Origin of the sequence: Shewanella sp. KX20019 (assembly GCF_016757755.1) — a bacterium.
Classification (GTDB): Bacteria; Pseudomonadota; Gammaproteobacteria; order Enterobacterales; family Shewanellaceae; genus Shewanella.
The window spans coordinates 2,595,214-2,710,556 of the sequence record NZ_CP068437.1; the positions used below are offsets into that span (position 1 = coordinate 2,595,214).

Genomic DNA, 115,343 nt, shown 5'->3' on the forward strand with positions numbered 1-115,343 from the left:
GCTGTTGCTGAGATCCAATTTGCCGATTATATCTTTCCAGCCATCGATCAGATCGTTAATGAAAGCGCCAAGTTCCGTTACCGCAGTGGTAATGAGTTTGACGTCGGTGGTTTAACGTTTAGAACGCCTTATGGTGGTGGTATTGCGGGTGGTCATTATCATTCACAATCACCAGAAGCCTATTTTACCCAAACGCCAGGCCTTAAAGTGGTTATACCGCGTAATCCTGAACAAGCGAAAGGCTTGTTGATTGCGTCAATCAGAGATAAAAACCCGGTTATTTTCTTTGAGCCTAAACGTCTTTACCGTGCATCTGTTGGCGAAGTTAGAGACGGTGACTTTGTCATCGAATTAGGTAAAGCAGAAGTCGTTCGTCAAGGCACAGACATTACGTTGTTAGGCTGGGGCGCTCAGATGGAGATACTAGAGAGTGCAGCGGATATGGCAGCAAAAAAAGGTATTTCATGTGAGGTTATTGATCTGCGTACCTTGTCTCCTTGGGATGTTGACACTGTTGCTGCTTCGGTTAAGAAAACCGGCAGATTACTGATCAACCACGAAGCACCGTTAACCGGTGGTTTTGCGGGGGAAATAGCGGCAACAATCCAGGAAGAGTGCTTCTTATACCTAGAATCACCTATTGCTCGCGTTTGTGGTTTGGATACTCCTTATCCACTTATCCATGAAAAAGAATATATGCCTGATGCTTTAAAAACATTTGAAGCCATTAAAGCATCGGTAAAATTTTAGGAGCTCGCCATGATTAAAGAGTTTATCCTGCCGGATATCGGTGAAGGCGTTGTTGAATGCGAGCTGGTTGAATGGTTAGTGAAGGAAGGTGATGTTGTCACTGAAGATCAGCCAATTGCCGATGTGATGACAGACAAAGCATTAGTGCAAATCCCAGCGCCTTATCCAGGAACTATCGCTAAGTTGTATTATGCCAAAGGTGAAATTGCTAAAGTGCATGCTCCTCTATACGCCGTTGATGTTATTGATGAAGGGGGAGCTCAAGCGGCAGTCATCACTGAACTTGCTGTTGCAGAAACTGTCAGCAGTAATCAGAGTCAAAACGACACCACGACAGCCAACGTCACTATTGAAGAGTTTTTGCTGCCTGATATTGGCGAAGGTATTGTGGAGTGTGAACTGGTAGAGTGGCTGGTTAGCGAAGGCGATACTGTGGTAGAAGATCAACCCATTGCTGATGTCATGACAGACAAAGCACTGGTGCAAATTCCCGCAATCAAAAATGGTAAAATTGCCAAACTACATTATCGTAAAGGGCAACTAGCCCAGGTACATGCACCGCTATTTGCTATTGAAGTTGCCGCGGAAACTCCAGTAGCAACAACGACGACTGTAAATACACAAGTAGAGCCTGTAGCAAACACTGTAATGAGTGAAAGTGCAGCACCTGCTTCGCAAGGTAAAGCGTTAGCAAGCCCTGCGGTGCGCCGCATGGCACGTGTATTAGACATAGATATATCGACAGTTAAAGGCACTGGCAAAAATGGCCGTGTATTTAAAGAAGATATTGAGCGCCATCAATCTCCAGCAGTCTCTACAAGTATTAACGTACCATCGGTAACGGCACCTGCGAGTGGCAATGTTTCAGACACACAGGCTATTGCTACTGGCGATCGCATCGAACCGATTAAAGGCGTTCGCGCGGTAATGGCTAGAATGATGACTGAATCAGTATCTACTATCCCACATTTTACCTATTGTGAAGAGTTTGACTTAACTGAACTCGTTGCACTGCGTGAGAGCATGAAGAAAAAGTATTCAACTGATGAGCTAAAACTCACTATGATGCCTTTCTTTATGAAATCGATGTCCTTAGCACTAGCTCAATTTCCTGACATGAATAGTCGTGTCAATGCCGACTGTACTGAGCAAACATTGTTATCGAGCCATAACATCGGGATGGCGGTTGATTCTAAAGTTGGTTTGCTGGTGCCGAACGTGAAAGATGTGCAAAATAAAACGATTTTACAAGTGGCTGCAGAGATCACTCGTTTAACCACTGCCGCGCGTAGCGGTAGAGTTTCTCCCGCTGATCTTAAAGGCGGCAGTATCTCAATTTCAAATATCGGTGCATTGGGTGGGACGGTTGCAACGCCTATCATCAATAAGCCAGAAGTCGCCATTGTGGCACTGGGTAAACTCCAAGTGTTACCTAGATTTAATGCTGCCGGCGAAGTTGAGGCTCGTAAGATTATGCAAGTGAGCTGGTCTGGCGATCACCGTGTGATCGATGGCGGTACTATTGCGCGCTTCTGTAACTTATGGAAGCTATACTTAGAGCAACCACAAGAGATGTTGCTTGCAATGCAGTAAACATTGCATTACAAGATAAAAAAAGGTGCTTAATAAAGCACCTTTTTTGTAACTGCATTTCCCTTAAGAGTTTTAAAACGGTTAATTATTCCGTATAATTCCGCGAATCAGTTATTGTCTTTGGTTGTAGTATGAGCGCATTTGTCCCTAGTATCGAAAGTATTGATTATCCATTTCCAGCTAAGCCGCTTCCTTTGTCTGACATAGAAAAGGAGCAATCTAAAGACCGCATTAAACAGTTATTGAAACAGCGTAACGCCGTTCTAGTTGCCCACTATTATACCGATCCAGAAATTCAAGCATTGGCCGAAGAAACTGGCGGATGTGTTTCAGACTCACTGGAAATGGCCCGTTTTGGTCGTGATCATCCAGCAAAAACGCTTATCGTTGCAGGCGTGAAGTTTATGGGGGAAACCTCCAAGATCCTAAGTCCTGATAAAACAGTACTAATGCCGACACTCGACGCGACTTGTTCGCTTGATATTGGTTGTCCGATTGAAACATTCAGTGAATTTTGCGATGCCCATCCGGAACACACTGTTGTTGTTTATGCCAACACATCTGCAGCGGTCAAGGCTAGAGCAGATTGGGTCGTTACCTCTAGCATTGCGTTAGAAATCGTTGAGCACCTAGACAGTGAAGGTAAAAAGATCATTTGGGGCCCCGATCGACATCTTGGTGGTTATATCGCCAAAGAGACCGGCGCCGAGATGTTAATGTGGCAAGGTGACTGTATTGTCCATGATGAATTTAAGGCCAAAGCGTTAACGGAGTTAAAAAAATTACATCCGACTGCCGCGATATTGGTTCACCCTGAGTCGCCGGCCAGTGTCGTAGAACTTGCTGATGCGGTCGGCTCAACAAGTCAACTGATTAAATCTGCTCAAACAATGGATAACGATAAGTTTATTGTTGCCACTGACAGAGGTATTTTTTATAAGATGCAGCAAGCTGCACCGAATAAAACATTAATTGAAGCCCCTACGGGTGGCAATGGTGCTACATGTAAAAGTTGCGCACACTGCCCATGGATGGCCATGAATGGGTTAAAGGCTATCGAGAGTTCTCTGGAAATGGATGCACAACAACAGCATGAGATCTTCGTCGATGAATCATTAAGATTGGATGCATTAAAGCCTCTCGACAGAATGCTAGACTTTGCAAAAAACCTCAATATGAAAGTGAAAGGTAACGCATAGTTAACGTTACTCTTTGTCACATATTTAGTGAATAGATGATCTAGATCACTCATTAGGTGTTCTTGTATAATAAGCCTGCAATTGCAGGCTTTTTTTGTGGTAATTTTATCAAACAACTGTTTACCTGAAATTGGTTTCGTTTATGCTATGCAACAAATTGATTTAAATATAAATAAGGCTTACGAATGAAATGGAATTGGATCGGCAACCTTACGTTAAAGCAGAAATTTGTGATTGTAATAGCGCCCCCTTTATTGGCCTCCATTATTTTTGGCGGGTTGTATGCGTATGACCAATACAAGTTAACGAAAGAGCTCGATCAGGTACTTATTTTGAGTCAGCTAGCCGTCAAGAATAGTAGTTTGGTTCATGAAATTCAAAAAGAGCGGGGCATGAGCGCCGGTTTTATTGGCTCAAATGGTTCAGCGTTCAAAAGCAAGTTACCCGCCCAACATAAAAAAACAGACAAGCTTTTAAACTCCTTTGAGTTATTCCTTAACAGCCAGCCGCTGCCTTCTACTTTTACAACTGAGATCAACAACAGCAGAAATTTAATCAATGAAATTGCTGATATACGCAGACAAGTAATGGCGGTGACGATTAGTGTTGCCGAAGAGGTCGAATTTTATACTGAGTTAAACAAAGAGCTACTTAGTATTGTCGACCTAACAGCAAGAAATGGCGCTAATCAACAGATAGCGATTAAGGCCGCCGCATTTGCATCGTTTCTGCAGCTAAAAGAGCGTGCGGGAATTGAGCGAGCGGTACTAAGCTCAACCTTTGGTAACGACCAATTTAAAGTAGGTGTTTATCGCCGTTTCATTACACTAGTGTCAGAGCAGGGGGCTTATCAAGAACGTTTCTTGGCGTTAACCGATCCGCAAAGCTACGTGAGTTTCCAGCAGTTGATGACAAACTCCGCATTTAGGGAGGTTGATGCTTATCGTACTATCGGTTTTGCGCAAAACAAACAGCAACTAGCGCAACAAAAGCCTGAGTCATGGTTTAAAACTGCGTCTGAACGGATAGAACTGTTAAGCCAATTTGAACAGCAGTTATCGAGTGATTTAATCAGTGAGACACAACTAAGGTTAGCCATTGCCAATAGATACCTCTATCTAACTTTAGCGGTGTTGGTACTGGCTGGCGGTATGGTGTTGCTGCTGTCCATTTCTGTGATGCGATTTATCCATGAAAGTGTTTCCAATCTCCAGCGAACAGTGACTTTAGCGCGAGAGAATTTTGATCTTAGTGTCAGAATAGTTCAAAACAGTGATGATGAATTTGGTCACCTAGCCAGAGCATTTAACGGCATGATGACTGACTTTGAACAGGTTATTGCGCACGTTACTAACAATTCAACAGTTTTATTTCAAGCTGTTGAGAAGTTAGAGCAACATTCCACACAGCTAAAAAGTGATGTCGAAATTGGTCACAGTGAAGTGGAGCAAGTTGCTTCCGCAATGACGGAGATGAGTGCTACCGTTGCGGAAATAGCCATTAATGCCGAAAATGCGTCAGAGGCATCTGCAGAGGCTAACATTGAAGCACAAGAAGGTAACGCTGAAGTTGGTCGTTCAAGTGCTGCTATTAACTTACTTGCGAGTGATATGAACAAGTCTGCACAGGCACTGCAAGCACTTGAACTAGATATTCAAGGCATTGTGACTGTGTCTGATGTTATTAGCGGCATTGCAGAGCAAACTAACTTATTGGCACTAAATGCTGCCATCGAAGCTGCCAGAGCCGGTGAAATGGGGCGAGGCTTCGCTGTCGTAGCCGATGAAGTACGTAGCCTTGCACAGCGTGCACAAAGTGCAACCGGTGATATTAAGGCTATGACGGAGCGATTAAGCTCAGGGGCTAGTATTGCTGTACGTTCGATGGAACAAGGTACGAAACAAGCAAGTCTAAGTGTTGAAGAAGCTGACAAAGTCAGTGCAGAGCTTAGAAAGATAGTTGAACATGTGGGGGTTATCGATAGCATGAACGAACAGATAGCTGCATCGACACATGAGCAAAGTGCAGTAGCGGAAGAGGTTAACCAAAACGCACTGAAGATAAGCGAGATCTATGTACAAACTCACTCAATCGCTAATGAGCTTCAATCTCTTACCAATGAGTTAGTTAAAGGCTCAAGTAACGTTACTAAAGAGGTCAGTAAGTTTAAGTTGAGTTGAGTAAAAACGCGACGGATCCCGCTATTTTGGTTAGCAAGTATGCAAACACCATTGTTGGCCACAAATACGCTTGACGCAATTGCAGCTTTTGCGTAAAGTAGCGCTCCGTTGGCAACGTAAGCTACGTTGTTAGCTATTGTGATGATTAAACACAAAAAAATGATCAATTGGTGAGCTGGCTGAGTGGCTGAAGGCGCACGCCTGGAAAGTGTGTTTAGGTTTATCCCTAACGAGAGTTCGAATCTCTCGCTCACCGCCATATATAGAAAAGCCCGTTATCGAAAGATAACGGGCTTTTTGCTGTCATATTTTCAAGTATTACTATTGATGTTGGGCATTCGAGTATGCGCTCTTTAATGCTTTGGAAAATGGGTATCAGTAGTCAAAGAATTTACGATGCTCTATTCCCGCCGCATTCGAATTAACTTTATTTGGGTGCTTATGCTCTTTCCAGCACGCGACTTTCCGGCCAACATTCAGATGCGGGAAGTTCAGCTCTGAGTCTAAAGCTGGAGCTGTACTTACTCCGATAAAGCTCAGTAACTCACCCAAGCTGTTTGGCTTACTTACGTCGATACAAACCAGATCGTCTCTGTTTGCAAAATATGTCAATACCTGCTGCTTATGTTGCTGATAACATTTTTCTAAGTGTGCTTTATCATCTGGGAAAGCTGTTGTTGAAAGCTTAAAAATATCGTTAAAAGTGCGTTTTAATACTGGATTGAAAATTCCGTTTTTAAGATCCAAATTCACCAGCATCTTGTTTATTAACATTTGCATCGAAGGTACCCAAAGGGCAAGTTCTCTCTCTAAATACACAAATTTAGAACCGGGGAAAAGCTTATCTAATTGTGCATAATCACAAAAGCATGGCGAGTCAGAAATAACATCAGCTAGTTCAAATGCTCTTTTTGTATAGGCGGTGTGGGCAACGTTAAACCCATAGTCAAGTAGGGCAACGCTGATACTCGTGGTGCCGGTTCTTGGTAATCCGATGATGAAAATTTTGTTCATGTTTATATTAAGCCACAATAGAGGGAGAGGTCGTTATTGCATATCAATTATCTACAGTAACGGGCTGAATAGGTAGAAAATGCGTTCCATTATACGGTTCCGTAATGAGCGTTTCGTCCAACTTTCAGGGCAAACGATATCAGAGTCAGCTAAATAACCTTGTTGAACACGCGCTAGCTCTTGGGTAAAGGTGAGATTGTCGACAGCTAAGGTCACTTCAAAGTTTAGCCATAAGCTGCGCATATCAAGGTTTACTGTCCCTATAAGGCAGTGGTTTCCATCGATGACAACAGACTTGGTGTGCAATAGCCCACCTTTAAAACGATGGATATTCACGCCAGCATCGAGAAGTTCTGAGAAAAAGGCTCGACTCGCCCATTCAACCATTAGCGAGTCATTTTTATCTGGCACAATGATATCGACTTGCACATCCCGTTGAGCTGCGATGATTAACGCCAGTTGCAAGTTCTCGCTTGGGACGAAATAGGGTGTAGTAATAACTATACTTTTTTGCGCTTGGTAGATACTTTGCAGTAACACCTGATGGATTATCTCATCTCGCATGCCTGGTCCTGATGGAATAACCTGAACCAAATCTGTGATTTCATTGTGTTTATGTGCTAAACATTTTGGTAATTCGGGCAGAAATCGCTCATTAGTTTCTACTTCCCAATCCCATGCATGGATACTGTTTAGCACAGGAACAGTCGTCCCGGTGATCCTAACCATAACGTCGATCCATTCGCCAACCCCAGCATCTTGATTGAAATACTTTGGGTCAACGAGATTCATGGAACCGGTATAGGCCACACTATTATCTAAGACTACGATCTTTCTATGTAGCCTTAAATCGAGTCGTCTAAAGAACATTCTTAAAGGTGATACCTCGAGTGCATGGACAACGGTAATCCCGACTTTTTTAAATGTCGTTGGCCAGTGACTTTTAAAAAAGGCACGGCTACCCGCGGCGTCCAGAAGCAATTTGATGGTAACACCGCGAGCAGCCGATTTAATCAAGGCTTGAGCGACGTCATCGGCTTTGCCACCGGGTTGCCAAATATAGAACTCAAGGTGGATTGATTCTTGTGCGAGGTCAATATCCTTGATCAACATATCAAGGATCTCATGAGTCTGGTTTAACAATGTAAGTTGGTTATCTGCAAGCGCCGGGATCCCAATTTGCTTTTCACATATAGCACTAATTGATTGTCCATAAAGACTGGACACATGGGGCGTATATTGGCGCACATTATAGAGATGTGAAAACCATTGCTCATAAGGCGAATACATCTGTTTCGCCCGTTCAGCGCGTTTTTTACCAAGATTTAGTTCGCCAAACAGTAGGTAGGCGAATGCGCCGCCTAGGGGCACGATATAGATTATCATTAACCACGCTAAAGAGACGCCAATGGCTCGTCTTTTTACAACGACTCGTACACTGATACCTGCAATCACTAACCAGTAAACAAACACGGCTGCGATAGTGAGTAATTGATAAAATTGGTACATGTTTTCTTTGATGATAGAAGCCTTAGGGAATTAAGAATAATGGCGTCATGACGATTTAATCTACGTAGGAGACGTCAACGACTAATGTTTATGCCACATACCAGTAAAAGCTATTATAATGAAAAGATTACCGTAAATCTAAGTAACAAGCAGAATAACTCATTATGTATAGAACTCTACGTAAGCTCATTTTGTTTTCACTACTGCTAGTGACATTGTTTGCCCTTTTTATTTATCAAAGTACAGTAATTCCGCTACAAGATACATTGTTATCAAGTGATACTGACGGAGCAGATGTTATTCAATGTGTCACATATAGTTCAACGGTACCGCTAGACAGACACGGCAATCTCGATATTGCAATCTGGAACATCTATAAGCAGCAGAATGATGGCTGGCAAAACGTGCTAAAACAGCTAGCCGATAGAACTGACTTGCTATTGTTGCAAGAAGCAACACTTTCTGATGATTTAAAATCTTCAGTTTTAGAGTTGAATGAAGATTGGGTATTAGCAAGGGCGTTCATTTTTGCCGGCGAAGCGGTGGGAGTGATGAACTTGTCGAAAGGTTATCCCCTTAGTACATGTGCTTTTAGGTATGCTGAACCTTTGATTTACTATCCTAAATCGTTACTGGTATCGTATTACAAGTTGTCAGACAGCAGCCAGCTGTTGGTCGTTAACATTCACAGCATCAATTTTACCTTAGGCCTTCAGGATTACCAAGCTCAGCTTAACGTGGTCGCTGCAGCGATGATGGAACACCATGGCCCTATTATTTTTGCTGGAGATCTTAATACATGGAGCGATGAGAGAGCAGAATATGTAGTAACTATGGTTCAAAAAGCAGGGCTGATAGAAGCTGTTCCAAGGGATGACTATCGAACCACCGTATTTAGCCAATCACTAGATCATATATTTTATAGAGGCTTGGAGTTGGTAAACACTGAATCTATTGTTACCGATAGCTCTGATCATAATCCGTTAAAAGCCTATTTTAGATTACTCAAAAAAATTCCTTAGTAAGTAAACACTCGTAGATAAATCGACAGGACAAAGCATGGATAACGCCCGCGCGTTACTTAAACAGTATTTTGGTTTCAGTGACTTTAGAACTGGACAGCAAGAAGTCGTTAACAAGGTATTAAATGGTCAAAGCGCCGCAGCTATTTTTCCGACGGGATCGGGTAAGTCATTATGTTATCAATTACCAGCTGTAGCGCTGCCGAACCTTACATTGGTCGTGTCGCCTCTATTGGCTTTGATGCAAGACCAATTAGCCTATTTGGAAACTCGAGGTATTTCAGCTGCATCAATTGATTCCACCCAAACACCAGAACAGGCAGCTGCAGTACTCGATGGCGTGAGCAATGGTAGTATCAAAATATTGATGATCTCAGTGGAGCGTTTAAATAATGAACGATTTAGGCGTTTTATTGCAGGCATAGCCATCTCTTTACTGGTGATCGATGAAGCCCACTGTATCTCTGAGTGGGGGCATAATTTCCGACCCGATTACCTAAAACTACCGAGCTACCAACAAGCATTAAATATCCCACAAGTACTGTTGTTAACGGCGACAGCAACGTCAAAAGTGATTGCAGATATGAGCCGCAAGTTTGCAATTGCGCCGGAGAATATTACCTTAACCGGCTTTTATCGATCCAATTTACATCTAAATGCTGTTGGTATCAAAGAGTCAGATAAGCCCCGTTTTTTGGCGAACTGGTTAAGTGAAAGGCAGCAAACAAGCGGCATTATCTATGTCACTTTGCAAAAAAGTGCTGAAATGGTGGCAAAGTATCTGCAAGCTAATGGCTACAACACATTGGCTTATCATGCAGGAATGGACAGTGATGTACGAAAATCAATCCAGACTCGCTTTATGTCGGGAGAAGTCCCCATCATTGTCGCAACTATCGCCTTTGGAATGGGGATCGATAAAAGTGATATACGTTTTGTGGTTCACTATGATCTGCCTAAATCAATTGAAAACTACGCTCAGGAGATTGGACGTGCGGGACGAGATGGTCAGGATTCTGACTGTTTGGTCTTGGCGAACAAAGATAATCTCAATGTATTAGAGAATTTCGTGTTCGGTGACACCCCAGAGCTTAATGCTATCGTTAGTGTTATAGATGAAATAAAATCAGTGACCAAACAGCATAATGACTGGGAGCTAATGCTTAATCAGTTGTCTACATCATCGAATATTCGACCTCTTAGTTTGAAAACTTTGTTAGTTTATCTAGAGATGCAAGGGGCCATTAAGCCCAAGTATAGTTACTTCGCTGAATACAAATATAAGTTACTAGCGCCGATTGAGGAGGTGTTAAGTCGCTTTGATGCGGAGCGGCAACATTTCGTAAAAGCAATTGTGGATACTTCTGTCAAAGCCAAAATCTGGTATAGCGCCGATCTCAGCCAGCTTGAGTCTATCTCTCCCAATAGTCGTGGCCGTGCGATAAAAGCATTAGATTATTTAGATCAAAAACAACTTATTGAATTGCAGAGCAAACAATTAACCTTGGTTTACCAAGTATCTCCGGCTGAGTTATACGTCGATGGGTTGGCCGAACGTCTTTATCAACAATTTAGCCTTAAAGAGAGCAGTGAGATCGAGCGAATTAATTTCTTAGTGTCATTCTTTGGTAGTAGCAGTTGCCTAAGTTTGCAACTGGCGCAGTATTTCTCTGATCCCAACGCACGCACAGCTTGTGGACATTGTTCAGTTTGTCTTAATCAAATAGCAATATTACCCGAACCTGCGTACTTAACACCATTGAGCGAATATGATTTTCAATTGACCTGTGGTGACGCCATCTCAAAGTTAAAGTCCCATACATCGGCAGTCTTGCTTGCTCGCTTCCTATGTGGACTGACAACGCCCTTGTTTACCAAGCTCAAAATGAGACCCGTTAAAGGATTTGCGCAGTTTGAGCGCTACCGCTTTACAGATGTGCTGAATTGGATTGAGCAACAGCAATAAAACAGCGTGGCCTGTATTAGTGATATGCATAATACGTATCGTTTTATGCATGTTATGTAACAAAGATTTTCCAACACTACTTAAATAATGTAATAAAACAAAGAACATGCTTTACTGATGGCAAATTTATCGCGACATAGATTGCGAACAATGATAACTAAGGGATTTAACATGAAAAAAGCTGCGTTAACGCTTGCTATAGCATTGTCACTCACCGGGCTTACCGCTTGTCAAAATCAAACATTTACAGAGCAAGATACGATAGAAATGGCAGACCAAAATTTGGCATTTCAACAGTTTAGTCAGAGTTTTATTGATGCTTTATGGCTTGAGTCGCCAACGTGGGCTTTATACAGTGGTTTCCATAAATATGATGGAGTGCTTAAGGTACCCAATGAGCAAGCACGTCAAGCAAGTTTAAACTTTGTGTCGAAGCAAGCGGCATTATTAGCCAGTTTTGACAAGGAGAGTTTATCTGCAGCGCTTTTAACTGATTATCGCTTGATAGAAAACTTAATTGGCGAAATACGTTGGGACATCGAAACATTCAAGTCATGGCAGTGGAACCCAACAAACTACAATGTTTCTGGTGGTTTTGCGCAAATTATAAATGAGAATTTCGCGCCTTTAGATCAGCGTTTAGTATCGGTGTTATCTAGAATGGAAAATGTTCCCGCTTATTACGCAGCGGCTCGCGAAAATATTAATAACCCTACGCTAGAGCATACCCAGCTTGCGATAATGCAAAATGAAGGTGCTTTTTCTGTGTTTAACAATGATCTTTTAGATAAAGTGATTGCGTCAGAACTGACCAATGAACAAAAGGCACTGTTTGTCACTCGCTTTAATAAGGCTAGCATAGCCATCAATGAGCACATTGATTGGCTAAAAGCACTCGAAGTTAAGTTGGCTGATGAGGGAGCTCGTAGTTTCAGAATCGGCGAAACTCTTTATGAACAGAAGTTTGCACTCGATATTCAAGCTGGAATGACAGGCAAAGACTTGTACGAAAAAGCGATAATGGACAAGAATCGCGTACAAGCAGAGATGAGCAAAATCACTAAAAAGCTATGGCCAACAAATTTTGATACGGCAATGCCAAAAGACAGTAAAGTGGCTATAAAGCAACTTATCGATAAATTATCAGCTAAGCATGTTAAGCGTGATGATTTTGTTGATGAAGTTAGAGCACAGATCCCAGAGCTTATTGCTTTTGTTAATGAGAAAAACCTAGTCACTCTTGATCCAAATAAGCCGCTCGTCGTACGTGAAACCCCTGCTTATATGCGCGGTTATGCCGGTGCATCGATAAGTGCACCTGGACCCTATGAGAAGTCAGGAAACACCTATTACAACGTGACTCCACTTGATGGGATGAGTGATGAATCAGCAGAGAGTTACCTAAGAGAGTATAACCATTGGATTTTACAGGTGTTAAATATCCATGAAGCGATACCTGGCCACTACACACAACTTGTTTACTCGAATGAATCACCAAGCCTAATTAAGAGCTTGTTTGGTAATGGCGCTATGGTTGAAGGTTGGGCTGTTTATACAGAACGTATGATGCTGGAAGAGGGCTATGGTAACTTTGAGCCTGAAATGTGGTTGATGTATTACAAGTGGAACCTTCGCGTCATCTGTAACACAATACTCGACTACGGTATTCAGGTTAACGGTATGACAGAAACTGAAGCGCTTGATCTTATGATGAATGAAGCATTCCAACAACAAGCCGAAGCTCAAGGCAAATGGCGTAGAGCAACGCTGAGTCAAGTGCAACTGACTAGTTACTATTCTGGATATCGTGAGATTTATGACTTTAGAGAAGAGTATAAAGCACTGAAAGGCGAAGACTTCGATCTTAAGACATTCCATGAAGAGTTTTTAAGTTACGGAAGTGCTCCAGTGAAGTACATTAGAGGGCTGATGCTCCATAAATAGTGTTTTTGAATCGACCTTATATTAAGCCAGCAATTAACATAATTGCTGGCTTTTTATTGTCCAATGTCTTTGATTTAACAAAGATGTGATCTATTGCATGATTCTGGACTAGCAAATTTAACGAGCTTGATGTAATCTCAATGATAATTGTTCGCATTAAGATTTCGTAACATGAAAAATATACTGTTGGTTGATGATGATCTTGTTTTACAAAGTCTTTTAAAGAGTTATTTAGAGGCTGAAAACTTTGCCGTAACGCTGGCATCTAATGGCGAAGAGGCACTTGAAAAGTTACAGCGTATTACCCCTGATATTATCCTCCTCGATATTAGTATGCCAAAGCTCAATGGTGTTGAAATGTTAAAACTACGCAATGATAAAACTCCCGTCATTGTGATCTCATCACTGGATACTGAACATGAACGAGTTAATGTATTTGAACTTGGTGCAGATGACTTTCTTGGTAAACCCTTTAGCCAGCGGGAACTAATTGTGCGGATAAAGGCTATTCAACGTCGAATCGAATTAGTGAGAAATGAATCTGAAGTAAATGACGATTTAGCCACTGACGTGTTATTTGACGATAGTAGTTATAGCGTGTCTATCACTTCAAAAGTGGTCTATTTTACCCAAACAGAATTTAAGTTGTTCAAATATCTATTCGAACGCAAGGGTAGGGTTATCGCGAAGCAGGAACTACAGCTAAGAGTATTGCAAAAAGAGTTAGGCCAGTTTGATAGAAATTTGGATATGCATATCAGTAATACGCGAAGAAAATTGGCGGCTATACAATTACCCAAATCTTTAATCAATACGGTTAGAGGCAAAGGCTATAGTTTTGCAGAGATGTAGCGAGCAGATCTAGACTTGATTTATCGCTAATAAAAAAGGGAGCTATTTGCTCCCTTTTTTTGTTGATAAACTAAGTCATTATTTTAATAAGATAACCGGATCAACAAATTCAAGATTCAATGCTTCAGCTACTTCTGCACATGTGATCTTGCCGTGCATAACATTAAGGCCATTTAATAGGTGCTTGTCTTGCAGCAAAGCTTCTCGATAACCAAGCTGAGCAAGCTTGATAATGTAAGGCAGTGTTGCATTGTTTAGTGCAAATGTAGAGGTACGAGCAACAGCACCAGGCATGTTTGCAACACAATAGTGAACAACATCATCAACAATGTATGTAGGATCTTGGTGAGTCGTGGCATGAGAAGTTTCAATACACCCACCCTGATCAATTGCAACATCTACAATTGCAGAGCCTGGTTTCATTGCTGCAATGTGTGCTTTAGTCACGAGTTTTGGCGCCGCGGCACCTGGGACTAATACTCCGCCAATGACAAGGTCAGCTTCTAACACATGTTTCTCAATTGCATCAGCAGTTGAATAGATAGCTTTAACCTTATTATCAAACTGTGCGTTTAAACGGCGTAATGCATCGATGCTGCGATCTAGAATAACGACATCAGCCCCAAGGCCTACTGCCATTTGTGCAGCATTGGTGCCGACCATACCGCCACCAATAATAACGACTTTAGCAGGCTCTACTCCTGGCACACCACCAAGTAACATACCACGTCCGCCCATAGACTTTTCAAGTGCCATTGCGCCAGCTTGAATAGACATACGGCCAGCAACTTCAGACATTGGCGCGAGCAGGGGAAGCGTACCACGATCGTCTGTTACAGTTTCATAGGCGATACAAACTGAACCGCTTTTAACAAGATCTTCTGTTTGTGGTAAATCTGGAGCTAAATGTAGGTAGGTAAATAGAAGTTGATCTTCTCTTAACATCGCACGTTCAACTGCTTGTGGCTCTTTTACCTTAACAATCATTTCCGATTGAGCAAATACCTCAGCTGCAGTTGCTAGGATTTTTGCGCCTACATTGACGTAATCTTCATCGGAAAAACCAATGCCAGAGCCAGCACTTGTTTCAATAAAAACCTCATGACCACGCAGGGTCAATTCACGAACACTAGAAGGTACCATGCCTACACGATATTCGTGGTTTTTGATTTCTTTTGGAACACCTATAATCATCTTGAAGCCTCAATTTCGCATAAAAACCCATTTTCTATGGGTGTAATTGTTATTTTGTTATGCCTGAACGTGAATGTTTCAGGGAAATCTAGTATAGTATTCCTTCAGTAGTTTATGCTGCTGAAGTTTATCTAAACACGGTGTTTTATTTTGTTATAGATGCAATTCAAGGTTATAAATATGGTTAATAATAAAAAGAGTCCTATAAAAGACTTAGATCGAATAGATCGAAACATACTCAACGAGTTACAAATTGATGGACGAATTTCCAATGTTGAGCTATCGAAGCGTGTAGGGCTGAGTCCCACTCCTTGTCTAGAGCGCGTAAAAAGGCTTGAAAAACAAGGGTATATCAAAGGATACACTGCATTAGTCAATCCCCACTTTTTGGGTGCCTCTTTACTTGTGTTTGTTGAAATTACGCTAAATCGTGATACAGCTGAAGTTTTCGATAAATTTAACGATGCCGTGCAACTACTTGATGATATTCAAGAATGTCATTTAGTGTCGGGTGATTTTGATTATTTATTGAAGACTAGAGTCTCTGATATGTCCGCTTATCGTCGTTTATTAGGGGAAACCCTGCTTAAACTGCCTTCAGTTTCTGACACACGCACGTATGTGGTGATGGAAGAGGTTAAGCAGACTAATCGCGTCGCTATCAATACGATTTCTGAAATGTAACTTTGTTGTTTTATTGTACAAGAAGGGAGTCCGTCGACTCCCTTCTTTTATACAAAATACAATTGATACAAAATGATGCAAAGAATTCAGGTGAATACTTATTCATTTAGTTTAGCGCAAGTCAAACGCTGCAAAATAAACTCATTTCTGCTATCTTACTGACATTATCGTCTTTTTTAGTGTAGGTTTGCGATTGTCTAAGGCAACTAGTGTAAAAACCCTTTCCGGCGTACAAAGACTATTAGAAGGTAGTCTGATAATTTGTTGCATGATTGCAACTTATATCCTCATAGCACTCAGTAGTTTTAACGCTTCCGATCCTGGGTGGAGTCAATCACATTTTGACGGTGATATCCAAAATCTCACCGGTGCTGTTGGTGCATGGTTAGCTGATGTATTGTTTTATATTTTCGGTTATACCGCTTATATCATTCCGGTTATTATTGCGCTAACTGGCTGGCTGCTTTTTAAACGCACTCATAAATTACTAGAAATAGACTACTTTTCTGTTGGTTTAAGGTTGATAGGATTTCTTCTTATCGTGTTTAGTCTAGCAGCTTTGGGAAGTATGAATGCAAACGGGTTATATGAGTTTTCTGCCGGTGGCGTTGCAGGTGATGTCATTGGTCAAGCAATGCTGCCCTATTTCAACCAATTAGGGACCACTCTGCTGCTACTGTGTTTCGTTGGCGCTGGTTTTACGTTACTTACTGGTATTAGCTGGCTCACTATTATTGATCTAACGGGTTACGCGACACTGTGGTTTTTCAACTCCTTACGACAGTTACCCGAAAAACTTTCATCTAAAAAAGAAGAAACTGAAGATACACGCGGGTTTTTATCTGTTGTTGAACGATTCCGAGAAAAGCGCAACAGAGAATTGGATGAACAAGAAACTGATGCTGCTCTTTTCGATGGCGGCTCAGCTATGCCTATAGATTCACCTTTACAGCAAACTGTTACTACTCGTCTCGAACCTAAAATTGAACCGATGATAGACACTGAAACTCAGACTGAAGCAAGGGATCCCAGCATTCAAGCCCCTTGGGTGTCGTCTACGCAAGCTGAAATTGAGACGATTAACTTTGATTCAAAAGAGTCTGTTGGCGAGGTTAACACGACTAAACGTGTTAAAGATGATAAAGCCAAGATTGTAGATGGTATTGTTATTTTACCAGGCCAGGACGAGAGTGCTAATACAGCTCCAATGGAACCATTACCGAGTATTTCATTACTTGATGTACCCAATAGGCAAAGCAATCCCATAAGCCAAGAAGAGCTGGAGCAGGTGGGTAGATTAGTCGAAGTGAAACTTGCAGACTTCAATATAACGGCAAAAGTGGTAGGTGTCTATCCAGGTCCGGTGATTACTCGATTTGAGCTCGAATTAGCGCCGGGCATTAAAGCTTCAAAAATTACCAATTTATCTAAGGATTTAGCGCGCTCGTTACTGGCAGAGAGTGTGCGTGTCGTTGAAGTTATTCCTGGCAAAGCATTTGTCGGTCTGGAATTACCAAATAAATTTCGAGAAACCGTCTTTATGCGCGATGTATTAGATTGCGATGAATTTAGGGAAAACCCGTCTCATTTGAGTATGGTCCTAGGAGCGGATATCGGTGGTAAACCTGTCATTGTGGATCTAGGTAAAATGCCGCATCTTTTAGTTGCTGGTACCACAGGCTCAGGTAAGTCAGTAGGGGTGAACGTGATGATCACCAGCTTACTGTATAAATCTGGTCCTGATGATGTTCGTTTCATTATGATAGATCCCAAAATGTTGGAACTTTCGGTCTATGAAGGGATCCCACATCTTTTGTGTGAAGTCGTCACCGATATGAAGGAAGCCGCTAATTCACTACGCTGGTGCGTTGGTGAGATGGAGCGCCGTTATAAGCTAATGTCTGCGCTTGGTGTGCGTAACCTTAAAGGCTATAACGCTAAGATTAAAAATGCCAAAGAGGCGGGAGAGCCAATTCTCGATCCTCTGTGGAAGGCGTCTGACAGCATGGAGCCTGAAGCCCCTGAACTTGATAAGTTACCGTCAATAGTAGTCGTCGTGGATGAGTTTGCTGACATGATGATGATTGTTGGTAAAAAGGTGGAAGAGCTAATTGCGCGTATTGCACAAAAAGCACGAGCGGCAGGAATACACTTAATATTGGCTACCCAAAGACCGTCAGTTGACGTTATTACTGGTTTGATTAAAGCAAACATTCCTACCCGTATGGCTTTCCAAGTCTCTTCGAGAATCGATTCAAGAACGATTTTAGATCAACAGGGGGCTGAAACCTTGCTAGGGATGGGTGATATGCTCTATCTTCCGCCAGGTACCAGCGTTCCAAGTCGTGTACATGGCGCATTTATTGATGATCATGAAGTACACAAGGTGGTGGCTGACTGGCATGCACGTGGTAAACCACAATACATCGAGGATATCTTGCAAGGCTCTGCAGAAGGAGAGCAGGTACTGCTTCCAGGTGAAGCGAGTGACTCAGAAGAAGAGATGGATGCGTTATATGACGAAGCGGTAGCGTTTGTTACTCAAACTCGTCGTGGTTCAATTTCGAGCGTGCAACGTAAATTTAAAATTGGCTATAACCGTGCAGCACGGATCATTGAAATGATGGAACTTCAGGGCGTTGTTAGTGCCCAAGGGCATAACGGCAACCGAGAAGTATTGGCACCGCCACCACCTAAAGACTTTGATTAGACTAAACGACTTTTTAGTATATATGCCTAATAAATAAGACACTCTATATCAGCGTTGTGCTTCAGGCATGACCCGGAGAAATAAACATGAAAAGACTTATGGCAATAGCGATTGCAGGTTTACCCCTTTTAGCTCATTTTTCAGTTCAAGCGGATGCGTCAGAGCAATTAAAGGTTAAGCTCACCGAAATAGATAATCTAAAAGCTAATTTTAGCCAGACCGTCACAGACATAAACGATAAGGTCATTCAGACTGGTGCAGGGATTTTTGCACTAGCACAGCCTAATCAGTTTTATTGGCACTTAACTGCGCCGGATGAATCATTGATTGTTGCCGATGGCACTGATGTATGGATCTACAACCCTTTTGCTGAAGAGGTGTCTGTTATGGACGTTAACCAAGCAATAAGCGCTTCTCCCATCGCTTTACTTGTCCATTCAGATCCTGAGACCTGGTCGCAATACAAAGTACAAAGCAATGGACAGTGCTTTGAAATAAGCCCGCTAGATACTGATGCTGGCGTAGCCGAAGTTGAAGTTTGTTTTAACGATATAACCTTGACTAAAATGGTGCTTAAAGATCAGCAAGGAAATACCAGCAACTTTACTTTATCAGATCAAACTAAGGTCAAAGAGAGTGAAAGTGATTTGTTTAAATTTATCGTGCCTGAAGATGTTGATATCGACGACCAACGTTTAAAGTCTAGTAATTAAGAGTATTATGTGAGTAGTTTAAGTTTTGATTTTGCACCTGACTTTCGGCCTTTAGCGGCTAGAATGCGCCCTGAGACATTAGCGCAATATGTTGGACAACAACATTTATTGGGTGAAGGGCAACCGTTGAGGCAAGCGCTTGAAGCAGGAAGGGCTCACTCCATGATGTTTTGGGGCCCCCCAGGTACGGGTAAAACAACCCTAGCTGAACTTGTAGCCAGTCACGTTAATGCCCATGTAGAGCGCATTTCTGCGGTCACATCCGGTGTTAAAGAGATTAGAAGTGCGATAGAGCATGCAAAAAATGTTGCTCAATCTCGTGGCCAACGGACTTTACTTTTTGTCGATGAGGTTCATCGTTTTAATAAAAGCCAGCAAGATGCATTTTTGCCATTTATTGAAGATGGTACGGTTATTTTTGTTGGCGCAACTACTGAAAATCCCTCTTTCGAGATCAACAATGCACTATTATCTCGAGCGCGTGTGTATCTTATTAAGCAACTTACTACAGAAGAGATCTGTCAGATAACGCAGCAAGCTATAGCAGATGAAGAGAGAGGGCTTGGTAAACGTAAGTTAATTCTACCTCCAGATGTGGCGCTAAAGTTGGCACAGGTGAGTGATGGTGATGCGCGTAAGGCGTTAAACCTCATCGAATTAATTAGCGACATGCTTAAAGACGGTGAAGTATTTACCGAAGAGATGATCATTCAAGTAGCAGGCCAGCAACTTGCTGGATTTGATAAGAATGGCGATCAATACTACGACTTAATCTCGGCGGTACATAAGTCGATACGCGGTTCAGACCCCGATGCTGCGCTTTATTGGTATTGCCGGATGTTGGAAGGTGGCTGCGACCCTCTCTATATTGGTAGAAGGTTACTAGCCATTGCCTCAGAGGATATTGGTAATGCCGACCCTAATGCTATGTCGGTTGCCGTTAACGCTTGGGAATGTTTTCACAGAGTAGGGCCCTCTGAAGGGGAAAGAGCGATAGCCCAAGCTGTTTTATATTTAGCCAGTGCGCCCAAAAGTAACGCTGTCTACACAGCATTTAAGGCTGCAAGGCAGCTTGCCAAAGAAACAGGCAATGAAGGCGTACCTGAGCACTTAAGAAATGCGCCGACTCAATTGATGCAAGACATAGGTTACGGTGAAGGGTATCGCTACGCTCATGATGAGCCAAATGCTTACGCAGAAGGAGAGGTTTATCTACCTAAATCTATCGCTGATAGCCGTTTTTACTATCCGACAGAACGTGGATTTGAAAAGCGCATTAAGGAAAAGCTTGAGCACCTAGCCACTCTCAACCAGCGCAGTGAGGTAAAAAGATATGACTAATATACTTTTTGTTGCGCTAGGCGGGTCTATTGGTGCAGTTTTACGCTATCTTATTTCATTATTGATGCTTCAGGTGTTTGGTAGTGGATTTCCTTTTGGTACACTTATGGTCAATATACTGGGATCATTTTTAATGGGTGTCGTTTATGCCCTTGGTCAAGTCAGTGAAGTGAGTCCGGAAGTAAAAGCATTTATTGGTGTGGGTATGCTAGGTGCCCTCACGACGTTTTCTACTTTTTCCAATGAGTCTCTGTTGCTAATGCAAGAGGGATATTTGGTTAAAGCGATTTTGAATGTTGTTGTCAATGTTGGCGTGTGTATTTTCGTCGTTTATCTAGGACAGCAATTGGTATTTTCTCGTTATTAACTATTAAGATAATAAGACATGTTAGATCCAAAATTTTTGCGTAATGAATTAGAAGTAACAGCTGAACGCCTTGCGACTCGTGGTTTCATTTTAGATGTCGAACGTCTCGGTAAATTAGAAGAAAAGCGCAAGTCGCTACAGGTTAATACTGAAGAGTTGCAAGCTTCTCGTAACGCAATCTCTAAATCCATTGGCCAAGCTAAGGCTAAAGGTGAAGACGTAGCACCGATTATGGCAAAAGTGGGCACTCTTGGTGCAGAGCTTGATGCTAAGAAGTTAGAGTTAGCAGCGTTGTTAGAAGAGCTGAATGCGATTGCAATGAGCGTACCTAACTTGCCTGATGAATCAGCACCTATTGGTGCAGACGAATCAGAGAACGTTGAAGTTCGTCGCTGGGGAACCCCAAAAGAGTTTAACTTTACTGTTAAAGATCACGTCGAACTGGGTGAGAACCTTGGCGGATTGGATTTTAAGAGTGCGGTTAAACTGACCGGTTCGCGTTTTATTATTATGAAAGGCCAGATAGCCCGCATGCATCGCGCATTAGCACAATTTATGCTGGACCTTCATACGACTGAACACGGTTATACCGAAGCCTATGTTCCGTTACTGGTTAATGAAGATAGCTTGCTGGGTACTGGTCAGTTACCTAAATTTGGTGAAGACCTATTTCATACCAAACCAGCAACGGAAGAGGGGCAAGGACTAAGCCTAATCCCGACTGCAGAGGTACCACTCACTAATATCGCTCGCGATACTATTATTGATGAAGATGAGTTGCCAGTAATGCTAACGGCTCATACACCATGTTTTAGAAGTGAAGCCGGCTCATATGGTCGCGATACTCGCGGTTTAATTCGTCAACACCAATTTGACAAGGTTGAGTTAGTACAATTAGTGAAACCAGAAACTTCAATGCAAGCGCTTGAAGAGCTTACGGGTCATGCTGAAACAGTTCTACAAAAACTACAACTACCGTACCGCACAGTGGTTTTATGTACTGGTGATATGGGCTTTGGTGCGAGTAAGACATTTGATATCGAAGTCTGGCTACCGGCTCAAAATACATTTAGAGAGATCTCATCGTGCAGCAACATGCAAGATTTCCAGTCTCGTCGTATGCAAGCTCGTTTCAAAGCTAAATCAGCGAAAAAGCCAAGCTTGTTGCATACACTAAATGGTTCTGGCCTTGCTGTTGGACGTACGTTAGTCGCGGTACTTGAAAACTACCAAAATGAAGATGGTTCAATTACGGTACCTGAAGTGTTACGCGGCTACATGGGTGGTTTAGAAAAAATCGGTTAACGATAACGATTAAAAACGCCTCTACTATAGTAGGGGCTTTTTTAGCCCTACGTTTAGCTAAGTTTATGCACATTTTAATAATCTTAAGTTTTGGCTCTATAAAATGCTGATTATTAATTAAATAGCTACTCTAACTGCTAAAACACCTCTGTATTAGTATTTTTCCCTTTTAGTCGTTAAAACTGGCTTTATACCGCATTGCTTCAATGGTATAACTACAGCCGAACCCTCCTACACACCCTATTTAGGAAAGCAGTTATGATATTTTCCCAGGTTGAACTTGCCCCAGCCGATCCAATCCTAGGCCTAACCGATGCGTTCAAAGCCGATCCTCGTGAGGATAAAGTTAATTTAGGCGTTGGCATTTATAAAGATGAATCTGGAAAAACACCCATTCTTAAAGCCGTCAAATTAGCAGAAGAAAAGTTACTTCAAACTGAAGAAAGCAAGAGCTATTTAGGCATGGAAGGTGTTCAGGCATACAACCGTGCGGTACAGACATTATTGTTTGGCGCAGATCATACCGTAGTCAATAACGCCCGCGCGTTAACAGCACAAGCTCCAGGTGGAACCGGCTCACTCAGAGTCGCTGCAGAGTTTTTAGTACGCCATACAAATACTGATACCATTTGGCTCAGTAATCCTACCTGGGCGAATCATCAAAATATATTCCAAAGTGCTGGATTAAAAACACAATCTTATGGCTACTACAAAGCAGAGACCCATGGTCTAGATTTTGATGCGATGTTAAGTGATCTGGCTGAGGCGAAAGAGGGCGATCTTGTTTTGCTACATGGCTGTTGCCATAACCCTACTGGTATCGATTTAAATGAAGCACAATGGCAACAAGTTGCTGAACTCTGTGTCGCCAAATCATTGGTACCACTTTTCGACTTTGCATATCAAGGTTTCGGCGCTGGTGTCGAAGAGGATGCTGCAGGACTTCGAATTGTCGCAAACATTGTGCCAGAGCTTATTATTGCCAATTCATTCTCGAAAAATTTCGGGCTTTATAATGAGCGCATCGGGGCGGTAACTGTCGTAGCCGCAAATGATGCTGAAGCGATTAATGCATTTAGCCAAATCAAAAGTACCATTCGCGCTTCGTACTCTAACCCTCCAGCCCACGGTGCGCTGATTGTGAGTACTATTTTGGAAGATGAATCGTTAAAGCAACTTTGGCATGAAGAACTTCAAGCGATGAGAGAGCGCATCGCTGAAATGCGTTCACTGTTTGTAGCATCATTAAAAGAATATGGTGTTAGTCAAGACTTTGAATTTATCTCTAGTCAAAATGGCATGTTCAGTTTTTCTGGCCTGAATAAAGTACAAGTAAAGCAGCTAAAAGATGAGTTTGGTGTATATATTGTCGGCTCAGGACGCATAAGCGTTGCGGGTATGACTAAAACAAATATGCCAGTTATATGTAAAGCGATCGCCGCCGTTTTATAAATGTCTGCCAAGATGTTAAAAGGACCTTTTAAGGTCCTTTTTTGTTTTAATATTTATACCATTAAAGAGTTGGTCTTAATCAATATTGAGTTTCTCAGGCAGCATCTCCGCTAGAGCATTGGCTAATGCGCGCTTATCATGTAGCCCTCTATGGTGTGAGCTTCTTAATGGATAGTAACTCGTTTGCCCATCTTGATAAGCCGTTTCTGAATGGCTCAATACCTTATCAATGATTTTAAGGCCAAGAACCTGATGACACCAATCTATTTTTTGCTCGAGACCGCAGTTTGCGATTGGCGATGGTTCACTCGTTAGATTATCAATTAATATTACTTCGGCTGAAGATTCAGCTAGCGCTTTTGCAATCTTTGGTAACAGTAACGGCGGCATAATGCTGGTCAAAAAACTACCAGGCCCGATGATGATCAAATCGGCATCACGTATTGCATCACATGCTTCACACGTGGCTTGCACTATCGGCTCAAGTGACAGTGCGATAGGGGTGTCAGTCATTTTATCTACGTTTATTTCGCCAAAAACACTGTTGCCACAGGCTTCTAACGCGACTAGGTGCGTAGGCTCCTCAGACATAGGGATAAGCCGAGTTTCAATATTTAGAAATTGACGCACCAAATTGATCGCTTCCAAGGGTCTAACGCATAGTTCATCTAACGCGGTGAGCATTAAATTTCCTAAATTATGACCGTTGAGTTCACTTTCACCATTGAAGCGATACTCAAACATGAGAGTGCCTATGGAGGGTTTTTTAGCCAGCTGTGTCAAGCAATTACGTAAATCGCCCCAAGCAATACAGTCTTTTTCGGCTCTTAGGCGACCGGTAGAACCACCGTTGTCGGTTGTTGCAACGATTCCAGTGAGCTTTGGACCTAGAAATGACAATGCAGACAGAACCCGCCCTAAGCCATGTCCACCGCCAATTGCGACTATTTGCTGATATTGATTAAGTCCATTGTTTTTCATGGGGCCTCCTTCCTGAATACCCAAAGGTTTTATTCATCACCGACAGTATAACGATTTAATCGGGATTTTTCGCGATGTAATCTCAATCTAGCTAGCATATAATACAAAAAACACAGGTTAAGCAAAGACATATTTTGTATATTATAAGGATGTGCAGTGAAGACAGGTAAAGTGGGGTTGTTTACCATTGCTTTCGGAGTCGTTATTGGTGGTTTCATACTTATTAGGCTGACAATGATCCCTTCGCTTACGAGCGATGAGGCACAGCTGGGTAAAGCCATAAGAAATAATGAACTTGTTAGCAAAGTCCCTAAATTTAGTGACATAAAGGATGTAAAAGCAAAGAAACGTGCGTTTTTCAATTTTTTGCGGCCGTCAGTGAAACACCAGAACGCCATAATTAAAGATGAACGTCAGTTTTTGATTGGCATTAGAGCCCAGCTCGAAAATGAGAACAAACTTACCGATGCCGATGAGTTTCGTTTGCAACAAATTGCAGAAAAGTACCAATATACTTCAAGACGAATAAATACCAATACCATCGACAAACTGCTGGTGAGAGTCGATGTGGTGCCAGAACAAATGGTGTTGATACAAGCCGCCAATGAGACCGGTTGGGGAAGTTCTCGTTTTGCCAGAGAGGGCCTTAATTTTTTTGGTCAATGGTGTTTCAGAAAAGGCTGTGGGTTAGTACCACAATCTCGCAGCGATGGACTCTCGCATGAGGTCGCTGTTTTTAAAACTGTTGAGGACTCTGTCGCCTCCTACATGCGAAACCTTAACTCGAATGCAGCTTATTCATTATTGAGGTCCATTCGTGCAGATATGAGAGCTGAAAACCAAGAGCCTAGTGCCAATAAACTTGTCTACGGCCTAGTTAATTATTCAGAAAGACAAGAAGCTTATATCGATGAGTTACTTGAAATGTTACGTCAAAATCAACCTTATCTAGTGGAAACAAATGAAAAAATCCCTGCTGCTTAGTTTAATCATATTTAGTTGTGCGACGGCAAATGCTGAACCTATCTCATTAGAGTACGCCGGTTTTTACCAGCGACTGAAACAAGTCAATAAAGGTAATTACCAGTTAGTTGAGGTGGCTTTTTCTGTATCGAAAGCCAACGGTTGTAAGCTGAAAGATGGCACGATAACGACTGAAAAAGAGTCGTATCCTTTGACATTTACAGCAGACCAAAGAATATTCCTTCCTTATGACGCACAGTTAAAGTCTGATCGTGCACTGATTAATTTGAATGTTGAAGGTGATGCTAAGTCTTGTGCAATTGCGATGCAGGTGAGATCAAAGAACACTAAGCTTGCATATAAACGCTCTGAGCTATTACAAATCGAAACAGAAATGGATCAGTTGTTAAGTATGATGCAAGGGTTCCCTATGCGTTATTTTTCCTCTGATATTGCAGGGCTGAATTTGGAGTTTGAAACTGAGGCTGTTATTACTCTTAATGGTAAGAAAATCCCCGTTAGTGGCACATACCGCTTAAGTAGAGAGGTGATTAGAACACTTGATTCAATTGAGTTTAGCCGGTCACCTAAGGTGATTAGTCCGTGGACTGCAAAATAGCCTCTGAGCAGATATAAAAAAGCCCTCCAAGTAGAGGGCTTTTTTATATCTCGTTATTCTGACTAGCGAGTAGGGCTATATGTGCTTACGACATCAATACGTGCCGCTTTATCTAAATCAATATGACCATTGTTGGCGATATCGACAAAATCGAAGGCGGGTAGTTCTGATTCTGCAACGTCGCCCTTCAATGGCGCATTAGCATTACGTTCTAATGAGAGGAAATCGAACTTCGCTCTGTCGACACCTTGTGAAGGAGCAGTATTTTGCATCGCGGTAAATATCGTTTCTATACGCCCAGGGAAATCTCTATCCCACTGCACCAACATATCTTTGACAGCTGCGCGTTTTAGGTTCTCTTGCGAACCACAGAGGTTACAAGGGATGATCGGGAACTTTTTGAGCTCAGCATATTCAGCAATATCTTTTTCTTTGCTATATGCGAGCGGACGAATAACCATATTGGCGCCGTCATCAGATAATAGCTTTGGTGGCATCGCTTTTAACTTTCCAGCAAAAAACATGTTCAAGAACATGGTTTCGATAATGTCATCTCTGTGGTGGCCCAATGCAATTTTGGTGGCACCTATTTTTTGAGCAAATCCATAAAGGGTGCCACGACGCAATCGAGAGCACAGTGAACAGGTGGTTTTTCCTTCAGGAATTTTATCCTTGACGATAGAGTAGGTATCTTTTTCTAAGATATGATATGCCACACCAAGGGTGTCTAAATAGGCGGGCAGGATCTCTTCCGGGAAACCAGGCTGCTTTTGATCAAGGTTCACTGCAACAATCTCAAACTTAATTGGCGCTCGTTGCTGCAGGTTTATCAAAATATCGAGCATGGCATAGCTATCTTTGCCACCAGATAAACAGCACATCACACGATCACCTTCTTCAATCATGTTGTAGTCGCTTATGGCCTTGCCAACTTCAGAGCGCAAGCGCTTCTGCAATTTGCTGCAACGGGAGATCTGTTCTGTTGATAATTCTTCGGACATAAAAAACGCGCCTAGTACACAATTGTTCAGGGCGCGTATTATTCCAGCTTAACCGCTTCGGGTAAAGCCCGTTAAGCGTTAAGCTTGTTCAAGAGGTGATTTATATCCGTCAGGCTTTACGGCAAGCAGATCGCAATTAATACTGTCGATGACATGTTCTGCAGTATTACCGATAAGCGCAGCTGAGAGTCCCGTTCTGCCAATGGTGCCTAAAATGACTAATTCAGCATCAAGCTTTTGAGCAAGTTCCGGGATAACATCTTCCGGTAACCCCTCTCTGACATGACAAAAATCGGTTGAAATATCATAAGCATTCGCTAGATAGGTGATGCGTTCTTCATGCTGATTACGGATAGTTTCACTGTAGGAGTGAGAGTCGAAGTCGGGTAGCTCTATTGCCAAATTAACTGGCGTGCCAGGGTAACCGTTCACAAGGTGGATTTGAGCATCAAACTGTTTTGCTAGTTTCTGTGCATGCTCGATTATTTTCACATTTAAAGACTGGTTGGTTTCATCCTCAGAGCTTACGTTTATCGCACAGAGGATTTTACCTGCTACAGGCCAATCATGATCTTTTACCAATAAAACGGGTACCGGGGCTTTTCTAAGCAGATGCCAATCTGTAGGGGTAAAGATGACTGACTTTAGTTTGTCATGCTCATGGGTGCCTTTTACGATAACATCGTATTTGCCCTCAATGACATGATTAATGATACTTTCGAAGGGACGGTTATGCCAGACGACTTCAGTCTCAATGCTAACGCTTCCAGTCTGGAATTGGCTAACAATATCATCTAACCATGCCTTACGCTGTGCAATTACGCCTTCGCGCATTGCTTCACGCTCATGACCGGATAAAATGGAGGTCATCTCATAAGAGAAATCAAAGATAGATAAAAAGACAGTAATACTGGCATTATTAGCAGATGCAAGCTTAACGGCTCTGGCTAATGCGGCTTGTTTATCGGTGGTTGGGTCAACCACTACAAGGAGTTTTTGATAGTCCATCATAACTTTATCCTTATCTAATATCGTATTACCATCTTGCACCATAAAGATGGCTTTGTATTGTCATAGATCAACAGAAATGTCGATAATGTTTAACGAGCGATATTACTGTTTCCTGATAAGTCACTTAGCGTGTCAATATCGAGGATTGTAATGTATTTACCTTTGACTTCAATAAGTTCTGCTTTCTGAAAACGACCTAATAGGCGACTAATAGTTTCGACTGTTAAACCTAAATAATTACCAATATCGCCGCGAGTCATTGTTAAACGGAACTCTCTAGGAGAGAACCCCCGGCTACCAAATCGTTTAGCGAGGTTACTGATAAATGCCGCCAATCTCTCTTCAGCATTTTTCTTACTCAGTAGCAAAATCATCTCTTGATCAGTTTGAATTTCATTACTCATAAGCCGCATAACTTGTTGTCTAAGTTTAGGCATCTTACCAATGAGGTCATCGAGAGTGGTATAAGGGATCTCACATACCATTGAGGTTTCAAGTGCTTGTGCAAAGCTCTGATGGAATTGTGAATGAATTCCGTCAAATCCTATAACGTCACCCGCGAGATGAAAACCAGTGATCTGCTCATCACCTTGCTCCGTTATGGTGTAACTTTTTATGGTACCGGAGCGGATCGCAAAAAGAGACCTAAGCGGATCGCCAGACTTGAAAATAGCCTCGCCTTTTTGAATAGGTTTTTTACGCTCAATAATTTCGTCTAATTGATCTAATTCATTAGTGTTAAGCGTAAAAGGAATACACAGTGTGCCCATACTGCAGTCATGACAGTGAATCGCACAGCCTGATGTCATTTGACGACGATGTTTGTTGTTATCTACGCTCATTATCTATCTCAGTTTTGTGTTCACACGCTATGTTAAACTAATTTAATAATTGGGGCTAGTTTAGCTGCCCAATTGCTATGTATAGAGTCTGTATTCCAAAGGCGATTAACACAACGCCACTGACTTTTCTTACAGACGCTTTCTGTACCCAACGGCTGAATGTACTTGCAGCTACGCCAGCACTTAATAATGCGGGAAGGGTACCAAATCCAAAGGCCGCCATAACAAGAGCGCCATCAACTGCATTACCAGCAGCCACGGCCCATGTCAGCATGCTATAAACTAAGCCACAGGGTAACCAACCCCATAAACCACCCGCTATAAACGCTTGTCGTTTATTCTTAATAGGAATAAAGCGATTGGCTACTGGTGAGATCAGTTTCCAAAGCCATTTTCCAGCACGTTCTATCTGTACGACTCCAGACCAAATTTGGGCAATATACAGACCGGTAATGATCATCATGAGACCCGCGAGTACCCGCATTATTAATAAGTATAGGTCAACGTCAAACAGTAGCCCTAGCGCACTGGTACTGAAGCCCACGAGCGCACCAGCTATTGCGTAGCTAATGATCCGGCCGCTGTTATAACTAAAAAGGTAACCCAATTGGTTAACAAGTCGGTTACTAGCATCATTTTGAGGTAGGTTCGCGGATAAAGCACCTACCAAACCACCGCACATACTAATACAGTGGCCAGCGCCCATGATACCGACAAGAAAGGCGCCATATATGCTGTAATCATTCACTTATTTGTTTATTTCCGTAGTATTGACTCCGCTTGTAGCTGTGGTTTTGTCATTGGTATCACTCTCTGCATGGTTCTGTTGTTGATGGCTGTCTTCTTCAAACAAAATGGAAACACTTTGCTTTTCAAGATCATCAAACTGATCAGATTTAACCGCCCAAAAAAAGATACCCACAGCGACGAGAACAAATAACATAGCGATGGGGATCAGGACATAAATAATGCTCATACACGTACCTTGAGTAGTCTTAAACTATTACTAACAACAATTAGCGAACTGGCGGACATACCGATAGCGGCTATATAAGGCGCAACATGGCCGCTAACAGCTAAAGGGATTATAAACAGGTTATAACCAAGCGCCCAGAACAAATTCTGTTTGATGATCCGCGCCGTCGATTTTGCCACTGTTACAGCATCGGCGAAGCGCGCGAGATCATCGCCTAATAATATAATATCAGCGCTGTTTTTGCTGATTGCGGCGCCGCTTCCCATGGCAACTGAAAGATTTGCACCTGCAAGCACCGGGGCATCATTAATGCCATCGCCAAACATAGCGACGTGCACATTTTTCTGCAGCCTGCTAACGAGTGTTAACTTATCTTCAGGTGACAATCCTTTATGATAGTCGTCAATTCCGAGCCGCTTTGCTAGGTTTTCAACCTCACCAGAATTATCACCACTAGCAATACTGATGTTGCACCCCAATCGCTTTAGTGACTGTACTGCAGCTGCTGTATTGGGCCTAATCGCATCTGCTAAAGTAAATTTTGCTAACACCTTACCTTCGATACTCAGCCAGATAATGACATCGGATTCATAAAAATCGGTACCATTAACAAAGCTTTGGCTACCAATTTTTAGCAGTTTGCCATCAATTTCACCTTGAAGACCATTGCCAACAAAGCTTTGTTTGTTGGATACGGTAATAGCCGGAGTTAGGTAAGCTTCGAATGCATGAGCGATAGGATGAAGTGAGCTAGATTCCAGTGCTGCCGCATATTCAAGAGCGCGCTTTTCTGTCACAGACTCGGTGGTGCCAGCCACTAGTTCTACATTGGTTATAGACAAGGAGCCTAGTGTAAGCGTGCCTGTTTTATCAAAAACGATATGATTTAGTTTAGGTAGCTTCTCAAATACACCGCTTCTACGAGTAATAATGCCAAGTTTTGTCAGTATTGCCGTTCCGCATGTCACCGCCGTTGGTGTTGCTAGCGCTAAAGCGCAAGGGCAGGTAGCAACTAAGACAGATAAGGTCACCCAAAAGGCATCCTCAGGTGAGTAGAATGACCAAAAAATATAGGTCATAGTGGCTATCAACAAAATTGCCGCTGTAAAATAATTTGAAAATCTGTCGGCATAGAGTGCAATTTTAGGTTTACTGTTTGAGGCTATCTCTTGCAGTCTGATAATTTCAGCAACAAGTTGATCTTGCCCTAAAGCCGTCACTCTTACGGTTATCGGTTGCTCTATGTTAATGGTTCCCGCAAAGACCTGTGAGTCGACAGATTTTTCGACGGGCATCTGCTCGCCTGTTAACATGGCTTCGTTTACCGAAGAGCCACCCTCTATAATAACGCCATCCGCCGCTACAACGTCACCTGGCTTTATCAATATAATATTACCGATAACAAGACGTTTGGCTGGGACTTCTTCAATGCTGTTATCATTTTTAAGAAATGCGGTAAGCGGTACCAGCTTATGTAAATTACTGGAACTCACTGAGGCCTTTTGACGAGCATTTTGTTCAAAGTATCGACCTAGCAGTAAGAAGAAGGTAAACATCGAGACTGATTCAAAATACACTTCGCCAGTACCGTTGACGGTCTCTATACAACTTGCGATATAAGCGCCGCAAATTGCAATACTGACTGAAACATCCATATTTAACCGCCCCATTAAAATGGAACGAATGGCACTAAAATAGAATGGTTGAGCGGAATAGAAAACGACTGGGGCGGCAAAAAGCATACTGACCCAACGGAAGTAGTCTCTAAACTCAGTATCAAGATCTGTAAAATAACCTGAGTACAGGGCGAGGGCGAACATCATCACCTGCATGGTGGCAAATCCAGCGAGACCCAAGCGCAGTAAAAACTTTCGACTGTCTTTCTTACTTTTAGTTTCTTGTTCGTCAATCTGAAATGGTGCAGCTTGGTAACCGATGGCGCTAATGGTATTCAGAATGTCGCTAAGTTTTACCAACTCTGCGTGCCAACTGATAAGCGCACGCTGCGTTGTGGAGTTAACTTGGATACTGGCAATACCACTAAGTTTCTTGACTTGGTGTTCAATAAGCCAAGCACAGGCGGCGCAAGTGATGCCATCTATTGTTAAGGATACTTCATTTAAATCATCACGTTGATGTATAAAGTCCTGTTGAACTTCAGGTATATCGTAGGCACTGACGCTATTAAGTTCTTCAGGCACAAGCGCTGTCTGTTTGTTACCTGGTTCAGTTCTAAATTTATAATAATTGGTTAAACCCGCATCAATAATTGCCTGTGATACAGCCTGACAACCAGGGCAACACATAGGTTGGTCAATATTGAGTATACATGTAGTGAACTGGCTAGCGGTTAATACCGGTTCACTACAATGGTAACAACTGATTTGGCTCATAGACTCGGGTTCATCGATTTATGTTACAAACAAAGAGATTAAAAACTAGTTGAGCCAGTACTGCTGATCATCAACAAGTGTAATGCGTTGTTGCACTCGCCATGTTTGATCATAGCCCTCAATTCGGACTTCCCAAGGTCCTGAAATAGCTTGGTGGATCTCAATGCGATATACACCGTTAGCATCGGCTGTGACAATCTGTTCAAAGTCTTTTTCTGCCATTGTTGGGTGGAAAAAGCTAATACTCAACGCGGCTCCGTATTGCTCGCCACCTTGTTGTGAAAGTTCTACGTATTCATCATCAAACTCAAGGAGGTAGTTCATACCCAATTGTTTTGCATGTTTAATTTTTCGAAGGTCCATATTAATGCCTTTGCCTTCTTTATAATAATCTTCAGAAACGAGTGAGTCTTTATTACTGATCGCAAGATATAATAAATTAACACTAGCAACGACGGCACAAAGCGGAAGTATGATAAGAAACCAGGGCCAGAACTGTTTATACCAAGGCTGAGGAGTAGACATGTTTTATACCTATAATTTGCTGAGAGACGACGTTTTTAAGAGCCGCTATTTTACCGCTTAAAGTGTGATTTAGCACTTAAAAAAAAGGCCTCGTTTGTGACGAGGCCTTAATATTGCGTTTAATGTTACAGTAGTGTAACTACTTGTTTGACAAGCTATAAACGTATGCTGAGATTACGTGAACTTTTTCTTCACCTAATACATCTTTCCATGCTGGCATTACGCCGCTACGACCGTTCTTAACTGATTGTTGAATAGCACCACGACTTCCGCCATATAGCCACGCATTATCGGTTAGGTTAGGTGCACCCATGAATTTGTTGCCCGTGCCGTCCATTCCATGGCAGGCAAAACAGCCCTTCATAAAAGAACCTTGACCTTGAGCTGCAAGCGCTTCGTCATGTTCACGGCCAGACAACTTAACTACGTATTCAGCAAGCCCTGGTAGTTCACTGTCTTCGATTGGTAGACCACCTTTAGGTGGCATCATACCGTGACGGCCATTCATAATGGATGTCTTAATCGTTTCAAGTTCACCGCCATATAACCAAGCACCATCGGTGAGGTTAGGGAAGCCTTTGCTACCGCGAGCATCACTACCATGACACATTGCACAGTTTTGTAAGAACAAGCGGCCGCCAACTTTAAGCGCCTCTTTATTCTTAACTAACTCTTCCAATGGTGTATCGGCGTAAGCTTTAAAGATAGGGCCAAATTTCTCGTCAGCATGCTTTACTTCTTGATCATACTGAACCCAACGTCCTTCCGCTTGAGCATCTATAACAGCCTGCTTAGATTCGGCGAGAGTACGTACGCTTTGGTTAGAGCTCGTCCAGCCTAAAAGACCTTTATAGCTACCAAAACCAGGGTAAAGTGCAAGGTAGATAACACTAAACACGATAGTAATGTAAAACATATAACTCCACCATTTTGGTAGTGGGTTATTGAGCTCTTCAATACCGTCGAAGCTATGGCCCATTGATTCGCCTTCTTTTACGCCCGTGTTGTTCTTAGAACAAGCGCGTAGCAGAACGATACAACCAATGATGACCACAGACGAGAGTACGATAATCCATATACTCCAGAAGTTTGTCATTACTTTTGCTCTCCTGAGTCCTTCGAAACCAAGTTTTGCTCATCATCTGAGAAAACAAGATTAGCTGCTTCGTCGAATTGCTTTTTGCGACTAGAGCTATATGCCCAAGCAAATATACCGATGAAGGTCACCATTACCACGATGGTTATTATTCCTCGTAATGTGCCGTAATCCATAATTTGCCTCCTTATTTAAGCGCGTGGCCAAGTGATTGAAGATAAGCGATCAATGCCTGCATTTCCGTCTTATCCTTCACAGCGTCTTTCGCAGCCGCAATCTCTTCATCTGTATACAGTTCATGTGTTGGATGAAGGTTGCGTAGGATATCCATCTTCTTGCCAGTCAACTCGCCGTCAAGCTTGTTTTCTGCCAACCAAGGAAAACCTGGCATATTCGACTGCGGTACAACGGCGCGAGGATCAATTAAATGAACTTCATGCCACTTGTCACTGTAACGACCGCCAACACGGGCTAGATCTGGACCTGTACGCTTAGAGCCCCACTGGAATGGGTGATCCCATACAGACTCACCCGCTACCGAGTAATGTCCATAACGCTCTGTTTCAGCACGTAGAGGGCGGATCATCTGACTGTGACAGTTATAACAACCCTCACGTACATAGATGTCACGACCTTCAATTTGCAAAGCAGTGTAAGGGATCTGACCTTCTAGTGGCTCAGTTGTGTCTTTTTGGAAAAGTAGGGGAGTGATCTCAACCAAGCTACCGAAGCTGATTGCGATGACAGTAAAGATCCCTAATAGACCGATGTTTTTCTCGACTAACTCATGATTAAATTTCATCGAATCTACTCCTTAAGCTGCTTTTGCATCAGCAATAGCTGGCAAAGAATCTTTAGGGGCCCTAACAGTGCGGATCACGTTGTACGCCATGATAAACATACCTGTAAGGAAGAAAACACCACCAATGAAACGAACAAAGTAGAATGGGTATGATGCTTCTAAGCTTTCTACAAAGCTATAAGTCAATGTACCGTCAGAGTTAACTGCGCGCCACATAAGACCCTGCATGACACCAGAGATCCACATTGAAACGATATAAAGAACAGTACCAATTGTTGCCAACCAGAAGTGAACGTTAATCAGGTTTGTGCTGTACATACGGCCTTGGTTAAACAGTACAGGTATCAAGTGATACAAGGAACCGATAGAAACCATAGCAACCCAACCCAATGCACCAGAATGAACGTGTCCAACAGTCCAGTCAGTGTAGTGTGAAAGCGCGTTAACCGTCTTAATTGCCATCATTGGCCCTTCAAAGGTAGACATACCATAGAAAGACAATGAAACCACAAGGAAACGCAAAATAGGGTCAGTACGAAGTTTGTGCCAAGCACCTGATAACGTCATGATACCGTTAATCATACCACCCCATGAAGGAGCGAATAGAATAAGCGACATCACCATACCAAGTGATTGAGTCCAATCTGGTAGTGCAGTGTAATGTAGGTGGTGAGGACCAGCCCAAATGTACAATGCAATTAGTGCCCAGAAGTGAACAATTGATAAACGGTACGAATAAACAGGACGACCAGCTTGTTTAGGAACGAAGTAATACATCATGCCTAAGAAGCCCGCTGTCAGCAGGAAACCAACTGCGTTGTGACCATACCACCACTGTACCATTGCATCGACAGCACCACTATAAAGTGAGTACGACTTGGTTAGTGATAACGGCACTGCCATAGAGTTAACTATGTGCAACACAGCTACGGTGATAATAAAGGCACCAAAGAACCAGTTCGCCACATAAATGTGGGACGTCGTTCGTTTAACGATGGTACCGAAGAACACCACTGCGTACGCAACCCAAACAATGGTAATTGCGATATCAATAGGCCATTCAAGTTCAGCGTATTCTTTTCCTTGGGTGAAACCCATAGGCAAACTAATTGCTGCTGATAGAATGATGGCTTGCCAACCCCAGAACGTAAATGCAGCTAACTTAGGTGCAAATAGTCGAGTTTGACAGGTGCGTTGGACGATATAATAGGATGTGGCGAAAAGGGCTGAAGTACCAAACGCGAAAATCACGGCATTGGTGTGTAGAGGTCGAAGACGACTATACGTTAACCATGGAGTTTCGAAGTTTAGCTGCGGCCAGATTAACTGGGCTGCGATTAATACACCTACTGACATTCCAACAATTCCCCAAAACACGGTCGTTAAGGCAAATTGGCGAACAATAGTGTAGTTGTAATCAGCGCCTTGAGGCTGGGAATGGTTCATCATTTTGCTTCCACTGCTTATTACTTATACTTATTATTAAGTAGAGTGTGACTCTACTCGGTAAAATGACACATAAAAGCAAATTACCTATCGGAAATTGGCGGCCTGTGTCAATGTGTAACCTTGCATTTCAACAAGTAAATACGAGGCAATGCAATGATACTTGAGCTATATCAAAAAAGATAGGAATTCGCCCTATAGAAAAGTTGATCTAGATCAAGCTACTCCATAGAATGTTAATAGATTTTGTTGAAAGGTTAATTATTGTGCAAAATACTCACAAATCAGTAGTATTGCGAGTTTTATATACTTTATTTATGGCGGTTATTGTCAGTGGTTGCGAACCCGATAACGGAAAAAATGTTACATCTTTTAAACAAGAAACGGGATTATGCAATTTTCAAAAAGGTGCCTGTAGTAACACCGTCGATGGTACTGAACTTAATTTACGTATCACACCGTGGAATACCCCAAGTGAAAAGCCACTTGAATTAAGTTTAAGCAGCTCTGTTCCACTAGAGAAAGTAAAAATTCGCGTTGAAGGCAGAGATATGTTTATGGGTATTATCCCGGTGAATTTAGCTCAAGAGACTGAAACTAGCTATAATGCGCCGCTAATATACGGGTCTTGTAGTAGTGGCTACATGGTTTGGCAAGCCATAGTAAGTTACGAGCAGGACGGAATCGAAAAATTTACCATCTTTGAGTTTCTTGCCGATAGTGAAAAAGCGCACTGACGTTAAGCCACTTTTATAATGATGAAACTCTAGTAGAAGAGGGTGAAACCTTGGAAAGTTACTTTGCTCTGAATGTGGTCTAAATCTCATTATTACAATACCGCTATTGATAATCATTCTCATTACGTTATATTGAGACTAATAATTGGGTATGCAATAAGAGAACGTCATGGGATTAGTAACTCAAAAACTTAACATCAGTATTTCACAACAGAAGATCGCTCAGCTAATACAGCAAGGGCACTTATGTGCTGCTGATTTTAAATGTTTAGACGCGGAGTCAAAACAGACAGTGTGGCAATTGTGCCTCTGGTGCTGTGAAAAACGAATTCATTGTGAAAAAGCTTGTTCAAGTGACTGCAATGCCCAATGCTCGAGTAAAATTACGCTAACAACAGGCTAAATCGACTAAATTACTGTCACTGAGCAATATAAGGCTACTTTGATACTGCGTAACTGATTATTATGCAGTGATAGCCAGTGACCTTAGTAGTAATAAAATGGACCTACCCAACGTTATGCCACTGTTTGATTCTGTCGAATTCATTCAAAGTGGCAACCCCATCGTTAATCAGCATATCACCCAACTAGCACTCTATGGAATTGCAGATGCCAGTTTGGTATTTGAGCACGCAACCGACTGGCTCTGTGAACAGAAATACAGCGAAAACAACTATAAAGCGTATAGAAGCGAGCTAACTACCTTCTTGCACTGGTGTTTTGATGTTGCCCAAACGGAAGTCTCGTTAGTCGGACGTAAAGAGATAAATTGCTACGTTGAATATTGTCAGGCCCCGCCACAAGCACTGATTGGCTTTTATAATGTTGCTCAGTTTAAAGAACAAAAGGGGAGCGCACTCAGGACTCCCAACCCTCAATGGCTACCTTTTAGAGGCAAAAAGAATGAAGGCGTTATACAGCAATACAGTTTAAGTGAAAGCGCACTTAAAACTAAAATGGCCATTTTATCCTCTTTCTATGCTTACCTTATGAGTGAAGATTTTGTAGAAAAAAACCCTGCACAAATGTGGCTCAATAAAAGCAGGTTCTCGTCTAACAAAAAGTACCGCCTTGATAACGACGGTGATAATCAACTCGCATTTACCGAGTTACAGTGGTCCTACGTTATGTCGACCGTTACAAAACTTGCGACAGAACAACCAGAATTACACCAACGCAGCTTGTTTCTTATAAAGCTGATTTATTCCTGCTATTTAAGAGTATCCGAAGTGTCGGCAAGGGCAGGTTACTCACCTATCATGGATCAGTTTAAGCGCAATCCGCAAACAGGGATATGGAGCTTTCATATCCCCTCAAGCAAAGGTGGCAAGCGTCGTACAGTATCAATGTCCGATGCCTTACTAGCAGCCTTAGTCGAGTATCGGCACTACCTAAACTTACCTGACTATCCAAAGATTAATGAAGGCCATCCTCTTATTATTAGGCAGAAAGCTGCTGGACGAGGCAGGGAGGTTGGCTTGATCAATGCAAACCTGGGGATTCGCCAAATAAGAGAAGAGGTCGACAAAATCATCATACTTGCAGCTATCAGCGCCGAATGTGACGGCTTCGTCGAGGATGGCGCGCAAATGCGCCAGCTCAGTATCCACAATATTCGCCATACAGGGATCACTCATGATATCAATATTCATGGCAGACCTCTGTCACATGTACAAGCAGATGCGGGGCACGAAAGCATCGATACGACATCGCAATACTTGCATACTACGCAAATAGAGCGCCATCAAAGCGGCCAAAATAGACCGCTAGATAACCTGCATGGGATTGGCTGAAAGTTATCTAGAGAACTGAAATTATAATTAAACATCGACTTTTTCCTAAGCTACTAATATCAGATTAAAAAATCTGATAAGTTAATGCCGATAAGTGACATTATCGGCATCTCAGTGAAAAGTCTAAAACAATGCTTCATAGTTGACCCAGTAGAGAATTAATTTGGATAATTATAGGCTGTGATTAAGTTCTATGGTGCTAAGCCGCCATCGTATATTACGGAACTAATGCACCCCAAATGGAGTTAATCAAATCAATTTAGAAAGTATTAGTAGTCGTTTCAATCAAATGCTCGAGTGCAGTAGCCGCAACGTTTAGATAAAATGGATGGTTTTCACTCATTTAAGGGGCCTCTGAATACAGATAATTGATTTGTAAGGCAGCTGTTCTCCATAATCAGTTGAAGTCATTAATGCTTAGTTAGTTTGAATTTCCCCAACAGTAAGTGCCGATGTTGTTTATAGTATTGAGCAACTTTAATCAAACACAGAATTCATATAAGCCTGAAGTATGGCACGATGAAAGTTCAGATTAAGTCACACAAACTCATATAGCTGCTCATTATATCTAGCTATCGTTATAGCGAGCAAGTCTCAACGCAGCTGCTTGTTGTTATAGCTTTGAAATGTCGACGGCATAACATCTGAGTTAGCTTCAATATCATTCTCGATAAAATAACTATCTAAGACTTTGCCTGCACGGCGATGTTAGATCCTAATGATTCATAGTTTTAAGATTGTTGACTCGCGGACACATATAACGCTAAAAAATAAGTGCGTGCTGCGTGGCTGCTTTTTAAACTTGGCAGGCTTAGTACTGCAGGATCAACACAGCATCGCGTAGTTATTTAGGTAATGCTTCGTTCAACATGCTGATAGCACTGTAACTAACGGATAGCTACAGATAAACTAATAACTGAAACTTACACGACAATGTCCTTTTGTTAGACTTTATCAATCCTAATACACGAATGCGCACAATGTATATTATGTTAAATAGGGTTTTTGATGATATTGACAAGGTCGCTTTTGATCACTGCCACTTAAGTTGAGATTTTGATATAGACCTGCTTTCTAGTAAGCAGTTGTTCAATGGATGGATTTGACTGACTTCATTTGCAAACTTAAGCGCGATCAGTTTTTCAACCGGTAATATCTGCAAGTAAGTTTTTGACCTAATATTCTCTCATATCTCTTTACCGTCAAATCTAAATACGCTGAGTTTTTGGATATTTTCCAGATATGTACAAGCTGTAACAAGGAAACTTTTCCTAGTCGATGCTTCTTCAGATATTGGTATTATCAGAACCTGGCCACATTGGTGACGTTTAGCTTTGCAGCAATGGCTTACGGGTAGTATTAACCAACTCAGTATTTGTATGTCGTTAGCCTTTATCCGCTCCACATACTAAGTTCATTGGAGTTTTTCTTAATCATTAACTAGCTTTAAACAAATTTATTATCTTCTTTAGCGTTTCAATGAAACCCCGATAGTGTCATTTATCGGGATTACCATGATAGGAGTTATTAAGTTGTTATTACTCTTCCATCCAATCCATATTCGGCAATGCATCCAAGTGCTGGGCATAACGTATTTCGTTAAAAGAGGCACCATTTTTCATGACATCGAATACTTCGATAGCCAGCGCGCACGCCATCCATTGAATCGCTTCTTCACGTGGTGTACCTGTCATGACTAACCGCATCAAGGTTTCTTTTACCTTTTTCGGTTCACCGTCAACGATTTGATTTTCGACTGTTTCAATGAGTGTTTCTTCAGTCATGTAGCTGTCTTGCTGTTTGTCCATTATAACGACTCTGTTAAGTACTTAGCGCTATTATGTCGCAACCATGGTCCAAGCAATAGATTAAATTCAAAATTCTTTGATCGTAGCACTCAAGAATGCAAATTTGGGAAAGGTAAGATAAAACTGCAGTCATAATCTGATTGAATTTTGTTCGTCCTAATGAAACTCGGGAAAATTGAGTTAAGCCCCCTAACCCATGTTTTACAAAACTAATAGAAAGCAGCAATTCCCCATCGGCGTTGCCGAACTATGTTGATGAAATAACCGTAATGCATCACGGCATTCGAAAATCCGTTTGGCATTTTAGTTTAAGACAAAGAAAAGACACTGATATGGTTTTATTTATCTTGAGTGACTGAGCTCGAGTCAGCCATTGCCACTTGAAATGCTATTTACCTCAACTGTGGATTTCCGAAGATAAACTAGAACAAATATTACTGCTAATCAGTAATGTAAATTTGGGAGTTATTTCGACCATAGTTCTTTGCGCTATAAAGTGCTTTGTCTGCCTGTTTAACTATATCGGTGCTATTAAGCTGATCATATATTAAAGATGCGACGCCAATACTGACAGTTATGTTGCCGATAATATCGTTGTTACCATCGCTAATTTTTAATCTCTGAACATTGCGTCGAACTTTCTCTGCTATTGAAAAGCCCATCTCCGCATCCATATCTGGCAATATAACGGCGAACTCTTCACCGCCATAACGTACTGCGACATCCATATTCCCAACTAATGTATTAGCGATTGCTGCAGCGACTTTTTTCAAAACGATATCACCAATGTCATGGCCATACCTGTCGTTATAGCTTTTAAATTCGTCAACATCTACCATTAACAAAGAGAGGCTCTGCTTGTGTCGTTTTGCTAGTACTATGTGCTCGCCAATGTTTCTGTCAAAGGCAAGACGATTAGGTAAGTCAGTTAGAAAATCTGTTTCAGCTTGGTGATGTAATAGCTGGTTTGTTCTTTCAAGCTCAAGCGTACGCCGATACACAGTGCGCTCTAGTTCATCATTGAGTTGTTCTAGTTTCTGTCTTCCAATATTTTGTGCGGTAACGTCGATTGAAACGACCATAAGATACGCTATACTCTCAACACCAGTTTCGCCAACTTCTCTGACTGGAGAAATAGTCGATTGGAACCAGACTTCATTTCCATGAGTATCTACGACGGCTGCTTCTTGCTTTACAACCTTACCTGTATCCCTCGACTTTATTAGGTTTTTAGACATTTCGTCACGAAAAGGCTGCGGATAAAAGTCAAAAGGATATGGCTTTCCGTAATACTCTGACACATCTTTAATGGCAAGCGCTTTGACACCAGATGAACTCATAAACTGCAGATTGAAATCTAGGTCGACAACCTTGGTACAGACCGGAGAATGTTCAATCCACACATAACTTTGCTCTTTAGAGAATCGTAGCTGATCTTTGTCAGTTCTAAATTTAGAAAATGGCATTTTATTTCGGCTCTCATCCGTGAGTGACATCGTTCTGCAGATTGACCAGCAGCTTCGAACGGTATAGCGCTCCGATTCTTAAGTCACTTGCAGTCTCTTTCCATACTGGAGTCGCAAACTACTACCATTAGCTATCTATTTGGTAAGCCTGCACTACGCAACAAGTGTAGTTGCTGGTTTAAATTCTGATAGATAAAAAGCAATTGTCGTATTTGTTCAATCTTCTAAACGCCCTCTCCGCTAATATTTATTTCATCGCCGCCGCGGGACAAAGTTATTTTTTGGTTTTAGCACCTTTAATGGAAATGCCTAAATCCATTTGTAGGACAAAAGTTAAAACACATAGTAGGTAATTAAACATGTTAGACATAAAAAAGTTGAATCACTGGCAAGCATCAGTGAGTTAAAAGCTCAGTTCTTTTCACTTGCTACGGCACCGCTTGACGGAATGTGGCATTTTGGTTTCGTAGCCATATCCGAGCATTTTGGCTTTTATGAGAACCAAGTTTTGGTTGGCTATTGCTGTATCAACGCTGACGGCTATATGTTGCAGTACTATCTATCACCTTTAGCGAAAATCAGTTCTCGCGAACTATTTACTCTTATTACACAGCAAGATAGTAAGGTAATTGGCACAGTAATAGGTGCGTTTGCCAGCACTGCAGAACCTAAGTACCTATCATTATGTCTCGATAATTCTACAATGTTTGCAGTGAACTCACTGATGTATCATCTAAGTACTGAGGCCGATACCACTGGTGAGGCTAATGTTAAAATTGATATGGCATTAGCAACAACAGAGATGTTAGATAGTCTGGTTGCATTTGCTGTTGAAAGTATTGGTGCCCCTGAGCAGTGGCTTACTGGTTACTATCTAAATCTGATCCAAAGGCAAGAGCTTTGGGTCTCTCTAAAAGGCAAGCACATTATTGCTACGGGTGAATGCCGAACGTTTGATAACTATCAAACTGACTTTGCCGACTTGGGCATGATAGTTGCTCAAGCCGAGCGTGGCCAGGGTATTGCGGTTAAGATACTTCGTTACCTCATCAATGTGGCAAAACAACAAGGGCTTAAGCCTATTTGTTCTACAGAAATTGATAATATAGCTGCCAAAAAATCGATTGCTCGGGCTGGCTTAGTGTCAAATAATCGAATTATACAAATCGAATTTGGCAAAAGTTAATTGTGTATCGTAATAGGCACTTTAAGCCCTTATTAGTAATGATGGGCTTACTTTTTTGATAGAGCACTTTGATGGGAACCTTTGATTTAGCAGCCTACAGCGTTATGCTAATTGCCTTATACTCATTATCATATTATTAGCTCTAGCATCTCAGGGGTTAAGCATGCAAAGTTGGATACATTACCCAAAGAATATAAAAGTTGCTAAATACATCAGTTGCTACTGGCTGATAGAAAAGACCACACTGCAAGATATTAATAACTTTCCAAAACTCAATCCAGATCCAGCGACTCACCTCATTATTTGCCCGCAAAAGCAAGGTTTCCATTATGACACAGCGCCGCAAGTATCAAGTGGCAGTGGGAGCCATTGGCTATTTCCTCAGCAGCAAACACTGCAAATAGATCATTCTGAACGTTTTATATACCTAGGGGTGAAATTTCATATCGGTGCACTCTACTCCCTCGATATTCCCGATTACAACCACCCTACCCTGAATCAGGCGGACACTGTCGATATGGATCACTTACTTTCAGTCACAGGTTTCCCAGCAGAGTCACTTTTACAAATTGGACGTACTGAACCGTTAGAGTGTTGTGACAAGCTAGATGAACTATTTTTACCATTGTTAACCAATGCTAAAGAAGATCAGCATAGCGAAATTACTCATAAAGTGTTGCAGCTATTGGATTCAACGGCAGTTTCAGAACTTGGCGGTAAGCTGTTTTGCTCCCAAAGAACCTTAGAGCGTAGTTTCAACCGAGTGACAGGCTTAACGATGAAGCAATGCCAGTCGATGAACAAACTGGAAGCGATGTTGGAGTACTTGTATCAGCGCGATGCGAGTGATATTGACTGGGTAGATGTGGCGTTTAAATTTGGCTTTAGCGACCAACCTCACCTCATTAGACAGCTTAAAAAACAAATTGGTTTAACGCCGAAACACTATGTTGAAGAAAGAGGATTAACTATCGATATCTATGGTGGAGTGACTGCCCGAGACTAGAAGACTAGCGAAACGTATTTACATCGCAAATGATTCATTTAGTCATATAAAAGCAATCTTTTAGTGGTATTGCTTCGGGGTAGTCGCTTTGAACAAAGCCCAATTTTCGATATGTGTATATCGCTTGATGGTTGTGAGATAGCACGAACAGGGAACTTTGACCCACATTCAGCGTTTTAAGCCCTTTGGCATTGAGTTGCTCGATAAGGATTTTGGCAAAGCCCTTACCTCGCCATTTTGGACTGATGACTATTCTCCCCAAATGGCATCTGTCGATTCGTCTGTAAAACTGCCCGAACCCTATAAGCTGATGAGTGTCGGATACTAACGAAAATGACGCCAATTTACTTAACGCTAAATCTTCACTGAAAGATGTCAGACTGTATGGATATCTAAAGTTAGGGCCAGCCCAATCAAACAGCGCTTGTTTGTCAGTAAACCAAGTGAGCATCTCTTCAAGGTGCTGTTCCTTAGGGCACATTAGCTGGGCGTTTACTGCATGCATCATAGCTTTAGTCTTATTACGTTTCACAACCGTCTAGGTATAAATTAGGCTTGCTTCTATGCTTTGAAGAGTGAATCGCAAGCCCTTCTACTGAGAAATTAGTCTAAGTTTTCGGCTTCTTGTCGCACTGTCTCAACAACCGTTTCAGGGGCTGACAAATGCTTTGAGTGATCAATGAAAATACCCTGATCGTTAACGGTTATCAGCAAGACTGGAAATGATGTGGTACCGATAACCTCATATATTTCAGCAATCCCAGCAAGAGTTTGCTCTGCGTCACTGATCAAGCCCTCTCTAAACACCTTATTTGAAGGTGATAACTTATGGCTATCAAAAATGGCACTAAAATCATGTTTATTGGTTAGCGGATTACCTTCAACAAAATGGGCATGCTGCAAAGCGTTTAGCACTGTCAGCATTTTATCTGGTTGTTTTGTTTCTAACCAGGCCATTAGATTGGCGACTTTTGTTGCATCTTTTGGACTGTTTGCATAACGAATATGCTCCCTACCGAACTTAACTTTCGAGAGGTTTTTTATGGTATCTACCTGCTCAAGACCCGCACTATCGGTTCCATCAAAGTGGCTGCAATGTAAAAGGTGCAGATTCATTTTAGGGAAAGCTTCACTTAGCGCGTTGACGAGCGGAGTTGCTGCATAGCTCCAAGGGCAGTGACTGTCATAAATAAAATACAGAGCAAGTTGGGCGTCGTTTAGTTTTGTATCGTTGTTCATTTACTTCAATCTTGATATTGATAAGTGAGTTTTGATCCTAAGAGGTTTTCAACTTTATATCAATTGTCCAAGTGGCTAAAAAGTAATTTTTGTCGATTTGTTGTCTTCTCTCTACAAATTAATCTGCGAGTTATTGATTGCAGGCTACTTACTAGCCCTATTCCACAAATGATTAACGGCCACTTGACGGTGTCAAATCGATACCAAGGTAGAGCAAAGGCGATCAACATCATAGTTTAGCGATAAGTTAATCATGTTCCGTAGCCAAGGCATTATGCAGCCTCTAAAATTATTACACTGCTACTTCAAAACTGTGTATTACTTGCCAGTTTGAATATCCTAGTCAAACATGTTTTAGGTTGAATTATACTGTGAGAAAAATTGAGTTGTTGGCACCGGGTGGTGATATTGAATCAATAAAGGCGGCTATTGTTGCTGGGGCTGATGCTGTTTATTGCGGTCTTGATAATTTTAATGCGAGAAAGCGTGCTGAAAACCTAAACTTTGAACAGTTGTGCGGATTATTGAGGGTCGCTCATCAGCATAATTGCGAACTATTTTTAACGCTGAATATTATTGTCTTAGAGCACGAACTCCCCGCGCTGTTTAAACTACTCAACCAACTGGTCAATACCGACATTGATGGTGTCATTGTACAAGATCTTGGTGTTTTTGAGATTATTTCTCGTTTTTACCCAAGTCTACAGCTTCATGCCTCTACCCAGTTAACAACGCATAATAGTGGACAGCTTGAATTTCTGAAGAAGATGGCAGCGACTAGAGCAAACCTGTCTAGAGAGTTGAACCTTAAAGAGATCACTGAGTTGTCGAGCACCGCTCATCAACTAGAGATGCTAACGGAAGTGTTTGTGCATGGGTCTAATTGTATCGGTTTTTCAGGGGTTTGCTATTTTAGTTCTGCACATGGTGGTAATTCCGGAAACCGTGGTCGTTGCAGTCAGCCCTGCAGAGATCAATATCAACGCACCGAAGTTGGCGCTGATTTCCCACTTAACATGAAAGACAATTCTGCTTTTGATGATCTTGAGAGCCTCATTAATGCCGGTGTTGATTCCTTAAAAGTTGAAGGCCGGATTAAGAAGTCTCATTACGTGCATAGCGTTATTAGCACCTGGCGTCAGCAACTGACCAACCTGCAACAGCAGCAAACATTGTCAAAAGATAAAACTGCGCTATACACGGTGTTTAACCGCGATTTCACCAACGGCTACCTAACGGGCTCTGTAGGCAAAGAGATGTATATAGATAACCCAAGAGATAACGCAGTACAGCACTTTAGTGCATTAGAGGCCAATGGTGAAACTCCTGACGTTGACGTGATTAAAGTGGTAAAGCAACGTCTTTATGATGAGAAAACACTGATCATTGATTCGGTCACTGAGCAGATCAAAACGCTCAATATTAACAAGCCTGAAATCACACTAGAAATTAGCGGCAGTATTGGTGCACCGCTTTTGATTAATGTCTTTATTGCGGCTAGTGATACCCCTAGTTTCAGCGTGTTATCAACAAGCTTTTTAACTGCGGCAGATAAATATTATTTGTCTGCCGAAGAGCTAACGAGTCGATTCGCGAGTCTAAACTCTTTCAAACACAGTTTAAAGGCGGTTAATTGCGCCGATCTTGCGAGTGATATCCATCTTTCATTTAAAGAACTGACTCAGATGAAAATGGCCATAGTTACCTTTTTAAACGGCAATAAAGCGCTGCATAAGCCAATTGAGTTCAGTGAGATCCGTAAACAACGGCTCGCGATTACAACCCAGCAAATACAAGATACTGCTGCTAGAACAACGACACTATCTGTTTTGATTGGTAACCGGAAAGATCTCGCATTATATCAACAAGTAAAGCAGCTAAGTGAGACTGAAAACATTAGCTTCTATTATGCAGTACCTGACTCAATTGCCGCAGAACAACAGAAGTTAACGGCGCTATTCAACGCAAACCCTGAGCTGACGCCTTGGTTTGGCTCAATTGTAATGCAATGCGACTTTGTTGCAGTAGAGCAACTGCTTAATCATATTCCGCAAACACTTATAGCGACCAACAATAGTGGTATTGGACATACGGCACATAAGCTTGGGATCTCCTGGATTGCCGGCCCCCACCTCAACACCAGTAACTCATTTAGTCTCGACAGTTTGAAAAAGGTCGGTTGCGTTGGGGCATTTATCTCTAATGAACTGAATGCCAAACAGATAAAGGCGATAAATCCGTCGAAGAATTTCAGTTTGCATTACAGTGCATTGCATCCGATATTACTGATGACTAGTCGGCAATGTTTGTTCTTACAATCATCAGGTTGCGATAAATCGATTATGGACAGTGAGTGCTTATCGGTTTGTAAAAAACATACAAGCATTACTAATGTCAAAGAGATTGACTTTATCGTTGATAAAAAGAGGCGCGAGCACAATAACTTGTTTGGTGCCGAGCACTTTTTCAACCCCGAGATTATTGAGGATTTACCGAATAAATTCGCATCTATTTTGTTGGATCTGCGCGCTATAGCAACACAGAGTCAATTTCTTTGGCCAAAAGTAGATCTCGTTAGTGCTGTTAATCAATTACTGAACTCAGGTGCTACGCCAGAAAAAGTAAATGCTCTTTACCAAGCGCTTTCTGTTTCTACTCGGGTTCAATATTTGAAAGGTTTGTAAGCTTTTTTGGCTTTGTTACACCATTTTTAACTTAATGGTTAAGCTAATATCTATATTGCCCCTGACACCTGGTTGATGTTTTGGGGCGGGTATCAATATAATCGTCTATTTTTCACGCATACTTAGACTGGTTACTCCAGAATAAAACATCAACTTTTTATTTTTAATAAAATCACCAAGCCAATTTTGACTATTTATACAGCACTTAAGCGTGCATATAGGTGATTTTACTCATTATTATCAATTTTTTGCGGATAAATGCTATCTAACTGTATAGAGTGGAATTATTAACCGTCATAAGAGGAACGACTATGCCAATAACACCTCTCAGCAGTGACCAGCTATATAGAACCTCAAGACTTAACCAGCTTGCATCTAACTGTAAATCAACTAAGCATTTAGAGCCACTAGACAAAATAGTTGGCCAAGAAAGAGCTCAGCAAGCTGTTGAATTCGCACTATCGATGAAAGAAAAAGGCTACAACATCTATGCACTAGGCCGTAATGGACTAGGCAAACGTACTATGGTGTTACGCCACCTTAGCCGTCAAAAAGAAAAGGCCAATGGGCGTACGCTGTTTGATTGGTGCTATGTCGTTAATTTTGACGATACCCGCAACCCTAAAGTACTTAAGCTCCCTGCGGGGAGTGGGCTTGAATTTAAAAAACAGATAGAAAAATTAATGCTCAAATTGTCTAAGGGTCTGCCTTTGGCTTTTGATAATGAAATGTATTTTTCTCGTGCTGATAAGCTAAAGAATCAACTAGCGGCAAAGCAGGAAGAAGCGTTAGTGTTGCTGACAGAAGAAGCCAAAAAGCAAAGCATTAGTTTATCTATTTCGCCCCAGGGAAATTATGAGTTGGTCGCGCTTGACGGTGAAGAGCCACATAGCGAAGAAAGCTACCTAATGCTTTCGATGAAAAAGCGAGATGCGCTGCAAGCAGCCATTAGCTCACTTGAAGCAAAACTTCGCGCTATCGTAAGACAGATAACGGTTTGGGAAGACGAGTATTCTGAAAAACAGCAAAAGCATGATGAACAAGTCGCCGAAGAAGTTTTGTCACTGGTCTTTACTACGTTAAAAGAGGCTTATAAAGATCAAGCAAATGTGAAAGCGTATATAAAGGCGATGCACAAGGATATCCTGGACAATCTCGATATCTTTCTTGAGGAGAGTGAAGAGCAAGCGGCCCTCGCCTACGCATCTATGAGCAAGAAAATGCCACGGCGTTACCAAATTAACGTGCTAGTAGCCCAGGAGTCGCCCTATCAGCCGATAATTGTTGAAGAGACCCCTAATTACCACACTATTTTCGGTTACGTAGAAACTGCGACTTACAAGGGAACGGTATTTACTGATTTCTCCTTGATCCGCCCAGGTAGTTTGCACAAAGCCAATGGCGGCGTATTGATGATAGATGCCGTTAAAGTGCTGGAGCATCCTTATGTGTGGGATGGTCTTAAACGTGCTTTGCGCTCTCGCAAGCTAAGTTTGACCTCTCTTGAACGGGAAGTAACGCTGTCTGGTGCGATTTCACTTGATCCTGAAGCGATACCGTTAGATGTTAAAATTATACTGTTTGGCGACTTTGCCACATACAAGCTATTGCAGCAGTATGACGCCGAGTTTACCGAGCTATTTAGAGTGACTGCGGACTTTGAAGATAGCATGCCGCGAACAGATGACTCAGAGAGCCACTACGCGCAGTTTATCTCTAGTATAGTCCATAGCAATAAGATGCTTCATTGCGATCGTAAAGCGATAGGTCGGATAATTGAGTTTAGCTCTCGTCAAGCCGACGATCAGAATATGCTGTCGTTACACTCAGTTGATATAGCCAATTTGCTTAGAGAAGCAAATTACTGCGCTCGTGCAGTCAATTCAAATATGATCCGTACCAGTCATGTTGAACAGGCATTGATTAACAAAGAGCAGCGTATATGTCGTGCCAAAGACGATTACATGCAAAGCTTTATTAATGGCACCACGCTAATGACCACAGTCGGTAAAAAAACCGGACAAGTTAATGCGCTATCAGTGATGTCGACGACAGATTATCAATTTGGTTCGCCGAGTCGTATTACCGCAACGACCTCTTTTGGTGAGGGACGGGTTTTTGATATCGAGCGCACAGTTGAACTCAGCGGTAGCATTCACTCTAAAGGGGTGATGATTTTAACCGCTTATATTGCATCCATCTTGGGTAAAACAGACAAAATTCCGCTGTCGACCCACCTTACATTTGAGCAATCATATGGTGGTGTTGATGGTGATAGCGCGACTATGGCAGAACTGTGTGCGATGTTATCGTCATTTGCTAACCAGCCAATTAGACAAGATATTGCCATTACCGGTTCAATGAACCAGTTTGGTGAATCCCAGCCCATTGGCGGTGTAAACGAGAAAATAGAAGGTTTCTTCGATGTATGTAAAATTAAAGGGCGCAAGAATAGCCAAGGTGTCATCATTCCTGCTGCTAATGTTCACAATTTGATGCTGAGAGCCGATATTGTCGATGCCGTTAAGAAAGGTAAGTTTCATATCTGGGCCATCGAGCATGTAGATCAAGCCATTGAACTACTGACAGAGATGGAGGTGGGTAAAGCAGATAAGCAAGGAGACTATCATCCTAACAGTTTATTGGGTAAAGCCCAGTTAAGGCTTAAGTCGCTTTACAAAAAAGTCATAAATCTGAGTAATTGATTTACGATCAAAAAGGCCGAACATTTGTTCGGCCTTTTTGTTTAGCAGTTGCGTTTAAGCAAATACAGCTTGTAGTGGCGGTACCACTTGCTTTTTACGGCTAAGCACGCCATCTAGCCACACTTTACCGTCGCTCGATGGCTTATCGTAAGCAGATTCAATAATTGCGACGTCATCACTGACGATAAGCATTTCTGACCCCTCTTTCATGATATCTGTGAGTAGCAACAATACGCTGTGGCGATTGCCTTCGGCCTTTAATGCTCCAATGTCAGCAGCTAAACTGGCTTTGATGTCATCAAATACTGCTAAGTCAATCACTTCAAGTTGACCGATACCGATAAGGTTACCGTTCATATTGAAGTCTTTAAAATCACGTAGAACAAGATCACGTGCTGGAGTGCCTTCAACTGCAGACTTAACTCTAAACATGTCCATGCCGAGTTCTTTAAAGTCTTCAATCCCGGCAATGTCTGCGAGAGCTTCAACACACTTAATATCAGCGGTGGTACAGGTTGGTGATTTAAAGATGACCGTATCACTTAGGATGGCGCACATCATAATGCCTGCAATCGCTTTTGGAATTTCGACATTATAAAAATCATACATCATTTTAATAATAGTGTTACTGCAGCCTACTGGACGGATCCAGCACTCTAGCGGTGTCGATGTGGTTAGGTCGCCCAATTTATGGTGATCAACAATACCAACAATTGTTGCTTCTGCGATATCATCTGGTGCTTGGGTAAGCTCTGAGTGATCGACAATATACACCTCTTCGCCAGCATAGCTCATCTTAAGTTCCGGTGCATCAAAACCAAATTTGTCTAAAATAAATGCTGTTTCCGGTGATAGTTCACCTAAACGAGAAGCAATAGAGGCTTCTCCAATTTGGTTTCTTAGATGTGCTAGTGCAATTGCACCACAAATTGAATCTGAATCTGGGATTTTGTGGCCCACGACATAAACTGGCATAAATTACGCTCTCCTTTAATTTTCGGCGATTTTATCAAACTTTTTGCCAATGAGGAATTAGCAAAAAGGTCGAATACGCCCTTCATACTCTAATATACTCCTTTTTAAGCCAGACTACCTAGTTGTGCGCTTGGAGTGATAGTCTAATGCGTAAAGTCGAACCTGCGACATCAGCAAGATAGTTTGCTGATGTTGCGACATATTAGCCAAAAAAGGCCTTTATATGCCATATTGAGGTGGAGTTAAGCTTTGTATATATCAAAGCGCTCTATTTTGCTGTATAAGCATGCGTCCTATTACACTTTTTACACTAGAGCTTGGTACCGATGTCAGACAAATTTTTTTTTAAAGGTCGTAAAACCCCTAAACCGAAACATGAAAGTTATGGATTCAACACTAAACGTGTCGCCAAGCTAGGTACCGACGTAAACCCTCTTGTTTTATCGGTTCAAAGTGAGCAACGCCTAAAAGAGATAAACCTGTTACTGTCTGACAATCTACTTGTTGGTAAGGTCACGATTGACGCTTCAACAGAAGAGAACGTTATCGATTTGATGGGTATTCTTAATAAACCAGTAACGACCCGTTTTGAAAAACTGCCTAATCGAAATGAACCGTGTCCATGTGGCAGCGGTAAAAAATATAAGAAGTGCTGTGTCTAATCCAAGCAACGAAGCTGTTTAGTGACGCACTTTTTAACGATATTTAGTGTTACTAGTGAAGGATGCAAGGTCCTTCACTGTCTTATTTGCTTGTCACTATAATGAAAATAACCCTACTACATCGCTAGTTTCATAAGCCCTTACTTGTCGCTGTAATTGTGTTTGTTACATTTTTGAGCATTTAAAACTGCCATTGACACAGTTGCCGTACCACATAAAAACCACATAAACCCTAAGCACAAGCTCAGCACTTTTCTGTATGTGCTTGTAATGATTGGCTATTGTATACCATTTATTTTGGCTAAAACAAAGGTAAGTCAAAACCGCTCTATTAATAGTGTGAATCATCGAAACACAAGTTTACATAATCCCGCTGTTACATTTCCCTACATCCATTAACATACACTCAAAATAATAGTTAGATTTTTGTTTAACCATTTGAGTTGTCGGTTAGAAAAGAGATGAGTGTTGGGCTCGATTCAACAAGAGGATGTGTTCGTGGCTACAAAAAAACAGATAATTTTACCCGTGGTAGTGATTGCTCTAGGTGTTGTAGGATTCATTGGAATGGCGGCACTTAAAAAGCCACCAGAAGAGAAACCAGAAATAGATACAACACCCTTAGTGTCTGTACAAACCGTCGAAATTAAACCAATGGATTTTTCAGTCAACTCATATGGTGTTGTTGCCGCTAAGTATGAAACGGAACTTGTATCTCAGGTTAGTGGCGAAATTGTATTCCTATCGGAAAAGTTCGTTCGCGGTGGATTCGTTAAAAAAGGTGATGTCTTAGCTAAAATAGACCCAAGTGATTATGATGCAGCCCTAATTGATGCACAAGCCAGTATGGCATCAGCACGAGCTACCCTAGTTCAGGAAGAAGCCTTTGGTAAAGTTGCTGAAGCTGAGTGGAAACGCATTAAAGATGGAGTTCCGACAGAACTCAGTCTGCGTAAACCACAACTAGCCCAAGAGATCGCCAAGCTAAACTCCTCTGAAGCAGGCCTAAAGCGTGCAAAGCGTAATGTTGAACGTACCGTTATTAAAGCGCCTTATGATGCGCTTATTGAAGCGCGCAATATTGGCCTAGGCTCATATGTCAGTATGGGGAGCAAAATTGGTAAAGTGTTTAGCACTGATGATGCTGAGATAAGATTGCCTATCGCCGATAAAGAGCTGCAGTTTTTACATGACAAAGGTAAATACGCTCAAGTGTTGCTTAAAGGCGAATTTGCCGGCCAGCCTCAAGTCTGGAAAGCTAAAATAGTTCGTAGTGAAGGGGTTATTGATAGTCGTAGTCGCATGACCTATTTGGTTGCCGAAGTATCTGATCCCTATGGACTGACGTCAAATACCAGTGAACTTAGATATGGAACGTATGTCACCGCTAGTATTGAAGGATTGCATGCTGGTCAAGTTACTGAGGTCGCACGCCATTTAGTGATTAACAACCAAGTTGCTGTTTTGGATGATGACAACAAGCTGAGATATAAAGACGTCAACATTGTTCGTCAAATTGGCTCGAAAGTTATCATCACAGATGGTTTAGATGCTGGAATGAATCTTATTACTTCAGCGCTTGATTATCCTATTGAAGGGATGCAGTTAGCACTGCCTAAGGAAAAGTCATTAGGCGATGACGATTCTGATCCACAACCGACGCAGATAGCGATGGGCGAAAAGGAATAGTCATGATTGATACCAACAAAGGCATTATTGCCTGGTTTGCTCGTAATAGTGTTGCCGCTAATCTGCTAATGATCATTATCTTGTTAGGTGGTTTACTTACCGCCAATACCATCCGCAAACAGTTTTTCCCTGCGGTAGAGATCAACTGGCTTGAATTTAGTGCGGTTTACCCAGGCGCGGCGCCTCAAGAAGTTGAAGAAGGGATAACCATTAAGATCGAGGAAGCGCTTGAGAGTGTTCAGGGGCTAAAGCGTGTGATCACCTACTCAAACCGTAATGTTTCATCGGGTTATTTCAGAGTTGAAGACTCCTATGATCCTCGCGTAGTGCTAGAGGAGGTTAAGTCTGAGATCGATTCGATTCCGAGCTTCCCCGATGGCATGGAGCGACCTAAAGTCGAGCGCATTAAATATCGCCAAGAAGTGATGTATATGAGCCTCTATGGTGACTTGAACCAACGTCAGCTGAAAGATCTAGGCGAGAAAATACACGACGAGCTGTTGCAGCTCCCGTCTGTCAACATTGCTGATTTTTATGGCGGATTAGGCTATGAGATAGCCATTGAGGTCAGCAAGGATCGCTTAAGGGAGTTTGGTATAAGTTTTAATGATGTTGCTGCAGCGGTTAGAGGTTATTCACGAAACATATCTGCCGGGCAAATACGGGCAGAAAACGGCTATATAAACCTTCGCGTTCAAAATCAAGCCTACGTAGGTTATGAGTTTGAAAGTTTGCCGCTTATTACTCTAGAAGATGGCACCAACCTGTTACTCGGTGATGTTGCGACGGTAATAGATGGCTTTGAAGAGGGTATTCAATATTCGAAGTTTAACGGTAAAAATTCAGTCACCTTCTTCATTGGTGCGGCAAATGATCAAAGCCTCACAGACGTGGCCGATGTAGTTAAGGGTTATATCGCCGACAAGCAGAAAGAGCTGCCCAATGGCGTAACGTTAGAGCCTTGGGTTGATATGACCTACTACTTAGAAGGTCGTCTTAACTTAATGTTGGACAGCATGAAAAGTGGTGCGGTATTAGTATTTATCTTACTGGCGCTGTTTTTACGTGTAAGACTCGCCTTTTGGGTAATGATGGGCCTACCGGTTTGTTTCTTAGGAACGTTGTTGTTTATGCCAATGGCGATGATTGATGTCACCATCAATGTGATTAGTTTATTTGCCTTTATTCTGGTGCTGGGTATCGTAGTCGATGACGCCATTGTTATGGGGGAAAGCGCCCATGCGGAGTGTGAGGAAAAAGGGCAAACCATTGATAATGTTATTAGAGGAGTCAAACGGGTAGCCATGCCTGCAACATTTGGCGTTTTAACTACCATTGCCGCATTTTTACCAATAACACTTGATGATGGTCCCTCCTCCGCTTTTGGTAAGGCGATTGGCTTTGTGGTTATTCTGTGCTTAATATTCTCGCTAGTTGAATCAAAGCTGATTTTGCCGGCGCATTTAGCCCGCATGAAGCCACCAAAAGTGGTTCAGCCTGGATCTAAAAACCCATTAGATTGGCTACGCAATGTAGTTAACTTTCTGCAGAAGAAAGTCGATACGGGCCTAAAGATACTTATCAACAAATATTACCGCCCCACGTTAGAGCTCGCGGTTAATTATCGCTATACAGTGATAATGATATTCCTCAGTTTAATCTTAATTTGTGCGGGTTTGTTCGTTGGTGGTTTTGTTCGATTTATCGGCCAGCCTAAGATCCCACACGATTTTCCGCGTATTTCGTTCGAGATGAATATTGATGCCTCTGAGAACGCCACGCTATCTGCTGCGCTACAGGTTGAACGTACCCTCAGAGAGGTTGATGACGAACTCGAAGCAGAATATGGCCAGGGAATGATCTCGGATATGCAAGTTGAGTTACGAGGCCGCACATCAGCGGAGATCAGGGCTAAGTTGGTTGATCCTGAACTCAGACCTATGGACACTTTTGCCGTTGCAGAACTTTGGCGTCAGAATATGCCAAGGATCCCGGGAATGAAATCATTCACTATTCAAGACAACCTCATTGGCGGTGGTCGTGATGATGGCGATATTAGCTTTAGACTTGAAGGTAAAGACGACACGCAACTAATTGCCGCAGCTAAAGAGCTAAAAGCTAAACTCAACACCTTGAAAGGTGTGGGTGATGTCAATGACTCTCGTCAATCTAGTGCTAAAGAGATCCAGTTTGAGCTTAAACCATTGGCACATAGCCTAGGCCTAACATTGGCAAATATTGCATCGCAGGTGGGTAATAGCTTCTACGGTCTTGAGGCCCAGCGTATTTTACGTAACGGTGAAGAGATTAAAGTAATGCTTCGCTACCCTGAAGAGCAACGTAACTCTATTGCACAAGTTTCTGATGTGAATATTAAAACGCCTCAAGGCAGCGAAATACCGCTATCAGAAGTGGCTGCTATCGTTATTACGGATGGTGTGAATAGCATTCGACGTGAAAATGGTAACCGTACCATTAACGTATGGGGATCGGTTGATGCTGATCAAGCCGAGCCATTCAAATTAGCGAAAGACATACGTGATAATTTCTTACCACAATTACTGACAAAGTACCCAAGGGTTAAAAGCGAGGTTTCAGGTAATATCCAGGAGCAACTTGATAGCGCCAATACTCAGTTAAGAGATTTCCTTATCTCAATGCTGGTGATCTATAGCTTACTTGCAGTGCCTTTAAAGTCATATGCGCAGCCTATAATGATCATGTCAGTTATCCCGTTTGGGGTAATTGGTTCGGTATTAGGCCACATGCTATTGGGTCTAGATCTCAGTGCCCTTTCGGTATTTGGTATTATTGCCGCAGCGGGCGTGGTGGTAAACGATTCCTTAGTGATGGTTGATTACATCAACAAAGCACGAGAATCCGGCACTGCAATGAAACGGGCCGTGTTAGAAGCAGGCAGTCGCCGCTTTAGGGCTATTTTGCTGACCTCGCTAACAACCTTTATCGGCCTAGTACCTATTATGGCTGAAACAAGTATGCAGGCGCAGATGGTCATTCCTATGGCAGTGTCTCTCGCCTTTGGTGTATTGTTCGCGACTGTCGTTACCTTGGTACTTATCCCTTGCCTTTATGTGACTATCGAAGATATCAAGCGTTTGATTGGTAGTAAGTCTCGGGTAGAAGAGCCCATTGATGAACAGGAATTAACAGAAGCAGTACTTCAAAAGACTCTGCTATCAGGGCAAAGTTAGTATTGAATAGACGTTATCCTATCTAAAAAAGCCCGGTACCTTACGATACCGGGCTTTTCTTATATGCTGCAGAGATAGCTGAATTTAAATAATGGGAACCAGAGGGTTCAGCCCAACTATTTTAAACACAAAAAACGAAAGCAAAAAGCCCGATACCTTTCGATATCGGGCTTTTCTTTATGTGGCGGAGAGATAGCTGGCTCTAATCGAAAGGAACCCTGGGCTTCTAACGCTCACATACGAAAAAGCCCTTAGCATTGCTGCCAAGGGCTTCATCTTTATGTGGCGGAGAGATAGGGATTTGAACCCTAGATGGGCTACAAACCCATGCCGGTTTTCAAGACCGGTGCATTCGACCACTCTGCCATCTCTCCGAACGCCGCGAATAATATAGCGCTCTATTAATCTTGTAAAGCGTTAATTAAAGATTTTTGTGTACTTGGTCAATTACACTGCAGATTGCTTACTTTTGCTCTTGATCCACACCAATTCTAGCGGGATCAGGGAATACAAAGTTTTTATTCACCTGTTGCCATGTTTTGTAGTTACGTAGTTTAAAGCCTACAAATACAATAAATGAACAAAGCATAATGCCCCAGCCTATCGCCAGTTCGCCTTTACTCGCCCAAATTGCCACAATGCTTGACGCACCAAATGATAGGCTAATTTGGATGAAGTTCTGCAGCCCGGCTGCTTTTGCTGCATTTTTCGAAAATTGCTGCAACGCCCCATTCACTACAATAGGATAGATAGCACCATTACATGCCGCTAATACTGAAAAAGCTGCAAGTAATGGGAAGATTGATAGCCCTTTAATCAAAATAGTGACTAACACGATGGCAAATACACTCAAGCCAAATACACTTAGCAGTACTTTTAACGCCGTTTCAGCGCCCGATTTACGAATAAGCGTCTTACTCGCATAACCGCCTAAAATAAACATTAACGTTTGTGGAATGAAACTAAGACCTATAGCGGTCGCATCGAACCCATGCTGCTCCATTACCATTGGCCATACTGTAAGGTAGGAAAAAAAGGCACCAGAACAGGCACCAAATATAATAACGTTACCCAAGTATTTGGTATTCTTCAAAATTGAAAGGTAACTAATCTCACTCTTATGCTCTACAGCTGCTTTTGCTTCACTAGGTACAAAGCAAACCGTTAAAGCAATCATGGCTACAGCTACGCAAGTCAAAGTTACAAAGATACTTTCCCAGCCGAATGATTGCAGTATAAATGCGCCTGCTATCGGCGCTAACGCGGGGGAAAGTGCAACCAAAGGCATGATATTGGAGAATACATTTTGTGCTTTCGCAGAATCATATTTCTCGATCACAATCGCTTGCCAGATAACCCCTGCTGAACAGGCACCAATAGCTTGTACAAACCGTGAGATATTAAACACCAACATCGACTCACTTGTGGCCAGCGAAAGACTTGCTAGTGTAAATACAACCAAGCCAAAAATAAGCGCATTTCGCTTACCGAAGCGTTCTACAATCGGGCCGTAGATCAGTTGGCCTAATGCGAGTCCGGCTAAGAAAAAAGTTAATGACATAGCCACTTGTGATGGAGATGTTGCCATTGTGTCTTCAATTGCTTTGAATGCAGGCAAATACATATCGGTGGCGATAAATCCAAGCATGCTCAGCAGTGCTAGATAGGATAAAAATATATAGTATTTAGCGTTTATTAGAGATTTCATAAGTTAAAAATTAGAATTGAATAAATTAGGCTGCGGAGTGTAAACACTTGCTAATTCGCTGTGAAACGTTTATTTTTCACATTAGCCTTCAAAAATAATCACAGCAGGATGTGAACCATGATTTCAGACCAATCTATGCAGCTTATTGATATGGTTGCCCGCGTCGGTAGTTTTACCGCTGCCGCTAATAAGCTCCACAAAGTTCCTTCAGCTGTGAGCTACGCGGTTAAGCAGATTGAAGAAGAGTTAGGCGTGGTGCTATTTGTAAGGCATCACCGCAGTGTAAGCTTAACGCCAGCAGGCGAGCATTTTGTAAGACAGGCACGCACCTTACTCACTGAAATGGAAACCATGCGAGCTGATACGATAAGAGTTGCTAACGGGTGGCAGCCAACCCTTTCTATTGCGTTAGATAATATCGTCCGAGCCGACAAGATCAGTAATTTGATTGCCGATTTTTATCGCACTTTCGACAATGTCGAATTAATCATACGCATTGAAGTGTTCAACGGTGTATGGGAATCGATAGCAACTGGACGCAGCGATATCGCCATTGGCGCAACGACCGCTATACCTGTGGGTGGAGATTACCACTTTAAAGATATGGGTGAGATTGAATGGTGTTTTCTGGTTGGCAAACATCATCCATTAGCTGCTTTAGAACGGCCTCTTGCTGATGATGAGTTACGTCAATACCCGTCTATATGTTTAGAGGACACCTCGCGTGAGATCCCTAAACGTATGACCTGGTTATTAGAGAACCAGCGCCGATTAGTGGTGCCAGACTGGATCCGTGCCATTAATTGCTTCAGAGAAGGCCTTGGGATTGGTTATATGCCAGCTCATTTCGCCTATCCTTTTATAAAAACGGGGGCGTTAATTGAAAAGCAATTGGAACGTCCTAAAAAGAAAAGCCCTTGTTGTTTAGCTTGGAATGCCGCAAATAAGTCTCCCGCTATGGCTTGGGTATTAGATTACTTGGGCGATACGGAAAAACTTCATAAAGACTGGCTAGACTAAAAAAGAGTTTGTATCGGTCTTTATGACACAGATATAGCCGCCATAAGCTTTATCCGACCGTTAAGCTAGGGTATGATTCAGTAACTTAACAAGCATTTTGAAGCTTATTGAGATTATCGGGAACTACCTGGTTAAATAAGGTTCAAACATACAGCTTGAGCATTTGTCTTCGGAGAAAGAAATGAGAGATATGACACAACAAACCGCCTACAGCAGCACGACTGCTGAGGTGAACAAACTTCTTAAAAACACCTATATGCTGCTATCAATGACGTTAGCTTTTTCTGCAGTGTGTGCTGGTTTAGCAATGGCATTGGCGATTAGCCCTATGATGTCATTAGGTTTATCCATTGGCAGTTTGGTACTGCTGTTTGTTACTTTACGTAAAGCAGAATCAAGCGCTGGCCTTTTCTGGGTATTTGCGTTCACGGGGATGCAGGGTGCATCACTGGGTTACATCCTTAACCACTACGCAGGTATGGCTAATGGCCCACAGCTTATTATGCAAGCGCTCGGCTTAACCTCGGTCATCTTTGTTGCCTTGTCGGGTTACGCAGTAACCACTAAAAAAGACTTTTCTTTCATGCGCGGCTTCTTAATTGCCGGTTTAGTGATTATGGTCGTAGGTTTGCTGGTTAACATGTTCTTAGGTAACGGCATGGTCTTTATGGCACTTAATGCGGGTATCGCATTATTGATGACCGGGTTTATTCTTTACGATACAAGCAAAATCGTTAATGGTGGCGAAACAAACTACATTCGCGCAACGATCTCCTTGTATTTGGATTTCTTAAACCTCTTCGTCGCACTACTGCATTTAATGGGTATGGGTAGTGATGACTAATACCAATTAATTTTAATTGAGTTAAAATGGTCCTACTTTAGGGCCATTTTTTTTATTATGAGCAAATTTATAATCCAGGTAAACTCCCCTGCCTATGGCAGTTCATCAAGTTATAATGCCTTTCGTTTTGCTGAAGCAGCCTTAAAAAACGGTCATCACATAGAGAAAGTGTTTTTCTATCAAGATGGTGTGCTCAACACTAACCACCTTAACAGTCCTGCAAGTGACGAATTCGATCTAGGTCAAGCGTGGCAGTCTCTTAGCGGGACTTACAACGTACCACTGGTTAATTGTGTGTCAGCGGCACTACGTCGTGGAGTTTTGTCACAGACTGACGCAAAAGAAAACCAGTTGCCTCATTGGAACATGGAGCCTCCCTTTATTATGGGTGGCTTAGGCGAGCTAGTTATTGGCATAGAGTCAGCAGATCGCTTAGTCAGTTTTTAGTATCTATTGATTAGATGCTAATTTAAGGAGTTTACGTTGAAAAAATTATGCATTGTTTTTCGCCAGGGTCCTCACGGAACTGCTCATGGCAGAGAAGCACTTGACCTTGCTTTGTTAAGCGCGAGTTTTGAACAGGAAGTGAGTCTTATTTTTACAGATGAAGGCCTGTTGAATCTGCTTAATAACCAATCTCCAGAAACTATAGGGGCTAAGGATTACATCGCCACGTTTGGTGCGTTACCTCTCTATGATGTTGACACTATTTTGGTTTGCCAGGATTCAATGACAGAGTTGTCGCTAGTAGAAAATGATATCAAACTCGAGGTTGAAGTGTGTTCGCCACAGCGAATAGCATCACACTTAAGTCTGGTTGATGAGGTCTTAGTATTCTAATGATATTACACCATATCCAGAGTTCACCAACGCAAAGCTCAGCGTTAAAAACATGCTTACGTTATCTTGACTCCTCGGACAGTATTTTGCTGTCAGGAAACGCTGTCAATTGCTTGCTTACTCAAGCTTGGCAAGAACAATTGCAGCCGTACAGATTAATGTTACTCGCCGATGATGTCATTGCCCGCGGCCTCCAAGACCGCTTAAGCGCATATAAGCAAATTGGCTATAGTGACTTTGTAGAACAAACGTTAATCCATAAGAAAGTGATTAGTTGGTAATAGATGATTGAATTTGACGGACAACAGATAGAAACAGATCAGCAAGGCTACTTAAGAGTTGTCAGCGACTGGAGCCCCGAACTGGCGTTGATTATTGCGCAAGAAGAAAAAATCAACCTGACTGCTGCACACTGGGAAGTGATTAACTTTGTACGTGACTTTTATTTAGAGTTTAAAACGAGTCCAGCCATTCGTGTATTGGTCAAAGCGATTGGACAAAAGCTAGGAGCCGATAAAGGTAACTCAAAGTACCTCTATACTCTTTTCCCTATTGGACCCGCAAAACAAGCGACCAAAATAGCGGGCTTGCCTAAACCGGCAAAATGTATCTAACGCCTGCAATTCGCCATCGCTAAACCTTCAGTATATGTAGAGCCTGTGAGCAGCTAACCCGTTTTGGACTGCGCATTGTGCTCTGCTACGTCATCACTGTTTGTTAGGTGCGATAGCTCCCCCTTTAGGTAGAGCTAATTGAGGTTTAGACACGACTGCTAACCAGTCGCTTTAGCAAGAGAGATATTAAATTAAAGATTAGACTAGCTCTGCTGAATGCTGAGTACCGAACGTACGACTAGTGTTTTTCCTGAACTGGGGTAGTACTTAAGTTGCCAGTTTTCAGCACCTTGGCTTGGATCATCGGCGATATAATTGAAATAACAATGTGTGCTAGCGTTAGAAAGCTCACCACCATAAAACCAATACACTATGTCATTATCGCTACTAAAGGCAGCGTTTTCATGCATCGCTAAGTTATATTCATCGTTATCGAGTAGCCCCTCCCAAACCTCCTTACAGTAGTCTCCTTGTAGGATGGTTCCATTTTTGCTTTGTGCGGTATCTAAGCCCAACGGAAAACCGGTTGCAGTAGAGTCAAGGTCTCCAGACCCGTAACAACCTAAGTTTGTTTCATAACCACTGCTACCAGAGGCCAACCAACAGCTATGATATAGACCAACCGCAGTTGTAAAGCTACCAAATACGTTATGGATAGCTGCATCATGTGCATCTTGGTTCAAATTGATAAACCGTGGGGCTGCAATAACTGAAATCACCCCTAAAATAATGATCACTACGACGAGTTCGATTAAGGTAAACCCTTTGGATACTGACTTCATGTTTAGACTCTTAGATAAAAAATTGGCTGCAAAAAATAATACCAAGCTATGATAAAGCAGATATTTGATATTTATTATGTTCTTACTCAAGAACTAACCATTAAATTTTGAAAACAAAAAAGCCCCAACTTTCGTTGGGGCTTTCTCGCAACTCTCCGAAGAGAATTATATGGTACCCGAGGCCGGACTTGAACCGGCACGCCTATTAAGCGAGGGATTTTAAATCCCTTGTGTCTACCGATTCCACCACTCGGGCAAACTCGTTGACTTTGATGATACGTGTTATCGGTAGAAACACTGTCGTTAATTACTTAACCACTCATCAAACTCTTAATTTGTGGAGGCGCGACCCGGAGTCGAACCGAGATCGACGGATTTGCAATCCGCAGCATAGCCATTCTGCCATCGCGCCACTATTAAATTGGAGCGACATATCGGGTTCGAACCGATGACCTATACCTTGGCAAGGTATCGCTCTACCAACTGAGCTAATGTCGCATTTCAATTTAATCTGTAATCATGTTCTTGCTTAGTTCGCTTCCCCTTGACTACGGAATGGCATTCTACCGATTTGATCTCGAGAGTCAATCGCCAAAAAACAATTTTATGTCTGTTTGTTGTTAAATTCATCAAAGATAACGTTTTTCGTACTTATTGATCGATACTTGTGCAGTAGCAATGCCCCGCGGCTACTTTGCTTAGCTATTCGATCTACCAAAGGTGAATCCCTTTGAAAGTGAAGCCACTATTTTGATGGATTACCGCTGAATGTACCCCATCCTAGTTGAAGATGGAAAAGCTGCTTTTAGATCTATGATAGTGATGATGACTAAATTTGTGCGGTGTATTCAGTTTCTAGCGAATAGAAATCGTTACTTGTTGCAAAGTGGAGGTGGTTAAAACGAAAACGCCTCAGCAATAGAGGCGTTTGTAACAAGCTAACTTAAAGCAATATTAGCCAAGCGGCAATGATTGATAATTTAGACCTAGCATCTTTTGCATTACGCCAACCACCTGGCAGCTATAGCCAAACTCGTTGTCGTACCATACATAAAGAATAGTACGGTTGCCGTCAGCAATAGTTGCTTGAGAGTCAACAACACCGGCATAGCGAGAGCCGACCAAATCACTAGAAACAATTTCAGTAGAATCAGTGTAATCGATTTGGTTCTGCAGTTCAGACTGAAGTGCCATATCTTTGAGGTATTCGTTCATCTCATGCTTACTAGTTTCACCATTAAGGTTCAAGCTAATAATGGCCATTGAAACATTTGGCGTAGGAACGCGAATCGCATTACCCGTTAATTTACCTTCAAGAACTGGCAGTGCTTTAGAAACGGCTTTAGCGGCGCCAGTTTCAGTAATTACCATATTTAAAGGTGCGCTACGGCCACGACGGTCTGCAGAGTGGTAGTTATCGATAAGGTTCTGGTCATTGGTGTATGAGTGAATCGTCTCAACATGACCATTTACAATGCCATACTTATCATTTACAGCTTTTAGTACTGGTGTAATCGCGTTAGTCGTACAGCTCGCTGCAGATACAATAGTATCTTCATCAAGAATGTCCGACTCATTAACACCGTATACGATGTTCTTAATTGCGCCTTTAGCTGGTGCAGTCAATAGTACCTTGGTTGCGCCTTTTGATTTAAGGTGCAATCCAAGCCCTGCTTCGTCTTTCCAAATGCCGGTGTTGTCGACAACAAGGGCATTAGAGATCCCATGCTCTGTGTAGTCCACTTCATCTGGAGAGTTTGCATAGATAATCTGAATATAAGTACCATTTGCAATAATGGCGTTGTTCTCTTCATCAACTTCTACTGAACCATTAAAGGGTCCATGAACTGAATCACGGCGTAGTAAGCTTGCCCGTTTCTCCAAATCGCCCTTGCGGCCGCCTCGAAGTACAATGGCACGAAGTCTGAGCTTGTTGCTAACGCCTGTTCTTTCAATTAGCAGACGAGCCAGTAAACGTCCAATACGGCCGAAACCGTAAAGTACAACATCCCTAGCTTCAGTATCTTCTTGTGTAATTGCAGCAGACAATTCGTTGCTCATATAAGCTTCGATTTGACTAGCATCTTTATATTCGCGCCAGTAGTTAACAGCAAGCTTACCGATATCAACTTTGCACTGTTTTACCGCTAACTTGCTTAAAGCTTCGATAAATGGAAAACTTTCACGTAGTCTTAGTTTATCACCGACATGACGACGCACTAAACGATGTGATTTAATTATTTCAATAGTAGAGGCGTTTAGTAAGGGTTTACCGTAGACGACAACTTCTACACCTTGGTTACGATATAACTTACCAAGTAGAGGCTGCATAGCCTCAGCCATTTCGAAACGTTCTTGCCAGCTTTGTAGGTGTTTATCAGCGCTCATTAACAGATCCTTTATCTCACTTTTCTGATTTTTTATCAGAAATGTTTGAGTAACAAAAAGAAAAGACCAATAATCTAGGTTATGTAGGGTGTCTTTCCCCGTTTGGTCGGCGCTATTGTAATGAAAAGTCGCCTTTCAGGCTAGTTAGATATTCCTCGTAAAGTTGTAATTTTATTAGATTAAAATACGCATGGAGCCACTTTTGAATAGAAACTTTGTAATGTTTACATCATTTCTAGCATTTACCGTCTTTTTTGGCCTGTTTGGCTGTAAACCGGTCTCTAATACAGAGGTAATATGTAACAAAAATCCTGAACTTTGTTTGGATTTGCACAAAGATAGTTGGTGCCGGTTCGAAAAAGGTGACCTTATTCGCAGCCGTTTCAAATTAAAGCAGACTATTGAGCCCAATGGTGAGCAATTGTATGACCAGTTACTGAATCTAGAGGATTACAACAAGTGCATTGAACTTGCCGCTGGGGTACAGCATATACTGCACCCTGAGCGTACTAACGATCGTGCGCGCGCTTTTGGGCTAAGCTCTCAAACTTTAGCGGAGCTTCAGGAAAGCACCAAAAATAGTCTTGAGCCCCATTTAGCTTATTATCATTGGTCCCGGTTCAACGATACTGAAGCTGGCAAGGTACTATTTGCCGCAGAAAAGAATGGCCTCATTAGCGATATCAGATTAAAAGCCCAACTTGCCGCGCATTATTTAAGGATTAATTCACTTAAGTCTAAACGGTTATACGCAGAGGCGTTAAATGGTAGTGATGAAGACACATTCGATCCAGACTGGTTACTCGGTTTAGCCACCATATACCGCCAGGAACAGCGGCCAGAGATGCACTACTTACTGTCGAAAACTAACATTGTTATCACCCAATCAAATTTTGTAGAGAAGCAGATGCTAGCCATGCTTCAGGGAAACAGATTACTGCAAGACAAATTGGATAAAGAAGCTGAAGATTTAGCAGATGTACTAAAATCTGGAAATTATGCGCAAAGTAAGCTAAAAATTGTCTTGGAGCAGGACTTAAGCCACGCTAACTAGCATGCTATTTTGTGTAATTTGTATTCGGCAAAATGTTTGCCAACTTACAGTTAATTCCAATGTTTAGCTGAAAAATAGCTCAATACGCGATCCATGTAAAAATATTACCAAAATTGTTAAGGGAATCCGCCCTTTTTGGCCGATATTGCTTGACGGTAGCTGTCAGTTTGGTAATTTTACAACCAGATTCTTTTTATAATTTTACCTGAGGGATATGAGATGACTATCCGAGTTGCAATTAACGGCTATGGCCGTATCGGCCGCAATGTTCTACGTGCTTTATATGAAAGCGAAAAGAACTACCCTATCAAGATAGTTGCTTTAAACGATCTTGGTGATGCATCAATCAATGCTCACTTAACGAAGTACGATTCTGTTCATGGACGTTTCAATGCAAAAGTTGAACATGTAGATGACGCGATTTTTGTTAACGAAGATAAGATTCTAACGTTCCAAGAGCGTGATCCTTCGAAACTGCCTTGGAAAGAACTCGATATTGATATCGTTTTTGAATGTACTGGTATATTCACTTCTAAAGAATCAGTACAGCCACATCTTAATGCTGGCGCAAAGAAAGTGCTTATCTCTGCTCCAGGTAAGAACGTAGATGCTACTGTCGTTTACGGTGTTAACAATGATGAAATTACTAGCGATATGACAGTAATTTCAAATGCATCTTGCACTACAAACTGTCTAGCGCCTTTTGCTAAGCCGTTAAATGACGAGATAGGCATTGAGTCTGGTCTTATGACTACTATTCATGCTTACACGAATGATCAGCGTTTATCAGATGTGTATCATACTGACTTGCGCCGTGCTCGTGCAGCAGCAGTGTCGATGATCCCTACCCGTACTGGCGCAGCCGCTGCGGTTGGTCTTGTGGTTCCTGAGCTTGCTGGTAAATTTGACGGTCTTGCTGTTCGCGTACCAACAGTTAACGTTTCTCTTGTAGATCTTTCGTTTGTTGCGTCTCGTGATACAACGGTTGAAGAAGTGAACGCTATCATCGAGAAAGCTGCTTCTGTAGCGCCATTGAGTGAAGTGTTAGCGGTTAATCATGAGCCATTGGTTTCAATTGATTTTAACCATAACCCATTCTCATCTAACTTTGATGCGACTCAAACCCGTGTTAATGGTCGCTTAGTTAAAGTAATGTCTTGGTATGACAACGAGTGGGGTTTCAGTAACCGCATGCTCGATAACGCCGTAGCGTTAATGTCAGCTAAATAAACCTCAATTATATTGAGTAAGAAAGCCCAGCTTTATGCTGGGCTTTCTTTTATCTGAACCATAATTACTAAAGTGTCATCAGCTATGTGCGATTCGATTAATACTCTGAATAGCTGCCTTTTAATGGTTCAGGAGTGTTTAGCATCATTGCGGATGATACGTAGATTAGTATGAGAGGTTTAGCTTTTATAACGCTTCGTCAATAATCTCAATATTTTGATCGATATAACCGAGTAATATTGTTTTCTCTGTACTGCCAAGTTGAGAGTCTAAGATAATTCTATGGAGTTCTAATGATTCTGATTTATGAGTGAGTAAAATGAGTGATGAAATATGGACAGTATTTAGAGCACGCTTCAATAATGCTGCTTGTGTCAGCTTTATTGAGATTTTTACAGTATCGGTTAACAATGCTAATCTTTCGTCATTGACGATCTGCACTGCGAGTCCAGTATGTTGCAATTGATTATGCTGCATAATATACATATGTCACCCTTCATCATAAATGGAATAAATGCCACCTTCAATGAGGATTATATGGGGAGCTAGCTGTATCTGTACTGAATAGGTAACCTAGAGTGAATGCTTTTACATCCGAATAAAGTGTTTAAATAGCTATGTTCAGTGTGTATATAAACTAAATGTCGGAACGATGATGACTTCCATATTAGGCAGCCAAATGCGTGGATACACAACACTGAATAACCAGTAAAACGTCGTAAAATTTAGTGCATCTAAAAAATGCCCTAGCTACGCTTTATTCTAACAACGTTAAAAATATCTATCTCGAAGCCAGCAATGCCTTCCGTTCCGCTGTAGTAGGTAATGTTAACGTTTGCATCTTTAAGACTTTTGTACTTTTTTCGTCTTTTAAACTTGAACGGCGTGTCACAATCTTCAATCATTACGGTATGCAAAACCCATTCATCTTTTTCTCTTTGAATATGAGACAACACCTTCACATCCTCTGAGTGGGTAAGTTCATCGTGTTTCTCTAGCATTTTATCGACAGGATGCTTCTTCACTAACGGTTCCTCAAAAATTGTAATCTATAAATGTAGCACAGCTACTTAAAACTGGCTGACTAGTGTTATAAAAATCTATCTCGTAGCCAACCATAATGATAGTAACCCCATTGCCCTACTCTTCTAAATTTGGGCAATGGAAACTTAGGTAGCGCATTATCGTACAAAGGTAAACTAGGAGCCTGATGGCCAGTAATTTGTTGTGCCAATCGAAAAGCAGCCTGTGTACTAAATGATACACCAGAACCGCAGTACCCTAGACTATAACCAACTCTATTATGACAAAAAACATGCGGAATATCATCTAAAGCTGCAGCTATCCAGCCAGTCCAATTATAGGCAAGTGATTTACTTGCTAGCGCAGGAAAGCACTGTTTCATCGCAAGCATTAATCGGCTCTGAAAAATAGGTGCATAGGCATCTTTACCCCATATAGCGCCCCTACCACCAAATAACAAACGATTATCCGGTAACAATCGATAATAGTATTTGAGGATCCGCGTATCCATGGTGACCTGTTTGGTTTTTAATCCACAAGCCATTAATTCAGCATCGGTTAACGGTTCCGTGACTATTACATTGCTCAATATTGGCAGGAATCGATTATCAATATGAGGGCTAAATTGCTTCGGAGTATAAGCATTACCCGCACTGATGACTTTATTGACCGTTAGTTCACCGTCTGTGGTGATCAAACGGTGTTTTCCGTTTTCCTCAATCCAGTGTTCAACGCAACTATGCTCATAAAGTTTCACATTACGCTTGTTTAGCATTGATTTATAACCCAAAAGTAACTTGAGTGGGTTTAAACCAAATCCGTCTTCGAGTCGTAACGCACCATAAGCTTGGTGATGGTTCATGTATTCGTTTTTGAGCGTTGTAGCATCAATAAACTGAGCATCTTCACCGAGATGTGTCGATATAAATGCAGCGGCGTTTTTTAATTGTGCAAGCGCTTTTGGATTATGAGCGACCTTTATATAACCTTTCTGCTGTGGCTCACATTGAATGTCAAACGATTCAATGAGCCCTTCAACACGCTCGACAGCTTGACTAAATTCGCTATAAACTCCTTTCGCTGTAGTTAAATCCCAGCGTTTAGCGATTTGAGAGTAACCTAAACGGCCAGACCCTTTTAGCACAAATCCTGCATTGCGAGCGCTAGCACCGAAACCCACTTGATTTGCCTCGAGAACACATACATCGACATCATACAGTTCCGCCAAATAATGAGCGGTCAATAAACCGGTGTACCCGCCGCCAATGATGGCGACGTCTGCCGTGTGACTTCCGCGGAGGCTTTTATTCGCGGCCCCGAGTGACACTGTACTCGCCCAATAAGAGTCGCAGGGCGTTAAGTTCGCAGGTGAAGCATGCTTTAAAGGGTCAAATGTTTTACTGTTCATAATGGATGCTTTTAACGTATTGGATTTATATATTTCTAAATTTTTTAGAAAATAAGTAGCATTTCACATGCTGCGCAGTGGCAATTAGGCCCACAAAGAACACATATATAGTCTGGATGCTCTGCGGTGTTATTCCAACGGTCTGGATGTTCCTTTATCAGTACACCGCCCGCTTTTGTAAAGTAGCGAACAGCTGAATTATTAGGGCTTTGTTTCCATAAATGACTTACGCCAGCGGTTGCTCCTTGCAACTTTAGTGCAGTAATAGAAGCATCAAGTAACAAGCCGCCGATCCCCCTACCGCGAGCATCTGAAGCAACAGTATTGCATTTGAAATAACCGACTTGTTCTTGGCTTATCCCCCAACGGTTTGGCGTGCACCATTTGTCGACAAGCCATTGCTCTGCTGCATAAGTGAGTCTAAAGCCCATCAAGCGATTGGATTCTATAGCTACGAAGCAACTGTTGATCCCGTTCTTATTACCTTTATTGACAATGTTTTGAAGTGAATTTTGATCTAGGTAGCCGTTGCCGTGAACTAAATTTCCTAGTTCAATCACATCATTAAAGTGGTTCTGTTTAAGGGGCAGGATCATATATTATCTTCTTATTTTTCTTATATACCACTCACTTTACCATATCCGATAGAATTAACTCGAATCCAGTCTAACGATAAAAAATAGTAGAAAGAATACAGGGGCCTATTACATGAAACTCTCATTAATCACGTTAGCACTCGCCGTTGCCATCAGTGGTTGCTCTCAAACAGAGCAAACTCTGGCGGCAAATGACACGACTTCATTTAAAACAGTCAACTCAGCAGTTAAGGGAGAAAATCAATCTGCAACTTACCAAGCGATGCTTGATCAGCTTGTAGATATTGATATGCAGGCCGATCTTACAAGCCTTAGCCCGACTGACACATTAGTGCTGCGAAAAATAATTGAAGTAGCAGATATATTGGACGGGATCTACTTCAAGCAAACGTTTGAAAATAATGCTGCGGTTAGACAACAGATATTGGCATCAACTGATATCAATAAGAGCAAATTACTGTCCTTGTTTGAGCTTCACTATGGTGCATGGGATACCTTAAACGGAGATAAACCATTTTTTGGCAGCACAGCGCGCCCTGATGGCGCAGGTGTCTATCCCGTTGATCTAACAAAGAGTGAATTTAATCAATGGATAGCGGCACATCCAGAAGATGAGAAAAGCTTTAAAAGCGGCTATACCGTCATTGTCCGAGATAAGGAACAGCTAAAAGCGATCCCCTATAGTATCTACTATAAAGAAGAACTTACCGACGCTGCAAAGCTTATGCGCGAGGCTGCTGAATTAACAAAAGATCAAACCTTAAAAATATTTTTGTCTAAACGCGCAGATTCATTTCTTAACGATAAATACCGTGACTCAGAAATGGCATGGATGGATTTAAATGGTTCTTTAGAGATAGCCATTGGGCCATACGAAACTTATACCGATAAGCTCTTTGGTTATAAAACATTTTTCGAAGCTTTTATTACTGTTCGAAACCCTGAAGATAGCGCGAAGTTAGACATCTATAAAAAATACCTAACCGCTATGGAATCCAATTTACCTATCCCTGATGAACATAAAAACGTAAATAGAGCTAGCTAGAGAGCGCATGTCTCATGCGCTCTTTAATAACTCTTTCATATAGCGCACTCATTTCAACCTTACATGGCTTCAGCTTGAACTGACGTGCGCATTTGTATTATCGTATAAAATTAATATTTAAGATATTTCAAATAAAGTGAGCCATCACAAGGATATAAATAAGTGACCACTAGGAAAATTCTGCCACCTGTTTTTAATTTAGCAAAATTAATAATGTCGTGGAATAACCGTGTCTATGACGCGATTATCTCTTTTGCAGGCAAACTTAGTGCAGTTCAAAAACTGTATCTGCTTGCGATACTCGTGCTTATTTTCTCAGACAGGTTGGTTTTTGTGGCTTTGCTTACCGTAGTCGGTCTTACCGCTGAATTTTGGCCGCTATTTAACCGTGTATGGCATTCTCTGGCTGGAAAAGCCGTTTTATTACTTTTTTATGCCATTATTGCCAATTTCGCGTTAGCTGGAGCTGCTTCAGTCGTCAATGAAGTCGTCGGAGTCTCTTCGTCACACTTTAACTACACTCATAACTTTGCCATATTGCTATTTCTCCCCTCTTGGGCGCTAGCCGTGAGTATTGTTGCATTACTTTTGCTACAGATAATAGCGCCGATTTATCTATTATTGTTGCTTATAGCAAGGCCCTTTGGCGTTAAAGGCTTTAGGATCACTAACCATCAACATTTTCAAAAGTGGACCATGTTTATCCGCCTGATACTGTCGAGTATTGTTATTTATAACCTATCATTGCTGAGTGATGTTGATACTGTCATTGAAGACAACCTTGATGGCTCTGCACTCCTTCGTACAAAGGAGCTACCAGCGTCACCCTCTCTCGAACTCACCGATGAAAATACAGCAGTCGCAATAGAAGATACTATAGACAACATTATGACTGCTGAGGGCTATGATAATATGGGCAGCGCCCAATTAACATCAGCCAATGAGGCTCCAGAGTCTGGCAATAGTCTTGATGTTACTAGCGGTGCTGACGATAAACAAATGTCAGCATTGGCGAAGAATATTAAAAAAGATGTTGTGAACTCGGTAAAACTAAAGACCTACTATTCGAAAAAGACACGGGATCTCATTGCGCTCTTTGCCTACCAACTGGAAGCGGATGAAAAATCTCGATGTCTCATCACTGATAATGCCCACGTGGTGGAACTAAATGACTACGAAATCCTGCAAATAACGCCGGATAGTAACAAGAAACACGGCTATAAATTTGAAGTCAGAACCTGCATATCTCCAGCGTTTCCAGCAAAATCCTAGTTCGGCAATCATATTGCTGAACCAAAGGGAGTAGGCTTTGTATCTATCAATTAATGTACTGTATTCAGCAAGAACCAACTGACAACAGCTTATACAATTGCGCACCCATAAATCACTAAAAGCATTAAAAGTAACGAAGACGTATCGCGGAATAATCGTTACAAAGTATTACGTGATATTGACTGGAGTACTATTGTCTATTGTATAATCATTTCACTAACAAGAAACAAAATAATAACAAGCTGTGATGCAATGTCAGAGCAATAAAATAAGAGAAGCAACTAAGTGAATAGATTCTTAACTTCATCAATCGTAGCATTTACGATTTTTTCAGGTGCGGCTCTTCCTGCCTACGCCTCAGCGATAAAACAGTCTAAAGGCGATTTCGAAGACAAATTCCGTCAATTAGATGAAGATCTACCTACCCCAAATATCTACCGCAATGCCGCCGGAGAACCGGGGCATGAGTATTGGCAACAACAAGTCGATTACCATATCAAGGCATCACTTTTAGAAGACAAAAGACGCTTAGAAGCGACACAAACGGTCACTTACACAAATAATTCTCCTGATACTCTTAAATATTTGTGGTTACAGCTGGACCAAAATTATTACAAGGCAGACTCCATTGCGAGTCGTACTCGCACTTTTTCTAGCCCATCAGAGATGGCAAAAAGTGTGGATGGGAAACCAACAAAAATCAGCCTTAATACCTTACGTAAACAACAGTTTCTAACCGATAATGACGTCGGTTATGAAATTGGAAAAATTACAGTTAACGGCGAGCAATTAAAAGCCACCATCGTTGGCACTAATATGCGTATAGATTTACTAAAGCCGCTAAAGCCTGGTAAGACTACTGAGTTTAAGCTTGATTATGCTTTTAATATCACCGAGCAAAAAGCAGTTGGGGGCCGTGCTGGTTATGAGCATTTCCCTAAAGACAAACGTGAAGGTGGAAATGATATTTTCCAGTTAGCTCAATGGTTTCCACGCCTTCACGCCTATACTGATTATGAAGCTTGGACCAATAAAGCGTTTCTTGGCAGCGGTGAGTTCACGTTAGAGTTTGGCGATTATGATGTTGAAATTACAGTGCCAGCCGATCACATTGTTGCAGCGACCGGTGAATTAACTAATGCCAGAACTGTGCTGAATAAAACGCAGAGACAGCGTTTTGAAAAGTCAAAAACCAGTAAAAGGCCGGTTTTTATCGTAACTGAAGCAGAAGCGTTAGAAAATGAAGCCCAAGGCAGTATAAAAACAAAAACATGGCACTTCGAAGCTGAGAATGTGAGAGATTTTGCATGGGCTTCATCACGGAAATTCATGTGGGATGCTAAAGGTTATCAACAAAAATCATCTGAACGGCCGTTAGTGATGGCAATGTCATTCTATCCAAAGGAAGGTGGTGATCTGTGGAAAAAATATTCAACTGAATCTGTCATCCATACTATGGAGGTATATTCTAAGTACTCTTTTGATTACCCATATCCTACAGCCCAATCTATCAATGGACCGGTCGGCGGTATGGAATATCCAATGATCACCTTTAATGGACCGCGTACCGAGTTACAAGATGATGGTAGCCGTACCTATACCTTGTCAGAAAAACGATTCTTAATAGGTGTGGTTATTCATGAGATAGGCCATATTTATTTTCCTATGATCGTTAACTCTGATGAGCGTCAGTGGACTTGGATGGACGAAGGACTTAATAGTTTCTTAGAATCATTAGCCGTAAGAGAGTGGGAAACGGAATCTGATTGGGCGAGAGAGCCACGGGATATTATTGAGTATATGAAATCGACGGTGCAAGTACCGATAATGACTCAATCGGACAGTATCCTAAAATTTGGAGCAAATGCTTATACTAAGCCCGCTGTAGCCTTGAATATATTAAGAGAAGTGGTACTCGGTCGTGAGCTTTTTGATTTTGCCTTTAAAGAGTATGCCACCCGCTGGAAATACAAACGCCCCACTCCATCCGACTTTTTCAGAACAATGGAAGAAGCATCGGGTGTCGATCTAGATTGGTTCTGGCACGGCTGGTTTTACACCACTGATCATGTTGATATCTCGATAGATAAGATCTATAAACTGAGAATGAACACAAAAAATCCGGATATTGACTTTGATCGAGAGCGTCAAATGGAGCAAGAAAAGCCAATGCCTATGGCGATAGAAAGAAACAAACAAGAAGGGTTGAAGTCTTGGGTTGAACTAAATAAAGATGTTTCTGATTTTTATCAGGAAAATGATGAGTTTACAGTTACCAATAAAGAGCGCAATAAGTACAACAAGTTCATGAAAGAGCTAGAGCCGTGGGAACGTGAGGTTATCCAAAGAGCAGTTAAAGAAGATAAAAACTATTACGTGCTAGAGTTTTCCAATTTGGGCGGTCTAGTAATGCCAATCCTTCTGCAGTTAACCTACGAAGATGGCACCGTTGAATCGTTGAATATTCCAGCAGAGATCTGGCGAAGAAGTCCTAAGTCAGTCAATAAGCTTATCGTAACCGACAATGCTCTGAAGGAGGTTGAGATCGATCCAAGCTGGCAAACAGCTGACGTAGAGCTCAATAATAATTATTTTCCTCGTCGAATTATCCCTTCAAGAATTGAAGCGTATAAAAAGAAGAAGAGTAAAAGCAAACTTAAACGGGACATCATGCAAGATATTAAAACAGAGCTTAAAAATGACGAAGATGACAGCACTTTAGAAAACGATAAGGCTGCCTAATCGATGAAGACGAATGTGATAATTGCTATGGTTTTATGCTTAATGGTGAGTACTGTTTATGCACATCAGCAAAAAACAGCTGTCACTACGATTAGTTTTAACCATAGAGTGAACAATATAGAAGTCATGCATAAGTTCTATCTACATGACGCTGAGCACGCTGTGAGAGATCTTTTTGACCCAGCTGCTGATATCCTAAGCAGCAAGGCTACTCAAAATACCTTTGCCGATTATGTTCAACAGCAGTTTGCAATTGAAACAAGTGAAGGTCATTCATTACCTCTAAGCTTTGTCGGTTTAGAGTTAGATGGAAAATACTTATGGCTCTACCAGGAAACTAGCATACCTAAAAATTTATCAAGTCTGTCTATTTCTAATGGCGCATTACAAGATCTGTGGCCAGCACAAATTAATCTAGTGAATATTGAGGGTAAAGGTAAGCTACAGTCACTACTGTTTGATAGCAGTGACAATTGGCTATCTATTTCACTATCAGAATAGAAAAGTCACCAATAAAAAAGCTAAGTCAGATAATGGCTTAGCTTTTTTACAATACTTTAGTTTAATACTACATAGCCCCGATTTATCATGCAGTTTTTTACTACATTTTGTTTATCTTGTTCGAAGTTATCAGCATCACGACGCTTATTTCGGCTATTTGATAAAATACCAACACCGAGGCCAATTGCAGCTCCTTCTTTGGCACCATCGGTACCAGAGCCTCCGGCTATTGCTTTACCAGCGGATCCTATTGCAGCTCCTTTGGCAGCAGTCCCGACCGCACTACGGCTTGAGTCCTTTTTTTTAACTTGAGTTGATATTTCAGTACATTGATGCAGATCGTAAATATAATCTTTTTCATCTACACCGGTTTTATCTACAATAATGTTTGCCGTCGCATTGCATGAAACAAAAAGTAGAATAAACATTAATACTCTTTTACTCATAAGACGCCCCTTACATAGTTCCAATAAGTTTAGTGATAGATACCCTATTTAGATACGATGTGTGTGTATACTCGTAAAATTACTAGTCCTTTAAATTATGGCGCATTGGCGCTACTTAGGTTCAGAAAATTGAAAAATAATCAGCACGAGTTTAATCAAGTACTCTCGGATATAGTCAAAACAACTCGCTATGTTAAAACTGAGGTAATTCAATCACTCTGGTCTGGTTATGGTGAAATAGCCCGCTTCGAAACAAATGTACCGCAATACCTAAGTTCTCAAAGTAATAGAAAGGACAAGACATTTGTTGTTAAACACATTAATCCGCCGGCAATTCAACAGCACCCAAGAGGATGGAGTGGTGATATATCACATCAACGAAAGTTAACCTCTTATGATGTTGAAGCTGAGTTTTATCAACACTGGGCCAATAACATAAAACCCTTTTGCGCATTACCACTATTTATTGGCCAAGCCAGTTTAAGTCACTCTTGTCTATCATCGAAAATGATCGTCATGTCCGATTTAGATAGCGAAGGTTTTCCAGTAAGATTTACAACCATCTCTGCAGAAAATTCAAAGGTGTGTTTGCGTTGGCTTGCACGCTTTCATGCGCTAAATATGCAACATCAGCCTGCAGATAATTGGCCTCAAAACCTTTGGCCGTTGGGTACCTATTGGCACCTTGCTACCAGAAAAAAAGAGTTTAATGCTATGGAGGAAGGAGTGTTAAAAAATGCGGCAGTTAAGCTTGATAAGAGCTTAAATAGTTGCAGATATAAAACCTTAGTACATGGCGATGCCAAGATTGCAAACTTTTGTTTTTCTGATGATTTTTCCCAAGTTGCGGCTGTTGATTTTCAATATGTTGGTGGTGGTTGCGGTGTAAAAGATCTCGTGTATTTTCTCGGTAGTTGCTTAGATGAAATCACTCTTGAGCTAAATTTTAGTCAACTAGTAGACTTCTACTTTACTGAACTCCACACTGCACTTAAGTCATTTAAAAGTTCATGTGATAGCCAAGAAATTGAAAAAGAGTGGCGTCCACTGGTAAACATTGCCTGGGCTGATTTTGAACGTTTTCTTGCCGGTTGGGCACCGACCCATGCTAAGCGAACATGTTTTACCCATAAGATAACCGTTGCTGCTATTGCGACTTTATGAATTCACTTGTTTGCTCTTCCTTATCAACATGTTTAGGCTATCGTAATAGCCAATTGCCTTTGTTAATAAAGTAAAGGCAGCTTTCCAGCGACGTTAATCATCACCTTGCTCAGCTTCGCTGAGTAAATAATCAAGCGCTTGATCAAAGCTATCGAGTTGCTTCAACGACATAAATGCTTTTAACCTATGTATTAGATCATTGCTAACTTCGATGTGGGATTTTTTTTTCCGTTTTTTAATTTGCGATAGCTCTTTACGTACCATACGCCAACCATAGTCACTAAAGTAACAATTTAAGGCGCGGTTAACCTCCAGCAAATCTGCACGAATATTTTTATCATCTCTTCTGTTTTTGGTAACCACTGATAGTTTTTCAGTTAACGCCGAGAATTGAGATTGAAACTCTTGTTCGGTTTCAAAATGCACAAACCATTCTTTACGTTGTGCGACCTCGGCCTTAGGGATCAATCTAAAAATTAATGGCAACGCAGTTACAAGGTCGGTTTCTTCAAGCAGTCGTAACTTCCTGCCTTTTACTGGTTTAACATCATGATATTGCCACTCTTGCTTGGTATCAGTCATCACTTCAACGCACCATTCTTTAAGTATGGTTACACCACTTTTATATATAATAAACCATAATATTGATGATTAACAGTTATGTTTTACTACAGCGTGAGGCTTAGGAATAAAAATGGTAGCACCACGCTTAGAGTGGTGCATTTAGCTTGAGAGCTTAACATTTACCAGTCTCTGTATAGTTTTCCATCAAAGTGTACGTAGGTTAATCTCTACCAGTGATAATGACGATTATCACTGGTAGGAATGAAGCAAAATAGCTAAAATGTTGCCTTAAGAAACGATTACAGAATTGAATATTTACAGTAATAAACGAGGAATTATCATCAGATGAGTGGAAACCGTATAAGTCCAATTCTTAATGATACAGTAGCTAAAAACGGTTTTTACCAAGAGAATGAGCTGCCACTTTCTATCCTCAATGACTTTGAAAGTGCAGCTAAAGAAACCCGTTATGAAATTTCGGACAATACCAGGCGGGTATACCGATCCAGTTTTGGTATCTTTAGTGCCTATTGTGGATCTCATGGATTGAGCTCATTACCAGCAGATCCTAGAAGTGTGATATCTTTTATCGGTCATCAAAAAGATATCTATCAAGAGAGCAATGGCCACCAGCTTTCAACACAAACGATTAATAGCCGATTGGCTGCAATACGCTTTTTCCATATTCAAGCTGGATCGCCCTCACCTACTGAGCACCCGTTAGTGATTAGAGTCATGCGCGGTCTTATGCGTAATCAAAATAGAATAGTCTCAGATTATGACCAGCAACCCATTATGTACGATGAGCTCGAATTACTATTGCAAGCCATTGATGAACGAAAGCAAAATCTCACTCGAAAACGCGACAAAGCGATTATTCAACTGGGTTTTCAAGGAGGATTTCGACGATCGGAACTCGCTAATATCAAAGTAAACCACTTAAGTTTTTTGCGCGACAAACTTAAAGTCAGACTGCCCTACTCTAAAAGTAATCAGCAGGGACAAAGAGAATGGAAAGTATTGCCTAAAGAGGAACCCTTCTCTGCATTTGATGCCATTAAAGAGTGGTTGTTCGCAGCTGATATTAAAGAGGGACACTTATTTAGATCATTAACCCGTGATGGTCATCAAATAAGAGATTATCAAGTTACTGATGCTAATCTGGGAAAAGGTTTCTTACGGGGGGATGATATTTATCAGTTGATAAAACGCTACTGCAATAAGGCAGGATTAGATCCGCAGTACTACGGTGCCCACAGTTTACGCAGTGGATGTGTAACGCAACTACATGAAAATAAAAAAGATCATTTATACATAATGGGCCGAACGGGACATACTGATCCCCGCTCACTAAACCACTATTTAAAACCAAATGAATAGAGGTTATCCATTTTTCTATTTAAAGAATAGAATGCTGTTGGAAATAAATAGAGAATCAAAAAAAGGGCATCTAATTAGATGCCCTTCTTATAAATAACTAATGCTAGAATTTACTAAATATCGACAAAATGCGTTATTTATAAATCACAGTTGTTGTTTCAAAAGGTAAATTTTCTAAAACTACCTTCTCTTTTGCGTAATCGATAAAAGATAACGCATCGGTATTACAAATATCAACGCCATTATCATCGCAACTTGGCATAGCATCAGTATAAACCACGCTATAGGTTTTTTCGCTAGCATTATACGTTAAGTGATCAACTTCATAGGCTTTATAACCATTGCTAGTTTTAACAAGATCAATGCGATCGGTTGCTAGTAGTTGCGCATCACCAAGTGCATTCCAGCCATCGTTACCGCTGGCATTATAGTTATTAACGATGACAACATAATCTTCATCGCCGTTGATAACAGCCCAAATAGGTTCAGCTTCAGTACCAGTATTAACATCTAACGCGGTTATAGTGCCACTGCTATTTTTAACATCTTCAGTAAATGTATAACGCATGCCACCGACATAAGGGAACTTACCAGCATGACTTCCCTGAGGTAGAGTTTCATTAATGGTTGTTGTTAGAAGGTCTTTAAGCGTTGCGCCATTAATCGTTAGGACTGATAGATAGTTAGCAAATGGCAATAACTCTAAACTAGCATTACCTTCTCTGAAATCACCAGATGCAATATCGGTGCGAACACCACCAGCACCTACAAGACCGATTTGAACTTTCTTACCAGTAACAGATTTTACACTTGCTTGATTCGCCCAGTAGATCATACCTTGGGCTATCAGCGGCGCGACATCTGAACCATGCATATCTGTTCCAGCATCACCGGGGCGACGTTCATGATTGATCTCTTTGGGCGCATTAGCAACGACCTCACCATAAGCTGCATCGAGGGCAGGCATATAGGTGGCGTCGATATGTACGCGCATTTCGTCATTTTCATCAACATCGTCGATCAGAACACTAGCATCGATGAAGGACTCTACTTTTTCGTGCTCGCTGCCGGTGATTAGATCTGCGGCTTCACGTTTTCCATCACTGTAAAAAATTTCATTAGTCAGCAGGGTATTTTGACCGGCGCATGATACTAAGCCACCATCATTGTTAAATTGGACTTCAACTTTACCGATAGCTTGTGCATATTGCCCCGCTTGCACGATACAGGTTTGTCCAATCTTATCATTTTGCTCTACAAGTTGAGCATAAGTGCCGTTATCTCCATGGCCTAGATCTGTGAAATCCCCCAACAGAGTATGCGAATGGCCACCCACAATGACATCAATTCCATGAGTACCTGCTGCTAATGCGATATCACGCGCGTTACCAATGTGCGAAAGCACGACGATTTTATTGACGCCTTGAGCTTTTAAGCTATCAACGGTTATTTGGGTTAAAAATATCTCACTTTCAAATTTAACATCGCCAGTACCAGTTGCTATCGTCGGCATATCTTCTAACACGACACCAATAACAGCGACGATTTTCTCATTCTCATTGCCATCAGAGACTTCGTTTATTTTGCGCTTCGATGCACCATCAAATGCAAAAAGTTGATAAGGTTTTAGATTAGTTGAACCACTAAGGGAAGCGTCTAAGCCTGTGTCTATATTGTTTGCGAGTAGCGGAAAGTTTACGCTATCTATAAAACTCGCCAGCTTTGCCGTATCTAAATCGAACTCATGGTTACCCAGTGCCATGGCATCGAGCCCCATCAGTGATAATAGATCTGCGTTTGCAGCACCTTCATTTAACTTGAAGTAAGCTGTCCCCTGCCATGCATCACCGCCATGTAAAAAAAGTAGTGGTTGATTGGCATCAGTCGCCTGTTCTTTTATATCATTAGCTGCTTCAAGTATTCTTGGGTAACCGCCAAATTCATTGAAAACTAACTCTCCGTCTTCGCCCATAGTAAAGCTAGACTTTACCGGATCGAAGTTTGAGTGGGTGTCATTAACATGAGCAATGGTTAAGTTAAAACCATCACTGCTCTCTTTCTTATCATCATCATTTGAACAAGCAGATAGCGCAGCCATCAACGCTATCGCTAATACAGTCTTTTGTAGTTTCATGTTTTATTTCTTCTTTATAAAGGACCCAGCGACAAAATAACAGAAGATATTGAAATAAACCATCTAGGTTAAGAGCTTGTAAAACATACAAATACAACAAGATATACACAAATGTTTTGAAAATATCCAAGTCCTAATGTAGCAAATTCGTACAGAGTAATTACTTCCTCTGCAACAAGGTTGAGTTGACGGATATTGATTATTAAAGTCGATTAAGATATTGGAGGCTAATTCACCTCCACATCATAGATTGCAACGATGTTGCACAACTCGCTCCATCTGGTTGTGTATTTGTTGTGTCAAAAATGTGAAAATATTTTATTTTGACTGAACAACTTAAATTCGGACAAAAAAAAGCCAGTACAGTGACTGGCTTTATACTCATAAACTCGGGTTAGTAGCGGTTTAGATAACTCACTACACTGAGCTGCTCTCGCTTTTTCAAACTAACACAGTTGCGTACACTCTCCCCCAGTTTGGCTAAAGTACGTGCGTACTCTGGGGTTTGCTCTAATTTAGGGGTGAAAAACTGCTCTGTCGTTTCGAGTGCCGCCATATCACAACCGCTGCCGGTGTAATATGGAATACTAGCGACAGCAAATGGAGGAAGTTTCTCTTTTATCTTATCGTAATTTGCATAAACCCAATCTCTGAACCTTTGCTCGCGTTCATCAGTATAAGTTTGACCAGACAAGACATACCTCAAATCAGGGGCATTGATCTTATCAGTTAACGTATAGGCTAGCACCTCTGCTTGTAATTTGTCAGTGGGGGCGTAACCGAGAGCATACATTAAACGAGTCCGTTTTTTAGGATCTTTAGTTGTTTCGAACTCACTCTTAACTTGCGATAACAACTTAGCATCACCGTAATAAACGGCAATAGTAAGGTAGTTACCAATCAGATAAGGATCAACTTCATTATTACCTAAAATATAAGATTTAGCTTCTTTAGTTGCAGTCGCAATAATTGCTTTATCCTTGGCTTCAAAAGCCAATAAGTTAATCAAGGTTGGACGTAACTTACTAATCGCAGCGCTTTCATCTGGCTTTGCTGTAACACCATACTTGTGTATCGCACTGCTTGCACGCTTGGCAATAAACTTAGCCCATTGCTGTTGATTGCTCTCATCAATGAAGGTACGTTTTTGTGACTGCAAATAACCGAGTGCTGTAGAGACTATCTCTGGATGTTGATCATCAATAAACTCACCCAAAATATTGAGCAATTCGCCACCAGACACAAAACCTGCATCCAGCAACGCGTCAGCTGATGAGATCAGTGCTTTACGCTCCCGCGCAGATAAATGAACTTTAGCATTTTGCAACAATGCCGCCATCTCTGTCTCATCGAGTAACCAACGGTAATAGCCCATGGCGTCAGAATCTGGATAGACCCATTCTGGTGCATATTGAAGTTCTACTGTTTGCGTATCATGACTTAACAAAACAGTTTGCTGCGAAACCTGCTGGCCTTTGCCATATTTTATCGAGACAGGCACTGTCCAAGATTGCTTGTCGGCTTTTGTCCCTGCCGTCACAAATCGGCTTTGCTTAAGTGTTAACTTCTTGCCCGCTAACGTTACTTTAATCAGTGGATAAGAAGACTGTTCAATGAAGGTACTCAGAACAGCGCCCACATCCTTGCCAGAGGCCTTAGAAAGTGCGCCCCATAAATCATCCGCTTGGGTGTTTTTAAACGCATTGTCCTTAATATATTGGCGAATTCCGGCCTTAAATTCATCTTCACCGATGTAGTTCTCAACCATATCTAGAACAGCTTCACCTTTACTATAGGCTAAACCTAAACCGTCCATGATATCAGCTTCTGTCTTAATCGGTTTACGAATAGGTTTGGTCGAAACTCTGGCGTCCATCGCCATCACATAATTTTTTGAAAGAGACAGATCTGATTCAAATTCAGGATGCAGTTTATGGGTTACTTTTGATGCCATCCAGCTCGCAAATGCTTCATTTAACCAGAGATCATTCCACCACTGCATAGTCACTAAATTACCGTACCATTGGTGGGCTAACTCATGTGCAATGATAGATACGGCTTGCTCTTTACTATTCTGGCTCGCTGTTTTCTCATCGATTAAAAGAATATCTTCTCTATAAGTCACTAAGCCGGCATTCTCCATTGCCCCAAAAGGGAATTCAGGCACGGCAATGGTATCCAATTTTTCGTAAGGATAGTCAACACCAAAATAGCCTTCTAATGCCGATAGCACTTCAGGCATCGTCTTAGCAGCGTATTGCGCTAGTTCAATTTTCCCTTTGGTGGTAATGACTCGTCCCGGAACTTTCATCCCTTTCACTTCTATCTCTTCAAATTGTCCAACTGCGAACGCAACCAAATATGATGGCAGTGGCTTGGTTTGTTTGAAAATATGGGTAGTCGTTCCGTTTTCGTTGCTAACTGATAGTTCCGGCGTATTACTGTAAACCTTTTCAGTACTTGGGGCAGTAATGGTCACTTGATATGGGATCTTATATTCAGGCTCGTCAAAACTAGGGAAAGCACGTCGTGCATCACTCATTTCAAATTGAGTAAATAGATAAGGTTGACCAGCATCAATGGTTTTATACAAACCGACAGACTGTCTATTATAGGGCGCAGAAAAGTCCATCGATAAGGTGTATTTACCAGGGGCTATGGTGTGCTCACAATCAAACAACACTACACCGGTTGTTTGCATTGTCGCTTTCATCTGGCAATCTTTAGCACCGTCCAACACTATATTGCTAGTCGTATATTCCAAACCATTGAGCTGTAACTGTTTGGTAGACTCTGTCACCACAAGATTTATTGAAGTGCTGCCTGAAAAGGTGTCTTTTGCAGGGTCTAAATTCAGCTTTACGCTTTGTGTTATAGGCTTGGCAACTTTACTCAAAACATACTCATTGGCGACTACATTAAAACTAGTTGCACATGTAAGCGTGACTATAGAAGCCGTAACTAATCGATACATATGATTTCCTGTTATCTACTATTCCAATTTAAACGGATCAAGACTGGGTTTTATCTACAGTCCTTTGCCACTATAAGATAACAAAACATTAACAGTTGAGGGAGGAGAAACAATGCAGAAAAGCCATCTTGTTGTAACAATTCATTACCTTGCTGACTTTATTAGGGGCACCGCAATGAGCATAAAAGTACACATGTAGCGTAAAGCCATCAGTGCCAGTTAAAAGCCGACGGCGATATTGTTAAAAAGGACATGGACTGAAGCCGATAATTCGAGTTCCAGTAACTGGATGATCAAACTCTAAACGTGTGGCATGCAGCATTAATCGGGGAGCCATCTGCTGTGAATGACGTGAACCGTAAAGATCACAGCCGATAATGGGATGACCTATCTGCTGGCTATGGATCCGCAATTGATGAGTACGACCAGTCTGTGGTGTTAACTCAACTCTAGTAACCGCATGGATTCGTCTACTCAGTACTTGTATATCATCGACATTGCCGCTATCAGTGCCAGCATAATTTTCTCGAGATAAGACTCGATATGTTGAAACGGCAGGCTTACCCTCGGCTTCACAAATTTTCATCAGCGGAAAGTTGGGCTTATCCTTCGCTATGGGCAACGATATTTCACCAGAGTCATTTGGTAACTCTCCTAGGAGTAAGGCGGTATATCTTTTAAGTACACTTCGCTCACTAAATTGTTTACTGATGATGGCGTTAATCAGTTTGCTTTTCGCCACCACCATAATCCCTGATGTGCCGAGATCCAGTCGATGTACTAGAGAGCAACCTGGGAACTCTTTGACTAGACGGTAATGCACCGAGTCCCAATTTGCTGGGTGCTTGCCCGACAAAGATAAAAGCCCTGAGGGTTTATTGATGAGTAATATATCTTCATCCTGATAGAGAATTGAAATATCTTCAAAACATCGAGGTGCGATAAAGTCATCTGCCGCTTGTGCCATATCATATTCTTAAAGTGTCAAAGAGGTGCATGATACAGCAGTTTGTCGAACTCAACGAGCGTGTAATGATAAAAGCAATCTTATAAATTATCTCAATACCTGCAGACCTTGCGTTTATCCATCTTGATTTAATCAGTCACCTATTTAGGCACAATATTGAATAAATTGTCAGTTTGTAAAGTATAACCCCGAGAAATTTTTAACCTTAGCGCATAACAAGTCAACAATGTGCATGCGTCATGTTGTTCTATGGATGAGCTGATTATGGAGGGAGGTACGATTTGGTAAACAGTAGAGAGAAACGAGCTGAGCACACATCCTTATGCACTCTATTGTCGACGCTAAAACAGGTTTAAAAATCGATTCTAAAACCAACACTCACAATGGTATCGTCAAAATCGCTATATTGCTTAACATCGAACTGACCTAATTCTGTATGCACTCGGGTCGCTTTCGACAAGCGATATTCTGCACCTATGGCCCATTGAGATACTTCTGGTACATCGGTTGCTGATGTACCTAACGCGTCATAGACTCTACCCGCTATTTTACCAGTGCCAGAATCATCGGTACCGTATTGCGCCTTAAGTGTCAGCTTATCAATTTTATACTTGGCGCTAACTATAAATCCATCACCATCGCGCTGCTGCCAATTATCTTTGTTTGGATTAACAAGCTCAGAACTTTGATAGATAGAACCTAGTATCAAATTGTCATACTTGTATTGAACAACAGCGCGGAAGCCTTTGATATCTTCCACGCCATCGGTATAGGCGCCCGCCAAATATAGGTTGCCGCTTCTAAAATTTTTGTCACCAAAGGTTAGTGCTAATTGGTAGTTGCCATTTTCTCGGCGAACATCATCTTCAGCATAATAATTGTCTTCCATTATATAGCTGGCACCAAGCTGCAATTTATTCCATTTTACCGTTTTATATTCTAAAGAGTCACCCCAGCGCTTGTCGCCTGGAAATAGGCGATCATGCTTTAATGAATACATATCCATTGCGTCAGCTGAGCCTTTTGCCATTTTGAAAACAGGATCCATTCTCCCAGCTGCAAACTGCCCCATTGTAGCGTGCTTAATCCCTAAAAATGTCGGTCGAGCCGAAAATGGATTGTTTTGCTTACCTTCCGATGCCCCATTCACACCCACTTCAATTTGGTAGAATACGGTCAGATCATCATTTAGCGCCGCATCACCTTTTATACCTAAGCGACTCCAGTTATTTTCTAAAATCGTACCGCTTTTGCCACTGTGTGTCGCACTACCACTATCAGAATTTGTAATCGAATAATCAATACGGCCGTAGAACTTGTAAGCATCAGCCATAACGCTTGGTGAAGCTAAAACGGCAACAGCGAGTAATGTCAGTTTTACTGTTTTCATCATTATTTTCTCTATTAATATTTAAATTTGTTTTAGAAGTAGACGACACCCCAGCTCTGAGGCTGGTTGCGGAGTCGACGCCCACTGTCGGATTAATTTTTATTGTGTTGTTTGATAACACCGTCTTGACGCATCTCTCTATACAAGATTTCTGCTTGATGCAGATAGATATCCCAAGAATCAGAACGCTTGGTAAAGCCAGTTGCTGCGTAGCTTCCTGTATCGCCGGTTGCCGGTAGATTGTCGATTAAGAACAAGGAGCCACCTTGCTGAAGGTGAATATTTAATGCATCAATCATGACGTTAAAGCCAATACGTGCGGGTTCTACATAATTGATAGATTCATATTTTGACTGACGGTAGAACTTCTTTAATGATGCATCTTTAATCTGCACCTTCTCATCAGCAAAAACTTCGTCGTAATGTGCTTTAGTTATTTGTTTGCTGTCGGTATTGACCACAAGGCGTAACATGGCAGTGACACCGGTCCATTGACCTTTGGCATTAAGCAGCTTTTCTGCGTATTGATAGAACTGCTCGTTGGTACCGTCACCATTAATCTGGGCATGAATTTTGGCCGTAAGCGGCACCATCGACTGCTGAATGCTGTTAGATGCACCGGCTACCACATCGATACCGGCATACTTTAGGCGGTTTGGTTCTTTCAATTTATTGCGTAAGCTAGGATCGAAATCAGGGTTATGCTCGAAAGTTAACTTATCCTGTTCTACCATGAGCTTTTCCATGGTCAAAGCTGACTGAACCCAAGCAGTGCCTTTCTTCTTGCCCATTGAAAAGTTGTATTCAGACATACGCTTAGGTACATCCTGATATAGACGAGTGTAATAATTTGGACGACCGCTTTCGTTAAACTCAGCAAAAATAACATCATCTGCATTATCTCTATCGGTGACTATGGTTACGCTACCCATATGACCTTGACGAAAACGCGCTTCTTGAAAGTAGTAATCCCCTTTTAATAAACCTAATTGAGGTTGAATAGACCATTTAAGTTTAAAGTTTTCATCTGCTGAATCCTCTTTTGAGCCAACCGTGACATACTCAGGTTGACTACCATCGATTCGAGGAAGAGTATTAATTGCTCTTAATATACCGTTAGAGGAGTATGTAGCGCCTGATACTGCATCTATCCCTTCATGACCGTTATTGGCGACAACCTTCGGCAGCAAACGTTCTGCATTTAGGTAGAGAGATTCAGTTTCTTTCTGAGACTTTGTTTTAATATCAACGATATGCCCGTTCTCAACTGCTACGGTTAAGGTAATTAGACTCTTCTTACCTTTTGCAGATACATCGTGGATACCGTCAACATATTTGCCCTGTTCTACGGTGCTAGAGCACGCCGCGAGTGTCATGGTGGCGCATAATACGGCACTGCATACGAGTGTTCTATTGAATAGGTTTAAGCTTTTCATTCTTTCAGCCTTCAAGTGTTATTTCATTGAGGCCAGAATATAAGTTTTAAAATCCTATACAATTGCGGAAAACCGCAATACTGTACGTCTACTTTAATTTATTTGATCTAGTTAACAAATATAAACCCAACGTTTTATATTTATATTAACCTCATGGTACATATTATCTAAACCCACCTAATGTAGACTATATTTTGAAAAGAACGTCAGCTCTATTGTTTCTATTAATCTATACTGGTTCTAGCGATGCAAATACAAATACGCAGCAACCAGTCGCGCCAGATTTTAAAATCATAAAGGTAGATACCCAAGGTAAACCTTATCAGTGCAAAGACAACTCGATAATTACCCATAATGACATCGCAACTAATTTGACCACTCTCAAGTATTTCGGGACTTCAATTAGCATTGATATTTATGATAAAGATAATAGGAAAATAGATGATGCTCTTTGCAGTGCACTTAATGTGATTCAGGAATACCATTATTTAGCCTCTAACTATAGTACCTACCCTCATGTGACCAATATAAAAAGCATCAACAACGAGCCAGATAAAAAGCATAGGATAGACCCAAAGCTGACTCAGATCATTCAAGCGAGTATCGACTGGCATGACAAAAGCAATGGATACTTTAATATCGCACTCTCACCCATAATCGATATTTGGCGAAACTATCGCAGCCAATGTAAGGGTGAACGTAAACAACAAGACCGCTGTGATATTCCAACAGAAGTCGAATTGAACAAGGCTAATCTACTGACTAATATTGAGGATATCTTACTGGATACAGTGAACAATACTATCCAGATGAAACAGGGAATGAGTATTGACCTTGGCGGAATCGCAAAAGGTTGGATGGCAGAGATGGTCTATCGGCAGTTAAAGTCTGATGGTTTTGAAAACTTTATGATTAATGCGGGAGGAAACATCAGACATTACGGAACCCATCCACAAGGGCGACTATTTACCACTGCAGTGGAAAATCCGATATGTAAAAAGTACAGTAATTCTCTTGCACAGTGCCAGAGTTTTGAAGGTCAGTATCATGAAGTTATTAGCGGTAAAGATATTGCCATTGTTTCAAGCGGTAATTATTTAAGGTATTACCGAGTGAAGGGTAAGGAGTATCACCACCTTATTAATCCAAAGACATTACGGCCCAAAGACACTGGAGTATCAACAACATTAGTCATGAATAACAATCAACTATATGCTGACATTATATCTACAACACTTTTTTTGATGCCATTGGACGAAGCACTAATTTATGCTAATAAAAATAAAGATATTGCTGCTGTATGGTTCTTAAATAACAACGGAGATAAAGTGGAAACAAATAATTTCAAACTATACCGTAACTCCTTTGCTACGTATTAATGTGTCGTTGCAATAACTTTCAACAAGTAAGCATGACCTATGCAAGATCATTATATATTTTGAGTTCGCTCAACCATCATAAGTTTAAATATTTACTTGTTATATAGTGGTTTGCCGCAAGATAATTAAAATTGTGATTAACTTCTACTAGCCGCAGCGTTTATCGCTACATTTTACTATAATAACGGCATAATACTCAGGTAATTCTTTGTTGAGCTAAATGATGCTAACCAGACTTTTCTTAATCTTTCTTTTTACTAGTATCGTCATTTCATTCGGTAGTTACGCTAGTAGCCCTGATCCTGTACGTGTTGGGGTATTGGCATACGCCCACCCTGACAACGTGGCGGAGCGTTGGCAACCAACCATCAATAGATTAGCGCAAGACCTAAGTAGACCTTTTACATTGGTAGCCTTAACGCCGGATCAACTAGATAATTATGTCGCTCAAGGTAGGTTAGATTTCCTAATCACCAATGCATTGACGGGAGTTAGCTACAAAAAAGATTATGGAACGAGTAGTATACTGACACTCGTACCTTTGGGTAATAATGATCCAACAAGGTCCGTCGGTTCAGCACTCATTACGCGGTCCGGCAAAGCTGTAATCGACTTTGATGATTTAGAAGATCTAACGGCAGTTTCTACCGATAAACAAGCATTTGGCGGCTTTCTCATTTTTGCTGGTGAGATGGCACACAATGGCTTAAATCCTTTCAATCATTTTAAACAGCTGAAATTCGTCGGTTTTCCGCAAAAAAAATTACTGCAACTGGTCGTGAATGGCGAAGCCGATATCGCTATTTTACCAACCTGTGTATTTGAAAATGCTATTCGTGCAGCTAATATAGATCCAAGCAGCTTACATGTTGTCCTTACTAAAAATAATCCCGGTTTTCACTGCCAAAGTTCGAGCCAACTGTATCCCTACTATTCATTCTCTAAGTTAGGGAAAACAGACTACCACCTAGCAACTAAGGTTATTCAATCACTATTATCCATACAATCTACAGACCAAGCAGCGACTCAGGGACGTTATAACTCCTGGTCTGCAACGGTCAATGATAGTGAGGTTTTTAAACTCCTAAAACAGTTACAGCAGTGGCCTTTCGTGACAAATTGGACATCCATTTTTAAAACAGCGCTACCTTGGGTGATAGTTGCAGCTATAATGCTTCTACTCGGTTATATCCATCATTTACGGGTAAAACGGCTAGTGGTTTTGCGCACTAGGGATCTAAAAGCTGAGACTCAACTGCACACTCAAACTCAGCAAGCCTTATTGGAGCAAACAAAACAATTTTACAAAGCTCAGCGTGTATTATTAACCGGAGAGATGGCATCGGGGATCGCCCATGAGCTGAATCAGCCATTAGCGGGGATCCGTTACCTAACTCAAGGGTGTATTTATCGTTTATCTGAAGAGCAGTCGGATCTAAAAGACGCTATGTCAAAAGCGATACTGCAGGTCGATCGAGCGCAATCAACAATTAAGCGATTTCGACATTTTTGTCAGCAGCCTAGTGTTATGAGCCACTGCAGCCTAAACCAGATCTTAGAGGATACATTGTGCTTAATGGGCGCTGAGTTTGCGCGCATGCAGATGACGCCCATTTTTAACTCCGAGGAAGTTTACATAACTGCTGACCCGAGCCTTTTACAACAAGTTTTTGTTAATATTATCCGCAATGCTCTCGATGCTACCGACGCTGTCAACTCCCCAAAACTGACGATATCACTGACGAAACAAGACCAGTATGCACAAATTTGCTTTATCGATAATGGTACAGGTCTTAGTGATAGCGCTTTGGAGCGTTTGTTCTTTCCATTTGAAACATCTAAAGAAAATGGTTTAGGACTTGGCATGATCATCTGTAAACGCATCATTGAGGAGCATAATGGTGAGATCAAGGCACACAATAATAGAGATGAGAACCCAAGTAATGGTACATCTGGTTTAACCATATCAATACGTTTACCCGCAAAGGGATCGATAAATGAATAATTTGTATCTCGTAGATGATGATCAGGCTGTATTGGACTCTTTAAGCTGGATGCTAAAAGGGTTAGGTTATCAACCTAAAGGTTTTTTGTCGGCAGATTGCTTCCTTAAATCCATCGATATTCAACAGCCAGCTATTGCAATATTAGATGTACAAATGCCGGGAATGGATGGCAGTGCTCTATTGAATCACATGACGGAAGCCGAAAGTCCGATCACGGTTATCATGTTAAGCGGGCATGGTAATATCGCCATGGCAGTGCAAGCGATTCAAAAAGGTGCTATTGATTTTCTTGAGAAACCCGTTGATGGAGACAAGCTGGCGTCGCTACTCGAACAAGCGAGCATCCAAACGGAGCACAATATGCGTAGTAAGCTTGCACGGCAAGAGTTAGTCAATAAACTCGCAACGCTTACGGCCAGAGAGCTGGAAGTGATGAATAGGGTGTTAGAGGGAAAACTCAATAAAGTGATTGCCGCTGAGCTCAACATTGCCCAAAGAACATTAGAGCTACATAGACAAAAAGTGATGCAAAAAATGCAAGTTAGCAATATCGCAGAACTGGCATTCTTAATGGGTAAAAGTATCGCGTAACCAGCATTGCAACGACGCATAGTTAGCTTCGAGGTATTATCTTAGCACACAAGGGCTGCTATGCTATGCGGCTACCTGGGCTGCGCTTAGACTTTGCCCAGCGAGCACAAAACTCCCAGCCTTTATCTTGGCAGACAAGTCCAGCACTGTAACGACTCTTAGCTAAAGTCACTGAACTTTCTGCCGGCAAAGTGTTTAAGCTGCAAAAGTGTATTGTTATCGCATACACACATATTGGATAGAACAGCCTCGTCACTAATTTGCTTAAACTCATTCTGTACCCTCGTGGCTATGCTATGAATCACTAAGCTTAACCCAAATAAACCCAGATTCAACATATCCCTACAAATAACATCCTGTTTAGTTGAGGATATCTTAACTTAGAAGTGCGCTGTAGTTGGCGATAAGATCATCGAGTTGACCAAGTTCGTTAGGGTTGTTACGACTACGACCGTGAAGTGATGATTCAACAAAAAGTGCAAACCAAGCTTCTAATACTTGACCATTTACTGATTCTCCTGCGGCTGACAACGCCAGCGCAGCAACTTCAGCAGTCCCCAATTGAAACTCTCGTGCGCCTTTTCTTAATGCATAAGATGCAGTTGATTCTGGAGAGAATGAAAATAAAGGCAAGCTATGTAAATACTCGCTTTTACGAAACATTTTTATCGCTTCGCGCCAACTTCCATCAAGCAAGATGAATAAGGGTTTTTTCCCCTGTGGCAGTTTAGATTGATCAACCCGACTCACCACTGCTTGACCATCAACGGCATACTCAGCAGGAAAGACAACATAGGGCTGGTATTGCGGGTCGTTTATTATAGAGAGCATTTTTCGGTTCGGTTCATTACGCGACCAAATATAGGCATGGGTATCTGGAATAATATCGGCAATTAAACGGCCACTATTACTCGGTTTTAGGACTTCATCATCGTACATTATCAGCATGAAGGCGAGTTCACTGCGTACTTGGTTGCGATAACGGCATGTACAAAACTGCTCCGCCAACAAGCAGGACTGACAACGAATAACGTTTTTTCCACGGGCGGTAAAGGGTCTAGAAGAGATCGCCTTGCGGTAGTCGTACAAACGGTGAACTGCATGCTTGGGCAAATTCATATGAGTAAAAACCTATACATTTATAATTAAGCTTCATAAATAAAAAAGCCTACTCATTAGTAGGCTTTTAATTGTTACCATTGGATACGTTTACAGTATACGTCTTAGCAGAAAATCTGCCTTTAAGCGCTTAATACGCTTCATTATCTTCCGTACTGGAGCCGGATAATTATGCAGCGTTTCAATTTGAGAGTAATGGTACAGTCTTTCAGTGTGTTCAAGAATATGTGTTTGCTCTTCCTCGAACTGCTGTTTCCAGCACTCATTGTCATCTTGGATCAACAAGCCATTCTCTAAATCCAATGCCCAGGCTCTTGGGTTTAAATTACTGCCCGTAATGAGATGGCGCTTTCCATCGGCACTTATGCCCTTCAAATGGTAGCTATTGCGGCCGTCTTTCCACAAATGAATGTTTAGTTGTCCATTTTCTATGGCCCACTGCTGGCGCTTAGCAAATTTTCTTAGCGACTGCTCGTACATATAAGGCAATGCACCAATGGTTGAAAACTCTTCTTCTGGCGGAATATAGAAATCATTAGAGGTTTTATCACCGACAACTATATCTATACGCTTGCCATTTCGTAAGTGCTTAGCGAGTGCTCTGACTAAGATATACGGTGGATTAAAGTAAGGAGTACAGATGAAGAGTGCTTCTTCTGATTCATCTACCATTGCCACTATCACTTTATTCAGCTGATTCTTTTTGCGACCAAGCCCGACGATAGGCGTAACGCGGTTACCAATCTTTGTAGAGGTAAATTTATAGTCTGCTTTAGACAAGCGATGCTTTAAACTGCTTACTTCTGCTTTAGATGGCAGACGCTCCTGCTCTTTTGGCTGCGTTAATGAGCTGACAGCGACATCGTTAACTAAATAGGTCTGGATCATCTCCCGCATACTGCGAGCAAGTTCAGCGGATTCAAGAATATGGTAACGATCGAAGCGATATTTTTCCGCTTCATGGAGGTAAATATTGTTTAGACTCGCGCCGCTAAATATAACGGCATCGTCGACAATAAACCCTTTCAAATGCAATACACCCATAAACTCACGAGACTTAACTGGAACCCCAAGAATATCAATTGGATGTTCGGCAGCTTCATTTACCTTACGGTACATGAAGTAGTTGCCACTATCGCCTTTATGACCAATAAGTCCACGTCTCGCGCGGTGAAAATCAACCAGCACTTTAATATCGAGTTCAGGGTTACATTGTTTCGCAGCCATCAAAGCAGCCAGTACTTCCCTACCCGCTTCATCATCTTCAAGATAGAGTGCGGCGATATAAACGGAATGTGTTGCGTTTTCGATACGCTTTAGCAGTTCTGTTTTTAGCGCTTTAGGGGTTAGTAACCATTGCAGCGACTCAGGTTGTAGCGATATACCACCTAACTTACTCAGCAAGGCTCTCTCCTTAATAATGCTTACCATCTTTATAATATGTGCTTGGCACTAATTCGCGGAACATAACAATGGTATGTTCAATCTCCGGATAAGCATCATATAACGCTTCACGGATGGCCTTTTCTGCACGATGGTGTGTTTCGGGATCTTTGGCAAACCATAATACCTCGACTTGAGCAACGTCATTGACGTTACTACCTCGCCTAAATGTCTTACTACTTACGCAGTCGAAAACAAAAGCCTCTGCATTTGCCTGACAAATATCTGCGAGAGTATCGACAAGTTCAATGCTCAACTCAGCGACAACGCGCTCCGGTATTCCATATAGTTTGATATGCGGCATCAAGATCCTCCTGGATAAGGCCATAGAAATTACCGATTTAACACGCTTTCGGCAAGTCATTTCTACTGTTTAGCGCTGTTGTGTGCATAAAACAGTACGAAGTATCACTATTTGGCAAATAATTAGACAAAGGTTGTCTACATATCAATGTTGTCACTGCGCTTTTATTCATCGAATAATCGGTATTTTACACAATGTTCACAGCTTAGTCCGACGCTGTTTGCTATCATGAACAGTCATTTTTATACCGGTTGAGACCAAAATGAACTTTAAATCATTATTGACCTTGTTAGGGGTACTGTTAGGCGCATGGGCTATCTTCCACTTTAAATCCCAATTGGGATTGCTTATGTTGCCGCTATTTTTTGGATTGGTGTTGTTTGTCACACTCAAGTTGTATCGTTTAATGGAAAAAGATGACAGTGACAAACCTGAGTAATTCGCTTTGTTTCTCATAAAGGACAGTACATTGACACTTCGGCATATCGTTTCTACAGCATTGTTTATTACACTTCCCTACACAGGGGTTACCGCAGAACAGAGCCTTACTATCCCTTCAAGCACCGCGCTGACAACGTTAAAAGTTGTCTCGACGAATACTGATGTTGTAACTCATAGCCAAAATGCCGATAAATTATTCATCCCCGCAAGTACCATGAAATTACTTACAGCTGTTTCGGCAACAGCGGTTCTTGGTAAGAACTTTCGTTATCAAACTAATGTTTATGCAGACAACAGCATCCATCAGGGGCAAATTAGAGGCAACATCTATATCACCTTTAGCGGTGATCCCACTCTAACAACCCGCAATATTCAGACGTTATTGCATCAACTTAAAGATCAAGGCCTAGATCATATCACTGGCAACGTTTACTTGGTGGGTGAACAACACGAGAATTACCATGCTCCGGGCCGCGTATGGGACGATTTAGGGATCTGTTACGCCGCCCCCGTTTCAAGTTATGTGCTGAATAAAAACTGTATTGAAGCTCGGTTTCAGCCCAAACTAGCAGATGATGCAGGTGTTGTTGAGTTATTAGGTAATGAGCCTGTTATCATTGAAAGCCAAGCCATATTTGATAAAATCGGTAAGCGTGCTATTTGTGACTTAACGCTCGCTAGAACCGAGAAAAATAGTTATCTCTTAAAGGGGTGCTACCCAGGTAATAAAGCACTGAAGCTTGCAGTTGCGATCACAGAACCTGGCCTTTATGCAAAAGATAAACTGACTCAACTCATTAAGTACAATGACATTAGTATTAACGGCAGTATTTCCTTAGTCCAGCAACATCCAGGTAATGCTCTGTTAATCGCTCAGCATCAATCAGAACCCTTAACGACTCTAATCGCTACCATGTTGTTAAAGTCTGATAATTTAATCGCAGATAGCCTGCTCAAGCGCATGGGGCAACATCTATTTGGCTCCTCTGGAACTTTTGCCAATGGTAGTGCTGCAATGGCCCAGATTTTAAGCCAGCAAGGTGTCGATCTAAGCTCTGCCAATATTGTTGATGGTTCAGGATTATCTCGATATAACTTGCTTAGTGCTAACCAGTTAGTCCAAGTTTTACAGTTAATAGAGCGGGAACCGCACTATAGATACATCATTGATGTACTTCCAATAGCCGGTAAAACAGGTACGCTTAAATATCGACATGGCTACACACATGAGCCACTTAAAGATCAGGTAGTTGCTAAAACAGGATCAATGCTCGGCGTGGCTAATATTGCTGGCTTTATAAAACAAGAAGATGGGTTACAGTCTATTGTTGTTATTTTGCAAAATGGGGTCAGCCCTAAAGCCGATGATATAAATATACAGCCCTATGATGTGGCCATTTTAAAACAGCTTCTCAATAACGTTGAGCAAGAGTAGATAAAAAGATAAAAGGCGGATTAAGTTAACTTAACCCGCCTGCTTTTTAGTTAAAAAAGCGCTTCATCAATATCCATTATTGAAGCATCACCCGCAGCAACTTGCGACAAGTGATAATCAGCTTTAGCTAACAGTTTATCAAAATAAAAACGCGTTAAATGCTGCTTTTGGCGCTTGAAATTATTGTCTTCGTGATCATTGGCGGCATTTGACATCGCCAACCAGAAATATCCATATAGGCTATAGCCAAACGCATCTAGATAATCGACCGCGCAAGCATTGATTAACGCTGGCTGGGAAAGCTTATTTTCATTCACTTCACGACCAATGGTTAATAGCTTTTCAAATAACCCCAATACTCTCGCTTTATCCACGCTCGATACATGCTCAAACTGATTAATATTGGCAGTATGCTCAGCAACAAATTCAGTTAAAGCGTTGAGATTATCGCCAGTTACTTTGCGACCTAAGAAATCGATCGCTTGGATCCCGTTAGTGCCTTCGTAAATCTGTGCAATACGCGTATCTCGCACTAGTTGCTCGATGCCCGTTTCACGAATATAACCATGACCACCGAAGACTTGCTGTGCCATAATTGCCGCATCTAAACCACGGTCACTTAAGAACGCTTTAGACACTGGGGTCAGTAAGCCGACATAGCGGCTAGCTTTGGCTTTTGCTTCCGTATTATCAGAATACTTTGCTAAGTCCAACTGCTGGCCAGTGTAAACTGATAACGCTCGACCCGCTTCCGTTAATGTGCGTACTGTGAGTAGCATTCGTTTCACGTCACCATGCACTAGGATAGGGTCGCTCGTAGCCCCCGTTGGAGAGCCTCCAGCGGCGACACCCTGCACGCGTTCTTTGGCATAGTCTGCGGCCATTTGATATGCTGCTTGTGATGTCCCTAGCCCCTGGATACCAATTGCTAACCGCTCATAATTCATCATGGTAAACATGCAAATCAAACCACGATTTGGTTTACCAATGAGATAACCTTCTGCCCCATCAAAGTTCATCACACAAGTGGCTGAACCTTTGAGACCCATTTTATGTTCAATAGACCCAACGGTAACGCCATTAGCGTCACCAAGGCTATTGTCTTCGTTAACCTTTACTTTTGGCACCAAGAACAGTGAAATACCACTGGTGTTTGGCAACTTGGCTAATACTAAATGGATAACATTCTCGGTTAGATCGTGGTCACCACCAGTAATGAATATTTTGCTACCGGTAATATTGTAACTACCATCATCATTTGGCACGGCTTTGGTTCGAATATTACGTAGATCAGAACCTGCTTGAGGCTCTGTCATATCCATCGCCCCGGCCCACTCGCCGCTATACATCATTGGCAAATATTGCTCTTTGATCGCGTCAGTACCATGAGCATGTATCGCCAGTGCAGCGCCTGCGGTTAACGAACCATAAAGGGTAAATGCATTACACGCGCTATAAGCCATTTCATCAACCAGTACGCCAAGCATTTTAGGCATACCCATACCGCCAAGCTCGGGATCACCACATAAGCCGACCCATCCGCCTTCGGCATACTGGTCATATACCGCTTTATAACCATCAGGTGTGATCACCTTATCACCTTCATGACGAACACCTTGCTCATCACCACTGCGGTTAATAGGATGGATCAGTTCTCGACTAATTTTGTCAGCTTCATCTAAAATTGCTGCGGCGGTATCAATATCAACAGATTCTGCCATTGCAGGCATAGCAGCCCAAGTTTCAGGGGCATTGAATACTTTTTCTAACAGAAAGCGCATCTCGGCTAATGGGGCGTTATAGGGATTCATAGTCGACTCTTAAACGGTAGATTAAAACGGTTGTTTCAAATCTACCAGATAACGCCAAAAAAGAAAGCCTTTTCTTGCTCTATCTTTAACCTGTAAATGCCTTTTGTAGTCTCGAGCAGAGGTTAACTAAAATCAATTTAATTAAATGATTATGGGCTGTTTTGCTGCCACAGATAATCAACCACTGCTGTGACTATCTCTTGCTATGAAAGCCCCCACACGTTCAAAACTAATAAAACTGTTAGTTTCCCTAGTTGCTTGAATGCAGTGACACCATTACCCTCCTGCAATTATTAACAAATAAAGCTTATTCAGCTGCCGAACCGTCGGCTTAGAAAGCTTTGGCTCATTATCAATTTAATTAGGTCTCTGTTAAGTCGTTGGAAATTGACCACTTGCTTTATGCAAATGGGTAGAATAAATGGATCACTATGAAACTAATACGTTGTTGTTACATCACGATTGCCACTGCACTATTGAGTTCAATGTCAGTAACTGCGTCGGAAACAAAGCAAAGCAAACACCTTGATGATCCAACGCGGATCATGACCAAAATTGGTGCAGGTTATGATGGCGAGCTTACCTTTAACGGTTCCATTGGCTTAGATGAAACTCGAATGCTACGCGGTCAGATTAACGCCGATGCCAGTCAATGGCAGTTGGGCGGTTCTTGGTTATTTGAAAAAGGCATATTAAATGCCTATCTCAACGGCCACGAAGAGCGCACCACGTACAACATTGGTACTTATGTCTCTTTGTCACTAATGGGTGTTGATACAGGCAAATGGATGGTATTCCCGATGGCGGGTGTGAGTTATGTCAACGGCAAGAAAGGCAACGATAACAGTACCGGTGCCTATTTAGGCGCTTTTGCCATTCGTCCAATTGATGCTCAGTGGTCGCTAGTTACTTATGCTGGTGGATCAATCGGCTCTAACGACTATTCCAGTTATTGGCTTGGCGCAGGAGCCAGTTATAAAATCACAGCTAAACACAGTGTTAGACTTATGGGCTCATTTTCAGAAGATAACTATCGCACCGATAACAAGCTGAGTATTTCCTATAGCTACGAGATTTAACGTTACTTGTCATTCATGTTGATTAGGCTAGCTTAGTGGCAAAAAAGCTTAATCAACAAGAACTTTCTATTTTGTATTTTAACTTTTACTTGAGTTCGTATATCGCTAATATTGTTTGGCTGATAGTAATAGTCTCTGGAATAGCCATTACAAGCTGCACCTTGTTTGTGCTACCTGCACTGTATGAGTATGCTATTTCGTTTAAAGAGAAACCATCAAAACTACTATCGAAAGAACCTTTCGTTGTAATTCCATAAACAGACTTTACCTGCCTAGATTGTCCTTTAGCCAATGCATCGGCCTTTTTCCTTGCTTTTGTACTGACTTCAGAAAGCAAGCGCGACATAATCTCAGTTTTTTTAGTCGATTTAAACTCTGAATCAATGTCCTCTAAGCCATCAATCATTAACAGTTCCACCATTAATTTTGGATATAAACTAAGATCCATTAGCTCTAGTGTTAACATCTGCATGACTGAGTAGCCCAATATATCTAAGTTATAAGCGCCGTCTTTACGTGCTCGTTCTGCTGATTTGTATATCTGTGATGAAACTAATTGAGATTCCTGTATTTTATACTTTTTGAGTAGTGCCAGAACTTGTGCCGTTGAGCGGCTCAATGCCTCAATCGATAATTTTGACTCTTTATTAAAAGCCATTAAACTAAAACTAAGTGTGGCTATATCGGGTTTCACTTGCTTTTCTATTTCTTCATTTACAATGACAAATGGAAAGTGTGGCATAGAAGAAGCATTACCACTTAGTGGTAGTAAGCTTAACAATAAAATGAGTATTCTTTTCATATCAAAAATCCTTTTTTTATCCGTTCAATGTTTTCAATTCAGAGGAATAAAATATCCTCTTATTCCTTGATTTTCCCTAACAAAGTACTAAAATTTCGTTGCTAGGAATTTTGAATGTCTCCGCTAGTTATAACGACGTTTGGCGTAACATTTCAGGTTTGCGCTAATCGGGTATAACGTTTGCCCAATTACGGTTCTTAGCCTTATTAATTATAAAAATGAGTAGACCCAAAACAACGAAAAATACCTGCTGTATTTTAACATCGTCTGTAACTGTGAGGCATCGTAAACTTGCCGAAGCTACGTGGTAGTGAGATAAGGCGGGTACAAATAGCTAATACCGACAACAGGCTTAAAGACCCAAGAACCAAAGATAGATAACCACTGATACGGCCCTCTCCAATGCTAAATTCTTTCGCGGGATCTTTTGCAATGCCTCTTGTTTTATATTGGTATTGAGTTGTCATAATGTTTAGTCGCTCTTGTCACGAGAGTTTGCACACCTTTCTTTATTCGACAGCAAGGAACTTAAACGACCTTAACGTAAATAACAAGCAGGTTGAAATATATGCATCTACAACGAGATAATAAGCTCGGTCCTTCTGCCCTATTCGTCATCAATTGAAGGCCCGAGCTTAGTGAGGTTTTAGTTAGATTTTAATTAAGTCCTTAGTTAGGGCTCAGTTAAACAATAATCAGGCTAGGGGTTGTAACGCCCAGGAGCCAAAATATTATTGGGGTCTAACGCAGCTTTAATCTTTTTGACAACTACCCAATGGGGATCATCAGCGGGTAACAACCGCTTTTGTTGATCGACATTCATCCGGTAGGGGATAAAACCACGTTTGCAGCCTGTGTCGAACAGTTCATCCAGACAATCCTTTGCGGAAGCCACAGCTGAAAGGTCATTCCTATCAAATAGCAGCGGCACGGTACTATCGATACAGTCATGCTGTAATGCCGTCATTGTTATTAAAGGCTCCACACCATGCTTCAAACAGATTGTGCGCACCATATCGACAAACTCACGGGTCTTAGCACATGTCGCCGGGATCAGTGGTGCGTACCAAAGTAAACCACAATTATCTCGAGCTGGATTAAGTAACTTAGCCGACGGTGGCTGATTGTTACGCCAATAGGCAAGCGGCAGCGCGACCTGATTCGGCTCTCCGCGCATAATCATGGTACTTTTCCGTAGTGTTTCCAGTTGCCGTTTGGGAGCAGTTAGCATCCTTTCGGGCAGTATGGCGAGCAGTTTACTCGCCACAGCGATAGCCCGCGCAGAGATAAAAACAGCCCGTTTGACACCTAGGCTGTTATTTAATTTGCCCCTTATTGCCTTCTTTACCGCTTTTACGACCCCTTTCTTGCCGTATAGACTACCAACACAGGTCCAACTGCCAACTTTATAACGCCGCTTAAACTCTGCTACATCAGTATCTAAGCTTAAAGACAGCTGTTGCTCACTCGGTACCATCATAGACAGCATTCGCCGCGCATCCATGATGTTAATGGAGCCGACTACGCCAGGGAAATCACGTAAAATTTCTCTAACAAGCGGCAAAACATGGTTAAGATCGGCATCATTTTCACTGAAAAGGTAAAAGGATTGTACCTCCTCAGGTAAATGGGCCAAGCGGATGCACATGTTGGTAACCACGCCAAAGTTACTTTGCGAAAACAAGCCGTCCAAATAGGCACCAAGTCCCCACTTATATGACTGATCAGCGATCTTGGCATCGGTATGGTCTAACGAATTGACCGCTGAGCAATAGACACTACCGTCAGGCAACACCACTCGTAAGCGGGTTACTGCGGCAAAATGATCGCAGTAAGGAGTGATCCCATAACCTCTTTCAAGTGCATTGCCGACTATGCTGCAACTTGGCCCAGCCCCTGTTACTGGCACCATAAGTTTTACCTTCAATTGATCAAGATGAACACGCAAATCTTGCTGTGTCACCCCGGGTTGCAGATTAACGATAGCAAGTTCTTGATTAAGCTCTATCCGTTTAAGCTTGGACAAGTCTAATATAAAGTGCTCTCGCGCATCATCGACAGGCATCGATGATCCATAGCCCCAATTGTGGCCACTGCTTATTGGCACAAATGCGAGATTAGATTCATTAAGCAGCATGATGATCCGTCGAATGTTTTCCTCCTCTATTTTCAAACCATTTTCGGCAACAATTGGCTCAACAATAATGGCACCTAAAAATTGCCGTTGTACCGCAATGGTATTTGCACCGTAGCACTCTGCGGCGTGTTGACTGCTTAGGCAGCTTACATTCATTAGCTGATTAATGGTTTTGATCACGCTTTGCCAAGCATCGGGACGATTATTTTGCGGGCTGTGTTGTTTAGGCATAGTCTTGTGCCCCTAATATATGCTGTTGAACCCCTGCAGCACGGGTTATTAGTGGGCGATTCACGCATAGATGATTACTGTTATCTCTGAGTAACTCGATTAAGTTAACGTCGTTTAAGCTTCTCTCATCATGCGCACTCTTGGCCCTAAGGTAATTTATTAACTCCTGTTCGAAGTTAAGCTCGCCTGTCAGGGCTGCACCATTTGAATCACCGAGCTGGCGGCAGAACTCATAGATCTTGGAGCGAGCTGACCGTCCTTTAGCATTTTTTAGTACGTAGTCAGTGTGCTTCATAAAGGAGTTTTTAAGGATCCCTTCATCGTTTATCACTTCATGAATAACATCTTCAAACGCGTTGTATCTATTTCGAGCGACTTCAGTGATCGGTACGCCGTTAAGATCTGGATACATATTACTGCCAAATTGATAAACAGTTTGAGCAACAATAGGGTTTAGGGTTCTAGTGATAAACGGCATTGGCTTACCTAAGTTTTCACTTTTGTTCCAGAAAGATAAAACACTGCAAATGATCTGTCTGGCGTTTAACACTGAAAAGAGTTTTCGCTTATTTTTGAGCTCTGACGCGATCATTGATGAACTGAACAGATAAAGTTGTTCACCTGATGCGGTATATATGTGTTTACCTGAAACATAAGCGCATAACTGCTGTTCTTTATATACCAACCACAAGTGATCGACATTAATCACTGAACGGTACAGATGGCTTTTTGAAAAGATAGTCTCGCTCAAGGTTTCTCTATGGAGCTGATCTTTTGAATAGATGTCTAACACTAGCCGTTGAGTTTGTTCAATTATTTTACTGTTGATTGCACTCTGTTTAGATGATGGATTATGGATCTCCTCAATCAAGTAATCTTCTAGAACAGATATTCTGTCGCCATAGAAACCCTGGTTTGTTTGAATCCTTTTCATTTAACACTTCCTCAGTATAGAACTATATGTTGTCTACACTCGCGCTCCATCGCAATATCTCGCATCTGAAGGCGAGTTTGACAGTCTCTGGACAGTAACCATTTCTATATTGGTTCCAGCCATTACATATAATAATTAATGAGTTACGCGGTGAATGGAAGCGTTATGGTTAATCAAGATAAGAGTGTGAGTAGTTCAATACACAGATGTGAACTGTAATGTTTCGATGCGAAATACTACAGCTCTAGCCGTGGACTGAAGAATAATCAGGGGCATGATAAGGTTTATTTTTCGGCATAAAAAAACCGCAATGAATAATTCATTACGGTTTTATTTCAACAAGCCACGGTTAATGTGGCCTCAGGACGGTATTAGCACTGGTTACCACATTAAGTCATCTGGAATTACGTAATCAGCGTAGGGATCATCTTCTTCCACTGCTTCAACGTTGTCTTCCTTGGCCCATAGGTAACCTACCCAAGCAGGAACTAAAAGATTAACTCGCTCTACTAATTTGTGAGGTAGTAGATAGCTTATCTCTTCATGCCTAACAATGCCTAGGTGACCCTTAAGCAGCTGACTTTGCATTTTTTTATCAACATACAATGAGTAAATTTTCTTCTCAAAGGTAAAATTGAATTTGATATCAGCTTCTTTTGAAGGTGAAATTGCAAACTTTTTCAACTCAGTGACTAGGCCACGAACTAACCCTTTCTCAGAAGCTTCAGCAAAACGTTTTTCGTTTAACTGTTTATCTTTTTCTATTTGTGCCAATTTTTTTGCTTCTATCTCTTTTTTCAAAGCGTCAGAACCGTCATCGACCTTGGCTTTTTTATCGCGACGCTTTTGTGTTTTGGTATCTCTTACTTTTTGCTTGCTAACCAAGCCAGCTTTAAGCAGCTGTTCCTGAAAAGGATTTGCCATATCTTGTATACTCTAATTTAACGTTGTTTTTGTTTCGCTAATTGACCGATTTCAGCCATTGCTGCGCCTGCGCCACCTAGTGACCAACCGCCATCAACAGGCAATACAGCACCTGTTATGTAAGAAGCCATATCGGATGCTAAAAATAGCGCAGCATTAGCAATATCTTCACAGCTTCCATTACGTCTTAAAGGAACACTTTTAGCGACATGACTTTGTAGCTGTTCAGTAGGTGCTAATCGATTAAAGCCTTCTGTTCCGGCTATGGGACCAGGGACTATCGAGTTTATCCTAATGTCTTTGTTACCCCATTCAATGGCTAAGGTTTTAGTCAGCATGTCGACCCCTGCTTTTGCTGCGCAGACATGAACCTGCATCGCCATCGGTACAAACGCTTGCGGCGCTGAGATCTGAATGATTGCGCCCCCTTTACCAGCCATTAAAGGTAAAGCTTGCTTCAAGACTTGAAAGCTACCAAGCAAATCAATATCCATCACCGATTTAAAACCATTTTCCGATAATTTTTCAGCGGATGCCGGGAAATTGCCGGCTGCGCCACTGACGAGTACATCTATGGCAGTATAAGTTGCAGCGATATATTCGAAACCTAAGGATAAACCATCCAAATCACGTACATCAAAGCAAGCACCAATATGCTGACCATCGGGGTTTACTGCAGTGAGTTCAGCAACCGCTGCATCCACTTTGTCTTTGTTACGACTCGCAACTGCGACGTTAGCGCCGGCTTTTGCGAAGCTCAATGCAATACCAAGATTGATCCCGCTAGTACCGCCTACAACAACGACGTTTTTTCCCTGATAATCGAACATAGAGTGCACTCCACTTGCTTTATAATTTACAAATTATGCCAGTAATCTATTCGTAACCTATATGACTACACTCATTAATTAAAGCTTTTAATCTAAACCTTTACGCAATTGACTGATATATGTCTTGTAATGCTTTAAGAGGGTCTGCGGCTTTAGTTATAGGTCGGCCAATGACGAGATAGTCCGAACCTGCTGCCAGTGCTTGAGGTGGCGTCATTACACGATGTTGATCGCCCTTGTCGCTACCCACAGGCCTAATACCCGGGGTGATCAGCTTAAACTCTTGTCCAAACTTTGCTTTTAGTAAGTTTGACTCTTGCGCAGAGCAAACGACGCCGTCTAGTCCTGCTTGTTTGGTTAAAGCTGCTAAGCGTAAAACATGTTCAGATGCCGGTACGTTAATGCCTAGCAATCTAAGCTCTTCATCGCTCATTGATGTTAGCACCGTTACAGCAATAAGTAGCGGCGCTTTATCGCCGTAATTTTCCAGAGCGCGTTTAGCGGCTTCCATCATAGCTAGACCACCTGATGCGTGCACGTTTGTCATCCAAACACCCAGTTCAGCAGCCGCTGAAACTGCTTTCGCTACTGTGTTAGGAATGTCGTGAAACTTCAAATCTAGAAACAGATCAAAGCCGCGATCATGTATGTCGTTAACCATTTGAGGGCCAAACAAGGTAAACATCTCTTTGCCAATCTTAAGTCGGCACATATCGGGGTCTAGCTTATCTATTAGCTGCAAAGCATCATTTCTATTGTCGTAGTCTAAGGCAACCAAAATAGGTTTGTTTGTCATCTTGTCTCCAATCGCTTTGCGTTTTAGGTTTTACTAATCATATTTTAGGAGAAAAAAGCGACTCTATTCGCCGTCTAATCCACGAACTCTCTTTATACTTCCCCAGTTTTTACAAGAGGGGCAGTGCCAGTACAGTCGATGTGATGGAAAACCACATTCACTACAACGGTATCCAGGCCTAAATTTTATTTGTTGCTCAACTAGCTGCTCAAGCATGGATAAGCTTTTTTTCGCTTGGCCATCTTCCGCCTGTTTGACATGCATTTTCATTAGATGCTGAAAGCTCTTCATAGTTGGGTGACGAATGAGCCCTTCTAGAATAAGTTTTTCAGCATCTTCTTCATTACCTTGTGAAATCATGTGCTGTGCTAAAGTGACAGCAATACTTGCTCCAGCGCCTTTTTCTATAGCTTCTCTTAGCAGCTCTTGATAACCAAGGTTATCATCTGTAAGTAAATAAACCTGTTTAGATATTGATAGACTATCCGGGAAAAGGTCTATGTCACTGTTCAACAATTTCTCTATTGATTGCTTACAGGCTTTATAATCTTCTGTCTTTAAGTAAAGCTCTGCAAGTGTCAGCAGCGCCCTGCCACAACTAGGGTCAAGTTTTGTTGCAGCAAGTAAACGTTTAAATTTAATCGAATCATCATCTGACTCAGCCGCCAATTCACAATAGAAATGTGCACTATCATGCTTTAGCACTAGCTGGCGTTTACGTTTAAGCTTCTTAATGATATCAATAGCCTTTTGCCAATCTTTAGTCACTTGATAAATGGCAATAAGCTGGGTCTCAGCCTCTTCACTATGATCGTCTTGACTCACGAGATTGATAAAGATTTCTTCGGCGCGATCATAAAAACCAGCAGCCAAATAATCTTTACCTAGCTCCATCATCGCAATATCTTTTTGCTCTGTGGTTAAGCTCGGTCTTGCTATAAGGTTTTGATGAATTCTGATTGAGCGGTCGACTTCACCGCGCTTTCTGAACAACGAACCCAATGACAGATGAGTATCTATGGTGTCATCATCGACATCTAACATTGATATAAACAGATCAACGGCTTTATCTGATTCATTAGACAGTAAGAAATTTAAGCCGGTGAAATAATCACGGCTCAGCTGTTTTCTTTGATTCGTCTGCTTTTGCCTGACACTTCTGCGCCCCATATACCAACCATAACCGGCTGCTATAGGAAGTAGCAAAAAGAGGATCTCTAACATATTAAGCGTCTACTTCCTTCGCTGAACTCCCAATAACAGCAGTGCTATTATCCGGTATCTTAGTAGCATTTAGGTCAGTTGAGGCAGCCAGCTGTTTTTTTAAGCGTCTAATCGAAAACTTAAGTCCAGCAATATGATACATCGCAAATATCCAGCTCACTATAAAGCCAGCTAGAAATACGAAAGCAAGCACGACTGGCAATCTGAATTGCCCCTGGGCAATGAAGTAACTGATGGTAACGACTTGTTCATTCCGAGCCCCAAAAATAAGCGCAACGAAAAAAAAGGCGGCAACTAAAACGGCAATGATGAATGACTTCACGTTAAGCTCCATACACGTGTTGGTAAGCTTTGATTATCTAAGAAAAAGAGCGAACTAGCTAGTGATACCTAAGTTTTAGATATAAAAAAGCCTCCCGAGGGAGGCTTTTAATACAGTGTAAATTACGCGTTGACCGCGTCAACACGTTCGCGCAGTTCTTTGCCTGGCTTAAAGTGCGGTACGTACTTGCCTTCCAAATCGACTGATGTTCCAGTCTTAGGATTACGGCCTGTGCGTGGTGCACGATAATGAAGCGAGAAACTACCAAAGCCGCGGATTTCGATACGATCTCCACCCTCTAATGTCTCGGCCATTTGCTCTAACATTTCTTTAATAGCGCTTTCCACTTCTTTCGCAGACAGCTGCGACTGCCTAGTGGCAAGTTTTTCGATCAGTTCGGATTTTGTCATCCTATACCCTCTATTATCAAGCCAAACACAGTCACCTTTTAGGGGTGCATGCACCCCTGAACTTCAAGGCGATTATTTACGAGCTGCTTTGAACGCTTCAGCCATCGCACTGCTCATGACGTCATCTTCTTGCTTGTTCAAGCTAGCCATTGCTTCTTTCTCTTCAGCTTCATCCTTAGCACGGATAGAAAGGCTGATGGTGCGGTTCTTACGATCTACACCCATGAACTTAGACTCGACTTTGTCACCTACAGAGTAAACTGTTGATGCATCTTCGATGCGCTCACGAGAGATATCTGAAACGCGAAGGTAACCTTCAACAGTCTCAGCTAGTTCAATTGTAACACCTTTTGCGTCAACTGCTGTAACAACACCATTTACAACTACACCTTTCTTCTTATCAGCAAGGTATGCATTGAATGGATCGTCTTCAGTTTGCTTAACGCCTAAGCTGATACGCTCGCGCTCTGGGTCAACTGAAAGTACAACTGCGTTGATTTCGTCGCCTTTCTTGTATTCAGCAACTGCGTCTTCGCCAGTACCATTCCAAGAGATATCAGAAAGGTGAACTAGACCGTCGATGCCGCCGTCAAGACCGATGAAGATACCGAAGTCAGTGATTGACTTGATCTTACCAGTAACCTTGTCGCCTTTGTTGAAACGCTCTGCGAAGTCATCCCATGGGTTAACTTTACATTGCTTAAGACCTAGAGAAATACGACGACGCTCTTCATCAATGTCAAGTACTAGAACTTCAACTTCATCACCTAGGTTAACAACCTTTGATGGGTGGATGTTCTTGTTAGTCCAATCCATTTCAGAAACGTGAACAAGACCTTCAACGCCTTCTTCGATTTCAACGAAACAACCGTAGTCTGTTAGGTTAGTTACGCGACCAGTCAAACGTGTGTTTTCTGGGTAGCGCTTGCTGATTTCTAACCATGGATCTTCGCCAAGTTGCTTAAGACCTAGTGATACACGTGTGCGCTCACGGTCATACTTAAGAACTTTAACGTTGATTTCGTCACCAACATTAACGATTTCTGATGGGTGCTTAACACGCTTCCAAGCCATATCAGTGATATGTAGAAGACCATCAACACCACCAAGATCAACGAATGCACCGTAGTCAGTAAGGTTCTTAACGATACCTTTAACTGATTGACCTTCTTGAAGGTTCTCAAGAAGAGCATCACGCTCTGCGCTGCTTTCAGATTCGATAACTGCACGACGAGAAACAACAACGTTGTTACGCTTCTGGTCAAGCTTGATAACTTTGAATTCTAATTCTTTGTTTTCTAGGTGAGCTGTATCGCGAACAGGGCGAACGTCAACTAGAGAACCAGGTAGGAATGCACGGATACCGTTTAATTCAACAGTGAAACCGCCTTTAACCTTACCATTGATGATACCGATAACAGTTTCAGCATCTTCGTACGCTTTTTCTAGAACGATCCAAGCTTCGTGACGCTTAGCTTTTTCGCGAGACAGTTGAGTCTCACCGAAGCCATCTTCGACAGAGTCGAGAGCAACGTGCACAGTATCACCAACAGAGATTTCAATTTCGCCGTTAGCGTTTTTGAATTCGTCAGCAGAGATTGGGCTTTCAGACTTAAGACCAGCGTCAACAAGTACAGTACCGTTTTCGATGCGTACAACTACACCTGTAACGATAGAACCTGGACGAAACTCTAAAGTTTCAAGGGATTGTTCAAATAGATCAGCAAAAGATTCAGTCATATTTAAGTTACTTTCTTTAATAAACCACAGTCCATCCTGGACGCGGAGTCAGTATAATAATTTTGCCTCATCCTTGGAGCAAATAGTTAAATACCCGCTTACGCAGGTACTTGAAGCTTTTTATGAATATGCGTTAGAGCAAGCTCCAACACATCTTCGATATCAATATCAGTCGTATCGATAATCAGCGCGTCTTCGGCAGGAACCAAAGGAGCGACACTACGATTCATATCGCGGTCATCACGCTCTTTTATCTCAGACAAAAGCTGATCGATTTTAACATCGAAGCCATTGTCCTGCAACTGATTATAGCGTCTTTGCGCCCTTTCCTCTGCAGAGGCGGTTAAAAAAAGTTTCGCTGGCGTTGCAGGGAACACTACCGTTCCCATATCGCGCCCATCGGCGATCAAGCCTGGTGTTTCAGCAAATGCACGTTGGCGGCGCAACAATGCTTCTCTAACACGCGGAAATGCGGCTACTTTTGAAGCCGCGTTCGAGCACTCTTGGCTACGTATCGTTGTCGATACATCTTCGCCTTCAAGTACCACTTTAATACCTTTACTGCCGTTACCTGTAATGAATTGCACGTCCAAGTGCGCAGCAAGTAACGTTAATGATTCTTCATTATCAAGTTCTACGTTGTGATGAATAGCAGCGAGTGCTAATACGCGGTAGATAGCACCACTGTCTAACAACTTGTAGCCTAATTTCTCTGCAAGCAAATGACTAATAGTACCTTTTCCCGCACCGCTAGGGCCGTCAACAGTGACAACAGGAGCCCGTTCTGACATAAAATCCTCCACAAGAAATTCCGTCTTCCTTGATATAACTGAAAATGAGCGCGCGCATTATAAACCAAATAACATAAGAAAGCGGCATCTAATTCAAATATTAAGGATTCAGCTTAAGCAGTGGTTCAAACTTATCACGAAAGTTTGAACCACATAACCTAATGTATTAGTGCGGAAAAACTATTCGGCAAGAGCATTGAACTGATTAAAATAATCGGGGAAGGTTTTAGAGGTACACTCTGGTTCATTAATGGTGATGCCACAATCGGCAAATGCCAACATTGAAAAGCACATTGCCATTCTGTGATCATTATATGTGTCAATATTCGCGGTATTTGGCTTAGTAGGCGGAGTTACGCTGATATAATCATGCCCTTCATCTACAATAGCGCCCACTTTACGCAGTTCAGTTGCCATTGCAGCAAGGCGATCTGTTTCTTTAATACGCCAGTTATAAATATTTCGAATATGCGTCGTTCCCTCAGCAAACAATGCAGCGGTAGCAATTGTCATTGCAGCATCTGGGATATGGTTCATATCGAGATCAACCGCTTTAAGCTTAGAGCCTCGCGCAATAATGTAGTCATCGCCCCACTCTATATCCGCGCCCATTTGTGCTAGTACATCAGCAAACTTAACGTCGCCTTGAATACTCAGTTTACCAACGCCTGTGACTTTTACGACGCCACCTTTGATTGCGCCAGCAGCAAGAAAGTAAGATGCTGATGATGCATCACCTTCTACGAGAATTTTTCCCGGTGAAACATAGCGCTGTCCGGTCTTTATCTCAAAAGATTGATAGTTATTGTTGCTGACATTAACACCAAACTGCGCCATTAAGGCTAGGGTAATATCAATGTAAGGCTTTGAGACTAGCTCACCTTTGATTTGGATATTAACATCACCTTTAGCTAAAGGCGCGACCATCAAAAGTGCAGTAAGAAACTGGCTTGACAGATCCCCTGCTATTTCTACATTACCGCCACTCAGTCCAGTGGCATTAATCGTTAATGGTGGGAAACCATCGTTTTTCAAATAGCTAACATCTGCACCGAGTTGGCGCAATGAATCGACAAGATCCCCAATGGGACGTTCTTCCATTCTTGGCTCACCCGTAAGGGTAAATTCGCCATTTCCCAACGTTAATGCGGCACATAAAGGTCTCATTGCGGTGCCTGCATTGCCCAAGAATAACGTTTGTGCTGCGTCACTGTTAAGTGTGCCAGCAATACCGTCAAGTTCACAGACGGTATTGTTATTCGATAGTCGATACTTTACGCCTAGTTGTTTCAGCGATGCGAGCATATAGCGAATATCATCAGAGTCGAGTAAGTTTGTTAATGTCGTGGTCCCTTCCGCTAGCGTTGCTAGCAATAAAGCGCGATTTGAGATGCTCTTAGACCCAGGGATATTAATGGTTCCGTTGACTTTCGTGATCGGCTCTATACGTAGTTGATTCATTGGTAACTTCTTTAAATGACTGCAGGAGTCAAACTCACCTGCGGGTTAACAGTAGATGTTCATGCTAAAAGCTTTGTATATCACCACGACAAAATGACGGCTAATTTAGCGATTGTTTGAACTTCGTAGTTACAAATTTACTGATTGCTACGAAGTTTTCAACACTTTTCTGCTAAAAAATGCCCTTTAAGCACTAAAAGTTACTCAAGAGGGTGAAACTCAACATTTAACGACAACAAAAGTGTTTCTTTTGGGGTAAATATAAAAAAGTGGAATGTTTCTTTGCCGTTTTTATCTCACATGAAATTAGTCACAAATGCTATTAACTAACACCTAATTTACGTTACCCTAGGTCTAATAAATAATAATGAATAAATTGGCGCTAGTTAGTAGTAGATATTAGGCCAATCAACATGAGGTAGATGGAGCTATGTTCAACAAACTGACCGCTATGCCTGCAGACCCTATTTTAGGCCTGCTTACGAAATACCGAGAGGATAGCCGTGCGCAAAAGGTCGATTTAGGCGTTGGTGTGTATAAAGATGAATCAGGGCACACCCCTATTTTGTCTTGCGTGAAAAAGGCAGAAAAGTACCGTTTAGACACAGAGTCAACCAAAGTTTACATCGGTCCTACCGGTTCTGCTGATTTTAATCGCCTTATGTCAGAGCTTGCTTTTGGTATAGATAACCCCGCCATTCTTAGCAATAGGGTACGAACAGTATCTACCCCCGGTGGGACCGGTGCATTAAGAGTCGCTGCTGACTTTATCAAACGTTGTAATCCTAATTCAGTGCTATGGGTTAGCGATCCAACTTGGGCTAATCATACTGGGTTATTTGAAGCTGCTGGGATCACGGTTAAGATCTACCCATATTATGATCACGATACTAAATCACTCAAGTTCGATGAAATGAAAGCCACTTTATCTCAAGTTGGTAGCGACGATGTTGTATTGTTACATGCATGCTGTCATAACCCGAGTGGTATGGATCTTAATCAGCAGCAGTGGGATGACATTATTGAGCTGACTGTTGAGCAAGGCTTCACTCCATTAATTGACATGGCTTATCAAGGTTTTGGTGACGGTGTTGATGAAGACGCTTACGGCGTTAGAAAAATGGCAGCAAGTGTTAGCAACATGATTTTATGTAGTTCTTGCTCTAAAAACTTTGGCCTATATCGTGAGCGCATTGGTGCCTGTTCTATTATAGGTAAGGACGCTGCAGCTAGCGATGTTGCATTTTCAGTACTGCTTTATGTTGTGCGCTGCATCTATTCAATGCCGCCTGCACACGGCGCCGCAATAGTTGAAACCATTTTAGGTTCTGCAGAATTAAAGCAAGAGTGGCTCGATGAACTCACTGTGATGCGCAATCGAATCAATGGTAATCGGGCTATGCTAGTGAATAAGCTTAAAGAGATCGGGGTTGCACGCAACTTTGACTTCATTACGCGCCAAAAAGGGATGTTCTCTTTTCTCGGTATTACTCCAGCCCAAGTTGCGCAACTTCAAAGTGAATATAGTGTTTATATGGTCGACTCTAGCCGTATTAGCATCGCTGGGATCGGCACGGGAAATGTTGACTACTTAGCAAAGTCGATAGCAAAAGTGCTTTAACTGTTAAGTAAAAAAGCCGCTTTAACAGCGGCTTTTTATATTCTTTTTGTTTCGCTCAGAAATACGTTAAGCGTGCTGCTCAGCAAATATGCGCATGAAGTCCACAAGTGCAATAACACCTTCTAAAGGCATCGCATTATATAAACTAGCTCGCATACCACCGACACTGCGGTGACCTTTCAAAGCAACTAAACCTGCATTTTTTGCTTGTTCAAGAAACACACTATCAAGTTCAGCATTCACCAATTGAAATGTCACATTCATTCGAGAGCGATTTTCAATAGCTACAGCGCTAGTATAAAAGTCAACTTCGTCAATGCATTGATAGAGTAGCTCTGCTTTTTCTATATTAATTTGTTCCACGGCAGCAACGCCGCC

At 41.8% G+C, this 115,343-nt stretch carries 100 protein-coding genes and 5 tRNA genes (2 of these 105 only partly in view); 49 read left to right on the forward strand and 56 right to left on the reverse strand.

The window, feature by feature from the left end; all coding sequences use genetic code 11:
- From JK628_RS11360 to JK628_RS11380, 5 genes are all read left to right on the forward strand, one after another.
- Window positions 1-750, forward strand: the 3' portion of a protein-coding gene (locus JK628_RS11360) for an alpha-ketoacid dehydrogenase subunit beta (protein ID WP_202289569.1). It extends 228 nt beyond the left edge of the window; the window shows 750 of its 978 coding nt (coding positions 229-978); the start codon falls outside the window, past its left edge; its stop codon occupies window positions 748-750.
- 9 nt (window positions 751-759) lie between these two features.
- Complete coding sequence (locus JK628_RS11365; protein WP_202289570.1) at window positions 760-2,343, forward strand: dihydrolipoyllysine-residue acetyltransferase; 1,584 nt, start codon at window positions 760-762, stop codon at window positions 2,341-2,343.
- A gap of 131 nt (window positions 2,344-2,474) precedes the next feature.
- Window positions 2,475-3,542, forward strand: a complete 1,068-nt coding sequence (gene nadA, locus JK628_RS11370; protein WP_202289571.1) for a quinolinate synthase NadA — start codon at window positions 2,475-2,477, stop codon at window positions 3,540-3,542.
- Window positions 3,543-3,727: 185 nt separating this feature from the next.
- Entirely contained in the window at window positions 3,728-5,722 is a 1,995-nt protein-coding gene (locus JK628_RS11375; RefSeq protein WP_202289572.1) for a methyl-accepting chemotaxis protein, read from the forward strand.
- A gap of 169 nt (window positions 5,723-5,891) precedes the next feature.
- A tRNA-Ser gene (locus JK628_RS11380) sits at window positions 5,892-5,981 on the forward strand.
- A 116-nt stretch (window positions 5,982-6,097) separates the two neighbouring features.
- Here the strand turns inward: JK628_RS11380 and JK628_RS11385 are convergent.
- Both JK628_RS11385 and cls read right to left on the reverse strand, forming a co-directional pair.
- Window positions 6,098-6,736 carry a sulfotransferase gene (locus tag JK628_RS11385; RefSeq protein ID WP_202289573.1) on the reverse strand — a complete coding sequence of 213 codons (639 nt, stop codon included), beginning with the start codon at window positions 6,734-6,736 and terminating at the stop codon, window positions 6,098-6,100.
- A 51-nt stretch (window positions 6,737-6,787) separates the two neighbouring features.
- Window positions 6,788-8,245, reverse strand: coding sequence for a cardiolipin synthase (cls, locus tag JK628_RS11390; RefSeq protein ID WP_202289574.1), 1,458 nt, complete (start codon window positions 8,243-8,245; stop codon window positions 6,788-6,790).
- Window positions 8,246-8,409: 164 nt separating this feature from the next.
- Here cls and JK628_RS11395 point away from each other — a divergent pair, with 164 nt between their 5' ends.
- The 4 genes from JK628_RS11395 (at window position 8,410) to JK628_RS11410 (ending at window position 14,029) form a co-directional block, all read left to right on the forward strand.
- Complete coding sequence (locus JK628_RS11395) at window positions 8,410-9,267, forward strand: endonuclease/exonuclease/phosphatase family protein (protein ID WP_202289575.1); 858 nt, start codon at window positions 8,410-8,412, stop codon at window positions 9,265-9,267.
- Between the two features lie 37 nt (window positions 9,268-9,304).
- Window positions 9,305-11,233, forward strand: a complete 1,929-nt coding sequence (locus JK628_RS11400; RefSeq protein WP_202289576.1) for a RecQ family ATP-dependent DNA helicase — start codon at window positions 9,305-9,307, stop codon at window positions 11,231-11,233.
- Between the two features lie 171 nt (window positions 11,234-11,404).
- Window positions 11,405-13,177: a DUF885 domain-containing protein gene (locus JK628_RS11405; protein ID WP_202289577.1), complete on the forward strand. Its 1,773-nt coding sequence runs from the start codon at window positions 11,405-11,407 to the stop codon at window positions 13,175-13,177.
- A 171-nt stretch (window positions 13,178-13,348) separates the two neighbouring features.
- The gene (locus JK628_RS11410) at window positions 13,349-14,029 is read left to right on the forward strand and encodes a response regulator transcription factor (RefSeq protein ID WP_202289578.1); all 681 of its coding nucleotides are present in this window, start codon (window positions 13,349-13,351) and stop codon (window positions 14,027-14,029) included.
- Window positions 14,030-14,107: 78 nt separating this feature from the next.
- Here JK628_RS11410 and ald read toward each other — a convergent pair whose 3' ends face one another.
- Complete coding sequence (gene ald / locus JK628_RS11415; RefSeq protein ID WP_202289579.1) at window positions 14,108-15,223, reverse strand: alanine dehydrogenase; 1,116 nt, start codon at window positions 15,221-15,223, stop codon at window positions 14,108-14,110.
- 180 nt (window positions 15,224-15,403) lie between these two features.
- On the opposite strand from ald, the gene lrp reads away from it, so the two are divergent.
- The 7 genes from lrp (at window position 15,404) to JK628_RS11450 (ending at window position 23,795) form a co-directional block, all read left to right on the forward strand.
- A complete protein-coding gene (gene lrp, locus JK628_RS11420) occupies window positions 15,404-15,907 on the forward strand; it encodes a leucine-responsive transcriptional regulator Lrp (RefSeq protein ID WP_202289580.1) in 504 nt (167 codons plus the stop codon).
- Between the two features lie 193 nt (window positions 15,908-16,100).
- Entirely contained in the window at window positions 16,101-18,617 is a 2,517-nt protein-coding gene (locus JK628_RS11425; protein ID WP_202289581.1) for a DNA translocase FtsK, read from the forward strand.
- 86 nt (window positions 18,618-18,703) lie between these two features.
- Window positions 18,704-19,330 carry an outer membrane lipoprotein chaperone LolA gene (gene lolA, locus JK628_RS11430; RefSeq protein ID WP_202289582.1) on the forward strand — a complete coding sequence of 209 codons (627 nt, stop codon included), beginning with the start codon at window positions 18,704-18,706 and terminating at the stop codon, window positions 19,328-19,330.
- Window positions 19,331-19,339: 9 nt separating this feature from the next.
- A complete protein-coding gene (locus JK628_RS11435; RefSeq protein WP_202289583.1) occupies window positions 19,340-20,671 on the forward strand; it encodes a replication-associated recombination protein A in 1,332 nt (443 codons plus the stop codon).
- Window positions 20,664-21,038 carry a fluoride efflux transporter CrcB gene (crcB, locus tag JK628_RS11440; RefSeq protein ID WP_202289584.1) on the forward strand — a complete coding sequence of 125 codons (375 nt, stop codon included), beginning with the start codon at window positions 20,664-20,666 and terminating at the stop codon, window positions 21,036-21,038. The genes JK628_RS11435 and crcB overlap by 8 nt, the downstream gene beginning before the upstream one ends.
- A gap of 18 nt (window positions 21,039-21,056) precedes the next feature.
- A complete protein-coding gene (gene serS, locus JK628_RS11445) occupies window positions 21,057-22,343 on the forward strand; it encodes a serine--tRNA ligase (RefSeq protein ID WP_202289585.1) in 1,287 nt (428 codons plus the stop codon).
- Between the two features lie 258 nt (window positions 22,344-22,601).
- Window positions 22,602-23,795: an amino acid aminotransferase gene (locus JK628_RS11450; protein ID WP_202289586.1), complete on the forward strand. Its 1,194-nt coding sequence runs from the start codon at window positions 22,602-22,604 to the stop codon at window positions 23,793-23,795.
- Window positions 23,796-23,870: 75 nt separating this feature from the next.
- On the opposite strand, the gene yvcK is transcribed toward JK628_RS11450, so the two are convergent.
- Window positions 23,871-24,776: a uridine diphosphate-N-acetylglucosamine-binding protein YvcK gene (yvcK, locus tag JK628_RS11455; protein WP_202289587.1), complete on the reverse strand. Its 906-nt coding sequence runs from the start codon at window positions 24,774-24,776 to the stop codon at window positions 23,871-23,873.
- Window positions 24,777-24,932: 156 nt separating this feature from the next.
- Between yvcK and JK628_RS11460 the strand changes: the two genes are divergently transcribed.
- Window positions 24,933-25,760: a glucosaminidase domain-containing protein gene (locus JK628_RS11460; RefSeq protein WP_202289588.1), complete on the forward strand. Its 828-nt coding sequence runs from the start codon at window positions 24,933-24,935 to the stop codon at window positions 25,758-25,760.
- Window positions 25,738-26,358 (forward strand): DUF2987 domain-containing protein, encoded by a 621-nt coding sequence (locus JK628_RS11465; RefSeq protein ID WP_202289589.1) that lies wholly within the window; start codon window positions 25,738-25,740, stop codon window positions 26,356-26,358. Before JK628_RS11460 ends, JK628_RS11465 begins: the two co-directional genes overlap by 23 nt.
- A 62-nt stretch (window positions 26,359-26,420) precedes the next feature.
- On the opposite strand, the gene ttcA is transcribed toward JK628_RS11465, so the two are convergent.
- The 11 genes from ttcA to ccoN all read right to left on the reverse strand — a co-directional run bounded on the left by ttcA (window position 26,421) and on the right by ccoN (window position 36,453).
- On the reverse strand, window positions 26,421-27,359 hold the full coding sequence (gene ttcA / locus JK628_RS11470) for a tRNA 2-thiocytidine(32) synthetase TtcA (protein WP_202289590.1): 939 nt from the start codon (window positions 27,357-27,359) through the stop codon (window positions 26,421-26,423).
- Between the two features lie 78 nt (window positions 27,360-27,437).
- The gene (gene uspE, locus JK628_RS11475; RefSeq protein WP_202289591.1) at window positions 27,438-28,370 is read right to left on the reverse strand and encodes a universal stress protein UspE; all 933 of its coding nucleotides are present in this window, start codon (window positions 28,368-28,370) and stop codon (window positions 27,438-27,440) included.
- Between the two features lie 89 nt (window positions 28,371-28,459).
- The gene (gene etrA / locus JK628_RS11480; protein ID WP_202289592.1) at window positions 28,460-29,212 is read right to left on the reverse strand and encodes an electron transport transcriptional regulator EtrA; all 753 of its coding nucleotides are present in this window, start codon (window positions 29,210-29,212) and stop codon (window positions 28,460-28,462) included.
- Between the two features lie 55 nt (window positions 29,213-29,267).
- Entirely contained in the window at window positions 29,268-29,960 is a 693-nt protein-coding gene (locus JK628_RS11485) for a sulfite exporter TauE/SafE family protein (RefSeq protein WP_202289593.1), read from the reverse strand.
- Entirely contained in the window at window positions 29,961-30,188 is a 228-nt protein-coding gene (gene ccoS / locus JK628_RS11490; protein ID WP_202289594.1) for a cbb3-type cytochrome oxidase assembly protein CcoS, read from the reverse strand.
- On the reverse strand, window positions 30,185-32,581 hold the full coding sequence (locus tag JK628_RS11495) for a heavy metal translocating P-type ATPase (protein ID WP_202289595.1): 2,397 nt from the start codon (window positions 32,579-32,581) through the stop codon (window positions 30,185-30,187). The genes ccoS and JK628_RS11495 overlap by 4 nt, the downstream gene beginning before the upstream one ends.
- Before the next feature lie 45 nt (window positions 32,582-32,626).
- Window positions 32,627-33,106 carry a FixH family protein gene (locus JK628_RS11500; protein ID WP_202289596.1) on the reverse strand — a complete coding sequence of 160 codons (480 nt, stop codon included), beginning with the start codon at window positions 33,104-33,106 and terminating at the stop codon, window positions 32,627-32,629.
- Window positions 33,107-33,245: 139 nt separating this feature from the next.
- The gene (ccoP, locus tag JK628_RS11505; protein WP_202289597.1) at window positions 33,246-34,202 is read right to left on the reverse strand and encodes a cytochrome-c oxidase, cbb3-type subunit III; all 957 of its coding nucleotides are present in this window, start codon (window positions 34,200-34,202) and stop codon (window positions 33,246-33,248) included.
- On the reverse strand, window positions 34,202-34,378 hold the full coding sequence (locus JK628_RS11510; protein ID WP_202289598.1) for a cbb3-type cytochrome oxidase subunit 3: 177 nt from the start codon (window positions 34,376-34,378) through the stop codon (window positions 34,202-34,204). Before JK628_RS11510 ends, ccoP begins: the two co-directional genes overlap by 1 nt.
- An 11-nt stretch (window positions 34,379-34,389) precedes the next feature.
- Window positions 34,390-35,004, reverse strand: coding sequence for a cytochrome-c oxidase, cbb3-type subunit II (ccoO, locus tag JK628_RS11515; protein ID WP_202289600.1), 615 nt, complete (start codon window positions 35,002-35,004; stop codon window positions 34,390-34,392).
- Window positions 35,005-35,016: 12 nt separating this feature from the next.
- Window positions 35,017-36,453 (reverse strand): cytochrome-c oxidase, cbb3-type subunit I, encoded by a 1,437-nt coding sequence (ccoN, locus tag JK628_RS11520; protein ID WP_202289602.1) that lies wholly within the window; start codon window positions 36,451-36,453, stop codon window positions 35,017-35,019.
- A 263-nt stretch (window positions 36,454-36,716) separates the two neighbouring features.
- On the opposite strand from ccoN, the gene JK628_RS11525 reads away from it, so the two are divergent.
- The 3 genes from JK628_RS11525 (at window position 36,717) to JK628_RS11530 (ending at window position 38,980) form a co-directional block, all read left to right on the forward strand.
- Window positions 36,717-37,187 (forward strand): hypothetical protein, encoded by a 471-nt coding sequence (locus JK628_RS11525; RefSeq protein ID WP_237524195.1) that lies wholly within the window; start codon window positions 36,717-36,719, stop codon window positions 37,185-37,187.
- 169 nt (window positions 37,188-37,356) lie between these two features.
- Complete coding sequence (locus tag JK628_RS23310; protein WP_237524196.1) at window positions 37,357-37,590, forward strand: hypothetical protein; 234 nt, start codon at window positions 37,357-37,359, stop codon at window positions 37,588-37,590.
- A gap of 97 nt (window positions 37,591-37,687) precedes the next feature.
- On the forward strand, window positions 37,688-38,980 hold the full coding sequence (locus JK628_RS11530; protein ID WP_202289605.1) for a tyrosine-type recombinase/integrase: 1,293 nt from the start codon (window positions 37,688-37,690) through the stop codon (window positions 38,978-38,980).
- A gap of 1,538 nt (window positions 38,981-40,518) precedes the next feature.
- Here JK628_RS11530 and JK628_RS11535 read toward each other — a convergent pair.
- Complete coding sequence (locus JK628_RS11535) at window positions 40,519-40,788, reverse strand: hypothetical protein (protein WP_202289608.1); 270 nt, start codon at window positions 40,786-40,788, stop codon at window positions 40,519-40,521.
- Between the two features lie 440 nt (window positions 40,789-41,228).
- On the reverse strand, window positions 41,229-42,254 hold the full coding sequence (locus JK628_RS11540; RefSeq protein WP_202289610.1) for a sensor domain-containing diguanylate cyclase: 1,026 nt from the start codon (window positions 42,252-42,254) through the stop codon (window positions 41,229-41,231).
- 394 nt (window positions 42,255-42,648) lie between these two features.
- Between JK628_RS11540 and JK628_RS11545 the strand changes: the two genes are divergently transcribed.
- Together JK628_RS11545 and JK628_RS11550 are read left to right on the forward strand one after the other, a co-directional pair.
- Window positions 42,649-43,440, forward strand: coding sequence for a GNAT family N-acetyltransferase (locus JK628_RS11545; protein ID WP_337249449.1), 792 nt, complete (start codon window positions 42,649-42,651; stop codon window positions 43,438-43,440).
- A gap of 163 nt (window positions 43,441-43,603) precedes the next feature.
- The gene (locus JK628_RS11550) at window positions 43,604-44,446 is read left to right on the forward strand and encodes a helix-turn-helix domain-containing protein (protein ID WP_202289613.1); all 843 of its coding nucleotides are present in this window, start codon (window positions 43,604-43,606) and stop codon (window positions 44,444-44,446) included.
- A 34-nt stretch (window positions 44,447-44,480) separates the two neighbouring features.
- On the opposite strand, the gene JK628_RS11555 is transcribed toward JK628_RS11550, so the two are convergent.
- On the reverse strand, window positions 44,481-44,954 hold the full coding sequence (locus tag JK628_RS11555) for a GNAT family N-acetyltransferase (protein ID WP_237524197.1): 474 nt from the start codon (window positions 44,952-44,954) through the stop codon (window positions 44,481-44,483).
- Window positions 44,955-45,049: 95 nt separating this feature from the next.
- Window positions 45,050-45,685, reverse strand: a complete 636-nt coding sequence (locus JK628_RS11560; RefSeq protein WP_202289616.1) for a protein-disulfide isomerase — start codon at window positions 45,683-45,685, stop codon at window positions 45,050-45,052.
- 371 nt (window positions 45,686-46,056) lie between these two features.
- Here JK628_RS11560 and JK628_RS11565 point away from each other — a divergent pair, with 371 nt between their 5' ends.
- Entirely contained in the window at window positions 46,057-48,369 is a 2,313-nt protein-coding gene (locus JK628_RS11565) for a peptidase U32 family protein (RefSeq protein ID WP_202289618.1), read from the forward strand.
- A 311-nt stretch (window positions 48,370-48,680) separates the two neighbouring features.
- Window positions 48,681-51,074, forward strand: coding sequence for a Lon protease family protein (locus JK628_RS11570; protein ID WP_202289621.1), 2,394 nt, complete (start codon window positions 48,681-48,683; stop codon window positions 51,072-51,074).
- A gap of 54 nt (window positions 51,075-51,128) precedes the next feature.
- Here the strand turns inward: JK628_RS11570 and JK628_RS11575 are convergent, their stop codons facing one another.
- The gene (locus JK628_RS11575) at window positions 51,129-52,049 is read right to left on the reverse strand and encodes a manganese-dependent inorganic pyrophosphatase (protein WP_202289622.1); all 921 of its coding nucleotides are present in this window, start codon (window positions 52,047-52,049) and stop codon (window positions 51,129-51,131) included.
- 326 nt (window positions 52,050-52,375) lie between these two features.
- Here JK628_RS11575 and JK628_RS11580 point away from each other — a divergent pair, with 326 nt between their 5' ends.
- The 3 genes from JK628_RS11580 (at window position 52,376) to JK628_RS11590 (ending at window position 57,612) form a co-directional block, all read left to right on the forward strand.
- Complete coding sequence (locus tag JK628_RS11580; protein WP_202289623.1) at window positions 52,376-52,711, forward strand: PBPRA1643 family SWIM/SEC-C metal-binding motif protein; 336 nt, start codon at window positions 52,376-52,378, stop codon at window positions 52,709-52,711.
- 498 nt (window positions 52,712-53,209) lie between these two features.
- Window positions 53,210-54,400: an efflux RND transporter periplasmic adaptor subunit gene (locus tag JK628_RS11585; protein WP_202289624.1), complete on the forward strand. Its 1,191-nt coding sequence runs from the start codon at window positions 53,210-53,212 to the stop codon at window positions 54,398-54,400.
- Between the two features lie 2 nt (window positions 54,401-54,402).
- A complete protein-coding gene (locus JK628_RS11590; RefSeq protein WP_202289625.1) occupies window positions 54,403-57,612 on the forward strand; it encodes an efflux RND transporter permease subunit in 3,210 nt (1,069 codons plus the stop codon).
- A 283-nt stretch (window positions 57,613-57,895) separates the two neighbouring features.
- On the opposite strand, the gene JK628_RS11595 is transcribed toward JK628_RS11590, so the two are convergent.
- A tRNA-Ser gene (locus JK628_RS11595) sits at window positions 57,896-57,986 on the reverse strand.
- 89 nt (window positions 57,987-58,075) lie between these two features.
- A complete protein-coding gene (gene punC, locus JK628_RS11600) occupies window positions 58,076-59,320 on the reverse strand; it encodes a purine nucleoside transporter PunC (protein WP_202284678.1) in 1,245 nt (414 codons plus the stop codon).
- Between the two features lie 117 nt (window positions 59,321-59,437).
- Between punC and punR the strand changes: the two genes are divergently transcribed.
- The 6 genes from punR (at window position 59,438) to JK628_RS11630 (ending at window position 62,638) form a co-directional block, all read left to right on the forward strand.
- Window positions 59,438-60,340 carry a DNA-binding transcriptional activator PunR gene (punR, locus tag JK628_RS11605; protein ID WP_202284680.1) on the forward strand — a complete coding sequence of 301 codons (903 nt, stop codon included), beginning with the start codon at window positions 59,438-59,440 and terminating at the stop codon, window positions 60,338-60,340.
- Window positions 60,341-60,530: 190 nt separating this feature from the next.
- Window positions 60,531-61,184, forward strand: a complete 654-nt coding sequence (locus JK628_RS11610) for a Bax inhibitor-1/YccA family protein (protein WP_202289794.1) — start codon at window positions 60,531-60,533, stop codon at window positions 61,182-61,184.
- A 57-nt stretch (window positions 61,185-61,241) separates the two neighbouring features.
- Window positions 61,242-61,631: a sulfurtransferase complex subunit TusD gene (gene tusD / locus JK628_RS11615; protein ID WP_202284681.1), complete on the forward strand. Its 390-nt coding sequence runs from the start codon at window positions 61,242-61,244 to the stop codon at window positions 61,629-61,631.
- Window positions 61,632-61,667: 36 nt separating this feature from the next.
- A complete protein-coding gene (gene tusC / locus JK628_RS11620; protein ID WP_202284683.1) occupies window positions 61,668-62,024 on the forward strand; it encodes a sulfurtransferase complex subunit TusC in 357 nt (118 codons plus the stop codon).
- Window positions 62,024-62,305, forward strand: coding sequence for a sulfurtransferase complex subunit TusB (gene tusB / locus JK628_RS11625; RefSeq protein ID WP_202284684.1), 282 nt, complete (start codon window positions 62,024-62,026; stop codon window positions 62,303-62,305). Before tusC ends, tusB begins: the two co-directional genes overlap by 1 nt.
- 3 nt (window positions 62,306-62,308) lie before the next feature.
- The gene (locus tag JK628_RS11630) at window positions 62,309-62,638 is read left to right on the forward strand and encodes a TusE/DsrC/DsvC family sulfur relay protein (RefSeq protein WP_202284685.1); all 330 of its coding nucleotides are present in this window, start codon (window positions 62,309-62,311) and stop codon (window positions 62,636-62,638) included.
- A 203-nt stretch (window positions 62,639-62,841) separates the two neighbouring features.
- On the opposite strand, the gene JK628_RS11635 is transcribed toward JK628_RS11630, so the two are convergent.
- The 5 genes from JK628_RS11635 to JK628_RS11655 all read right to left on the reverse strand — a co-directional run bounded on the left by JK628_RS11635 (window position 62,842) and on the right by JK628_RS11655 (window position 65,808).
- On the reverse strand, window positions 62,842-63,420 hold the full coding sequence (locus JK628_RS11635; protein ID WP_202284686.1) for a prepilin-type N-terminal cleavage/methylation domain-containing protein: 579 nt from the start codon (window positions 63,418-63,420) through the stop codon (window positions 62,842-62,844).
- Between the two features lie 170 nt (window positions 63,421-63,590).
- A tRNA-Leu gene (locus JK628_RS11640) sits at window positions 63,591-63,676 on the reverse strand.
- Window positions 63,677-63,758: 82 nt separating this feature from the next.
- A tRNA-Cys gene (locus JK628_RS11645) sits at window positions 63,759-63,832 on the reverse strand.
- 10 nt (window positions 63,833-63,842) lie between these two features.
- Window positions 63,843-63,918: transfer RNA gene (locus JK628_RS11650), tRNA-Gly, on the reverse strand.
- A 456-nt stretch (window positions 63,919-64,374) separates the two neighbouring features.
- Entirely contained in the window at window positions 64,375-65,808 is a 1,434-nt protein-coding gene (locus JK628_RS11655; protein WP_202284687.1) for a glyceraldehyde-3-phosphate dehydrogenase, read from the reverse strand.
- 202 nt (window positions 65,809-66,010) lie between these two features.
- Here JK628_RS11655 and JK628_RS11660 point away from each other — a divergent pair, with 202 nt between their 5' ends.
- Window positions 66,011-66,862: a DUF2989 domain-containing protein gene (locus tag JK628_RS11660; RefSeq protein ID WP_337249421.1), complete on the forward strand. Its 852-nt coding sequence runs from the start codon at window positions 66,011-66,013 to the stop codon at window positions 66,860-66,862.
- Between the two features lie 219 nt (window positions 66,863-67,081).
- Window positions 67,082-68,092 (forward strand): type I glyceraldehyde-3-phosphate dehydrogenase, encoded by a 1,011-nt coding sequence (gene gap / locus JK628_RS11665; protein WP_202284688.1) that lies wholly within the window; start codon window positions 67,082-67,084, stop codon window positions 68,090-68,092.
- A 186-nt stretch (window positions 68,093-68,278) separates the two neighbouring features.
- Here the strand turns inward: gap and JK628_RS11670 are convergent, their stop codons facing one another.
- The 4 genes from JK628_RS11670 to JK628_RS11685 all read right to left on the reverse strand — a co-directional run bounded on the left by JK628_RS11670 (window position 68,279) and on the right by JK628_RS11685 (window position 71,119).
- Window positions 68,279-68,578, reverse strand: a complete 300-nt coding sequence (locus JK628_RS11670) for a hypothetical protein (RefSeq protein WP_202284689.1) — start codon at window positions 68,576-68,578, stop codon at window positions 68,279-68,281.
- 260 nt (window positions 68,579-68,838) lie between these two features.
- The gene (locus tag JK628_RS11675) at window positions 68,839-69,093 is read right to left on the reverse strand and encodes a hypothetical protein (RefSeq protein ID WP_202289796.1); all 255 of its coding nucleotides are present in this window, start codon (window positions 69,091-69,093) and stop codon (window positions 68,839-68,841) included.
- Window positions 69,094-69,182: 89 nt separating this feature from the next.
- Window positions 69,183-70,523, reverse strand: a complete 1,341-nt coding sequence (locus JK628_RS11680; RefSeq protein ID WP_202284690.1) for an NAD(P)/FAD-dependent oxidoreductase — start codon at window positions 70,521-70,523, stop codon at window positions 69,183-69,185.
- Between the two features lie 44 nt (window positions 70,524-70,567).
- Window positions 70,568-71,119 carry a GNAT family N-acetyltransferase gene (locus JK628_RS11685; protein WP_202284691.1) on the reverse strand — a complete coding sequence of 184 codons (552 nt, stop codon included), beginning with the start codon at window positions 71,117-71,119 and terminating at the stop codon, window positions 70,568-70,570.
- A gap of 112 nt (window positions 71,120-71,231) precedes the next feature.
- Between JK628_RS11685 and JK628_RS11690 the strand changes: the two genes are divergently transcribed.
- The 4 genes from JK628_RS11690 (at window position 71,232) to JK628_RS11705 (ending at window position 76,679) form a co-directional block, all read left to right on the forward strand.
- Window positions 71,232-72,164: a dipeptidyl-peptidase 3 family protein gene (locus tag JK628_RS11690; protein ID WP_202284692.1), complete on the forward strand. Its 933-nt coding sequence runs from the start codon at window positions 71,232-71,234 to the stop codon at window positions 72,162-72,164.
- Between the two features lie 213 nt (window positions 72,165-72,377).
- The gene (locus JK628_RS11695; protein ID WP_202284694.1) at window positions 72,378-73,436 is read left to right on the forward strand and encodes a hypothetical protein; all 1,059 of its coding nucleotides are present in this window, start codon (window positions 72,378-72,380) and stop codon (window positions 73,434-73,436) included.
- 285 nt (window positions 73,437-73,721) lie between these two features.
- Window positions 73,722-76,178, forward strand: a complete 2,457-nt coding sequence (locus JK628_RS11700; RefSeq protein ID WP_202284696.1) for a M1 family metallopeptidase — start codon at window positions 73,722-73,724, stop codon at window positions 76,176-76,178.
- 3 nt (window positions 76,179-76,181) lie between these two features.
- A complete protein-coding gene (locus JK628_RS11705) occupies window positions 76,182-76,679 on the forward strand; it encodes a DUF6702 family protein (RefSeq protein ID WP_202284698.1) in 498 nt (165 codons plus the stop codon).
- A 56-nt stretch (window positions 76,680-76,735) separates the two neighbouring features.
- On the opposite strand, the gene JK628_RS11710 is transcribed toward JK628_RS11705, so the two are convergent.
- Window positions 76,736-77,125, reverse strand: coding sequence for a glycine zipper family protein (locus JK628_RS11710; RefSeq protein ID WP_202284700.1), 390 nt, complete (start codon window positions 77,123-77,125; stop codon window positions 76,736-76,738).
- Between the two features lie 129 nt (window positions 77,126-77,254).
- On the opposite strand from JK628_RS11710, the gene JK628_RS11715 reads away from it, so the two are divergent.
- Window positions 77,255-78,289, forward strand: coding sequence for an ecdysteroid 22-kinase family protein (locus JK628_RS11715; protein WP_237524000.1), 1,035 nt, complete (start codon window positions 77,255-77,257; stop codon window positions 78,287-78,289).
- Between the two features lie 93 nt (window positions 78,290-78,382).
- On the opposite strand, the gene JK628_RS11720 is transcribed toward JK628_RS11715, so the two are convergent.
- Window positions 78,383-78,871, reverse strand: coding sequence for a hypothetical protein (locus tag JK628_RS11720; protein WP_202289797.1), 489 nt, complete (start codon window positions 78,869-78,871; stop codon window positions 78,383-78,385).
- Between the two features lie 327 nt (window positions 78,872-79,198).
- On the opposite strand from JK628_RS11720, the gene JK628_RS11725 reads away from it, so the two are divergent.
- The gene (locus JK628_RS11725) at window positions 79,199-80,233 is read left to right on the forward strand and encodes a tyrosine-type recombinase/integrase (protein WP_202284702.1); all 1,035 of its coding nucleotides are present in this window, start codon (window positions 79,199-79,201) and stop codon (window positions 80,231-80,233) included.
- A gap of 133 nt (window positions 80,234-80,366) precedes the next feature.
- On the opposite strand, the gene JK628_RS11730 is transcribed toward JK628_RS11725, so the two are convergent.
- From JK628_RS11730 to JK628_RS11750, 5 genes are all read right to left on the reverse strand, one after another.
- On the reverse strand, window positions 80,367-82,367 hold the full coding sequence (locus JK628_RS11730) for a bifunctional metallophosphatase/5'-nucleotidase (protein ID WP_202284703.1): 2,001 nt from the start codon (window positions 82,365-82,367) through the stop codon (window positions 80,367-80,369).
- Window positions 82,368-82,761: 394 nt separating this feature from the next.
- On the reverse strand, window positions 82,762-85,341 hold the full coding sequence (locus JK628_RS11735; protein ID WP_202284704.1) for a M1 family metallopeptidase: 2,580 nt from the start codon (window positions 85,339-85,341) through the stop codon (window positions 82,762-82,764).
- A 241-nt stretch (window positions 85,342-85,582) separates the two neighbouring features.
- The gene (locus JK628_RS11740; protein ID WP_202284705.1) at window positions 85,583-86,308 is read right to left on the reverse strand and encodes an RluA family pseudouridine synthase; all 726 of its coding nucleotides are present in this window, start codon (window positions 86,306-86,308) and stop codon (window positions 85,583-85,585) included.
- A 352-nt stretch (window positions 86,309-86,660) separates the two neighbouring features.
- Window positions 86,661-87,701, reverse strand: a complete 1,041-nt coding sequence (locus JK628_RS11745) for a porin (protein WP_202284706.1) — start codon at window positions 87,699-87,701, stop codon at window positions 86,661-86,663.
- A gap of 89 nt (window positions 87,702-87,790) precedes the next feature.
- A complete protein-coding gene (locus JK628_RS11750; RefSeq protein WP_202284707.1) occupies window positions 87,791-89,134 on the reverse strand; it encodes an FMN-binding protein in 1,344 nt (447 codons plus the stop codon).
- Between the two features lie 194 nt (window positions 89,135-89,328).
- Between JK628_RS11750 and JK628_RS11755 the strand changes: the two genes are divergently transcribed.
- The 3 genes from JK628_RS11755 to JK628_RS11765 all read left to right on the forward strand — a co-directional run bounded on the left by JK628_RS11755 (window position 89,329) and on the right by JK628_RS11765 (window position 93,110).
- The gene (locus JK628_RS11755; RefSeq protein WP_237524001.1) at window positions 89,329-90,513 is read left to right on the forward strand and encodes an FAD:protein FMN transferase; all 1,185 of its coding nucleotides are present in this window, start codon (window positions 89,329-89,331) and stop codon (window positions 90,511-90,513) included.
- 220 nt (window positions 90,514-90,733) lie between these two features.
- Complete coding sequence (locus JK628_RS11760; RefSeq protein WP_202284708.1) at window positions 90,734-92,518, forward strand: sensor histidine kinase; 1,785 nt, start codon at window positions 90,734-90,736, stop codon at window positions 92,516-92,518.
- Window positions 92,511-93,110 carry a response regulator transcription factor gene (locus JK628_RS11765; RefSeq protein WP_202284709.1) on the forward strand — a complete coding sequence of 200 codons (600 nt, stop codon included), beginning with the start codon at window positions 92,511-92,513 and terminating at the stop codon, window positions 93,108-93,110. The genes JK628_RS11760 and JK628_RS11765 overlap by 8 nt, the downstream gene beginning before the upstream one ends.
- 58 nt (window positions 93,111-93,168) lie before the next feature.
- Here JK628_RS11765 and JK628_RS11770 read toward each other — a convergent pair whose 3' ends face one another.
- The 4 genes from JK628_RS11770 to JK628_RS11785 all read right to left on the reverse strand — a co-directional run bounded on the left by JK628_RS11770 (window position 93,169) and on the right by JK628_RS11785 (window position 95,976).
- Window positions 93,169-93,384: a hypothetical protein gene (locus tag JK628_RS11770; RefSeq protein ID WP_202284710.1), complete on the reverse strand. Its 216-nt coding sequence runs from the start codon at window positions 93,382-93,384 to the stop codon at window positions 93,169-93,171.
- A 101-nt stretch (window positions 93,385-93,485) separates the two neighbouring features.
- Window positions 93,486-94,229 (reverse strand): tRNA-uridine aminocarboxypropyltransferase, encoded by a 744-nt coding sequence (locus tag JK628_RS11775; RefSeq protein ID WP_202284712.1) that lies wholly within the window; start codon window positions 94,227-94,229, stop codon window positions 93,486-93,488.
- A gap of 90 nt (window positions 94,230-94,319) precedes the next feature.
- Entirely contained in the window at window positions 94,320-95,633 is a 1,314-nt protein-coding gene (pssA, locus tag JK628_RS11780) for a CDP-diacylglycerol--serine O-phosphatidyltransferase (RefSeq protein ID WP_237524002.1), read from the reverse strand.
- 10 nt (window positions 95,634-95,643) lie between these two features.
- Complete coding sequence (locus JK628_RS11785) at window positions 95,644-95,976, reverse strand: DUF1904 family protein (protein ID WP_202284716.1); 333 nt, start codon at window positions 95,974-95,976, stop codon at window positions 95,644-95,646.
- 262 nt (window positions 95,977-96,238) lie between these two features.
- Here JK628_RS11785 and JK628_RS11790 point away from each other — a divergent pair, with 262 nt between their 5' ends.
- The gene (locus JK628_RS11790; RefSeq protein ID WP_202284718.1) at window positions 96,239-96,415 is read left to right on the forward strand and encodes a hypothetical protein; all 177 of its coding nucleotides are present in this window, start codon (window positions 96,239-96,241) and stop codon (window positions 96,413-96,415) included.
- A 30-nt stretch (window positions 96,416-96,445) separates the two neighbouring features.
- Window positions 96,446-97,852 carry a D-alanyl-D-alanine carboxypeptidase/D-alanyl-D-alanine endopeptidase gene (gene dacB / locus JK628_RS11795; RefSeq protein WP_202284720.1) on the forward strand — a complete coding sequence of 469 codons (1,407 nt, stop codon included), beginning with the start codon at window positions 96,446-96,448 and terminating at the stop codon, window positions 97,850-97,852.
- Between the two features lie 50 nt (window positions 97,853-97,902).
- Here dacB and JK628_RS11800 read toward each other — a convergent pair whose 3' ends face one another.
- Window positions 97,903-99,663 carry an acyl-CoA dehydrogenase C-terminal domain-containing protein gene (locus tag JK628_RS11800; protein WP_202284721.1) on the reverse strand — a complete coding sequence of 587 codons (1,761 nt, stop codon included), beginning with the start codon at window positions 99,661-99,663 and terminating at the stop codon, window positions 97,903-97,905.
- Window positions 99,664-100,094: 431 nt separating this feature from the next.
- On the opposite strand from JK628_RS11800, the gene JK628_RS11805 reads away from it, so the two are divergent.
- Window positions 100,095-100,742: a hypothetical protein gene (locus JK628_RS11805; RefSeq protein ID WP_202284722.1), complete on the forward strand. Its 648-nt coding sequence runs from the start codon at window positions 100,095-100,097 to the stop codon at window positions 100,740-100,742.
- A gap of 85 nt (window positions 100,743-100,827) precedes the next feature.
- On the opposite strand, the gene JK628_RS11810 is transcribed toward JK628_RS11805, so the two are convergent.
- The 12 genes from JK628_RS11810 to aroA all read right to left on the reverse strand — a co-directional run bounded on the left by JK628_RS11810 (window position 100,828) and on the right by aroA (window position 113,344).
- Window positions 100,828-101,544: an SIMPL domain-containing protein gene (locus tag JK628_RS11810; protein ID WP_202284723.1), complete on the reverse strand. Its 717-nt coding sequence runs from the start codon at window positions 101,542-101,544 to the stop codon at window positions 100,828-100,830.
- A 700-nt stretch (window positions 101,545-102,244) separates the two neighbouring features.
- Window positions 102,245-103,912, reverse strand: a complete 1,668-nt coding sequence (locus JK628_RS11815) for an FAD-binding protein (RefSeq protein WP_202284724.1) — start codon at window positions 103,910-103,912, stop codon at window positions 102,245-102,247.
- Window positions 103,905-104,846 (reverse strand): hypothetical protein, encoded by a 942-nt coding sequence (locus tag JK628_RS11820; RefSeq protein WP_202284725.1) that lies wholly within the window; start codon window positions 104,844-104,846, stop codon window positions 103,905-103,907. The genes JK628_RS11815 and JK628_RS11820 overlap by 8 nt, the downstream gene beginning before the upstream one ends.
- A gap of 381 nt (window positions 104,847-105,227) precedes the next feature.
- The gene (locus tag JK628_RS11825) at window positions 105,228-105,770 is read right to left on the reverse strand and encodes a DUF2058 domain-containing protein (RefSeq protein WP_202284726.1); all 543 of its coding nucleotides are present in this window, start codon (window positions 105,768-105,770) and stop codon (window positions 105,228-105,230) included.
- Between the two features lie 17 nt (window positions 105,771-105,787).
- Window positions 105,788-106,600, reverse strand: a complete 813-nt coding sequence (locus JK628_RS11830; protein ID WP_202284727.1) for an SDR family oxidoreductase — start codon at window positions 106,598-106,600, stop codon at window positions 105,788-105,790.
- Between the two features lie 100 nt (window positions 106,601-106,700).
- Window positions 106,701-107,396 carry an orotidine-5'-phosphate decarboxylase gene (gene pyrF / locus JK628_RS11835; protein ID WP_202284729.1) on the reverse strand — a complete coding sequence of 232 codons (696 nt, stop codon included), beginning with the start codon at window positions 107,394-107,396 and terminating at the stop codon, window positions 106,701-106,703.
- Window positions 107,397-107,459: 63 nt separating this feature from the next.
- The gene (gene lapB / locus JK628_RS11840) at window positions 107,460-108,620 is read right to left on the reverse strand and encodes a lipopolysaccharide assembly protein LapB (protein WP_202284731.1); all 1,161 of its coding nucleotides are present in this window, start codon (window positions 108,618-108,620) and stop codon (window positions 107,460-107,462) included.
- A gap of 1 nt (window position 108,621) precedes the next feature.
- Window positions 108,622-108,942, reverse strand: a complete 321-nt coding sequence (locus tag JK628_RS11845; RefSeq protein WP_202284732.1) for a LapA family protein — start codon at window positions 108,940-108,942, stop codon at window positions 108,622-108,624.
- 122 nt (window positions 108,943-109,064) lie between these two features.
- Window positions 109,065-109,352: an integration host factor subunit beta gene (gene ihfB, locus JK628_RS11850; RefSeq protein ID WP_202284734.1), complete on the reverse strand. Its 288-nt coding sequence runs from the start codon at window positions 109,350-109,352 to the stop codon at window positions 109,065-109,067.
- Window positions 109,353-109,424: 72 nt separating this feature from the next.
- Complete coding sequence (gene rpsA, locus JK628_RS11855; protein WP_202284735.1) at window positions 109,425-111,092, reverse strand: 30S ribosomal protein S1; 1,668 nt, start codon at window positions 111,090-111,092, stop codon at window positions 109,425-109,427.
- 98 nt (window positions 111,093-111,190) lie between these two features.
- On the reverse strand, window positions 111,191-111,883 hold the full coding sequence (cmk, locus tag JK628_RS11860) for a (d)CMP kinase (RefSeq protein ID WP_202284736.1): 693 nt from the start codon (window positions 111,881-111,883) through the stop codon (window positions 111,191-111,193).
- A 180-nt stretch (window positions 111,884-112,063) separates the two neighbouring features.
- Entirely contained in the window at window positions 112,064-113,344 is a 1,281-nt protein-coding gene (gene aroA / locus JK628_RS11865; protein ID WP_202284737.1) for a 3-phosphoshikimate 1-carboxyvinyltransferase, read from the reverse strand.
- Window positions 113,345-113,774: 430 nt separating this feature from the next.
- Here aroA and JK628_RS11870 point away from each other — a divergent pair, with 430 nt between their 5' ends.
- On the forward strand, window positions 113,775-114,965 hold the full coding sequence (locus JK628_RS11870) for an amino acid aminotransferase (protein ID WP_202284738.1): 1,191 nt from the start codon (window positions 113,775-113,777) through the stop codon (window positions 114,963-114,965).
- A 66-nt stretch (window positions 114,966-115,031) separates the two neighbouring features.
- On the opposite strand, the gene serC is transcribed toward JK628_RS11870, so the two are convergent.
- A protein-coding gene (gene serC, locus JK628_RS11875) for a 3-phosphoserine/phosphohydroxythreonine transaminase (protein ID WP_202284740.1) crosses the window boundary here: on the reverse strand, window positions 115,032-115,343 show its end. The gene runs 780 nt beyond the window's last position; only the last 312 of its 1,092 coding nucleotides appear in the window; the start codon falls outside the window, past its right edge; the stop codon is at window positions 115,032-115,034.

Coding starts and splice junctions, on each gene's coding strand:
- JK628_RS11385 (WP_202289573.1), bottom strand. CDS start 6,736: ATGAACAAAATTTTCATCATCGGATTACCAAGAACCGGCACCACGAGT.
- JK628_RS11500 (WP_202289596.1), bottom strand. CDS start 33,106: ATGTCTACTCCTCAGCCTTGGTATAAACAGTTCTGGCCCTGGTTTCTT.
- JK628_RS11655 (WP_202284687.1), bottom strand. CDS start 65,808: ATGAGCGCTGATAAACACCTACAAAGCTGGCAAGAACGTTTCGAAATG.
- JK628_RS11750 (WP_202284707.1), bottom strand. CDS start 89,134: ATGAAAAGCTTAAACCTATTCAATAGAACACTCGTATGCAGTGCCGTA.
- JK628_RS11790 (WP_202284718.1), top strand. CDS start 96,239: ATGAACTTTAAATCATTATTGACCTTGTTAGGGGTACTGTTAGGCGCA.
- JK628_RS11830 (WP_202284727.1), bottom strand. CDS start 106,600: ATGTTCGATTATCAGGGAAAAAACGTCGTTGTTGTAGGCGGTACTAGC.
- JK628_RS11540 (WP_202289610.1), bottom strand. CDS start 42,254: ATGCCATTTTCTAAATTTAGAACTGACAAAGATCAGCTACGATTCTCT.
- JK628_RS11410 (WP_202289578.1), top strand. CDS start 13,349: ATGAAAAATATACTGTTGGTTGATGATGATCTTGTTTTACAAAGTCTT.
- JK628_RS11560 (WP_202289616.1), bottom strand. CDS start 45,685: ATGAACAACGATACAAAACTAAACGACGCCCAACTTGCTCTGTATTTT.
- ccoO (WP_202289600.1), bottom strand. CDS start 35,004: ATGAAATTTAATCATGAGTTAGTCGAGAAAAACATCGGTCTATTAGGG.
- JK628_RS11765 (WP_202284709.1), top strand. CDS start 92,511: ATGAATAATTTGTATCTCGTAGATGATGATCAGGCTGTATTGGACTCT.
- JK628_RS11670 (WP_202284689.1), bottom strand. CDS start 68,578: ATGTATATTATGCAGCATAATCAATTGCAACATACTGGACTCGCAGTG.
- JK628_RS11725 (WP_202284702.1), top strand. CDS start 79,199: ATGAGTGGAAACCGTATAAGTCCAATTCTTAATGATACAGTAGCTAAA.
- JK628_RS11530 (WP_202289605.1), top strand. CDS start 37,688: ATGGACCTACCCAACGTTATGCCACTGTTTGATTCTGTCGAATTCATT.
- JK628_RS11870 (WP_202284738.1), top strand. CDS start 113,775: ATGTTCAACAAACTGACCGCTATGCCTGCAGACCCTATTTTAGGCCTG.
- JK628_RS11770 (WP_202284710.1), bottom strand. CDS start 93,384: ATGAGTTTAAGCAAATTAGTGACGAGGCTGTTCTATCCAATATGTGTG.
- JK628_RS11495 (WP_202289595.1), bottom strand. CDS start 32,581: ATGAGCCAAATCAGTTGTTACCATTGTAGTGAACCGGTATTAACCGCT.
- JK628_RS11690 (WP_202284692.1), top strand. CDS start 71,232: ATGAAACTCTCATTAATCACGTTAGCACTCGCCGTTGCCATCAGTGGT.
- JK628_RS11775 (WP_202284712.1), bottom strand. CDS start 94,229: ATGAATTTGCCCAAGCATGCAGTTCACCGTTTGTACGACTACCGCAAG.
- JK628_RS11720 (WP_202289797.1), bottom strand. CDS start 78,871: ATGACTGATACCAAGCAAGAGTGGCAATATCATGATGTTAAACCAGTA.
- rpsA (WP_202284735.1), bottom strand. CDS start 111,092: ATGACTGAATCTTTTGCTGATCTATTTGAACAATCCCTTGAAACTTTA.
- JK628_RS11710 (WP_202284700.1), bottom strand. CDS start 77,125: ATGAGTAAAAGAGTATTAATGTTTATTCTACTTTTTGTTTCATGCAAT.
- JK628_RS11675 (WP_202289796.1), bottom strand. CDS start 69,093: ATGCTAGAGAAACACGATGAACTTACCCACTCAGAGGATGTGAAGGTG.
- punR (WP_202284680.1), top strand. CDS start 59,438: ATGATTTCAGACCAATCTATGCAGCTTATTGATATGGTTGCCCGCGTC.
- gap (WP_202284688.1), top strand. CDS start 67,082: ATGACTATCCGAGTTGCAATTAACGGCTATGGCCGTATCGGCCGCAAT.
- uspE (WP_202289591.1), bottom strand. CDS start 28,370: ATGATGGACTATCAAAAACTCCTTGTAGTGGTTGACCCAACCACCGAT.
- JK628_RS11805 (WP_202284722.1), top strand. CDS start 100,095: ATGAAACTAATACGTTGTTGTTACATCACGATTGCCACTGCACTATTG.
- tusB (WP_202284684.1), top strand. CDS start 62,024: ATGATATTACACCATATCCAGAGTTCACCAACGCAAAGCTCAGCGTTA.
- cls (WP_202289574.1), bottom strand. CDS start 8,245: ATGTACCAATTTTATCAATTACTCACTATCGCAGCCGTGTTTGTTTAC.
- JK628_RS11365 (WP_202289570.1), top strand. CDS start 760: ATGATTAAAGAGTTTATCCTGCCGGATATCGGTGAAGGCGTTGTTGAA.
- lrp (WP_202289580.1), top strand. CDS start 15,404: ATGGTTAATAATAAAAAGAGTCCTATAAAAGACTTAGATCGAATAGAT.
- crcB (WP_202289584.1), top strand. CDS start 20,664: ATGACTAATATACTTTTTGTTGCGCTAGGCGGGTCTATTGGTGCAGTT.
- JK628_RS11760 (WP_202284708.1), top strand. CDS start 90,734: ATGATGCTAACCAGACTTTTCTTAATCTTTCTTTTTACTAGTATCGTC.
- ihfB (WP_202284734.1), bottom strand. CDS start 109,352: ATGACAAAATCCGAACTGATCGAAAAACTTGCCACTAGGCAGTCGCAG.
- JK628_RS11815 (WP_202284724.1), bottom strand. CDS start 103,912: ATGCCTAAACAACACAGCCCGCAAAATAATCGTCCCGATGCTTGGCAA.
- ccoS (WP_202289594.1), bottom strand. CDS start 30,188: ATGAGCATTATTTATGTCCTGATCCCCATCGCTATGTTATTTGTTCTC.
- JK628_RS11685 (WP_202284691.1), bottom strand. CDS start 71,119: ATGATCCTGCCCCTTAAACAGAACCACTTTAATGATGTGATTGAACTA.
- JK628_RS11465 (WP_202289589.1), top strand. CDS start 25,738: ATGAAAAAATCCCTGCTGCTTAGTTTAATCATATTTAGTTGTGCGACG.
- lapB (WP_202284731.1), bottom strand. CDS start 108,620: ATGTTAGAGATCCTCTTTTTGCTACTTCCTATAGCAGCCGGTTATGGT.
- JK628_RS11555 (WP_237524197.1), bottom strand. CDS start 44,954: ATGATGCATGCAGTAAACGCCCAGCTAATGTGCCCTAAGGAACAGCAC.
- JK628_RS11705 (WP_202284698.1), top strand. CDS start 76,182: ATGAAGACGAATGTGATAATTGCTATGGTTTTATGCTTAATGGTGAGT.
- JK628_RS11735 (WP_202284704.1), bottom strand. CDS start 85,341: ATGTATCGATTAGTTACGGCTTCTATAGTCACGCTTACATGTGCAACT.
- yvcK (WP_202289587.1), bottom strand. CDS start 24,776: ATGAAAAACAATGGACTTAATCAATATCAGCAAATAGTCGCAATTGGC.
- JK628_RS11400 (WP_202289576.1), top strand. CDS start 9,305: ATGGATAACGCCCGCGCGTTACTTAAACAGTATTTTGGTTTCAGTGAC.
- JK628_RS11695 (WP_202284694.1), top strand. CDS start 72,378: ATGTCGTGGAATAACCGTGTCTATGACGCGATTATCTCTTTTGCAGGC.
- JK628_RS23310 (WP_237524196.1), top strand. CDS start 37,357: ATGGGATTAGTAACTCAAAAACTTAACATCAGTATTTCACAACAGAAG.
- JK628_RS11730 (WP_202284703.1), bottom strand. CDS start 82,367: ATGAAACTACAAAAGACTGTATTAGCGATAGCGTTGATGGCTGCGCTA.
- JK628_RS11405 (WP_202289577.1), top strand. CDS start 11,405: ATGAAAAAAGCTGCGTTAACGCTTGCTATAGCATTGTCACTCACCGGG.
- JK628_RS11580 (WP_202289623.1), top strand. CDS start 52,376: ATGTCAGACAAATTTTTTTTTAAAGGTCGTAAAACCCCTAAACCGAAA.
- JK628_RS11820 (WP_202284725.1), bottom strand. CDS start 104,846: ATGAAAAGGATTCAAACAAACCAGGGTTTCTATGGCGACAGAATATCT.
- pyrF (WP_202284729.1), bottom strand. CDS start 107,396: ATGACAAACAAACCTATTTTGGTTGCCTTAGACTACGACAATAGAAAT.
- nadA (WP_202289571.1), top strand. CDS start 2,475: ATGAGCGCATTTGTCCCTAGTATCGAAAGTATTGATTATCCATTTCCA.
- cmk (WP_202284736.1), bottom strand. CDS start 111,883: ATGTCAGAACGGGCTCCTGTTGTCACTGTTGACGGCCCTAGCGGTGCG.
- JK628_RS11535 (WP_202289608.1), bottom strand. CDS start 40,788: ATGGACAAACAGCAAGACAGCTACATGACTGAAGAAACACTCATTGAA.
- JK628_RS11680 (WP_202284690.1), bottom strand. CDS start 70,523: ATGAACAGTAAAACATTTGACCCTTTAAAGCATGCTTCACCTGCGAAC.
- aroA (WP_202284737.1), bottom strand. CDS start 113,344: ATGAATCAACTACGTATAGAGCCGATCACGAAAGTCAACGGAACCATT.
- ttcA (WP_202289590.1), bottom strand. CDS start 27,359: ATGTCCGAAGAATTATCAACAGAACAGATCTCCCGTTGCAGCAAATTG.
- JK628_RS11810 (WP_202284723.1), bottom strand. CDS start 101,544: ATGAAAAGAATACTCATTTTATTGTTAAGCTTACTACCACTAAGTGGT.
- lolA (WP_202289582.1), top strand. CDS start 18,704: ATGAAAAGACTTATGGCAATAGCGATTGCAGGTTTACCCCTTTTAGCT.
- ccoP (WP_202289597.1), bottom strand. CDS start 34,202: ATGACAAACTTCTGGAGTATATGGATTATCGTACTCTCGTCTGTGGTC.
- JK628_RS11550 (WP_202289613.1), top strand. CDS start 43,604: ATGCAAAGTTGGATACATTACCCAAAGAATATAAAAGTTGCTAAATAC.
- JK628_RS11785 (WP_202284716.1), bottom strand. CDS start 95,976: ATGCCGCATATCAAACTATATGGAATACCGGAGCGCGTTGTCGCTGAG.
- JK628_RS11395 (WP_202289575.1), top strand. CDS start 8,410: ATGTATAGAACTCTACGTAAGCTCATTTTGTTTTCACTACTGCTAGTG.
- JK628_RS11825 (WP_202284726.1), bottom strand. CDS start 105,770: ATGGCAAATCCTTTTCAGGAACAGCTGCTTAAAGCTGGCTTGGTTAGC.
- JK628_RS11575 (WP_202289622.1), bottom strand. CDS start 52,049: ATGCCAGTTTATGTCGTGGGCCACAAAATCCCAGATTCAGATTCAATT.
- JK628_RS11450 (WP_202289586.1), top strand. CDS start 22,602: ATGATATTTTCCCAGGTTGAACTTGCCCCAGCCGATCCAATCCTAGGC.
- JK628_RS11800 (WP_202284721.1), bottom strand. CDS start 99,663: ATGAATCCCTATAACGCCCCATTAGCCGAGATGCGCTTTCTGTTAGAA.
- serS (WP_202289585.1), top strand. CDS start 21,057: ATGTTAGATCCAAAATTTTTGCGTAATGAATTAGAAGTAACAGCTGAA.
- etrA (WP_202289592.1), bottom strand. CDS start 29,212: ATGAGCGTAGATAACAACAAACATCGTCGTCAAATGACATCAGGCTGT.
- JK628_RS11630 (WP_202284685.1), top strand. CDS start 62,309: ATGATTGAATTTGACGGACAACAGATAGAAACAGATCAGCAAGGCTAC.
- JK628_RS11635 (WP_202284686.1), bottom strand. CDS start 63,420: ATGAAGTCAGTATCCAAAGGGTTTACCTTAATCGAACTCGTCGTAGTG.
- JK628_RS11745 (WP_202284706.1), bottom strand. CDS start 87,701: ATGATGAAAACAGTAAAACTGACATTACTCGCTGTTGCCGTTTTAGCT.
- JK628_RS11740 (WP_202284705.1), bottom strand. CDS start 86,308: ATGGCACAAGCGGCAGATGACTTTATCGCACCTCGATGTTTTGAAGAT.
- JK628_RS11375 (WP_202289572.1), top strand. CDS start 3,728: ATGAAATGGAATTGGATCGGCAACCTTACGTTAAAGCAGAAATTTGTG.
- JK628_RS11510 (WP_202289598.1), bottom strand. CDS start 34,378: ATGGATTACGGCACATTACGAGGAATAATAACCATCGTGGTAATGGTG.
- JK628_RS11590 (WP_202289625.1), top strand. CDS start 54,403: ATGATTGATACCAACAAAGGCATTATTGCCTGGTTTGCTCGTAATAGT.
- tusD (WP_202284681.1), top strand. CDS start 61,242: ATGAGCAAATTTATAATCCAGGTAAACTCCCCTGCCTATGGCAGTTCA.
- JK628_RS11570 (WP_202289621.1), top strand. CDS start 48,681: ATGCCAATAACACCTCTCAGCAGTGACCAGCTATATAGAACCTCAAGA.
- punC (WP_202284678.1), bottom strand. CDS start 59,320: ATGAAATCTCTAATAAACGCTAAATACTATATATTTTTATCCTATCTA.
- ccoN (WP_202289602.1), bottom strand. CDS start 36,453: ATGATGAACCATTCCCAGCCTCAAGGCGCTGATTACAACTACACTATT.
- JK628_RS11610 (WP_202289794.1), top strand. CDS start 60,531: ATGACACAACAAACCGCCTACAGCAGCACGACTGCTGAGGTGAACAAA.
- ald (WP_202289579.1), bottom strand. CDS start 15,223: ATGATTATAGGTGTTCCAAAAGAAATCAAAAACCACGAATATCGTGTA.